Genomic DNA, 115,343 nt, shown 5'->3' on the forward strand with positions numbered 1-115,343 from the left:
TGCCGCCGGCGTTCGAGGCGATGACGACGATGCGGAACTTCGACGTATCCACCTGCAGGCCCAGGCGCTGATAATTGTCCTTGCGCTCGATGCCGGCGTTCGATGCTAGGAAGTTCAGCGCCCCCTTGATGCGGCCGCGCAGTTTCGGATATTTGTCGAACAGGTACAGCCGCGCCACGGCGCGGATCTGGCCCGCGCCCAGCGAGGGATCGATGCCCAGCGAACGCAGCTTCTTCGGGCGCAGCGGCATCCAGTTCTCGATCAGCGGAAAGCGCGCCAGGCTGTCGTCGGATTCGTGGTACTGCTGCAGGTCGATCGGCTCGACCAGCCGCTCTTCGTCGCCCAGCTTGACCAGTTCATACCACGGGTCGGTGCGCTGCGACTTGCCTTCGTCGATGACGGCGCCGCTGTCCAGGTCGATATGCAGGAAGCGCGCGACGGGGAATTCGCCGATCGATTCCACCCGCGCGGGGTGATGCCGGTTCCACACGGCCGACAGGATGCGCCGCCGGATCCGCATCATGACTTCCATGCCCGTGCCGCCGGCGCCGATGAACAGCGTCGGCCGCAGGTCGACTTTCAGCTCGGTCTTTTTCCCGATCGGATCCACGGTCTACCTCCGTCCGGTAAACAGCGCGCCGGCGATCGCGGCGATGCCGAACACCAGCAGCGTGCCGGTGATGGCCACGTTCAGGAACTTGGTGGAGTTGACGAAGCCCAGCACCACCGCGGCGGACAGGAACGCCAGCCCGAAGAACAGCAGCCAGCCGGCCGTGTCGGCCGACGACGGCGCCACGCGGCGCCGCACCAGGTGGTTCGAGAACGCGTTGCGGGCAAAGAAGAAGATCACCAGCAAAAACAGGAACACGGCGCCGCCGATGGCGATGTCGCGCGTGGACGTGTCGGTGGCCGGTGCCTGGCCTTCCGGCGCGACCTCGATGCCGGTGCCCGTGGTTCCTGCCGTGCCAGCGCTATCGCCGGGCGGCGTGGTGGACAGCGTGCCGTCGCCGGTGGGGGCCTGCGCGGCTTTGTCTTCGGGGATCCGGAAACCCGGATCGCGCTGGGGTTCGTTGGCTTGCATGGTTTTTCCTCTGGTTTCTTGTCTGGCGCTCTTTGCGACTATTATTTGCCACGTTATTTGCCACTTCTGCCAGCGAGCTGGACGTTGGCGCCTTCGCGCACGTTCGCCAGCTGGTATCCGAACAGCGTGGTATGCAGCTCGGCGACCTGGTCGCCGGCCGTGTTGTACAGCGGGGTCTTCGCGCCGGCTTTCGTGCGCAGCGTGCGCGGTTCGCCGTCGACGCTGACGACGACCTTGCGGCCGCGCGTGGCGGCCACCGCCAGCGCGCCGGCCGCCGCCAGTACCGCGAACAGGCCGCCGATGGCCGCCAGCAGCGGGCCGGCGCCATATTGCAGGCGCACTTCGACGGGCAGCACGGCGCGCGAGCCCTGGATCCGCGCCGGCGGCGTGAAGATGTCCGGCAGCGGGTCGCCGGGGAACAGCTCGGCCATGCGCTGGCGGAACGCCTGCGACAGCTCCAGCCGCTGGTTGGCCAGCGTGACCTCGATGCGGCCCGGGATCACCTGCGCGGAGCCGGCCGTGGACAGCGCCGCCAGCGACCACTTGCCGGGCAGGTTCGCCATCGGCAGGGTCAGCGACGATGCCAGCGGTTGCGGCTTGCCCGGCGCGAGATTGCGCACCGCATCCGTCTGCAGTGCGACGGGTTTCACCTCCCCCGCCAGCGCGGCTTGCGCGCTGATGTCGGCTGCCGTGATCGTGTACGGGTACATGGTGTTTTCCAGGCGCCAGGTGATGCGGGCGGCGTGACCGGACGGTGCGCCGGCCGATGTGCCGGCGTCGAGCTCGGCGCGCAGCCGGCCATCCGGCAGCACGGCGTAGCGCACGCCCGGGGTGTTTTCCACGCGCGCCGGCACCAGGCGCACGGTGTCCTGGTCCAGCGGTTTCAGGCGCGCCGGCATTTCGGTGATCACCTGTTTCAGGCGGCCGCTGGCCAGCAGCGCGTCGAGTTCGCGCGCGCCCTGCTCCTGCACGGCGAACACGTAGACCATCAGGCCGCCCGCGCTGTACTGGGCGCCGCGCACCGGCATCTTCAGTGGGAACGCCAAGGCCTTGCGGATCGCCGCGCCTTCGTGGATCAGCTGGTAGAACTCGCGGTTGCGGCGCGCCGTGGCCTGGTCGTTGTTCGGGCTGTTGCGGTTGTTCGTGAACAGCCACACGAGGCCGGGCTTGCCGCCCAGCGCGCCGTCGATGGCGCTGCCCACGGCTTCGCCCAGGTCGGTATCGGCCATGGCCTTGCCGCCCGGCTTGCGGCCCACTTCCAGCGGATCGAGCACGCCGCGCACTTTTGCCCGGTCCGGCTTGCCCTTCTGCGCCAGCAATGCGCGCGGCGATGGCGCGCCCGGCAAGCCCTGGTTGAACGCCGCCAGCACCAGCGCATCGCCGGGCGCCATGGCCGCTTGCACCACTTCCGTCACCAGCGCCTTGTAGGGCGATGCCGGGTCCGTATAAAACGGTTCCATCCAGCCGGAATTCTGCACCAGAAACACGTGCGACGCCGCCTGCGCGGTGAAGGTGGCACAGCACGCGAGGACAACCGCCGGCCAGCGCTGCCAGCGCGTCACGCGAAGCCCTCCAGCTTCCAGCCACGGATCTCGTTCCACGCTGGGTGGTGCAGCCACAGGCTGCCGTGCCAGACGAACGGCACGCACTCGCCCGGGTTCTTCAGGCGGGCGATCTCGTCGAGGATCACGTTCTGCCGACCGATCCATTCGACGAAGGTGCGCGGCAGCACTTCGCCGGCCAGCGCCGCCTCGGCGCGGCCGGTAAAGCCGGGGAAGCGCAGTACCAGGCCGGACGGCTGGTCGCGCGTGGCCGATACCGCTTCCAGCAGCGGCAGCACGAGCGCATCGACGCGCGCCTGGTCTTCCACGTCCTCGACCGACCAGGGATCGTCCTTGACCTGGTGGCCGCGGCGGAACAGCAAGGTGCCGAAGCCGAGCCGCGCGCCGTCGATGGACTCGACCTGTGGCGTGCCCAGGCCGGCGCCATCGTCCAGCGCGCGGAACGAATAGTTGGCGCCGTCGTTCCCGATCAGCCACAGGCGGCCGTCGCGGCTGCGCGCCGGGCCGCCGAACTGCAGGCGCGGCACCCACGGGAATGGCCACGGCAGCCAGCGCGGCGGATGGCCGGGTCGCCACAGCAGCTGGCCTTCCTCGTGCAGCCAGTACAGGCGGCCGTCGTAGCTGAACGGGCGCGACCAGCCGGCCTGCGGTACCGGCACGGCGGGATCGATCGCGTCGATCTCGAGCACTTCGGGGTCGGCGCCATCGGTCGCCGCACTCCACAGGCGCACGCCATCGGGCGTGACGAACGGGCAGGCGATGCGCCGGCCGACACCGCCCGGGCTGGCGGCCAGGCGCGCCTGGAACACGGGCTCGGTGCGCCAGCTTTCCGCAAGCGGATTGACGATCAGGCGGAACAGGCCATGCGCCGTGGGCACGATGCCGAACTCGCCGCGGCGCCGCTCCCCCTGCGATTCCGCCGGCGGCAGCCACGCATAGGCCGACGCGGTGAAGTGCAGGTCCGCCGCGCCTTCGTCCGCCGCGAAGACGTGCCAGCGCGCGCCGGGCGGGTCCCAGTACTGCACCACGTTGCGGGTGTACGCCAGCGCGACCAGGCGCTGGGCGGAAAAACCGAAATCGGCGGCGGCGAACACGCACACCGCGTTCGGCGGCGCGGGCATGCGCCAGTCGGGCCGGCCTACGGCCGGTTCCGGCTCGCGCCCTTCGAGCGCCTCGCCGAGCGGCAGCGCCGTCTGGGGCAATCCGTGGGGTACATGCCGCGGCAGCGCGGCAGCGCCGGGTGGCAGGAGGCCGGTGGCCGGCCCCCACCATGCCGCGTGCTGCACTGGCCCGGCGCGATGCAGCGCCGCGCCGCATTCGGGGCAGAAGGAGAATTCGGGCGGGAAGATCGCCGCATGCGTGCACGTGGTGGGCAGCGCCGCGCCCACCAGCAACGCGACATCCGTCAGCCGGTTGCGCGCGAGTTCCCAGTCGATGCGGGGCACGCCCTGCACCGCCTCGAGCACGAAGCGCGTGGACGTGGCGGCATCCTCGCGCCACACGCTGTCCCCGGCCCGCCACCATTCATCCATCGATCCCCCATCCACGTTTGCAATCTTGTTGCGTCAATCATAACGCATTTGACTGCCGCCAGATGAACTGGAGGTGACCCGAAACAAAGGCGCTGTGCGCGGTAATTGGGGGAACTTCCTGGTGGAATGATCGTCTGACCTCCTGTTGAGCTACTTCATGTATTTGAACTACTTCATGTATATCAGGAGGCGACATGGGCACGACGGATGTTCAGCTATTGATCGAAGCATTGATCCAGCAACAGCTTTCAGAAGACCAGGTCACGTTGCTGCACAGCTTCCTGGCCAACGTCGAGCAAGCAGGCCAGTGCTTTCGCCTGATCGAGGAAGCCGCCGGAAGGCCGCCTTGCCCACATTGCGGATGCCAGCGGTCCCACCGTTGTGGACAAGCCAGTAGCTTGCAGCGCTATCGCTGCGTGGCGTGCCGACGCAGCTTCAACGCCTTGACCGGCACACCGCTTGCCCGGCTGCGCCTGCGCGACAAGTGGCTGCACTACCTGCAATGCATGATCGAGTCGATCCCCGTGCGTTCTGCGGCCAGCCGAGTGGCGGTGGCCAAGTCGACCAGCTTTCGATGGCGCCACCGTTTTATCGCCGCTTTGCTCCGTGCACCCCGTCCGCAGCTGTCCGGCATCGTCGAAGCCGATGAGACTTATCATCTCGAATCACAAAAAGGCTCGCGCCACCTGGACCGCCTGCCGCGCAAACGCGGCGGCATGGCCAGCCGGCGCGGCATCAGCAGCGAGCTGGACTGCATCCTCGTTGCCCGTGACCGCAACCGCCAAACCTGTGACTTCGTGACGGGCCGCGGCCCGGTCAGTGCCGGCCAGCTGATGAAACACCTCAAGCCCGTGCTGGCGCCCGACGTGCTGCTCGTCTCCGATGCCGCCAAGGCATACCAGGCATTTGCAAAGCAGGCCGGCATCACGCACGAAGCGATCAACGTGCGTGCCGGTATTCGCTCGCGCGGCGCACTCCATATCCAAGGTGTCAATGGATGGCATGGCCGTTTCAAGACCTGGTTGCGGCGATTCAATGGGGTCGCCAGCCGCTACCTGGCCAATTACACCGGCTGGCTACGTGTGCTCGATGCCGCCGTCTTGACGACACCACGGCAATGGTTGCGCAATGCCGTGGCGCCAGACTAGCTGATCGGCTCTTTTGTCGAGCCCGGCATGCGAAAAAGTTTCGTGCTCAACGGCAAAGCCATTCAACGCGAACAGCGCCAAAACAAACGCCCCGCACAGTGGCGGGGCGTTGATTTGACTGGTTTTATCGCCGGATCGCGGCGGATCGGCTTTTTTTTGTCAGCGCTCGGTGTCGATGGACGATTTTTTCGGTGGCGGCGGCAGCGCCCAGGTCACGGTTTCGCTGGCGGGCGCGGTGTCCATCGCATCGGAAAATTCCAGCCAGCGCTTCAGGCTGTCCATGCGGCGAATGTTGATGCCCTTGCCGCTGATGTAGCCCACCTGCTCGAAGTATTCCAGCTTGGTCGTCATCTTCGACGTGGTCGGCAGGTCGTCCACCAGCCGGGCATAGGCCTTGCGGGCCTTCAGTTCCCACTTGGCCAGCGTCGGTTCGTTGAAGCGGTTGCTCTCGTAATAGATCGTCACGCTGCGGTCGTGGTTGCCGAAACCCACCACGGCAGCACCCTTGCGCACCAGTTGCAGGACATCGTCCTTGATGTCCGCTTTCGGCACGAACAGGGCAGCGCGGCCATCGGCATCGGGGCGCTCCAGCGGCAGATCCTGGCCAAACGTAATGCTCATCTTTGCTCCGTGATTGCGTCGGCCATATTGGTGTTGCCGAGTGGATATATTCGGCGATTCTACTTGGGGTTGCGGCCAGTCACAAGCGACACGCGACTTATAATGTGCTCGCCGCAACACTTTGCCGTTTTCCATTTCCGTTTTTGCAAACATGATGACTTATGCACCATCCGCCAACGGTGACGCCGCCGGGGTGACCAGCGAGGCCGCCACCGGGGCCGCCGCGCGCAACGTGGCCGACCTGCTCGCCCACGCGCTCGAGCACGGGCCCGCGCACCGCGCGCTGGTGGTGTTCGACCGCCGCAGCGAGCTGAACGCCGTGCTGACGGAAGCCTATCGCCGCGCGCTGCCCGACGGCACGTTCATCGACTTCGACGCGGTGTCCGCCGACGCGGTGCTGGCCGCCTTCGCGGAACTGGCGCCGCGCGACCTGGTCGTGCTGATCCAGACCACCAGCTTCCGCCTGAACGAATACCGCATCCGCATGGAGCTGTTCCAGCGCGGCCTGAAGGTGATCGAGCACCTGCACCTGTCGCGCATGCCCGGCGAACAGGCGCTCGTGTATATCGATGCGCTGGCATATGACCCGGCCTATTTCCGCGGCACGGGCCACGCGCTGAAGGCCCGGCTGGACAAGGCACAGGGCGGCGTGGTCGACAGCGGCAATGGCTGCGAGCTGGTGTATGCCTCGCCGTTCGAGGAAGCCAAGCTCAATATCGGCGACTATTCGGCGATGAAGAACGTGGGCGGCCTGTTCCCCATCGGCGAAGTGTTCACGGAGGCGCGCGACCTGGAGGCGGTCAATGGCCGCGTGCGCGTGTTCGTGTTCGGCGACACGTCGTTCCGCGTCAACCGCCCCGCCGAACCGATCACGATGATCGTCGAGCGGGGCCGCGTGACCGGCGCGGAAAACAGCACGCCGGCGTTCGACGACATGCTGGCCATCATCCGCGCCCACGAAGGCGACGTATGGGTGCGCGAACTGGGCTTCGGCATGAACCGTGCGTTTTCGTTCACCCGCACGGTGGACGACATCGGCACCTATGAACGGATGTGCGGCGTGCACCTGTCGCTGGGAGCCAAGCACGGGCAATACCAGAAGCCGCAACTGAAGCGCAAGGATGCGCGCTATCACGTGGACGTGTTCGCCGTGACCGAGGGGGTGTACCTGGACGGCGAGCGGATCTATGCAGGCGGGGCGTGGACGGTGTAAGGCGCCCGCAGTTCCAGGCTGTCGGTCGGTTACCGGACTCGGGCTGATATCGCATCCATCCAATCAACCCCGATACTTCAGCGCCTCCACCACCAGCGAGAATGCCGCGGTGGGTTGCCGCCGGCTCGGATAATACAGGTGGTATCCGGACAGCGACGAGGACCATTCCGCCAGGACGCGCACCAGCCGGCCGGCCGCAAGGTGTTCGCTGACGACGTCTTCCGGCAGGTAAGCCAGGCCCAGCCCCGCAAGGGCGCTGTCGAGCTGGAGCGTTATTGTGTTGAAAGACAACTGTCCCCCGGGCCGCACCCGCAGCTCGTGCCCATCCTTCACGAAAGGCCATGACCAGACGCCGCCCGACGTGGGCAGGCGCAAGGCGATGCAGCGGTGTCCGGTCAGGTCATGCGGCGTCGCCGGCATGCCATGCCGCGCGAAATAGGCTGGCGCGCCAACCACGCACTGGTCGAAGTCCGGGCCGATGCGCACGGCGATCATGTCTTGAGCCACCTGCTCGCCCAGGCGAACGCCCGCATCGAACCGCTCCGCGACAATGTCGGCGAGGCTGTAGTCGTCGATGACTTCGACGGAGATGTCGGGATACTCGGGCAGTATCCTGGCCAGGGCGGGCAGCAGGATCGTCCGCGAAGCATGTTCGACGGACGTGATGCGCAGGCTGCCCGCCGGCTTGCCGCGCCATTCGCTCAGGTCGGCCAGCCCCGACACGATGCCGTCGAGGTGCGGACCGATCGACCTGGACAGGCGCTCGCCGGCTTCGGTGGTCGACACGCTGCGCGTCGTGCGCGTCAATAACCGAACGCCCAGGCGCTCTTCCAGCGCCGTTATTTTGGCGCTCAGCGCGGGCTGCGAAATGCCCAGTTGCGCCGCCGCGCGCGTGAAGCTGCGTGCCGCCGCCACCGCCTGGAACGCCGCCAGGTCATCCAGGCTTTCCTTGATCATTCATAACCTCCGCCTATAAGAACAAGAAGATTACTCGATCTAATCATATCGGTCGCGGGCCGGTACATTGTCGATACGCCGTCAGCCGCGTTTCACCCGCCACCATCGAGGAAAAAAAACATGCCACACACCGAACACTCCGCAGGACCGATTCCAGGATCGTCCAGCCGCACCGTGCCCGCGGACCAGGCGCGGCGCGCCTTCATGAAGGACTCGGTGTCACTGGGCGCCGCCGTCGCTGCCGGTACCATTCTCCAGACCGGACCGGCCTCCGCGCACGGCCAGCAAGGCACGCCGGTTCGCCCGCAAGCCCCGCTGGAAACAGGCATGAAGCCGCGCAGGCTGGGAAGCATGCAAGTCTCCGCACTGGGACTGGGCTGCATGAACTTCGCCGGCAACTACAATGCCCCGGTCTCGAAAGCCCAGGCGATCAGGACGATCCGCACGGCGTTCGACAACGGTGTCACCTTCTTCGATACCGCCGAGGTGTACGGCCCCTACACCAGCGAGGGATTCGTCGGCGAGGCGGTCGCGCCATTTCGCGACAAGGTGCAGCTCGCCACCAAGTTCGGCTTTGCGATCGATGGCACGATCGCGTTGAACAGCCGCCCGGAGCATATACGCAAGGTGGTCGAGCAATCCCTGAAACGGCTGCGCACCGATCGTATCGACCTGTATTACCAGCACCGTGTCGATCCCGGCGTACCGATCGAGGATGTGGCGGGCGTGCTGAAGGACCTGATCGGGCAGGGCAAGGTGCTGCACTTCGGCTTGTCCGAAGCAAGCGCCGGCACGATTCGGCGCGCCCATGCGGTGCAAGCCGTTGCCGCGGTCCAGTCGGAATACTCGCTGTGGACCCGCCACGTCGAACTGAACGGTGTGCTGGACACCTGCAACGCGCTGGGCATCGGCTTCGTGCCATGGTCGCCGGTCGGTGCGGGATTCCTGACGGGCACGATCGATACGGGCACGGTTTTCGACCCGAAGGTGGACTTCCGCGCCGGCTTCCCGCGCCTCTCGAAACAATTCCTGACGCTGAACATGCCGATCGTGGAGTGGCTCAAAGGCTATGCCGCGAGGAAGGGAGCGACACCCGCCCAGGTCGCGCTGGCCTGGCTGCTGGCCAAGGGGCCGAACATCGTTCCCATCCCCGGCACGCGCAGCGAAGCCCATCTGCTTGAAAACCTGGGCGCGCGGCACCTGCAACTGACGGCGGCCGATGTGCAGGAGATCGACACGAAGCTGTCCAGGTATCCGGTGTTCGGCGACCGCATGGGCAAGGACCACATGAGCAGCATCGATTACTCCGCCTGAGACCTTCACCCGGGATCTTCACGCGCGGCCTTCACCGGTGCCCACATGGCGATGCGCATGCGCCAGCCATTCGATGCCACCTGCCGAGGTGGCATGCGAGCATTATTCGAGCTTCAGCGCGGATTTCAGCGCGCCGGCATCCAGCGCGCCGGAAATCACTTCGACCTGCCCTTTCGCGGACCGGTAGTACATCAACGGCACGGACTGGATCGGTGCCGCCGGATCCAGCGCGTGCATGAGCGCCGTGTTGCTTTCCACGGTGGACAGTGCAGCCTCTGTCGGCACCGACGTGATCGCCAGGGGATTTTCCGACAAGCGCATGGATTCCTCATTCGCCGACATGATGCCTGCCGGGTTTGCCGACTCCAGGATCACCGCGCCCATCGCAGCGCTTTCTTCGCCGAACACGCTGACCGGCACCCACACGAAATCGACCTGGTTCTCCACGGATTGCGTTGCCCTCCACAGGTCGCTGCAGTAGGAACAATGGGGGTCGAAGAAGACGAACGCCTTGTTCGGCGCCCCGCTGCCTGTCGAAATACCCCTGGCCTCTTTTTCGATGCGCGCCATGATCGCGGCGCGCCGTTCGGGCGTGATGGTTTTCGCGTGGGCTTCCATCATCGTTTCCTCCCGCGCCTTGACCGCAGGGGTACAGGCGGACAGGGATAGGGTCAGGGATAAAAGCAGCAACGATATCGTCGCGATGGGCAGGCGGTTTTTTATTTTCATGGATTTTTCAACGTGGATTATCCGAAGTCCAGGCCATGCCGCCGGGCTACCGGCGCTGCGGTGCGAGGCGCGCCCAGGATTGCCGCAGGCCCGCGGCATGGACGATGCCGAACACGGCGCAAATGGCGGAGCTCCACAGCCAGAAATTCGCCGAGCGGCCCGGCGCATCGGACATGACGAAGACGCCGCCGAATCCGCGCAGCAGATAAACCGCCGTGATGGCGGCCAGGGCGGTGCGCAGCAAGGGCAGCCTGCCGATCACGCCGGCACCCGACAGCGCATACAGCGCCCAGACAAAGAGAATGCCGGCAATGCACAGCGTGACGAAAGCCGGATAGGACGATCCGGCTTCCGCCATCCGCGCCATCTCTTCCCCGGCGCCCAGCGCGCGATACCACGGCGCGCCGAAGTAAATGCACGCGAGGTGCAACAGCGCGGCAAGCGCGCTGAGCGCCGCCGCCAGGGAAAGAAGATAGTTGGGATGGGGGCGCATAGTCACCGTTGTCGTAGATTGAGAACCCGATCGCATGGACCCTCGGCTGCCGTGCTCCGGTCGACGTGGAGGCCGGCACGACAGTTTCGCGGGAAATGTCATATTGTTAAGCAATCCTTCGACTGTAGCATACCGCCCAGTCCTGCCCGGGCGTGGCGTTCCGTACCGCCGCGCTGGCGGGATGATCGGTTGCGGCGGGCAGTCCCCCGCGCAATGCCTGTCCGCGCCGTTATTCAAATAAGGCAAACATGCAAATAAAGTATGGAGGGGCCGGTCAATACGGTTACACTGTAACGACGGAGTGCCATCCTTTTCGGATGAACGCTTGCCGAGATTGGCGTGCTGACTTGTGCTTGCTGACTTGTGCTTGCTGACTTGTGCTTGCTGACTCCCGCTTGCAGATTCCCGCTGACAGGGTCCCGCCGACAGGCTCCCATTGACAGCCCATTGACAGCCTCATGGCAGACCCGCCATCCCGGCCGTCATCGTCACTGGCCTTCTTAGCCTGCCGTCCTGTTGCTTTCGTCCCTGCTCGGACGATCATTCCCGTATTCCTGCAGCCGCAGCCGCAGCCGGGCCATTTTTACTCATAACGGAAGCAACATGCCAATGCAATCGTACCGGGGCCACGTGATCGACGTGCACTGCCAGTCCCTTGGCGAACGGATCACGTACCTCAGCAGTATCACGGTCGGCGCGACCGGCGAGCTGCGCCATGAAGGCAGTGCCCCGGCCAGCCGTTTCGGCAGTGCCAACGAGGCCCATGACAGCGCCTTTGCGGATGCCCGCTCGTGGATCGAGCGTTTCCCGCTGCGCTGGCCTTTTCAAGCCTGCAAGGGAGCCGCACGATGATACGAACCACCCCATGCAGGGCCTTGTCCGGCCCGGCTGGATGTCCAGCGAGCCAGCCATGACGAAGACCGTGCTCGCGCTGATCGTGTTCGCCGTGACCGTGGCCTGGTTCCTGTGGCCACATAATGCGGCGCCGGCGAAAACCCCGGTCCAGCCGACAGCTGGCAGCCACGCAACGTCCGCCGTCCGCTAGCAGGCGCTGATGCAAGCCGCCGCCGCAAGGATCACCATCGGCGCCCCGTGCGGGTGGCGCCATCGGAGCAGGCCATGAATCCAGCCGCCAATCCAGCCAACAATCCAGCCAGCAATCCAGCCGACACCGGCACCGCGCTCGAGGTCACCTTCGACGGGCGGCACTATCATTTCCGCCAGCACTGCTACGACCGGCTGGACGACGCATTGCGCTACGCAAGCGCGCAGCACGCCACCCCCGGTTTCGTGCGCGACCCGGCGTTCCGTCCGCAATGGCTGCCCGAGTTCGCGCCGGATGAAGCACAGCTGCGCCTGATGCGCGAACTGGACATCGGTTTCGCCGCCGGCCGTTTCAGCTTCGGCGCCTATCGCTACGACAGGCTGGAAGACGCCGTCGCCTTTGCGCGCCATGCCAGGCCCGGCGGCGCACAGGATTCCGGTACACGGCCGCCCGATCGATGAGCGATCCGGCGTGACCGTCCACCGACTCGCCATGCATCCCCGCCCCATGCATCCTCTTCCCATGCATCCTCTTCCCATGCATCCTCTTCCCATGCATCCACGCCCCACAAACACGGTGTCCAGATGAGCTCCGACCGGCGCAGCGACCTCCTCCAGGCCCAGCGCATCGACGCGGCGATCCAGATCGATGCGCTGTGGGGCTGCGTCAGCGCGTGGCACTACCTGCGCTCGCGTGGCACCGCGCGCGGCGTGGCCTTGCGTGTCCTGGGCCGTGGCGGTCCGCACCGCCGTTCGGATGTCGCGCATCCCGCCGCCAGGGATGCGATGCCGCGCGGACCGGATGGCGGAATGGGCCAGCGCGCGGCCAGCACGGCCACCGCGGCCGAGGGGGACAGCGGGGAAAGGGCCGACACCGGTGCGGCCACGCCAAGGAGCAACGTGGCCGCCGCCTATGCGGTCGAGCGTGCGATCGGCCTGGCCGCCACCGAAGGCCGGCAATATGCCGAGAGCCTGTTGCGCATTTATGGCTTGCCCACCGCGACCGTGATGCGCGTGCTGTTCGAACCGCACCGCAGGCGGCGCGCCGTGCCCCCGCCCAGCCATGATCAGGGAACGCCGCCCCCCGGCATCAGGTAGGCTTTTTCAAAAGCACCCGCGTCCAGCGCACGGCTGTAGAAATAGCCTTGCCCATGCGTGCAGCCGCACTCCGCGAGGAAGCTTTCCTCGCCCTCCGTTTCGATGCCCTCGGCCACGGTGGGCAGCGCCATGCTGTCCGCCAGTGCCAGCACGGCCCGCAGCAGTGCCTGCTTGCGCGGTTCGGCGTGGTCGATGCCGTGGATGAAACTGCGGTCGACCTTGAGCAGGTCGATCGGCAACTCGGCAAGGTAGCTCAGGCTGGAATAGCCGGTGCCGAAATCGTCGATCGCCAGCGACAGGCCAAGATTCTTGAGCTGCTGCAGGATGCTGCCGGTGCCGCCGGCATCGCGCATCAGGGTCGATTCCGTCAGCTCCAGCTGAAGGCTCGAGGGGGCCAGCAGCGCATCGGCCAGATAGGTCTCGACACCGTCGACGAATCCCGACTGCCGCAACTCCAGCGCGGACACATTGATCGCGATGGGGCCGGCCAGCCGCCCGGCCCGTTCCCACCGCTTGGCCTGCTTGATGGCCTGCTCCAGCACCCATTTGCCGAGGGGGACGATCATGCCGGATTCCTCGGCGCTGCGGATGAACTGCGCCGGGTTGACCCAGCCCCACTCCGGATGGCGCCAGCGCAGCAGCGCTTCGCAGCCGCACAGCATGCCATCGGCCATGCGGATCTTCGGCTGGTAGAACAGCTCGAACTCGGCAGCGCGCAGCCCGTTGCGCAGGCCGTCTTCCATTTCCTTGCGCTGGATGGCGGAGATCAGCAGGTCCTGGGAAAAGAAGCGCAAGCCCTTGCGTCCACCGATCTTCGCGCCGTGCAGCGCCGTGTCGGCGTGGCGCAGCAGCGTTTCCCCCGTTACGCCATGTTCGGGATACAGGGCGATGCCGATGCTGGTGCCCACGTGGACTTCCTTGCCGTCCACTTCGTGGGGCAGTGCGATGGCGGCCAGCACCCGCTCGGCGGCCCGGGTCGCATCGGCCGTACCCGCTCCCGGCGCCATCAGCACGACGAATTCGTCGCCGCCCTGCCTGCTGACGAGATCGATCAGGCGGAAGCAGCTGCGCAGGCGCGCGGCGACCGAGACCAGCACGGCGTCGCCGGCGGCATGGCCGAGCGTATCGTTGATCAGCTTGAACTTGTCCAGGTCCAGGTACATGACGGCGAGCGGCAATTCCCTGGCCTGCGCTTCGAGCAGGATGCGGTTCAGGTGGCGCTGGGCGGCGAAGCGGTTCGGCAGCCCGGTAAGGAAATCGTTCCATGCCAGGTAGTCGACCTGCGCGCGCAGTTCATGGGCATCCGTGACGTCGTGGAATACCATCACGGCGCCCTGGATGGCCCCGGACTGGGAAACCACGGGGGCGGTCGAGTCCTCGATGATGATCTCGGTGCCGTCGGTCCGCAACAGCATGGTGCCGCGTGGCAGGCGGATCGTCTGCCCCGTCGCGATCGCCTGCAGGGCCGGGTGTTCCAGCCGTTCGAGGGTGGTGTCGTCATGCAGCGTCATCAGCGCGGTGATCGGCGTTCCCAGGGCCGACTGCGGCGTTGCCGCGATCAGCCGCATGGCGGCCGTATTCAGGTACCGCACCTTGCCTTGGGCGTCGGTGCTGATGACGCCATCGGCGATCGCCTCGAGAATGCCCCGCTCGTTGCTGGAGAACTGCAGGACGGCGCGCCGCTCGACGGCCGCCGCGATAAGGGTATGGAACACTTCCAGCAGCATTTGCCAGCTGGCCGTTTCCAGCACGATCATGGTCCGGTGCGAAGTCCTGTTTGCACCCGCGTCTTCCGGACGCCGCATCGCCGGAGAATATTCCTCGGCAAGGATGGCGATGGGAATCGTATCGAAGGCGATGGCCAGCGCATCGACGGCCTGTTCGGGTGCGCAGCCGAGCCGCAGGGGATTCAGCAGGATCAGGTCGGGATAAGGCTTGCGCCGGGGGCCGGTCGCGACGGCGATACTGTCGGCGAACCGGAAGGCGATGGCGGCGCCGGAAGCCAGTGGTTGGTGCCGCAGGTCGTCCAGCCTGGTGCGGTCGCGCGCATTGCTGGTGACGACAAGAATCTGTATTTTCATCACGTTCCCCAGCCAGCACCAGTGCGTTCCCCACAGTAGCACATTGCCACTCTCCGGGCAGGCCAGCGGCTCGCGTGCGCAACACGCCGGGACCGCTGGCGGCCGGGCCGGCCGGTGCGCGTGGTGCAAAGGGCTGCGCGGGGAAAAACCAATGACTTGTCGCTATCGCGCGGACCGTGTCCGATTCGCGGGGCTATTGGCGCAAAGGGCACATAATCGCTGGTGAAAGGACATCACATGGACACTACCCATCCGGACAGCGTACCCGGCGCGGAACAGGATGACGCGCAGGAAGCCCAGGACAAGATCGACGCCGAGAACATTGACGCCGACTACATGGAGGCATCCGCCGACGTGGGCTGTACCACCGACCTCGTCAGGGTGGCGGAACGTTCGGCCCACCTGATCGACGACGACATGAACGAGACCGAAGCCGAGGAAGAGCGCAATGCCGCCTCGGAAGGCCAGGCGATGCGCTAGGCATTCGTGTCCTTCACCCCCACGTCCCCATAGTCCATCTCCCCATAGTCCATGTCCCCATAGTCGATGTCCCACGGCGGTACCGGCTGGTACTCGGCCACCAGGAAATCGATCAGCTGGCGCACCTTCGGCGAGGGCCGGCCGCTGGCCGGATACAGCGCCGACAGGTGATTCAGCGGCAGCTGCCATTCCGGCAGCACCGCCACCAGCGTGCCAGCTTGCAGCGCGCGCCAGGCCAGGAAGGTGGTGCTGTACACGATGCCGCTTCCCTGCAGCGCCGCATGGTGCAGCACCAGGCCGTTGTTCGACGTGAACGCGGCATCCACGTGCACCGTGCGCCTATCCCCTGCCCGTTCGAAATGCCAGGCGGTACCGTCCGTCAGATGGGAAAAGTGCAGGCAGCGGTGGTGCGCCAGGTCGTCGGGCGTGCCCGGCATGCCGTGCTGTTCCAGGTAGGCCGGCGCGGCGCACAGCACGGCACGGCATGGGGCCAGCGGACGGATCGCCAGAGCGCGGCTGTCCGGGATGCCGCCCACGCGGATCGTCAGGTCGAAGCCGTGGGCGATCGGATCGAGCAAGGCATCGTCCACGTGCAGCAGCGGCTGCAATCGGGGATGCGGCTGGCTGAAACTGGCCAGCGCATCGGCCAGCCACGCCACGCCGAAGCTCGATGGCGCCTGGATGCGCAGCGGCCCGGCCAGCGTGTCGCCCGTTTGCGTGACAATGCGGGCCGCTTCCTGTGCCGCCTTTACCGCCGCGTCGCACGGCGCCAGGTAAGCCTGGCCGGCATCCGTCAGGCTGACTTCGCGGGTGGAGCGGTGCAGCAGCCGGACATCCAGGCGGGCTTCCAGTTGCAGGATGTGCTTCGACACCATCGCCCGCGACATGCCCAGCCGGCGCGCCGCTGCGGAAAAGCTGCGCTGCCGGGCCACCTCGACGAAGATTTCCATTGCGCGCAACTGGTCCATCCACGCATTGTCTGCATTTTGGCGACAATGTGTCAACCATTGCATGGCTGCCGGTGGACAGCGCGGCCCCGTACAATCGCGCCATCACTTGCCATCACTTGCCATCACTTATCGGAGCATTGCCATGCTGAGCGCAGCGCAACAGGAGCAGTACCAGCGGGACGGGTTCCTCGTCCTTCCAGGATTCAAGTCGGCGGACGAGATCGCCGCATTGCGGGCCGGCGCCGCCCGCATCGTCGATGCCTTCGACCCCGCCGCCGCCAGCGGCATCTTCACCACGAAGGACCAGGAAAAGAAGGCGGACGAGTACTTCCTCCGCTCGGACAACACGATCCGCTGCTTCTTCGAGGAAGAAGCGTTCGGCCCGGACGGCCAGCTGCGCCAGGCCAAGGAACTGTCGATCAACAAGATCGGCCACGCGATGCACGACCTCGATCCCGCCTTCCGTGCCTTCTCGAACGATCCGCGCCTGCAGCAGGTCGCGCACGATGTCGGCCTGGCCGATCCGCAGGTCTGGCAGTCGATGTATATCTTCAAGCAGCCCGGCATCGGCGGCGAAGTGCGCTGGCACCAGGATGCGACCTATTTCGAGACCGACCCGATCAGCGTGACCACGTTCTGGTTCGCGCTGGAAGACGCCACGCTGGACAACGGCTGCCTGTGGGCCGAACCGGGTGGCCACCGCACGCCGCTGCGCGAGCGCTTCGTGCGCACTGGCGACGACATCCGGGTGGAAAAGCTGGACGCCACGCCCTGGCCGGACGACAGCACCGCCGTGCCCCTCGAATGCAAGGCCGGCGCGCTGGTGCTGTTCCACGGCCTGCTGCCCCACTACAGCGCGCCGAACCGCTCGCCGGTATCGCGCCATGCATACACGCTGCACGTGACCGACGGCGCCACCGTCTACTCGCCGCGCAACTGGATCCAGCGCGATGCAGCCTTCCCCGTGCGGGGGTTCACGTGACGGCGATCCGCATCCTCGCCCCGCAGTGGGGCAACAACGACGTGCCGGCCGCCGAGTTCATCGACCGCGTGATCGCGGCCGGATTCGATGGCATCGAGATGTCCTTGCCGGACGACGGCGCCGAGCGCGAAGACTGGCTGCGGGGCATCGCCGATGCGGGGCTGGACCTCGTGGTGTCGCAATGGCAGACCGTGTTCCACAGCGAATTCCACGCCCACCGCGCAGCGCTGCAATCGCTGCTGGCGCAAGCCTGCGCGGCGCGCCCGCTGCTGGTCAACTCGCATACCGGCAAGGACTTCTACAGCCCGGAACAGAACGAGGAACTGATCGCGCTGGCCGATGCGATCGCCCGTGAATACGGCGTGCCCATCGTGCACGAAATCCACCGCAGCCGCTTTTCCGGGCACCCGATGCTGCTGCGCCCTTACCTGCAGCGGCTGCCGCACCTGCGGCTCACGGCGGACCTGTCGCACTGGTGCGCCGCCTGTGAATCGCTGCTGGAAGACCAGCCGGCCACGCTCGAGGCCGTGCTGCCGCGCGTGCGGCACATCCACGCCCGCGTGGGCCACGCGCAAGGTCCGCAAGTGCCGGACTTCCGCGCGCCGGAATATGCCGTGGAACTGGCCGCGCACCTGGCGTGGTGGGACCGCATCGTGGCCTTGCGCCGTGCCGACGGCGATGCGGTGCTGACCATCACGCCCGAGTTCGGGCCGGCACCCTATACGTTCCGGCTGCCGTACACGCAGGCGCTGGTGGCCGACGCGTGGGAGCTGAACGTGGCCATGGCGGGGTTGCTGCGGGAACGTTATTCGTAGAAGGCAAGCCGGGCGCGCTCACGCGTGGCCGATGCCCGCCGCGCCATAGGCATGCTCGAATTCGGCGATCGGAATCGGGCGGCCCAGCAGGTAGCCCTGCATCGACGAACAGCCGCCGTCGAACAGGAAATCGCGCTGGGCCTCTTCCTCGACACCCTCGGCAACGATGTCCAGCTTGAACTTGCGCGCCAGCGCGATGATGGCTTCGACGATCGATGCCGAACCGGGATCGACACCCAGGTCGCGCACGAAGGAACGGTCGATCTTCAGCGCCGACAGCGGGAAGCGCTTGAGGTAGGCCAGTGACGAATAGCCGGTGCCGAAATCGTCCAGCGCGAAGCAGATGCCCTGCGAACGCAGTTCGTGCATGCGCTGGGAGATCTCGTGCATGTCCTCGGCGAACACGCTCTCCGTCAATTCCAGGTACAGCCGCTCCGGGCGGGCGCCGGTGCCGTCCAGGATCGCCGCCACCGCCGCCGGGAAGCAGGGGTCGCGCATCTGGTGCACGCTCACGTTGACGGCCAGCTTGAGGCGCCCCAGGTTGGGGTCGAGGTGCCAGCGCGCCAGCGCCAGGCAGCTTTCCTTGAGTATGTGCTCGCCCAGCGGAAGGATGAGGCCGGACTCTTCGGCGAAACCGATGAACTGGTCCGGGCCGATCAGTTCGTGGTCGCCGCGCTGCCAGCGCACCAGCACTTCGGCGCCCACCACGCCACCGAGCGAATCGAATTGCGGCTGGCAGAACAGGCGGAACTGGCCCAGCGACAGCCCATCGCGCATGGCTGCCTCGAACGCGGCGCGGCGGTCGGCGGCATCCTGCATGCTCGGGTCGAAGAAACGGGCCGTGTTGCGCCCGTCGGCCTTGGCGCGGTACATGGCCAGGTCGGCCTGCTTGAGCAGGGTTTCGATGTTCGCCTCGTTGCTGTCGAACAGCGTGATGCCGATGCTGGCGGTGGTCTTGAACAGCAGCGCGCCAAGCTGCATGGGCTGGCCGACGGCCGCCAGGATCTTGGCGACGACGCAGGCGGCCTCGGCGGCCGCGCCGCGTGGCGATGGCCCCAGGCCTTCCAGCACGACGACGAATTCATCGCCACCGAGCCGCGCCAGCTGGTCGCTGTGGCGGACCGTGGAGCGCAGCTGCTGCGCCGTCTGCCGCAGCAGCATGTCGCCCAGGTCGTGCCCCATCGTGTCGTTCAGCAGCTTGAAATTGTCCAGGTCCAGGTAGAGCAGCGCGCAGTAATGCCCCGAGCGCCGGCCGCGCGCCAGCACGTGGTCGAGTTCCCCGATCAGGAAGCGCCGGTTCGGCAACCCTGTCAGGTGGTCGAAGAACGCCAGCTCGTAGATGCGGCGCTCGTTTTCCTTGCGCTCGGTGAGATCGGTATTCACGCCGGAGATCCGCAAGGCGTTGCCGGCGGCGTCGCGCAGCACGTAGCCACGCGACAAGACCGACACGTAGTGCCCGTCCCGGTGGCGCAGCCGGAATTCCAGGCTGTAGCCGTCGCGCTGGCTGGGCAGCAGGCTGCCCAGGTATTCCTGGATCATCGGCTCGTCGTCCGGATGCAGCATGCGGCGCCACGCGCCCGAGTCGTCCAGCCCGTCGCCGCTGGCATAGCCGAGCATGTTCCACCAGCGCTCCGAGTAATACACTTCGCCGGAGACCAGGTCCCAGTCCCATGGCGCATCGGTGGAACCCTTGAGTACCAGCCGCAAGCGCTTCTCGGACTTTTCCAGCGACTGCTGGGTATTCTTGAGGACCGTGCAGTCGGTGAAACAGACCACCACTTGCCGCACCGAACCGGCCGCGTCGAATTCCGGGTAGGCATTGCACAGCAGCCAGCAGGTCCCCCCGGGGCCGACGACGCCGGCCACCAGCCCGGACAGCTTGCGGCCCGTCTTCAGCACCAGATTGGCGGGGAATTCCTCGGGCGGCAGCGGCGAGCCGTCTTCCTGCACGAAGGTCCAGGTGTCGGCGCTGGCTTCGGCGCCGAGCAGCTGGGTTTCGCTGCGGCCCAGCAGCTCCTGGGCCAGCCGGTTGGCGGACACGATGCGGCCGTCCGCCCCATGCACCACCACGCCTGCCGGCAGGTTGTCATGCAGCGTCTCGATGGAAAATACCGCATCGGCTGGGAGAGTTGGGTGCATGGCGGTGGACTGGCAGTCGGCAAGCGATGGCCAATGCTAACAGCTTCGCGTCACCACTGGTAGGCCAGGGTGGCGCTGACGTTGCGCGCATCGCCCCAGTAGCAATAGCTCGCGTTCATGCACGACGCCACGTAGGTCTTGTCGAACAGGTTGCTGGCGTTCAGCCGCAGGCTGGCGCCCCTGAAGGCCTTGCCGAGCCGTCCGAGGTCGACATGCAGCGCCAGGTCGGCGAAGGCGCCGGGGTATGGCCCAGCACTTCGCCGAGGCGGTGCGGTTCATGCGGTAATTGCGGTAATAGCTGGCAATCATGGCGTGGACCTTGTACCTGGCTTATAGTGATTTGCAATGAGTGATTTGCAATGAGTGATCCGCGATGAGCGGCGGCACCATGCGAATGAGGCATCCTGGTGGGAATGCTTCTCATCACATCAAGACATGGAACCGGCATCCCGGGCTTGAGGAAGCTTTCGGGCAGACAATGGAGCTGCAATGGATGAATTTCGCTTCAAAGTATTCGGCAAGCTGGTGGCCGTGACAGGCCGGCCGGGGTCACGGCGGGCGTTTTATCTTGGCCCCGAAGGCAAGCGAAGGCCGGCCGATTTCATCGTGCCGAAAGATATTGCCGACGCCGACCTGGCCGAATACCTCGGCGACCTGTTCCACGAGGATGCGACGCCGCGCTACGACTCGGTGGAACGGCTGGACTAGCTTCCCTGGCGTCTCAGCGCCGCAGCGCCAGGTCCACCACGAGGGCCGCCAGCAGCAGGAACGACACGCCCTTCCAGAAGGCCACCGGGCTGCGCTCGATCAGCGGCGGCCGGGTGCGCTCGAGGAAGGCGCGGTTCGGCTGGTGCAGGTCGTAGACGAATTCGTCGACATCGGCGTAGCGCTTGCCGGGGTCGACCTGCACCGCCTTCTCGATGGCGGCATCGACCCAGGCGGGGATGGTCCGGTCATGCTCGCGCGCCGGTACATACACCAGCTTGCGCTGCGCGGCGCGCGTCTTGGCCTGCGGGATCTGCACGCCGTACGGCAGGTGCCCGGTGAGCATGTGGTAGGCCAGCACGCCCAGGGAAAACACGTCGGAACGCACGGTGCCCTGCTCGCCCAGGAAGTACTCCGGAGCGGCATACAGCGCCGCGCCGGCCAGCGTGAAGCCGGGCACCTCGGGCGCCATCTCCAGCACGCCGGCCACGCTGGCCGAGCCGAAGTCGATGATCTTGGCGGTGCCGCTGCGGTCGATCATCACGTTTTCGGGACGGATATCCTGGTGCAGCATTTCCAGCCGGTGGAAGGCGCGCAAGCCCTTCGCCACCTGGGCAACGATGCCGCGCGCCGCGTCCAGTTCCGGCTTGCCCCGGTCGCGCAGCCATTGTGCCAGCGTCACGCCTTCGATGTATTCGGTGACCAGGTAGACATAGCTGCGCTGCCGCTCGTGCACCACCGGTTCGCTGACATGCGGACTGACGATGCGCCGGGCGATCCATTCTTCCATCAGGAAGCGTTCCAGGTAGGCGGGGTCGCCGCGCAGGTCGATGGACGGCGTCTTGATCGCCACGGATTCGCCGCTGGCCACGTCGAGCGCCAGGTAGATGTGGCTGCGGCTGCTGCCGTGCAGCGTGCGCATGATGCGGTAGCCGTCGAATTCGCTGCGCGGTTCGAACAGCGGGGGGAATGGCAGTTCGGCCATGCGCTGCAGCAGTTCGTCCGCCGCGTGCGCCTGCAGCGTTTCCACGCGCACCAGCTGCACGGTGAGATTGTCGCCGCTGCCGTTGGCCAGCGCGCGCGCCACCAGCAGCCTTGCCGCTTCGTTCAGGTCGGCCCCGGACGACAGTGCCTCGCTCACTTCGGCCGCGGACACGTATTCGTGCACGCCGTCGCTGGCCAGCATGAACAGGTCGCCCGGCCGCACTTCCACCGCGCGGTAATCGATCTCGAGGTGCGCGTCGACGCCCAGCGCGCGCGCCAGGTAGCTCTGCCCGGGCGACACCCACACGCGATGGTCCGTCGTCAGCGGCTCCAGCGCGCACCCTTGCGGACCCGCATGCACGCGGCTGATGCGCGTATCGCCGATGTGGAACAGGTGCGCGGTGTTCGACTTGATCACCATCGCCGACAGCGTGCACACGTAGCCGCGGTCCTTGTCGTAGCGCCCCTGGCCCTGCTGGGTCTGGGCATACAGCCAGGAGTTGGTGGCCGCCAGCACGCGCTCGACGGACGTCTTCACCGACCAGGCATCGGAGGTGCAGTAGTAATCCTCGAGGAAGGCGGCCACCGCCGTTTCGCTGGCGATGTGGCTGACATCGCTGCTGCCGATGCCGTCGGCCACCGCCAGCGCGGCGCCCTTGACCGACAGCTGCGGCTCGTGCGGCACATAGCTGCCGTGGAAGTCCTGGTTGACGGCCTTGCGGCCGGCATCCGTGTGCTGGCCGATGGACAGCGTCAGTCGGGTGGGCATGGTAAGAGAAGGATGCCGGCCGCGCGGGCGGCCGGCATCCTGGGTCGACGATGCAGGCGGCTGGCTTGCATTCAGTTGGAGTGACCTCGGTTGAATTTACCTCGGCTGGCTTTGCCTCAGTTGCATTTACCTTAGTTGAATTTCCGTTTTGCGCCGGTGCGCACGTGCGTGGAGTACAGCGTGAGGCCGGTGAAGGCCAGGCCGCCCACCAGGTTGCCCAGCACGGTCGGGATCTCGTTCCAGATCAGGTAATCCATCACCGTAAAATTACCGCCCATCATCATGCCGAACGGGAACAGGAACATGTTCACCACCGAGTGCTCGAAGGCCATGAAGAAGAACAGCATGATCGGCATCCACATCGCCAGCACCTTGCCGCCCACGGTGGTCGAGACCATCGCGCCGACCACGCCCATCGATACCATCCAGTTGCACAGCATGCCGCGGATGAACAGGGTCAGCATGCCGGCCGCGCCGTAGGCGGCGTAGCCGGTGGTCCGGTTTTCGCCGATGTGGGCCACGGTCTGGGCGATCTTGCCGCCATCGGTGTTGAAGCCGAAGGTGAACATGTAGGCCATCAGCACGGCCACCGTGAAGGCGCCCAGGAAATTGCCGAGGAAGACGATGCCCCAGTGTTTCAGGATGCGGGGGATCGTCACGCCGGGGCGGCGGTCGATCCAGGCCAGCGGCGTCAGCACGAACACGCCGGTGAGCAGGTCGAAGCCCATCAGGTACAGCATGCAGAAGCCCACGGGGAACAGCATGGCGCCGACCAGCGGGATGCCGGTGGCGACCGTGCAGCTGACGGCGAACACGGCCGCCAGCGCCAGGATCGCGCCGGCCATGTAGGCACGGATCAGCGCGTCGCGGGTGGCCATGTAGATTTTCGATTCGCCCGCGTCCACCATCTTGGTCACGAATTCGGTTGGGACCAGGTATGCCATGCTTGCTTCTCCTTAGGTTCGGTCGGTGAGCTTGCGCTCTTATGTGTGGAATACCTCAGGATGAGCAAGAAGCGGGCCAGAACCATGGGAGGGGCAGGCGGTGCTTGCCCGGCAGGGAAGGAACGCCCGGCCAGCGCCCGGGCGGCACAGGGCAAAGCGCACGAAGTTGGGCCGCCACGCCATGCGCTGGTGCGGCGCTGCACCAGCCGGGACCGCCGTGCGCGATGGCGGCGCACCGCGCCGAACAAAGTCCGTTCGGCCGCTGCCCGACGGCGGTGCGTTCCGCGGCCCTGCACGATGATCGGCCCCCATCCGGGAGCGTGCGCCTGTCCGTGGTGCGTTACGGGGCCTAGGCGGCCTGGGCCCGCGTCACCGAACGGGGCAGCGTGATCACCACGGCGGTCCCGCTGCCCGGGGTGGATTCCACGCGAATGGTGCCCTTCAGGATGCCCGTGACGATGTTGTAGACGATGTTCATGCCCAGCCCTGAACCGCCCTGCCCCATCCTGGTGGTGAAGAAGGGGTCGTAGATCTGGTGCAGCGTGCGGTCGCTCATGCCTACGCCATCGTCGGTGAAGCGCAGTTCGGCCATGTCCTCGCCGAGCGGGCGGGCGGCGATGGTGACCAGCCCATGCGGCCGGCCCTCGAAGGCGTGCAGCAGCGCGTTGTTGATCAGGTTGCTGAGCACCTGGCTCACGCTGCCCGGGTAGGAATCGAAGTCGAGGCTGTCCGGCACGTCGACCCGGGCGGCACAGCCGGCGCGGCGCAGCTGCGCGGCGAACGTGGCCAGCGTGTCGCGCACCACGTCGGCCAGGGCGAACGGGCGGCGCTGGTCGGATGCCTGGTCCACCGCCACCTGCTTGAACGAGGTGATCAGGTCGGCCGCCTTGCCGAGCGAGCCGGCGATGATGCCGCAGGCGGTCTTCGCATCGTCGAGGTGCGCTTCCAGCGCCGAGCGCCGCACGCCCGGGCCGTCCAGCTGGCGCCGGAAATCCGTCACCATGTCGCCCAGCGCGGTCGCCGTCAGCAGGCTGTTGCCGATCGGCGTATTCAGTTCATGCGCGATGCCCGCCACCAGCGCCCCCAGCGAGGCCATCTTCTCGGACGTGACCAGGGTATCCTGGGCCTGCCGCAGGCGGTCCAGCGCATCGGACAGTTCGCGGTGCGCCGCGTCCACCTGCGCCTTCTGCCGCGCCAGCTCGGCCAGGCTGTTGCCGAGCGCCGCCTCGGTGCGGCGCCGGTCGCTAATGTCGCACAGCACCCATACGCAACCCTTGTCGGGGGCCTGCCGGTCCAGCATCCGCCCGTTGACGATGCACCACATGCTGCCGCCGTCGCGCCGCGCCAGCTCCAGTTCGCGGTGCATGCGCTGGCCGCCCGGGCCGCATACGAAGGGATCCGGCCCCGCGTGCCCGTGCTGCACCAGCGTGGCCGTAGGCCGTCCCGCCAGCGCCCCGTGCGGATAGCCCAGCATCTCTTCCATGCCGCGGTTGCAGCGGATGATGCGGCCATCGGAAAACAGGCCGATGCCGACCACGGCGCTGTCCTGCAGGGCGCCCTGCTCTTCCAGCGCGGCGCGCAGCGTCTGCGCCAGCGCCCGGCGCCGCTGCAGCGTGACGAGCAGCACGCCGATGAGCGCACTGATCAGGAAGCCGCAGCCGCCGATCAGCCAGATCGTGCCCTCGTCGCGGCCGTAGCGCGCGCCATCGTAGCCGGCCACCTGCACCAGCCAGCGGCGCTGGCCCACGTTCAGCACTACCTTCGACAGCAGCCCGGGCACCGTGGTGCGTGCTTCGCGCCTGCCGCCCAGCTTTCCGGCACTGTCGAACAGCAGGCCATCGATGGCCGGCGCGAGCCCGGCATCGTCCTGCATGTAACCGGTATCGTGGATCACCACGTGCAGGTGGCCCAGCATCTGCGGATCGATCACTTCGCGCATCAGGTCCGTCATGCGGAACACGATCGCCACGAAGCCCACCAGCGCCGCGTGGCGCTGCTCCACCGTGTCGAGCAGGGCATTCTTGCGGTAGACCGGCAGGCGGGCAATGAAGCCGGGCTGGCCGCTGGCATCCTGCACCAGCGTGATGCGTTCGGTGGCCACCAGCTCGCCGGTGTCGCGCCCCAGTTCCAGCGCCCGCAGGTGGGCCGGCAGCGCCGCCAGGTCCAGCCCGAAGGCGTTTTCATTGCCGGCCATCGGTTCGTTGTAGACGATCGGGAAATGCTCGCCGCGCACGATCGTGGGATGGATGCGGTAGCCGGGATAGCCGCCCGGCAGCACGCCGGTATCGGCCCGCACGCCGGCCACGTGCCCGGCCAGCTCCGCTTCCGGCACGCGCAGCACCCACTGGATCGCCTGGAAGCCAGGGTAGCGGTCGGTCAGGCGCAGCTCGCTGACGTAGCGGTGGAAGTCGGCACGGCTGGCGGGGCCGTGCACGGCGAACGTGCCGCGGATCGCCAGCAGCGTGTCGAAATAGGTCTTGAGGCGCGCTTCGGTATCGCGCGCCACCTTGTCCGTGTCACGGCCGAAGCGGTCGGCGATCTGCCGGTCCTGCGTCTCCATCGCGAACAGGCATGCCCAGGCGGTGAGGCAGATCCCGACGGTAAAGGCCAGGTAACCTTGTGCACGCATTGCGTCCCCTGCTTGTGCTTATATTCTGCAAGCGACTATAGCATGGGGGTGGGGGCGAACAGCGTCGGGCCGGACAGCAGGGGCTGGTGTCCGGCGGCGAAAATCCTGGGAAGTGGCGCTTGCCGATATGCACCGCCGGTGGCAAGCAGATTACCGGCTGCGGATTACCGGCTGCGGATCACCGACCGCGGATCACCCCGAATGCAGGCGGGTCATCCACGGCGGCCGATCCACGGCGGGTACCGGCACTCGAAAGCGCCGGGTTGATTACTCGATCAGCGCGGGAGTACCGTCTGGAAGGAAGGCGCCAAAGCAGCGTGTGCATTCCAGGCAGAACAGGTGCGGCACCCGCACGCTCTTCTGTCGCAATACCAGCTGCAGATGGCCTTCGGCACAGACGGGGCAGGTTTCACGCATGGTGCCGCAGGTACGGATCTCGTCCGCAAGATAGGTGTCGTCGTAGCGCACCCCGTCGACTACGGTCTGGGGGTCGAGTTGCACGAGGTACAAATGGGCAGCGTCGAGACGCTGGTCACCTGGCTGCGCATAGTGCGAGTTGTCTCGCGATTCTGCACGGTTGCTTGCACGATTCATTGTGAGCCTCCTGGCCCGCCAACGGAGGAAAGACGGGCCTGAACACCTTAGCCAAATCGGCGGACGCTTGCAAGCACATTCGTCCGCTCAAAAGTAGGTTGCAATTGTATCGTGCACTATCTATACTGGCGGCATGAATACTCCGACTCCCACTCCGCCGCCTTCCGGACCTGCGCCGCAGGTTCCCCAGCTCGACCAGCAGCTGTGCTTCTCGCTGTACTCGACCTCGCTGGCCATGAACAAGCTGTACCGCAAGCTGCTGCGCAAGCTCGACCTCACGTATTCGCAGTACCTGGTGATGATGGTGCTGTGGGAACGGAACGAACAGACCGTAAGCGAGCTCGGCGACAAGCTGTTCCTCGACTCCGCCACGCTGACCCCGCTACTGAAGCGGATGGAACAGGCCGAGCTGATCACCCGCACGCGCTGCGCGAACGACGAACGCCAGGTCATCATCGCGCTCACCCCGAAGGGCGACGGATTGCGCGAAGGGGCCAAGGCGATCCCCGCCTGCGTGCTGGCGGCCAGCCAGTGCAACCTGGACCAGATCAAGGACTTGAAGGCGCAACTCGACTCGCTGCGCGGCAGCCTGGCCGACGCGAGCTGAATTGACGCGAGCTGAGCGGGCGTCGCGGCGATACGACACGGGCGCCGCACCGCCACATCGGGCGTTTTCCCTGGCCGGACAGCGGACGTCCGGCGCCGTGCCCCAGTGGCGCGGTTTGCCGCATGCACTGTCCGGCACGGACGTCCGCGCCTTCCGGCGTGGCCATGCTCCCAATGAAATGTTTCAAAGTTGTTACAAGCGAACCGCCAGCATTTACTGACGAGCGCGCTTAGAATACCCCGGCTGTTTCCACAAAAACACGAAGGAGTATCGCCCGGCCAGACCCGGCACGGCGCGGCACCCTCATTGCCCTGGGGTATCAATGAAGCGCCTGCCTATCGTCACTTCGATCATCGCCAGCCTGGCCCTTGGCCTGGCTGCTTCCGCCATTGCCGCCGAACCGCCGGCCGGCAAGTTCGACGACAAATTCCGCCAGCTCGACGAGCTGCTGCCCACCGCCACGCCGTACCGCACCGCTTCCGGCGCACCCGGCCACCAGTACTGGCAGCAGCGCGCCGACTACACCATCCGCGCCACGCTGGACGAGGCCAACCGCTCGATCTCGGGCACGGAACAGGTCACATACCACAACAACTCGCCCGATACGCTCACCTACCTGTGGCTGCAGCTGGACCAGAACATCTACCAGCCCGGTTCGGATGCGCGCCGCGTGCAGACGGCACCGTCGCGCGAGGCGTGGATGAAGCCGCAGGGCGAGGAAGGTGGCGCCAAGTTCGAGGGCGTGCGCGCCGTGCTGACGGGCCGCGAATTCGATGGCGGCTTCAAGCTGTCGAACATCCGCACGGCCGGCGGCGCCCCGCTCAAGTACGTTGTCAACGGCACCATGCTGCGCATCGACCTGCCGTCGCCACTGAAGCCGGGCGACAAGGTCAGCTTCGGCATCGACTGGTCGTACAAGATCAATGAACAAAAGGTGCTCGGCGGCCGCTCCGGCTACGAGTATTTCGAGGAAGACAAGAACGCCCTGTTCGAGATCGCCCAGTGGTTCCCGCGCATGGCCGCGTACTACGACGTGGCGGGCTGGCAGCACAAGCAGTTCCTCGGCTCCGGCGAGTTCACGCTGGAGTTCGGCGACTACGACGTGAAGATCACCGTGCCGGCGGACCACATCGTGGCCTCGACCGGCGAATTGCAGAACCCGGGCGACGTGCTGACGGCGGCCCAGCGCGACCGCCTCGCGAAGGCGCGCACGGCCAGCAAGCCTGTGCTGATCGTTACCCAGGCCGAGGCGGAAGCGGCGGAAAAGCGTGTCAGCAAGGCCACCAGGACCTGGCACTTCAAGGCGAAGAACGTGCGCGATTTCGCCTTCGCCTCGTCGCGCAAGTTCATCTGGGATGCCCAGGGTTATAAAAAGGACGGCACCAGCGTGCTGGCCATGTCGTACTACCCGAAGGAAGGCAACCCGCTGTGGGAGCGCTATTCCACGCCGTCGATCATCCACACGATCGAGCAGTACAACAAGTACAGCTTCGACTATCCGTACCCGATCGCCATTTCCGTGAACGGCCCGGTGGGCGGCATGGAATATCCGATGATCTCGTTCAACGGCCCGCGCCCCACCAAGGACAAGAAGACCGGGGAACTGACCTATTCCCAGCGCACCAAGTACGGCCTGATCGCGGTGATCATCCACGAAGTCGGCCACAACTACTTCCCGATGATCGTCAATTCCGACGAGCGCCAGTGGACGTGGATGGATGAGGGCTTGAACTCGTTCGTCGAATACCTGGCCGTGCAGGCCTGGGAAAAGGACTTCCCGATCGGCCGCGGCGACCCGCGCGACATCACCGCCTACATGCGCTCGGCCAACCAGGTGCCGATCATGACGAATTCCGAATCGCTGCTCCAGTTCGGCAACAACGCCTACGCCAAGCCGGCCACCGCGCTGAACATCCTGCGCGAGACGATCCTGGGCCGCGAACTGTTCGACCACGCCTTCCGCGAGTACTCGCGCCGCTGGAAGTTCAAGCGCCCCACCCCGGCGGACTTCTTCCGCACGATGGAAGACGCGTCCGGAACGGACCTCGACTGGTTCTGGCGCGGCTGGTTCTACACGACCGATGCGGTCGACATCAGCCTCGACAACATCACCGAGTTCAATATCAATACCAGGGACCCGGAAATCGAGAAGGCGTGGCAGCGCGCCCGCAAGGCCGAGGAACCGGTGTCGATCACGGACCAGCGCAACGAGGGCATGGAACGCCGCATCGACCGCCACCCGGAACTGAAGGATTTCTATAACGAGCACGACCAGTTCACCGTCACCAACGCGGACCGCAACAAGTACCGCGAAGCGCTCGGCGAGCTGGAGCCGTGGCAGAAGGACCTGCTCAAGCAGGGCAAGTACCTGTACCTGGTCGACTTCACCAACAAGGGTGGCCTGGTGATGCCGCTGATCCTGGAAATCACGCTCAAGTCGGGCAAGAAATACATCGAACGCGTGCCGGCCGAAGTATGGCGCTATTCGCCGAAGAAGGTGACCAAGCTGCTGGTGACGGATGAACCGATGACGGCGCTGGCGCACGACCCGTACTGGGAAACCGCCGACATCGATACCAGCAACAACGCCTGGCCTCGCAAGGCCACGCCATCGCGCCTGGAACTGTTCAAGATGGAGCGCAAGCCGAACGACATGATGAAGGACTTAAATGCCCCGCTGAAGGGCGACGAAGAGGCGGCGAACGGCCAGAAGAACGGCGCGAAGGCCGGCGCGAAAGGTGCCGATGCCACCACCCCGGCCAATGGCGCCGCGGCCAAGCAGCAGGCCGAGACGCAGCAACTGAAAGACCCGGCGCCAGCGCAGGCGGCACCGAGGCAGCCGAAGGCCGAGCCGAACGCGGAGCCGGCCCGGTAATGCCGCGCTGGCTGATCACGGCCGCCCTCGCGGCGGCGCTGGCATCGGGCGCCGCCGCGGCCCACAACTATCATATGGGCCTGGCCGATATCGGCTACAACGCCGACACCGGCAACACCGAGATCGTGCACACCTACACCGCGCACGACGTGGAAACGCTGCTGGCGAACCTGTACGGCCGCCAGTTCGACCTGGGCCTCGAGGAAGACCAGGAAGCGCTGCGGCGCTACCTTGACAAGCGCTTCGTGCTGACCGCGAACGGCAGCCGCCTGCCGGTGCAGTGGGTGGGCATCAAGGCCAGCGCCGACACGATCACCGTGTACCAGATGGTCGCCGGGGCCGCGCTGCCCGCCGGCACGGTGCTGAAGAACGGCGTGCTGGCCGATTTCCTGCCCGGGCAGATCAATACCGTCAATGTCGGCGGCAGCGCCGGGCGGGCGGCGGCCACGCTGACGTTTACGGCGGCGCAGGACGAGCAGCGGCTGCCTTGAGTGTCATTTGCTGGCCGCCGTGAACTGGTGCCAGACGCTAATGCCCCTAAGTCGAGCGTTACTCGACACATTGAGAGCGCATGCATCCACCCCAACAGCGAAAGACCGGGGTCAGACCCGTCGGGGTGAAGCAGGGGTTTCGCGAAGCATGCTTCGCGCCTGCGTAACAGTCCTGGCATGCATGCCAGGACTCCCTTCTGACCCCTGAATTTGCCCTTGGGGTGGGCTTAACGCAACGGCATTCGTATCACACGCCGGCCTCCGCTCCACGAATCAATCCATGAAAAGAACCCTCCTCGCCTCCGCCCTCGCGGCGATCGCCCTGTCCGCCCACGCGGACGACCCGTTCCTCCCCCGCGTGACGATCGATGCTTCGCGCCTCAGCCAGCTCGGCATCGCCGACTCGGCGGCAGAAGGCACGGTGACCGGCCGCCAGCTGGCGGCGCGCACCGTGTACCGTCCCGGCGAATTGCTGGAAGCGGTGCCGGGCCTGGTGGCCAGCCAGCATAGCGGCGAAGGCAAGGCCAACCAGTTCTACCTGCGCGGCTTCAACCTCGACCACGGCACCGACCTGCGCACCACCGTGGACGGCATGCCCGTCAACCAGCGCAGCCATGCGCACGGCCAGGGCTGGACCGACCTGAACTTCGTGATCCCGGAACTGGCCGCGCGGCTCGACTACCGCAAGGGCCCGTACTCGGCGTGGAGTGGCGACTTCGCCTCGGCTGGCGCCACGGAAATCGCCTACGCCAGCCGCCTCGCGCGCGGCATCGCCAGCCTCGCCGGTGGACAGGACGGCTACGGGCGCGCGCTGGTCGCCGGGTCGGCCGACATAGACCGTGGCGCACGGCCGGGGGCATTGCTGTACGCGCTGGAGACGATGCACAACGATGGCCCGTTCACGCGGGGCGACAATTACCGCAAGGTGAACGGCGTGCTGCGCTACAGCGAGGGCTTCGCGAACAACGGCTTCCATGTGACGGCAATGGCCTACCGGGCGAAGTGGAATGCCACCGACCAGATTCCCCAGCGCGCCGTCGACAGTGGCGCGCTGGGCCGCTTCGACAACATCGATCCCACCGATGGCGGCGGCGCGCACCGCTACAGCCTGTCCGGCGCGTGGGCCCGCAGCTCGGACGCGAGTTCCACGCGTATTTCCGCCTACGCGATCGCCAACCGGCTGGCGCTGTTCTCGAACTTCACGTATTTCATGGACGATCCGGTCAACGGCGACCAGTTCGCCCAGCCGGACCGGCGCGTCACATCGGGCTTCGACGCCAGCCATGCCTGGCATGCGCACGGCGCGGACGACGCGTTCGCGTCGACGACGACGGTGGGCATCACGGCGCAGAACGACAATATCCACAACGGCCTGTATGGCACCAAGGCGCGCCGGGTCATCGCCACCACGCGCGAAGACCATATCGTGGAAAGCAGCGGCGCGCTGTTCATCGAGAACCAGACCCGCTGGAATCCGTTCGTGCGCACGGTGGCCGGCCTGCGTGCCGACCACTACCGCTTCGACGTGGCGAGCGACCGCCCCGCCAACACTGGCAAGGCCAGCGACACGATGCTGTCGCCCACCATCAGCCTGGTGTTCGGCCCATGGGCGCGCACCGAGTTCTATGCGAATGCCGGCACGGGCTTCCACAGCAACGACGCGCGCGGCACCGTGATCGCCGTCGATCCGAAGACGGGCGAGCCGGTGGACCGCGTGACGCCGCTGGCGCGCACGCGGGGCCTCGACCTGGGCGTGCGCAGCGAATGGGTCCGCGGCCTGCAGACGTCGCTGTCGCTGTACCGGCTCGACATGGCGTCGGAACTGGTGTTCGTCGGCGACGCCGGCACCACCGAGGCGGGCCGGCCGAGCCGCCGCCACGGCATCGAGTTGTCGAACTACTACAAGCCGGTGAAGTGGCTGGCGCTGGATGCCGATCTCGCCTATGCGCGCGGGCGCTACCGCGATAGCGCGCCGGAAGGCAACCGGATTCCCGGCGCCGTGGAAGGCGTCGCGCAACTGGCGGCCACCGTGACGCCGGAGGGACCGTGGTCCGGCGCGCTGCGGCTGCGCTGGTTCGGCCCGCGCCCGCTGGTGGAAGACAACAGCATCCGCTCCGCCGCCACGCTCACGCTCAATGGCCGCATCGGCTACCAGGCCGGCCGCCGGCTGCAGGTGGAGCTGGAAGCATTCAACCTCACCAACCGGCGCGATGCGGCGATCACCTATTACTATGCCTCGCAACTGAAGGATGAAACGGCGCCGGTGGACGATTACCATTTCCACCCGATCGAATCGCGCTCGCTGCGGCTGTCGCTCAGCTACGCGTTTTGACCCGGCGGCCGGTGACAGCACCAGCCCCCCAGAAAAAGTAACTTCTGAATTGCTCCCCTGACACATTCCCTGTTGAAGTCGTACAATAAGACAATATTCAGACATCCACCGAAGGCCCGCCATGATGCCGGAGTTCACATCCCTCGATCACGTCGCGCAGGCGCTGCGCACACAAGGCTGGGCGCTGCTGGCGCCCGCCGACGTGGCGGCACTGTCCGGCACCCCGCTGGCCCAGCTCGATGCGCTTGCGCCGGCCTGGGACAGCCTCGAGCTGGACAATTACCTGAAGGACGGCGGCCGCTATCGCCGCCGCCGCCATTCCTGCTTCGTGCAGCGCGTCCAGGAAGAATGCGAACTGGCCCAGACCGCGCACCGCGCGCACTGGCAAAGCGTGGAATACAACGCGCTGCATGGCGGCATGCACCGGATGTTCGAACCCGTGCTGCCGGAAACCGTGGCGGCGCCGGGCTGGCAGGGCTTGCTGACAGCGCTGGGCCGGCTGTTCTCCAGCGTGCGCGGCGAGCCCACGTGGTATGTGGAAGCCCATCAGTTCCGCATCGATACCGCCGACGGCATCGGCCGGCCCACGCCGGAAGGCGCGCACCGCGACGGTGTCGACTACGTGGCCGTGATCCTCGTCGGCCGGCATGACATCAAGGGTGGCGAGACGCGCATCTTCGAGGCCGATGGTCCGAACGGCAAGCGCTTCACGATGACCGAGCCCTGGACCATGCTGCTGCTCGACGATGCGACCGTGATCCACGAATCGACGCCGATCCAGCCACTGGGCCCGCATGGCCACCGCGATACGCTGGTGATCACCTACCGGGCCGGCGGCTTCCAGGGCGAGCAGCAGTCCGGCGCACCCGCGGTCCCGCAGTAGCGCGCGGGCGCCGCGGCGCCCGCAATTCATTTATAGTCGAACATGGTAAAACCGGATGAAAGTTCAGGGCAGGCGCGTGGATTCCACCTACGAAATCGAACCAGATGAAATCGAGATCCTGATCGTCGAGGACAGCCCGACGCAGGCCGAGCGGCTGCGGCGCCTGATCCAGTCGGTGCGCTACAAGGCACGGGTGGCCGGCAATGGCCGCCTGGCGCTGGAGGCGATCGCCGCGCGCAAGCCGCACCTGGTGCTGTCCGATATCGTGATGCCGGAGATGGATGGCTATGAACTGTGCCGGGCGATCAAGGCCGATGCGGCGATGCGCGACATCCCCGTCATCCTCGTCACGTCGCTGAACGACCCGAAGGACATCATCCGCGGCATCGAATGCGGCGCCGACAATTTCATCCGCAAGCCGTATGCCGAAGACTACCTGCTGAACCGCATCGGCCACATGCTGGTCAACCAGAAGCTGCGCAAGGACCAGAACATGGAGGTCGGCATCGCCCTCTACCTGGGCGAGCAGAAACACTTCATCAATGCCGAACGCCAGCAGATCCTCGACCTGCTGATCTCCACCTACGAGCAGGCGGTGCAGGTCAACAGCGAACTGCAGGCGCGCGAGCGGCAGGTGATCGAATTGAACATGCGCCTGGCGCACCACGCGGGGCAGCTGGAAACGATCAACCGCGAGATCGCGCTGAAGAACGTGGAGCTGGGCGAGGCGAGCCGGATGAAATCCGCGTTCATCGCCAACATGTCGCATGAACTGCGCACGCCGCTGAACGCCATCATCGGCTTTACCGGCGCGCTGCTGATGAAACTGCCCGGCCCCCTCACGGACGAGCAGGAAAAGCAGTTGAACACCATCCGCGGTTCGGCGCGCCACCTGCTCTCGCTGATCAACGACATCCTCGACGTAGCGAAGATCGAAGCCGGCAAGGTCACGCTGTCGATCGAGCGCCTGCAATGCCAGGACGTGGTGCGCGAAGTGGCGGAAACGCTGCGTCCGCTCGCCGCGCAGAAGGGCCTCGCGCTGGAAGTCGTGCTGGACGAGCAGCCGATCGCGATCGACACGGACCGCCGCGCCCTCGCGCAAATCCTGATCAATCTTGCCAACAACGCCATCAAGTTCACCGAGAAGGGCTCGGTGCGCGTGTCGCTGGCACGGCGCACCCTGGACGATGGCACGGTTGCCGCCGAATTCTCCGTCTCCGACACCGGCGCCGGCATCCGCGAAGAAGACCAGGCCAAGCTGTTCCATGCCTTCTCGCAACTCGATTCCACCTCCACCCGCCATGCCGAGGGTGCCGGCCTCGGTCTCTACCTGTGCCAGAACCTCGCCAATGTACTGGGCGGTTCGCTGTTCTTCCGGAGCGAGTTCGGCCAGGGCAGCACGTTCACGCTGCAGCTGAAAACGGCCGCCGCCGCGCAACTGACAAAATCATAGCCGCGTATGTTTTACGCAACCGCAAATTATTTTTGCGGAGAGCACTGTTGCGCCTGTCGCACGCCCTGCCCGTTTACTCAGCTGAAGATCGCTTGGTCATTTGCGATTTGCGCTTGGCGATATTCGCCTTACCGCGCCAGCGCCGAATTTTGTTGCAGTGCACATAACCTATGGAAACGCTTCCCCTGTAGAGCCGGCGCTCGCACGGTAGTTTTACGGTATTGCAGCGCAACATGTGCCACGCTATAGTGGAACCGTCTCCTCCAAGCGTTCTCCGAACAATTGGACCTCGCCCGCAGCCTCTGGCCCGCGGGCATTTTTTTGCCCGCGCCGTAATCCTTGGCATTTTTTTGCCCGCGCCGTAATTCTTGGCATTTTTTTGCCCGCGCCGTAATCCTTGGCATTTTTTTGCCCGCGCCGTAATCCTTGGCATTTTTTTTGCCCGCGCCGTGCATTCGGCATTTTTTCCACTGCCACGTAAACAAGCCCACCCCAAGTGCAAGTTCCGGGGTCAGACCCGGCGGGTGTTTTGTCGGGACACATGGGTAACATCTGTCGGGAGACATAGGTAACACCTTTTATGATCATTGCACATCCATTAACGGGAGCGTGCAATGCCTTGGAAGGAGTCCACCTCTATGTCATCCCGACTGGAATTCGTGCTGCTCGTACTGAGCGCTTCGGCAAACATCGCTGAGCTTTGCCGCCGATTTGGCATCAGCCGCAAGACTGCTTACAAGTGGTTGGAGCGTTATCATGCTGAAGGCGAAGGGGGCCTGCAGGATCGCTCACGGCAGCCGCATTGTTCGCCCTGCACCGCTGACGGTGAGCTTGAGATGCAAGTTCTGGCGTTGCATTTTGAGTACCCGTACTGGGGAGCTCGCAAGCTTTGCGCGCTACTGCCGGATACGGTCAAGCGGCCCCATCACAGCACCGTTCATGCGATCTTGCAGCGCCATGAGTGCCAGGTTCTTGGCGTGCCGATTAGTCAGAGCGTCGTGTTCAAGCGCTTTGAGCATGAGTTGCCCAATGACCTTTGGCAGATGGACTTCAAAGGACACTTTGCACTGACAGACACAGCTGCGGGTCGGTGTCATCCGCTGACAATTTTAGATGACCACTCGCGATTTAGCCTATGTATCGCTGCTTGCGGTAACGAACGCTACGCCACTGTGCGCACGGCATTGCAGTCGACATTTGAGCGTTACGGAATGCCTGCTCGCTTCACCGCCGACAACGGCCCGCCATGGGGCAGCACAGGTCTCATCGGACTGACAAAGCTTGAGGTATGGCTGGCACGGCTGGGTATTGCTGTGGGCCACAGCAGGCCAAACCATCCGCAGACTCAAGGTAAGGATGAGCGTTTCCATCGAACCTTGAAACTTGAGGTAATAGGGCGAAGAGGCTACGGCTCGCTTGCTCAGTGTCAGAGCGCGTTCGATGCTTGGCGCGAGATCTATAACGCTGTACGACCTCACCAATCGCTCAATCAGCAGCCACCGATTAGCAGGTACCGGTGTAGCGGCAGGTCCTTTCCATCGGTCCTGCCACCTGTCGAATACCTCCCCGATGACCAGATCAGGAAGGTCGACAAGAACGGCTACCTCTCCTACGGCCATCACCGCTACTTCGTCGGCGAAGGCCTGCATGCTGAATCTGTGGCGATCCGTCCAACTTGCACCGACGGTCTACTGGAGGTCTTCTTCTGCAAACATAAAGTTCGGGAGATAGACCTCCAGAATCCGTCGTAACATAGGTCCATGATGTGTAACCCATGTCTCCCGACATGTGTTACCTATGTCCCCCGACCATACACCCGGCGGGTCTGACCCCAGCAGTTCGCCTTTGGGGTAATTGCAGCGCTACCAACAGGCTAGCGCTCCCAAACAAGCGGCATTACGGTCTTCCCCCGCAATCTGGGAAATGTTTCCTGAAATCGGGGACTGTCCCCGAATTTTGGAAACATCCGGGGCTCAGCGCAGCCAGCGCCCGAAGAAGTCGCGCAGCCGGCTACGCACAGCGGCTTCCAGCGCGGCCGGGTCCTTGCTGCAATACATTTGCGGGTCGGGCTGGATCGGGGTGGCGGGGTTCCGGGCGTTGTAGATGTTCGCCAGCCGGTGCGCGTCGCTGAAATCGCCGTGGCAGGAACCGGCCATCACTTCCAGCTCGCCATGACCCTGGCGGTTCTGCCACAGCGGTTTCATGGTGGGCTCCTCGACGGGTACGCCATTGATCGCATGCACGCTCTGCAGGATCATGAACGGCTCCGTCCACGGCTGGTCGAGATCGCCGTACACGGTGCCGTCCAGGTTGACCGCCGCCTTCACCCGCTCGTCCGTGCGCTGCACCTGCAAGGCCGTGGCGCCGCCGAACGAGTGCCCGAACGCGCCGATCCGGCCCATGTCCAGCCGGCCGTCCAGCAAGGCGCCGCGCGTGGCGTTCTGCCGCGCCAGCCAGTCCAGCACGGCCTTCTCGTCCGCCATGGTGACGGCGAGCCGCGCATTGGACCGGGCCCAGTGCGCCGCCTCGGCCGCTTCCTCGTCTTCCCATTCTTCCGCCACTTCCTCGTAGCGGACGATGCGGCCGTCCGGCAATGGCGTGGGGCCGGAAACAAACGGATGGTTGATCGTCACCACCACGTAGCCATGGCTGGCCAGGTCTTCCGTCAAGCCGGCATACGCTTGCGCGTTGGCGCCCAGCCCCGGCGAAAACAGGAGCACCGGTGCCGCCCGCTCGATGGCCGGCGCCGCCTCGCGCCACGCGTGGCCCTGCGGCCTCAGCGTGGCGGGCCACCAGTCGATAGCCGCGTACACTGCTTCGTCCGCATAGGGCATCCGCTCTCCCCCGGCATGCCGGGCGAAAGCCGCGCCGATGCCGGATACAGTACGCGCACCTGCAGCGCGCGCCGGTCGCCGGGCGTTTCCGTCATGGGCTCGTCGCGCGCGTCATCGGTCACCAGGTACTCGGCCGCGCCGACGCAATGCGGTCCGGTCGGCGCGGTGGTGCGATATGGTTCGGCGGCACTGTCGGGCAAGCCGCAGCGGCTCGCGTAGGTGACGGGGACAGCGGGCGCGGGCGGGTCGCCCCCACCGCATGCGGCCAGCAGGCACGCCAGCAAAGCAGGCGGCGTCAGGAAGGCAAGGCTACGGATCGTGTGCACGGCATTCTCCAGGTCGTGAGTCATGGCCGCGAGTCTAGGCAGGCAAGGTGAAGATTGGCTAAAGAGCAATAAATCACGCCGTCAAATAAATTAGTTAAACGAATGACCTACTTATATCAATCGTTTTAAATCTGTGATCTAATCGGCAGATGTCAGAAAAACACATCCGCAAACCCCGGTCGGACGGCGAGCAGTCGCGCGAGCGCCTGCTGGGCGCGGCCATGCAGCTGTTCGCGGCGCAAGGCTTCAACGCCACCTCCACGCGAGAGATCGCCCTGGCTGCCGGCGCCAACGTGGCCGCCATCGCCTACTACTTCGGCGACAAGGCCGGCCTGTACCGCGCCGCGCTGACGGACTTCATGCCGCCGCCGGAAAAGAACATCGCCCACTTCGACCAGCCCGGCTTCACGCTGCGCGAGGCGCTGCACGGCTATTACACGCAATTGCTGGCGCCGATGATGGAAGGGGATGCGGCCCAGCTGCGGCTGCGCATGTGGCTGCGCGAAGTGCTGGAGCCCACCGGCATCTGGCAGAACGAGATCGACAACGGCATCCGTCCCGAGTTCGACGCGCTGGCCGCCGTGCTGGCGCGCCACCTGGAGGTGCCGGTGGACGACGAAGTGCGCCGGCTGGTGCATGCCGTTGCCGCGCTGGGCGCGCACCTGATGATCTCGCAGGACATCGTGGCCGCCGTCACGCCGCAGCTGCTGTCGGCCCCGGATGCGCTGCAGGACTGGATCCCCAGGCTGGTCGACTACGCCGAGGCGATCGTCACGGCCGAACGAACGACAAGACAGAAAGGAGCAGCATGAAGCCAGCAGTACCGATCATGAAGTTGACGATGGCGCTCGCGGTCGCGCTGGCAGTGGGCGGCTGCGCGCTGTCCGGCCCGCCGCCCGCCGTCGACGCGCAAGCCCCCGTCCAGTGGCAGGCGCCGCTGCCGCACGGCGGCACGGTGGACCAGCTGTCCAGCTGGTGGCGCAGCCAGGGCGACCCGCTGCTGGCCAGCCTGGTCGAGGCGGCGCAGGCGGCGAGCCCCACGGTGGCCGCGGCGCGCAGCCGGCTGGCCCAGGCACGCGAGGCGCGCGTGGCCACCGGCGCGGCGCTGGCGCCCACGGTCGACGCGACGCTGACATCGACGCGGGCCAGCCAGCAGAGCGCGGCCCTGCCCAGCAACACCACGTCGCAGGGCTACCTGCAGGTGTCGTGGGAACTCGATATCTTCGGCGCCAACCGCGCGGCGCGCGACGCGGCACAGGCCCGCTACGAAGGTGCGCAGGCCGGCTGGCACGACGCCCGCGTGTCCGTGGCGGCCGACACCGCGAATACCTATTACCAGTTCCGCGCGTGCGAACGGCTGCTGGACGTGGCGCGGCAGGATGCCGCCTCGCGCGCCGATACCGCGCGGCTGACGGAGCTGAGCGCGCAGGCGGGCTTCGAGGCGCCGGCCAACCTGGCGCTGGCGCGCGCCAGCGCGGCCGACGCGGCCAACCGCGAGATCGCTCAGCGGGCCCAATGCGAAGTGGACGTGAAGACGCTGGTCGCGCTGTCCGCCATCCCCGAGCCCGAGCTGCGCAGCCGGCTCGCCGGCGGCGCGGCCGAACTGTCGCCGGCACGCGGCGTCGCCATCGATTCGCTGCCGGCGCAAACGCTGGCCCAGCGCCCGGACGTGTTCAATGCCGAGCGCGAAGTCGCCGCCGCCAGCTTCGAAGTGAGCGGTGCCCGCGCCCAGCGCTATCCGCGGCTGAGCATCGCCGGAAGCATCGGCCGAGGCCAGATCCACGCGGCCGGCGACAGCGTGACCGCGGGCACGTGGACCATCGGTCCGGTACAGATGACGCTGCCGGTATTCGATGCCGGCCGGCGGCGCGCCTCGGTCGAGGCGGCGCAGGAACGCTACGAAGCCGCGGTCACGACCTACCGCGGCAGCGTGCGGCAAGCCGTCAGCGAAGTCGAACAGGCGCTCGTCAACCTGCAGGGTACCGACCTGCGCGCCGTGCAGGCGCAGGCCGCGCTGGAGGGCTACCGGGCGTCGTTCACGGCGGCCGAAGACCTGTACCGCAACGGCATGGGCAGCCTGCTGCAGCTGGAAGATGCGCGCCGCACCCGCCTCTCCGCCGAGAACGCGATGATCGCCGTGCAGCGCGAACGCAGTGCCGCCTGGATCGCGCTGTACCGCGCCGCCGGCGGCGGCTGGAACCGCGACAACCCGAATACCTCCGTGATATCCACCGCGAGCAACCCATGAAGACAACGAACGAGAAGCTGAAGAACCAGCTGAAGACCAAGCTGAAGGACGAACCGAAAAATCCGCTGGCAAACCGGCTGACAGCGAAACCGCTCGCGCTGGCCCTGCTGGCCGCCCTGATCGTGGGCAGCGGCGGCGTGATGCTGTACAGCCCCTCTTCCAATGCCGCCGATGAAAAGAAACCGGCGGCCACGCCCGCGCTGACCGTGTCGACCACGCGGCCGGAATCGGCCACGCTGCCGCTGCGGCTCACCGCGAACGGCAACGTGGCGGCGTGGCAGGAAGCCTCGCTGGGCAGCGAATCGAATGGCCTGCGGCTGACCGAAGTGCGCGTCAACGTCGGCGATGTCGTCAAGAAGGGCTAGGTGCTGGCCGTGTTCTCCGCCGACACCGTGAACGCCGACGTGGCGCAGGCGAAGGCCGCGCTGGCCGAGGCACGAGCCAACGCCGCCGAGGCGCAGGCCAATGCGAAGCGGGCGCGCGCCGTGCAGGCTTCCGGCGCGCTGTCCGAACAGCAGGTCTCGCAATACCTGACGGCCGAGCAGACCGCCAATGCGCGCATCGAATCGGCGCGCGCCACGCTGGCGGCCCAGCAGCTGCGCCTGAAATACACGCAGGTGGTGGCGCCGGACAGCGGCGTGATCTCGGCGCGCACCGCCACGGTGGGCTCGGTGGTGGGCACCGGTACCGAATTGTTCCGGATGATCCGCCAGGGCCGCCTCGAATGGCGCGCCGAGGTGACGGCGGCCGAGCTGAAGAACATCCGCGTGGGCTCCACGGCCACCGTGAAGGCGGCCAACGGCAGCGAACTGCAAGGCAAGGTGCGCATGATCGCGCCCACCATCGACCCGCAGACCCGCTCGGCGCTGGTGTATGTCGACCTGCCGCCGGACACGCGCAGCAATGCGCCGTTCAAGGCCGGCATGTTCGCCAGCGGCCACTTCGACCTGGGTACCTCGGCGGCGCTGACCCTGCCGCAGCCCGCCGTGGTGGTGCGCGACGGCTTCCCGTACGTGTTCCGGCTGAACGCGGATTCGCGCGTCAGCCAGCTGAAGGTGCAGACCGGGCGGCGCGTGGGCGAGCGGATCGAGATCCTGTCCGGCGTGAAGGCCGACATGCCGGTGGTGCTGAGCGGCGCCGGCTTCCTGAACGACGGCGATCTGGTGCGCGTGGCCAATGCGGGCCAGGCAACGGCGGCAGCCGCGGCACAGCGCGCCGCGAAGTGAGGCGAAGTCAAATGAAGGACATGCGATGAATTTTTCCGCCCTGTCGATCCGGAATCCGATTCCGGCGATCATGCTGTTCGTGCTGCTCACGCTGGCCGGCCTGATGGCCTACAAGGCCAACCCGGTGCAGGATTTTCCCGATATCGAGCTGCCCATCGTGACCGTCAGCGCCTCGCTGCCCGGCGCCGCGCCGGCCCAGCTGGAAACCGAGGTCGCGCGCAAGATCGAGGATTCGGTCGCCACGCTGCAAGGCGTGAAGAACATCTACACCAAGGTGCTCGATGGCGTGGTCACCATCACCGTCGAGTTCATCCTCGAGAAGAACATCTCGGATGGCGTCAACGAAGTGCGCGACGCGGTCTCGCAGGTGCGTGCCGACATGCCCGCCGAACTGCGCGAACCGGTGGTCAGCAAGGTCTCCACCGCCGGCCGGGTGATCACGACGTATATCGCCGTGAACAAACCCGGCACCACGCCGGTCGACAATGCCGACCTGTCGTGGTTCGTCGATAACACGGTGGCGAAGCGGCTGCTGACGGTACCCGGTGTCGGCTCCGTCACCCGCGTCGGCGGCGTGGACCGCGAGATCCGCGTGGAGCTGGACGATGCCCAGATGGCCGCCTTGCGCGTGTCCGCGCTGGACGTGTCGCGCCAGCTGCGGCTGGTGCAGCGCGAGGCGCCAGGCGGCCGCGGCGACGTGTCGGGCGCGGAACAGTCGGTGCGCACCATCGGCACCGTGCAGTCGGCCCAGGAACTGGCGCGCCTGGACATCCCGCTCGGCGATGGCCGCCACATCCGCCTCGACCAGATAGCGAAGGTGACCGACACGATCGCCGAACCGCGCGCCATCGCCACGCAGGACGGCAAGCCGGTGGTGGCCTTCGAGGTGTTCCGCACCAAGGGCGCCAGCGAAACGGCGGTGGCCGACGGCGTGAAGGAAGCAGTCGAGCAATTGCGCAAGGATCATCCGAACCTGGAATTGCGCCAGGTGATCGACAATGCCTTCCCCGTCGAGGAAAACTTCGAAGGCTCGATGGAGCTGCTGTACGAAGGCGCGATCCTGGCCGTGATCGTGGTGTTCTGGTTCCTGCGCGACTGGCGCGCCACGCTGGTGGCGGCGGCGGCGCTGCCGCTGTCGGTGCTGCCCGCCTTCCTCGGCATCTACTGGTTCGGCTACACGCTGAACACGGTGACGCTGCTGTCGCTGGCGCTGGTGGTCGGCGTGCTGGTCGACGATGCGATCGTGGAGATCGAGAACATCGAGCGCCACCTGCAGATGGGCAAGACGCCGATGCAGGCGGCGCTGGAGGCGGCCGATGAAATCGGCATGGCGGTGATCGCCACCACGTTCGCGCTGGTGGCGGTGTTCCTGCCCACCGCGTTCATGGGCGGCATCCCCGGCAAGTTCTTCAAGCAGTTCGGCTGGACCGCCGTGCTGGCCGTGCTGGCCTCGCTGGTGGTGGCGCGGCTGCTGACGCCGATGATGGCGGCCTACCTGCTCAAGCCGCACAAGCCGAAGCATCCGGGTCACGTGGAGGAAGACGGCCCGATCATGTCGCGCTACATGCGCACCATGAAGTGGTGCCTGAAGCACCGCATGTTCACCGCGCTGGCCTCGGCGATCTTCTTCGCGTGCTCGATCATGCTGGTGGGCCTGCTGCCGACCGGCTTCGTGCCGCCGGCCGACCGCGCGCAGACCCAGGTCAACGCCGAACTGCCGCCCGGTTCCACGCTGGCGCAAACGCGCGAAGTGGCCGAGCAGGCGCGCCAGGCGGCAATGCGGGTACCCGGCGTGACAGGCGTATTCAGCTCGATCGGCGGCGGTTCTTCCGGCGATGCGTTCGCGCCTGGTGCTGCGGCCGAAGCGCGCCGCGCGGTGCTGACGATCACCACGGTGCACCGCACGGACCGCGATGAAACGATGGCGGAAATCGACTCGCTGCTGCGCCGGCAACTGGCCGGCATCGCCGGTGCGCGCTTCACCGTGGGCCCGCCCGATACCGGCGCGAAGATGCAGCTGGTGCTGCAGTCGGAAGACCCGGATGCGCTGATCGCCGCCGCCCGCCGCGCCGAGCGCGAACTGCGCACCCTGTCCGGCATCGGCAACGTCACGTCGTCGGCATCGCTGGTGCGGCCGGAGATCATCGTGCGGCCCGACTTTGCCCGCGCCGCCGACCTGGGCGTGACGGCCGCGTCGATCGGCGAAACGGTGCGCGTGGCCACCGCCGGCGACTACGACTTCGACCTGACGAAGATGAACCTGCCGGAGCGGCAGGTGCCGATCCGCGTCAAGCTGCCGGACTATGTGCGCGCCGACCTCGACGCCATCGGCCGCCTGACGGTGCCGGGCCGTAACGGCCCCGTGCTGCTGGCCAACGTGGCGGCGATCACGATGGAATCCGGCCCGCCCCAGATCGACCGCCTGAACCGCAGCCGCAACGTGACGCTAGACGTGGAACTGGGCAGCCGTTCGCTGGGCGAACTGAACGCCGAGGCGCGCAAGCTGCCGGCGCTGGCCAACCTGCCGCCGAACGTGCGGATCGCCGAACTGGGCGACGCGCAGGAAATGGCCGCGCTGTTCGCCAGCTTCGGCATCGCGATGGCGATCGGCGTGCTGTGCATCTATGGCGTGCTGGTGCTGCTGTTCAAGGACTTCATGCAGCCGGTGACGATCCTGGCGGCGCTGCCGCTGTCGATCGGCGGCGCCATCGTGCTGCTGCTCATTACCGGCAACGCGCTGTCGATGCCGTCGATGATCGGCCTGATCATGCTGATGGGGATCGTGACGAAGAACTCGATCCTGCTGGTCGACTACGCGATCCTGGCGCGCCAGGCCGGCATGAGCCGCACCGAGGCGCTGGTGGACGCCTGCCACAAGCGGAGCCGCCCGATCCTGATGACGACCATCGCGATGGGCGCCGGCATGATGCCGCTGGCGCTGGGCCTGGGCGCGGACCCGAGCTTCCGCGCGCCGATGGCGATCACGGTAATCGGCGGCCTGATCACGTCCACGCTATTGAGCCTCCTCGTCGTGCCGGCCGTGTTCACGTACGTGGACGATATCGAGCACTGGATCGCCAAGGTAGCGCGCAAGCTGCGGCACAAGGACCATCCGCACGGCGACCATCCGCATGGCGAAGCCGCCAACCTGCCGCAAGCTGCGGAGCCGGGCAAGGCCGGCGGGCACTGAGCCAGAAAACCGGTGACAGGCTCCAATTGATTTGCAATGTTTCTCGAAAACCGGTGACAGGCTCCGATTAATTTGAAATGTTTCCTGAAAAACGGAGCCTGTCACCGTTTTTCGGCGCCGTACCAGGATCAGCCGCATGGCGGCCGCTGGTCCGAAAACCGGTGACAGGCTCCGATTAATTTGAAATGTTTCTCGAAAAATGGTGCCTGTCACCGTTTTTGAAAAATGGTGACTGTCACCGTTTTTTGAAAAATGGTGCCTGTCACCGTTTTTGAGCTGCGGCCGGTGGCAAGCGGCGCGGCCCTGGCTCAACCCTTCGCCATCTCTTCCGAGGCGATATCGGCCAGGTCGATCAGCGCCTGCAATTCCGCGCCGCGCAGCTTGCGCGGTTCACGGTCGATCACGCACAGCGTGCCCAGTGCCAGGCCGGCGGCGTCGCGCAGCGGCACCCCGGCATAGAAGCGGATCTTCGGATCGCCCTGCACCAGCGGGTTGTCGCGAAACCGCGGGTCGGCCGCGGCATCTTCCACCACGAACGGTTCGCCAGCCAGCACCGCATGCGAGCAGAACGCCCACTCGCGCGGCGTTTCCTGCGCCTCGAGCCCCACGCGCGCCTTGAACCATTGCCGGGTGGATGTCAGCAGTGATACCAGCGCGATGGGTGAACCCGTCACTTGCGCGGCGAGACGCACGATGCGGTCGAAACGCGCTTCGGCCGCCGTGTCGACCAGCCGCGACGTTTCCAGCGCAGCCAGGCGCGCCGCCTCGCCCCGGTCCACGGGATAGCCGGGCGCCTGGTGCGGCTGGAATTCGGCCGGCGAGACAGGCGACAGGGCCGCCTCCACGGCCTGGCCGACAGTGGCGGCCGAGCCGCCGGGCGTGCGTTCGAGCAGCCTGTCGATCGCGGAAAGCCGGGTGCGCCGATGCCCGCCCGGTGTCTTCCAGGAGGCGATCGCGCCGCTTTCCATCCACATCTGGACGGTACTGGTGGCAACGCCGAGCAGGCGCGCCGCGGCGGTGGTGGTCAGGATGGGATCGTCGGTATCGCTCATGTTCATAAAAACCTCTGCATGGGCAACAGTATACCGGGTTCGACGGGAATTTAACGAATTTGACGAACACGCGTCACAATCCGTCAAATTCGTCAAATATTGTTGAGTTACGGAAATTAATACCGCATAATCTCGCTCAGTTTCATCAAATCGATTTCTCAACCACTCTTATATCGGCCCCTGTCATGCACGCCTTCCGTCACGCAAGCATCGCTACCAAGCTGTACTCGGCCTTTGCCCTGGTCCTGCTGTTTACCGTCATCCTTGCCGTCTTCTCGATCGCACGCGTGAACCAGATCGATGCGGCGCTCGACAGCGCCAACGCATTGCGCCGCACCCAGCTCGACCCGCTGCTGGACGCCCGCGAGGCGCTGGCGCAGACCGGCATCGCGGCGCGCAATGCCTTCATCTTCCACGACACCGCGGCAGCCGCGCGCGAACTGGATATCGTCGACCGGCAAAAGGCGCTGTACCTGGCCGAACTGGACAAGCTGGAGCCGCTGCTGCGCGACCAGGCGCAATTCGCCAAGGTCCGCGAAGGCATGCTGCAGATGGCGCGCGAGCTGGAGCGGCCACGCAAGTACCGCGCGGCGAACGAGATGGAAGCATACGGGGTGTTCCTCGTCGAGGAATGCAGCCCGCTGCGCCGGCGCATCGTGGCCGACATCGAAGTGCTGATGAGCGAGCTGGAACAGCGCAACGAAGTCGCCACCGCTGCCGCCAGTGAACAGGCAGCGTCGGCGCGCTGGTGGATCGGCGCGCTGGCCATCGTCTGCGCCCTGCTGTGCGTGGCCATCGGTACCGCCATCGTGCGCGGCCTGCTGCGCCAGCTGGGCGGTGAACCCGGCTACGCCACCAGCGTGGCACGCGCCATTGCCCGGGGCGAGCTGCACGTCCCGGTGGATACCGGCCGCGCCCATGAAAAAAGCCTGCTGCACGCCATGGGCTCGATGCGCGACGGCCTGGCCGGCATCGTCACCGAGGTGCGCGGCGGCACGGTGGCGATCGCCTCGGCTTCCGCCGAAATCGCTTCGGGCAACGCCGACCTGTCGGCCCGCACGGAAGCACAGGCACAGGCGCTGGTGCGGGTGACGGCGTCGATGGAGCAGCTGGTCGATTCCGTCCGCACCAATGCCGGCTACGCGGAAGAAGCGAGCACCCTGTCGCGCCAGGCCTCGGATGTGTCGCGCCAGGGCGGCGAGGCGGTGGACAGCATCGTCGCCACGATGAACCTGATCGGCGCATCGTCGAAGAAGATCGTCGACATCATCGCCGTGATCGACGGCATCGCCTTCCAGACCAATATCCTGGCGCTGAATGCGGCCGTGGAAGCGGCCCGCGCCGGCGAACAGGGGCGCGGCTTCGCCGTCGTCGCCAGCGAGGTGCGCAACCTGGCGCACCGCTCCGCCGCCGCCGCGAAGGAAGTCAAGCAGCTGATCGAGGATTCGGTCGCCAAGGTCGATACCGGCACGGTGCTGGTGGGCGCCGCGGGCACCACCATGAAGGACGTGGTCGAGGGCATCGCCCGCGTGTCGGCGATCATGGAAAACATCTCGGCCGTGACGCGCACGCAAAGCAGCGACATCGAATCGGTCGGCCAAGCCATCGGCCAGCTGGATGCGATGACGCTGCAGAATGCCGCGCTGGTCGAGCAGGCATCCTCGGCGGCGCAAGCGCTGCGCCACCAAGCCGACCAGCTGGCCGGCGTCGTCGACACGTTCCAGCTGGAGCCCGCCAAAGCGGCCTCCCCCAGGCTGGCGCTGGCCGGCGCCTGAATCAGGAACCGGTGGCGTTCGGACACCTTGCAAAATAAATGGTGACTGTCACCGTTTTAAATAAATGGTGACTGTCCCCGTTTTTGAGAACGCATGCATTCACCCCAACAGCGAAACGCTGGGGTCAGACCCGCTGGGTCTGACCCCGGAATTTGCACTTGGGGTGGACTCAACCAAGCCGCATTAATAGATGGTGCCTGTCACCGGCTCTGGCTGGCGTTCGCTTCCCACTCGCGCCGCAGCAGGCCGTACAGCAAGGAATCGCAGACCTCGCCGCCGACGATCCACCGTTCGCGCAGCAAGCCCTCGCGCTGGAAGCCCAGGCGCTCCAGCGCTCCGGTGGACCCGGTGTTGCGGGGATCGACGTCGGCCTCGAGCCGGTGCATGTCCAGCTCGACGAACGCGAATTCCAGCAGCGCCCGCAGCGCTTCGTTCATATAGCCCTTGCCCCAGTGCGCGCTGCCCAGCGCGTAGCCCACCTCGCAGCGGCGGTTCGGCCAGTGCGGCCGGACCAGGCCGCAATTGCCGATCTGCCGGCCGGTCTCGTCGAGGATGATGGCGAAGCGGAAGTGTTCGCGTGCCGCGAACGCCGCGGCATCGCTGGCGATCTGCCGCGCGGGCCGTTCCGGATCGGTCCATGCCGGCTCGCTGAAGTAGCGCATCACTTCCGGATCGCCATGGATCGCCATCAGGTCGTCTTCATCGCCGGGGCGCGGCGGGCGCAGTGTCAGGCGTTCGGTGGCCAGTGTCTTGTCGTAGTCCATCCGGCCATCTTACCCATTGCGTGACGGTTATCGCAAGGACGGCGATGGCGGCGCGGTCCACCCTCCCCCCATTGCCCGGTACAGGTCCACCGACGCGGCCAGCAGCCGCGCGTGCAGCTGCAGGCGCGCCACGTCCGCCGCGTACAGGCTGCGCTGCGCATCGAGTTCCTCCAGGTAGGCCGCATAGCCGTTGGCGTAGCGGTTGTGGGCGATGCGCAGCGTTTCGGCGGCGGTGGCGCGGCGCGCGTCGTTCTGCACCACCTGCTCGCGCAGCCGCGTGATGGCATCGAGGCCGTTTTCCGTCTCGGCGAAGGCCTGCCGCACCGTATTCTCGTAAGCGATGAGCGCCTGGTTGCGCTGCGCGGCGGCCGAATCGGTGGCGGCCTGCACCCTGCCCCCGTCGTACAGCGGCGCCACCAGCGTGCCGGCGAGGCGCCACAGGCGGGTGGGCCCGTGCAGCAGGTCGGACAGCTCGGTGGACTGGATGCCGCCGGCGGCCGTGAGGCGGAAAGTGGGCAGCAACTGGTCGCGCGTGGCGGCCAGCTGGGCGCTGGCGGCGGCAATGGCCTGTTCGGCGCGTGCGATGTCCGGCCGGCGGCGCAGCAGGTCCGACGGCAGGCCGGCCGGCACCGGCGGCGGCACAAGTTCGGCGAGCGCCTTGCCGCGTGCTATCGCGCCGGGCGAAGCACCCGCCAGCAGCGACAGGGCATTTTCCTGCTCGAAGATCTGCCGCTGCAATTGCGGGACCTGTTCGGCCGCCGTGTCGTACTCGGCCTGCGCCTGCAGCCATTCCAGGCGCGAGCTGTAGCCTACCTCGAACTGGCGGCGCGCCAGGTCGCGCGAACGCTCGCGCAGCTGCAGGGTGGCCCGGGCCAGTTCCAGCTGCGCATCGAGCCCGCGCAGGTTCAGGTAGCCGGTCGCCACGTTGGCGGCGATCGACAGCGCCACGGCATCCAGGCTGGCCTGCTCGCCGCGCAGCGTGGCCGCGGCGGCCTCGGTGGCGTTGGCCAGCCGGCCCCACACATCGATCTCGTAGGCCGCCTGGAACTCGGCCTGGAAGGCATTGGCCACGTAGGGCCGTCCCGTCGCGGGCGACAGCGCCCGTGCCCGCGCGGGCGAGGTATCGAACGACAGCGTGGGCTGCTGCGCGGCGGCGGCGGCGCGCACGCGCGCCCGGTAATCCTCGATCCGCTCGCGCGCCAGGCGAAGGTCGCCGTTGTTCGCCAGCGCCGCGGTCACCAGCGCCGCCAGCGCCGGATCGCCGAACCCCTGCCACCATTGCGCATCCACGGGCAACGCCGTGGCCCCCTCCGGGATCGGCGCCCGCCATTGCGCCGGCACCTGGAGCTGCGATGCCGGCGGCGCGCCGACCTTCGCGGCACAACCGGCGAGCGCCGCTGCGACCGTCCCCGCCACGAGCACCGGCACAACAGCCCTCATTGCCGCGCCTCCGCGTCATTGAGCTCGGCCGACGTATCGATGCTGACGATGACGGACATGCCGGGCCGCAGCCGGTCGGCCAGCTTCTGGCCCGGATCGATGCGGATCCGCACCGGAATGCGCTGGGCGATCTTCACATAGTTGCCGGTAGCGTTATCGGCGGGCAGCACGGAAAACTCCGAGCCGGTGGCCGGCGAAATGCGTTCGACCTGGCCGGTCAGCATCGCGCCATCGAGCGCGTCGACCTTGAACGTGGCGCTCTGGCCGACACGCACGCCGTTCATCTGGGTTTCCTTCAGGTTGGCGATCACCCACATCTGGCGCGGCACGAGGCCCATCAGCTGCGCGCCCGAGTTGACGAACGCGCCGCGCCGCACGCCCACCTGGCCCAACTGGCCATCCGACGGCGCCTGGATGCGGGTGTTGTCCAGGTCTACCTTCGCCGCCTTCAGCGCCGCCGCCGCATTGGCCACCGCCGCCTCCAGCGCGGCGCGGTTGACCGTCACCGATTGCGACTGCTGCCGCGAGATTTCCACGTTGGCCTGCGCCTGCGCGACGGCCGCCTGGGCCTGGGCGTGGGCGGCGCGCTGCGCATCGCGCTCGCGCTGCGACAGCGAACCGTCCTGCACCAGCTCCTCGACACGCGCCAGGTCGGCCTTCGCGCGGGTGGCCTGCGCCAGCGCATTGGCCAGCGCCGCTTCCTGCAGGGCGATGGTGGCGGCGGCGCTGCGGCGCGACTGGCCCCAGTTTTCCAGCGCCGCCCGCTGCGCCGCCAGTTGCGCCTCGGCCTGCTGGTAACGCTGCTCGTAGACGCGGCGGTCGATCTCCACCAGCAGGTCGCCCTGCTTCACAGGCTGGAAATCCTGCACGTGCACCTGCGTGACATAGCCGGACAACTGGGTGCCGATCACCGTCACCTGCCCGCGCACCAGCGCGTTCTCGGTCGACACGATCGGGCTGGTGAACGGCGGCAGCCGCCACGCGTACAGCACGATCAGCACGCCCACCAGCGCGACCATCGAAAAGCCGACGATCGCAGCCACTGGTGCGGCCGGTCGGGCTGGCCCGGCGCCGCGGCCGGCGGCGCGGCAGCCGGTGCGGGTGCGGGTGCGGGTGCGGGTGCGGGTGCGGGTGCGGGTGCGGGTGCGGGTGCGGGTGCAGGTGCAGGCGCGGGTGCGGCGGCTGGAGGTGGGGGTGTCGTATCGTTTGCGCTCATGTCGATCCGGAATTATCGAGGGAAACCTTGGCCATGCCCGTCTGGGCATTCTGCACCGGCGCGGCGGACCGGCGCGCAGTGCTCAGTTGCCACAGGTAGTGCGCCAGCATCCACGCCAGCGTGGCCGCGGCGACGATGCTGATCAGCAGGAAGACATCGTTATAGGCGAGGATGTTGGCCTCGCGGGTGGCCGCCGCGCCGAGCGAGGCGATGCCCTGCGCGCTGCGCAGCGCCGGATCGGCCAGCGTACCGGCCAGCGCGGCGCCGCTGCCCTGCACGCGGCTGGCCACCAGCGGGTCGATCAGGGTCAGGTGCTCGACCAGCTGGCTGGAATGGTATTTCTCGCGCAGCACTTGCACCGTACCCACCAGCGCGGAACCCAGCAGGCCGCCCAGGTTCTGCGTCATGGAAAACATCAGCGAAAAGCTGATCAGGTTCTTCGGCTGGGCGATGATCGCGCCGAAGCCGGAGACGAACACGGGGCCGATGAAGAACACGCCGGCGAACGCCAGCAAGGCCTGGCTGATGTACATCTGCGCCGGCCGCGTCAGGTTGGTGGCGTGCGCGTCCATCCAGGCGCCCAGCGCCATCAGCAGCAGGGCGAACATCAGCGATGTCTGTACCCGGCTCGGCGCGATCGTCAGCGCGCTGGCCACCATGCCGGCGATGCTGGCGGCCAGCGTGACGAGCCACAGCTCGCGCATCTGGTCGTTCTGCAGGCCCAGCGCCTGCAGGAAGCCGACCGTGCCGGTGGCTTCCGATTGCACGATCCTGATCAGCACCACGTACAGGGCCAGGCGCAGCATGCTGGCGGTGGTCAGCCAGCGGATGTTCAACAGCGGATTGGCGCGATTGTGCTCGATCGTCACGGCGGCGGTGACCAGCACGATCGACCCGGCCAGGCACCAGCCCAGCCAGGGCGCCTCGAACCACCACACGGTGCGCCCCAGGCCCAGCACCGCACAAAGCAGCGCCACGCCGGGTGCGAACAGCGCGAACGTGAGGAAATCGAGTTTTTCGAACGCGCGGATGCGATCGCCCGGCGGCAGCTTCAGCAGCAGCACGCAGCCCAGCGACAGCAGGCACATGCCCAGCTCGAAGAAATACAGGCCGCGCCATTCGGCGATCTCCAGCAGTTCGGTGGAGAAGATCCGCGCGATCGGCAGCGCCAGCTGCGAGAAGCCCACGCCCAGCACCACGCCCTTCAGCCGGTGCTGCGCCGGGAACCCTTGCAGCGTGTAGTACAGGCCCAGCGTGGTGAGCGCGGCACCCGACATGCCGCTGGCCGCGCGCACCAGGATCGCCGAGCCGAGGCCGTGCACGAACAGGTGGGCCAGCGTGGCCAGTGCGTACAGCACCAGGAACAGTTCGGTGAACAGCCGCAGGCCGTACTGCTGGCGGAATTTCACCAGCAGCAGGTTCATCGACACGCTGGCCATCACGTACACGGCGGGCAGCCACTGTATCTCGGCCGAGTAGACGCCCAGCGAACCTTGCGCATAGACGAGGTTGACGGTGACCAGCGCATTGCCCAGGCCACCCGTCAGCGCGACGATGAAGCCGACCAGCAGGTAGGCCATGCGGCGGGGCGTGGAATGGAGCGGCGACGACGGCGACCCCGGCAACATCGGCCGTTCGTGGGGCTTCCAGGTTTGCGGGGCGTAGACGTCCATGCGGTCTAGAAAAATGCAAGAAAACGGGAAGCAGTACGAAAGGGTTGGATCAGATGATAAAGCCCGGCTGCCGCGCGTGGCGCATGCAACCGGGCCGGGCCTCACCTATGGCAGAGCTGAGGCCCTGCTGGCGGGCAGGCTTACACGGCCGGCGGATCGCTTTCGCGCACCCACACGCGGTGCTGCGCCAGCGCTTCCTTGAACGCGGCCAGCGCGGCGGCGGCATCGACCGGCTGGGCGCCGATGATGCCCGGGTCGGGCGAACCGTCGCGCAGCGCAGCGGGGATGCCGGCCCTGGCCAGCAGCTGCGCGCCGGCATCGACCACCATGATCGGCTTGCAGTGGCGGTACTGCTGCCGCAGGAAGTCGAGCGCGTTCGCATCGGCCGCCAGGGTTTGCGCGCACTGTTCGCCGGCCGGCACCACGACGGCGTCGTAGATCACGGCCGGTCCGGCTTCCAGCGTGATTTCCACGTCCAGCGTGGCGCTGTCGGCACCCGTGACCTGCCCCAGCCGCGAGGACACGACCCGCGGCACCGCGCCATCGGCGAGCAGCGACTCATAGATGGTGCGCACACCGGCCACGTCCACGCCGTCGGCGACCAGGATCGCGACGCGGCGCGTGTGGATGCCCACCTGCCCGGGCCGCGCCAGCAGCGACAGCCCGGCCGACGTGCGGTAGGCCGGCAGCGGCCGCGTGGTGGCCATCGGCTGTGGATCCGGCACCGGCATGCCGAGGCCGGAAGCGACGGCGTTGACCAGCGATGCATCCACATTGGCCAGCATCGACAGCGTGCGCTTGCGGATCGCCGGCACCGTCACGCGCGTGAGTTCGAAGCGGAATGCGCCGATGATGTGGGAGCGCTCGACCGGGGTCTGGCTCTGCCAGAACAGGCGGGCCTGCGAATAGTGGTCGGCGAACAGCTCGGGCTTGCCGCGCACCTTGTCATCCACGAAGGTCTGCTGCGGGAAGCTCGTGAAGCCCATGCGGCCACCCTGGAACGGGCAGCCGCCGCCCAGCGAGTTGGGTTCATAGGACACGCGGCCGCGGTTGATGGTCTGGCGGTGCATGCCGTCGCGCTGGTTGTTGTGTACCTGCGTGACCGGCGCGTTGATCGGGATCTCGTGGAAGTTCGGCCCGCCCAGGCGCGACAGCTGTGTGTCCACATAGGAGTGGATGCGGCCGTGCAGCAGCGGATCGTTGGTGAAGTCGATGCCGGGAATGACATGGGCCGTGCAGAAGGCCACCTGCTCGGTCTCGGCGAAGAAGTTGTCGGGGTTACGGTTCAGTACCATGCGGCCCACCGGCTTCACCGGCACCAGCTCTTCCGGCACCAGCTTGGTGGCATCGAGCACGTCGAACTCGAAGCTGTCGGCCTGTTCCTCGGTGAAGACCTGCAGGCCCAGTTCCCACTCGGGGAATTCGCCCGCCTCGATGGCTTCCCACAGGTCGCGGCGGTGGAAGTCGGGATCGGCGCCGCTGATCTTGACCGCTTCGTCCCACACCAGCGAATGGGTGCCCTGCAGCGGCGTCCAGTGGAACTTGACGAACACCGATTCGCCGGCCGCATTCACCAGGCGGAAGGTGTGCACGCCGAAGCCCTGCATCATGCGGTAGCTGCGCGGGATCGCGCGGTCCGACATGGCCCACATCAGCATGTGCATCGATTCGGGCATCAGCGAAACGAAGTCCCAGAAGGTGTCGTGCGCGCTGGCCGCCTGCGGCATCGCGTTGTGCGGCTCGGGTTTCAGCGCATGCACCAGGTCGGGGAACTTCATCGCGTCCTGGATGAAGAAGACGGGGATGTTGTTGCCCACCAGGTCCCAGTTACCCTCGTCCGTATAGAACTTGACGGCGAAGCCGCGCACGTCGCGCGCGGTATCGGTGGAGCCCCGTTCGCCGGCCACGGTGGAGAAGCGCACGAAGACCGGGGTCTTCTTGCCGGCCTGGGCGAACGGCGCGGCGCGCGTGATGGCCGACAGGTCCTCGTAGCTTTCGAAATAGCCGTGCGCCGCCGAGCCGCGGGCGTGCACGATGCGCTCGGGGATGCGCTCATGGTCGAAGTGCGTGATCTTCTCGCGCAGGATGAAGTCTTCCATCAGCGTGGGGCCGCGCAGCCCCGCCTTCAGTGAATCCTGGTTGTTCGCCACCGGCACGCCCTGGTTGGTGGTCAGTACCTGGTCGCTCGCATCGGCGCGCACGCGGTCCAGCGGCGCATTGGTGTTGTTGACGCCGATCGGCGGCTGGCCACCGCCGGTCTTCGGCGAGGCGATGCCTTCCGCCGCGGTGCTGGCGGTGGCGAGATCGGTCGACGGCTTGGCGGTCTGCCCGGTTTGCGGGGTGCGCGCGGCATCGCCGTACTCGCCGGCCTTGTTGGCGTTATGCGTGGTCTGCGCGGCCAGGTCCATGCCACCGGCCTGCTTTTCCAGCAGCACGTCGCCCTGCGGATTGTTGTTGCCCAGCGATTGCGGCGGCGCCGCGCTGGAAGGACCTGAAACAGTGGAGAGGATGGAGCCGGCACCGTCGACGCCGGAGGACTGCCTGGTGGGAGGGGTGGTCATTGGGTCCTTGAAAATGATCGGAATACTGTGTGTTGCCGTGATCGGCGATGCCCGGGCACAAAGACGCCCGGCCGTGCACGATCACATGCAGGGCCGGGCGTGGCCCTCCGCAAGCCATCACGGAAGGCAAATCAGCTGCGAGCGGCGCGGCCGAAGCCGCACCGTCATGGCGCTCAATGGCGGCGCGAACCCAGCAGCTTCGAGACGGCGTAGCCGGCGGCCAGCGCCACCAGCACGGACGTGCCCGGGCTGTTGCGCACATAGCTGCGGCCCGTTTCGGCCAGGCGGCCGTAAGCGACGTTCAGGTCGGCGGCTTTCTGGCTCAGCTTTTCGGATACGACGCTGGCCTTGCTGGAGACTTTTTCCACGGTGTCGTGGGCCTTGCCGACCAGCTGGTCGGTGGTCGCCGGCACTTTCTCGGCCAGCTTCTCGACCGTGCTGTGCACTTTCTCGGCGGCGGCGGGCACCTTGTCGGCGATCTTGTCGACGGCGCTGTGCGCGGCGGTAGCGGCCTTGTCGGCGGCGGGCTGCACCTTGTCGGCAGCCTTGTCGATGGTGTTATGCGTGTCGGTACGGTTGGTGGTATTGCCGATCGGCGTCACGGTGCCGGTCGCATTGATGGTCGATTTTTCGTTGTCCATGATCGGTATCCTCTTGGTTGGTGTGTTTGCAGGGTCAACGATAGGCCGTTCAGGGGCGCCGCACAGTGCGGTGCATAACAAAGCGGCAATGCCGTCATGCCCGGTGCGCCGCCCGCGCGGCCTTTGTGGCAAGCTTGGCCCGTTCCAGCAACGGAGGTGCGTCATGTTTCCTGTCTCTGCAGTGACCGAACCGTCCGGCATGGCCACCCTGTTCGGCACGGCTGGCGTGGGTGCCGCGCCCGCGCAGGACGACGTGGCGCTCAGCTCCGACGTCGACGTATCGTCGCTGGGCCAGTTCATGGGCACGCTGGCGCTGGCGCAGAAACGGCTGGGCGAGCTGGCCGCCGCGAGCGGTGGCCGCATCACGGACGCCGAGCTGGAACAGCTGGGCACCGCCGCGGGCGAACTGGTGGAAGCCTTCAACGTGGGCCGCGCCATCGACACGCTGGCGCCGCCATCGGGCGAACCGTTGCCACCCAATGCCCTGGCGGGCCGCCTGGCGCAAGCCTTCGACGAGCAGCGCGCCGGGCTGGCACGGCTGGGCATCGATCTCGCCCCTTCCCTGCTGGGCGACGACGGCGACATGCTGGCCGTCGACGAAGGCCGGCTGCTGGCCGCGTTCCAGGCCGACCGCCAGGGCACGCTGGACGCGCTGGCACGCGCCGCGGGCAGCTTCGACGAGGCGGCCAGCGCACTGGCGCAGGAGCGCGATGCCATCGGCCCGGACGGCAATTCGCTGCAGCCGCCCGCCACCACGAACCTGCCGCCGAGCGAGATCAGCGACGCGGCGTTCCGCAACGCGCTGCGCGATACCGCCGTGCAGCCCAACCAGCAGAATGCCGCGGCCGACGCGCCCGGTGCCTCCGACCAGGCGGAACAAGGCGGGCAGGCGCGCCAGCCCGAGGCGCCGCAGATCGCCGGCTCCGGGACGCCCGCGGCCATGCTGAACAACCAGGCCGCCGAGCTGACGGCCGCGCAGTCCCGCGACAGCGCCAGCGGTGCGCTTGGCCCGGCCAATGCGCAGGCACCGCAGAGACCGGAGCAGCAGGCGCCTGCGCAGCAAGCCCTGGCACAGCAAGGGCCCACGACACAAGGCCCGGGGCAGCAAGGGCCGACGGAGCAAGTGGCGACGCCCCAGGTAGCCGGGCCGCAGGTTCCCGCGCAGCAGGTCCCCGTGCAGCAAACCCCGACGCAACAAGCTCCGACGCTGCAAGTCCCGGCGCAGCAAGTCCCCACGCAGCAAGTTCCCAACTATGCGCAACCGGCGACGGCCAGCCCGTTGCCGGCCGCCGCCAACCGCACGCCGTCGACCCCGGCCGAGACGGCCGCCGCCCAGCAGGCGGTGCGCGATACCGTGCAGCCGCCGCCCACTCGCGTGACCGGTGCCACCGGCGAGGCGCAAGCCAATCCGGTGCAGACACCGCCGGCAGCGACGACATCGCCCGACCAGGCCAACGCCGAAGCCCTGGCCCGGCAACTGGCGGCCGAACGCTTTGCCGCCGAGCGGGCGGCCGTGGCGGACAATGCGCAAGCGCGGCGCGAACAGGTACAACGCGACGACGCGGCACGGCTCGAGCGCGACCGCGCCGCGCTGGTGCAGCAGGATCGCGCGGCCGCGGACCGTGTTGCCGCCGACCGTCTTGCCGCGAACCGTCTTGCTGCCGCGCGGGCGGCGGCGGACGATGCGGAACTGCGGCGCCAGCAAGCGCAGCGCGACGACACCGCGCGGCTCGACCGCGCCACGCTGACGCAGCAGGAACGCGCGGCCGCCGACCGCCTGGCACTGGCGCGGCAGACTGCGAACGAGGCGCTGGCCGAACAGGAAGGCATCGTCACGCAGGACCAGCGGCTGCAGGAAGTGCGCGCCGCGGCGCTGCGCCAGCTGACGACCACGCGCGATGAGGACGTCGCCGCGCAGCAGCTTGCCGATCGGCTGGACGACGCAGCCCGGCAGGAAGTTCGCCAGGATACGCTGGGGCAGACCGACCGGCTGGCGCAGGACCGCCTGCTGGAGGCACGCCGCGCGGCGGCCGGGCTGGCGCAGGGCACGCGGGAAGATGCGCTGGTCGAACAGCAGCTTGCGCAGGTGCGCCTGGCGGCCACGCGGCAGGCCGAGGATGCGCGCCAGGCTGCCGCACTGACCGATGCCGAGAATGCGCGCCAGCGCGATGCGCTGCGGGTATTGCAGGAACAGGGGGCGGAACGTGCGCAAACCATCCTCGATCAGGAACGGCTGGCCCTGCGCACCCAGCAGGCCGCCGGCGCGGCTGGCAGGGGAACCGCTGCCGGTGCCACGGCATTGACCGGCATGGCCAACGAGCAGGCCGCGGCCGGCGCCGCGGCGGATGCGCAGATCGCCGCCGATGCGACCGCCGGTGCCGCCGCCACGGCCCAGGCGGCGGCCGACGCGGCGGCTGCGGCGCAGGCTTCGCTGGGCACGCCGGCCAATCCGGCGGCGGGCACCACGGCCGGTGGCACGCCGACGGCAACGGGTGCGCCGGCCGGCACGGTCCCGGGAGCCGCGGGAGCGCCGGGCGCGAACGCCGCTGGCACGGCTGCCGCCAACGCGGGCGCCAACAATGCCCCACGGGCGCCGAACGCGGCCGATCCTTCCACGGCCGCGGGCATCGCCGCGCAGTACCTCGCCGGCGGCATCGGCGGCGGCCCGAACGCGAATTCCGCGCCGCCACCGCGCAACGAGATCAACCCGGCAGTCCGGCCGGTTACCCGTACGGGCACGGTGCCGCCGGTGTGAACGGCGGCCCTGCCGGCGTGTGGCAGGGCATGGGGCATCGGCATGGACATGTGACAAAGCTTGCTCCCGTCGCGAGAACGTGGATAATTCACGCTACTCAAGAATAACGACGGGAGATCCGATGAGACACACGCACTTGGCCGCCGCGCTCGCGCTGGCGGCAATGTCGGCAATGGCGGCCGGCGCCGCCGCGCAGGAAACCGTGGTTCGCATCGGCCACAGCGGGCCGCTGTCCGGGGCGCAGGCTTTCTCCGGCAAGGACAATGAAAACGGCGCGCGGCTGGCGGTCGAGGAGCTGAACGCGAAGCCGGCCACGATCGGCGGCAAGAAGCTGCGCTTCGAGCTGGTCTCCGAGGATGACCAGGGCGATCCGAAGGCCGGCGTCAACGTCGCGCAGAAGCTGGCCGATGGTGGCGTGCGCTACGTGGTCGGTCCCTACAACTCGGGCGTGGCGATCCCCGCATCGCGCGTATATGCGAATGCCGGCATGGTCGTGGCCAGCGTCGCCTCGAATCCGAAACTCACGCAGCAAGGCTACAAGAACCTGTTCCGCGTGAACGCCAGCGATACGCAGCTCGGTTCGCGCATGGCGCTGTACGCGGCGAAGGAACTGAAGATCAAGACAGTGGCGGTGATCGACGACCGCACCGCCTTCGGCCAGGGCCTGGCCGAGGAATTCAAGCGCGCCGCCCGCGCCGCCGGCATGACGGTGGCCGGCCACGAATACACCACCGACAAGGCGGTCGATTTCACTTCCATTTTGACCAAGCTGCGGCCGAAGAACGTGGAAGCGATCTTCTTCGGCGGCTATGCGCCGCAGGGCGGCCCGATGGCGCGCCAGATCCGGCAACTGGGCATCAAGGCGAAGCTGCTGGGCGGCGACACCATCTGCACCGCCGAGATGGGCAAGCTGGGCGGCGATGCCGTCGGTGCCAACGTGCTGTGCTCGCAGGGCGGCGCCCTGCTCGACAAGGCCGCCAGCGGCCCCGGCTTCAAGGCGAAATTCAAGAAGCGCTTCAATGCCGAGCCGGACGTGTACGCCGCCTCGTACTACGACGCCGTCCACCTGTTCGCCCAGGCCATGCAGCAGACCAATTCCGCCGAACCCGCGAAGGTGGGCGCCGCGATTTCCGCCGGTTCCTACCAGGGCGTGGCGGGCACCTACGCCTTCGACGCAAAGGGCGACATGAAGGCCTCGCCGGTAACGATCTACACCTTCAAGGGCGGGCAGCCAAGTGCGTTGACGAGTTATTGAACGTCGATCGCAACCATGTCAGTCATGATTGCCCATTATCAACATACTCCTGCGGGGCTCGCGTAATGTTTCTCATAGGCATCTATAGGATGCCGATGACATTATGGAGCCCCGATGAGCGACCAGAGCAATCCTACCTTTCCCGGCTCTCCAGCCAACGACCCAAGGGAAGCACTACTCGCCGGGAAGACCGGCATAACGCTCTTGAAGGACCGCCACCTCAAGGTGATACTGCGCATGCCGCTTCCCGGCATCGTCATCTTCGTTCATGGCGTGAATTCGGACGGCGAATGGTACGAACAGACCGAGCAGGGATTGTGCGAGGGACTCAATGCCCGCCTGAAGCGGCGGGACGGGGACATGGCCCATCCGACTGTGGAAGGCGGCCAGATCACGCCGGGCACCTACCTGCCGGAACTCACGGACGATGGTTTCATCAATCCGGACCGGTCCTTCAAGAATTTTATCGGCAACGATGACCAGTTCACCCCCGTCATTCGCTTCCGCTGGGGTTACAAGGCCAGCGCGAAGGAACTGCAGGATTACGGCGATTCGATCCACCTGAACGAAAAGGACTACTGGGGTGGCGGTCCATTCGCCAATGGCTGCACGGCCTTGTCGGACCTGTGGAGCGCAGGCCTGTCCGAAAAGCTGTTCCTCTGGCTGCACGTGCAGCACCTCAATCCCGTCAACAATCGCAACGTGTACTCCTGCCCGCCCCGTCCTTACTTCGTGGTGGCGGCGTTGAGGCTGGCGAAGTTGATCAAGTCGATCCGCGAACGGCAGGCCGACGTACCCATCACGATCGTTTGCCACAGCCAGGGCAATATGGTCGCCATGGCGGCAGCGTTCCTGGGCGACCGAATGAAAAATGTGCCCGATCGCTCCGGCAAGACGGGGCGCTGCGTGGCGGACAATTATGTGCTGTGCAATCCGCCTTACAGCCTTCTCGACAAGAACCTTACCGAGAACTGGACCGAAAGCCACATGGAGGACCGGCACGGTGGGTCGGGACGCGTCACGCTCGATGCACGCATCAATACCATGCGGGCGTTCTTCGACATCATCCGCGGCCAGGCTTCCACCGAGCAGAGTGCCGCAAGCATCGATGAGTACATGGCCAACAAGCGGCGCGGTTTCGATATCCAGGCGGACCGGATGGCGTATGGGTATGGCATCCGTCCGCGCACCTGCGGCCGCGTCACGCTGTATTGCTGCCCGCATGACCAGGTCATTTCGGCATTGAGCGTGCAGGGTATCGGCTGGCGCGGCATGAGCGCGCAGGAAATCGATGCCACCGGCGGGACGGGCGTATTTTGCCAGCGCGTATTCGCGCAAGGGCACGAGATAGGCAGGAAGGGACCTTATCACTACTGGGACAACCACTATGCCAAGCCGGAAAAAGGCAGTGATGGTTTCTGGATACCGCGCTCGCCGGCGGCCAGTTACTCCGTTTCAAAAGGCCTGCTCTCCAGTCGCGATTGCTTCGGGTGGATCATGACGTTCCTGACTGCGCCACTGATGATCTCCGCGACGAAGGTCGTTACCATGCGCGTGAACGCGCTGCCGGACAAGAAGTGGAGTATCCCGGTCGACGCGCCGGAGCTGACGCCTCCATTTTTCCCAGCGAGCATACGTTTTGGCCAGATCGCCGGTTTCGACCAGCACTATGACGTTCCCGGCCATGACCGCGACCCTGGCCGCGAACGCGAGGCGGACGACCCCTACGCCGTTGTCACGCCGATCGACGCACGCGACGGCGAGTCGCCGCGCGAAGCCACCGATGCCGGCAAGGGTGACAGGAACAGCGAGGCACGGATGCGCTACGAAGATCGCGGTTTTCTGCGCATGCAGGCGAAACGGGAAAAGCGCGCCAGGAACGACGAGCGCATCGAGGGTGAAATGATGGGTGGCAGCGTGTCGAAGGAACACAAGGAATGGCGCGACCAGCACATCAAGACCAACATGGCGGCCAACCTGGATGCCAACGCCACGGACCACTCCACCATCATGACCAATCCGGAACATGCGGAAAAGGCGCTAGCTTATGACGTGGCGGTGGGGATGTGCGTGATTCCAACGACGGAGTTGCATGAGTTGCGTATGGCGGCGGACTGGCGGTTGAGCAAAGGGCTACCGGACGACAATGAACAGATACCGCTGTCCGAATATTTTGAAAGCGGCACATTGGACAACGTGTCACTTCCCAAATGGGTAGGCACAGCTGGTAGTGAAGGCAGCATGCCTGAGAAGATCGATGATCGCCGAGAAAATCCTGCCCCTACCCCCATACCGCTACCCGGAGACTGAGAATGAAAGCACGACGTTCAATACATTTCCGCCGACTTATATACGCCTTTTTGATAGCTATCTTCGCGATCGGGGCGATCTATTACATTCGGCAAGCTAATTTTGAACCCATCCGGCCTCTATCTGATGGAGACACCATGATCCGCTTCGTTTCGTTAGGTGTACTTGCAGCCATTGCTTCTTTTTCTCTGCTGACCGCCTGCAAGAACGCCCCTGCTTCGATTGCCGCGACTTCTTCTGTAGCCGCTGTCGAGCCGTTGCCGTCCCATGCTAAACCATTCATGGCGCAAGTAGTCGGCGTCCAGTGGCTGAATCCTTTGCAGCGACGCGATTATCCAACCGAATGGCAGCTGCTGTGGACGCTCGGTCTGGCAAAGCCCAACAAGGCCGACGACATGGTCGAAGCCAAACCCAAGAAATATTCAGTGCTGCAGGCGGTCGGCCCAATTGCAGCCGGGAACGACGGCAGAGAGACGTTCAAGGGATTTCATCATAAGTATCTGAAAGAACTAACCTTGCCGCTTTTCGGACCATACTTCAAATACTCGACGTATTTCTACAACGCCCATTCGACCGAAGACAAATCGACGTGGCGAGAGTTGGCTGGTATTCATGTCGAGTACGCGCTACCGGAAGGCAGGCTCGATCCGGAGGAAGCAAAGAATTACCTACGCGAACGCATTGCGGGTTTGTTCAACATTGGAAATCTCCACTTCCCCACGACTTGGTCGCGCAGTACCCCGCCTGACGTACATGTGCACATGGGGGGCCCCAACGCCGGCTTTACTTCTCTCTCCGCTGCGCTCGACTACCTGCAAGCCCATCCAGACGAAACGGTATGGGCGATGAATTGGGATGCGCCGAATTTCCCGCCGAAGGATGAGCAAATCAACGAAAACATGGTCCTTCTCGTCCTCGCCGGCCCCAGCTACAAAACCGGGCGCAACGCCCTCGCCTGGATCGGTCATCCCGCCAGCCGCAGTGCGGCTGATTTCGAGGCGAAGAAGGGGCTGCCGTCACGTCCCGTCCAGGCATGGCAAGCAACGGTGATGACGGCAGCGGCCAACGCGGGAAAGGAACCGATTGACATCGGCTACACGATCCACGATGCCAACAATACCCACCAGGATTCGCCGGATCGCCTCGGCAACCTGGCGCAAACGTTGACGATGGAAGTGCCGGAACTCGACTTCGGCAAGCAGAGCTTCAACACCCCCGCACTGCTGGGTGAAATGGGCGCGGGCACGGCGCTAACGAACGTGGCACTCGGCATTGCATACGCCAACCACCTCGGCAAGAACGTGCTGGTGGCCGGCACCTCGGATCTGTCCAGACCAACGGCGGTGCTGGTCGTGCCACCCGAGAAAGTGCGGCCCATCGATCATGAGGTGCCATGGTTCCGCGCACGAAGCGAAGCTGCCGCCTATCTGATGTGGTGGGGCTTGCGGCACGATGCGGAGGCATTCATGCAGGGGTATTCCGAGTGAGGGCATCAACATTCCAACCACCATCCATGACCTGCGGCTGGCGTGCGCGGCGCAGATGGCGATGATCAAGACCGAGAGCCTGAAGATCCGCACGGTGTTCGGCATGGCCAGCCTGTTCGGGCTGGACATCTGCAAGAAGCTGCAGGTCACCAAGGCCGATGCGCCGGCCGGGAAATACGATACGGTGACGATCGAGGAAGGCGAACGGCGCCTGGTGCTGCAAGGCTCGCAGTCAAAGCCGCCGCAACTGGACCACACGGGCTGGTCGGACGAAGCCCGCATCAGCTACACGCTGGATAGGCAGGCCATGCAGTGACAGCGGTGCAATGACAGCGACGCTGCGGCGACCGGCGCCAGTTCGCCGCGCCGATTCGTTGGCTCACTTGCCCGCATAGTACCGCGCCAGCTCCGCCACCTCCTGGTCGCTCAGGTTGCGCACCGCATTCCTCATCTGGGCATTGACATCGTTGCGCCGCGTGCCGTCGCGGAACGCCAGCAACTGCTGGTGCAGGTACGATTCGGGCAAGCCGTCGAGCCAGGGCGATGCCGGCTTCTTCACTTCGATCGCATGGCAGGATGCGCAGGCACCCACGTTGCGCATCGGGTCGCCGTTGCGCACCAGGCGCGGCGTGTGCTGGTCGATCGGGTCGGAGAGCCGTTCGCGGGGCAGGTAGGCGTAATACGCAGCCAGGTCGCGCATGTTCTCATCGGATAGTTCTTCGACCAGTGGGCGCATGATGGCGCTGGCGCGGTGGTCCGACTTGTAGTCGCGCAGTTGCTTGTAGGTGGCGGCGGCGGGCTGGCCAGCCAGGTGCGGCGAGCCGGCGGGACTCATGCCGCGCGCGCCATGGCACATCGTGCAGCGCATCGCCAGCGTGGCGCCGCGGCCGATCGACGCGCTGTCGGCAGGCGCCATCATTTGCGCCATCACGATCACGTTGCTGGAGCGGCGCCCCGTTTCCTCCAGCGCGGGAGTGTAGTACTGGCCAGGTGCACCGGCGGCGCGGCAGATCGATTCCCACAGGCTCACCATCGCATCGCGGGCTTGTGCGCGCGGTATCCACACGAAGCCGACCAGCGCCGAAACCAGTGCGATGGCCAGCAGCGCGAGCACGCTGCCGGTGAACCACCGGTTCTTGAGGGAGAACGATTTTTCGGCGTTCATGGCTGGCTCCCGATCGGCACCGCCGGCACGGAAGTCTGCGGCAGCGCCATCAGCTGCATGATCGGGAAGCCGTAGTTGACGACCGACAGCCCGATCATCAGTGCCAGCCATATCGCATAGCCGTTCAGGGCGGCCGGCGTGCGCTCGGCGTGGACGGTTTGGCTGAACGTGAATTCAGGCAGCTCCACGAGCGAACTGCGGTGTCCGCGCGCCAGCACCAGCAGGAACAGCAGGCCCGATATCACCAGCAGCAGGCCGCCGATGAACGTGATGATCACGGTGATGGCCTGGGGAGCGATGTGCGGATCGCTGTAGTCGAAATAGGCCATGCGGCGCGGCATGCCGAGGATGCCGACCACGTGCCATGGGAACGTGAGCACGATCATGCCCACGAACCACAGCCACAGCTGCCAGCGCATCGCCCTGCCGTTCTTCAGCTCGCGGCCGGTGAGGTGCGGCCACAGGTCGTAGGCCACCGCAAAGTACATGATCACGATCGCACCGCCAAAGATCAGGTGGAAGTGGCCGGTGATCCATTGCGTGTTGTGGATGGCGAAGTCGAGCTGGTAGCTCATGTTGATCAGGCCCCCTGCCCCGCCAAAGCCCAGCATGATGAAGGAGAATGCCACCGCCAGCATCATCGGGTTATGCCACGGCAGGCGCTTTACCCAGCCGATCGCGCCGGTGCCGCCGCGCAGCCGGCCGGCGATTTCCACCGAGGCGGTGATCGTGAAGATCGTCAGCAGGGTCGGCACCGAGACGAGGCCGGTAAACACGGCGTGCAGGAACTTCACGCCGGAACCCACTTGCGGATCCTGGAACAGGTGGTGCACCCCGATCGGCATCGAGAACACGAGGAACAGGATGAACGACAGGCGCGCCATCGTGTCGCTGTACAGCCGGCCGCCGATGGCGCGCGGCACCAGTGTGTAGAACGCGATGTATGCCGGCATCAGCCAGAAGTAGACGATCGCATGCAGGGTCCACGAGAAGAATACCCGCGCCAGCCCGGCATCGATGGTATGCCTGAAACCCAGCGCGACCGGCAGGATCTGGAACAGGATTTCGATCGCCGCGCCGAGCGATGTCCAGGCCCACAGGTAGGCGCCGGCCACGTTGGCGAACATCGGCAGCGGCACCACGGCGCCGGGGTGCGCCTTGCGCCAGGCGCGCAGGTTCACCGACATCAGTGCCACCCAGATCCATGATCCGACCACCACGAGCACCACGCCGATATAGTAGAACGGGTTGCCGATCAGCGGCGGATAGAACGTGTACAGCACCGAGGCCAGGCCCATCGATACGGGTATCATCGCCGTGATGGTGCCCACGACCACCAGGCCGAAGCCGGCCCACGCCCAGCGCCTGCCGATCAATGATTGTTTGAGCGACAGTTCCACGATCGCATAGCCGAACCCCATCGCCACCAGCGTAGGGAACACGTAGCCCATCGCCGAACCATGCGCGGTCACCGAACGGTAGTACAGCTCGGGGTTGCCGATCCAGTCGCGCAGCGGACTGCGGATGTACATCTGCCATTCGCCCAGCACCAGGGCGATGAAGAACGCGACGAACGCGATCCAGAAGTGCCACAACACCAGGCGCCGGGTATCCGGGCTGAATTCAACGCTTGACACAGCTCGCCCTCCCGTTGGCCATGGCCCTGTCGAACTCCTGCTGCTCGACCACCTTCACGCGCGCCCACATCGCCGCGTGGCCGATGCCGCAGAACTCATGGCACGGCATGACGAAGTCGCCGGTGCGGTGGAACCTGGCGCTGAACGTGGAAATGTAGCCGGGCGCCAGCATCACGTTGACATTGGTTTCGCTGATCGAGAAGCCGTGCACCACATCGGAACTGGTGCCGCGGATGAGCACCGGCGTATCCTTCGGCACCAGAACGCACTGCGGCGTGAATGCATACTGGCTGGCCAGCAGGCGCACCGTCACCGAGCCATTCGGTTCGCGCGCGGAACCCAGGTTGGCTTCGACGAATTCGCCGGACAGGTGCAGCGTGGCCGGATCGATGGTTTCCATGCGCTGCGCCGGCATCGTGATCCAGTGAAGGCTCATGTACGCCATCATGCCGGTCAGGAAGACGATGATGGCGCCGACGATCCAGGCCCAGCGCGTTTCCGCCCTGGCCGCGACGGCATGCGCGTGAGCGCCATGGGAATCCTGCGCGGCCATCTCAGGCTCCTCCGCGCGCAACGAATACGAGCAGGTAGAACGCCAGCCAGATGGCCAGCACGATGGCCACCGCCGTGCCGGCGACGGCGAACGCGCCGCGTGGACCTTGCGCCACGATCGCTTCGACACGCTGCTGGTCGGGTTCCCGTGAGTCCGAAGGTTCGACGAACATGCTTTCTCCTACTCGATGGTGGCGGAACGCAGCGCATTGACATCGCGGGTGCCGACGGCGCCGGCGCGGTTGCCCCACGCATTGCGGATGTAGGTGACGACGGCGGCGATCTCGCCATCCGACAGCTCGTGCGCGAACGGCGGCATTCCGTACGGCATCGGGTTCTTCTTCGTACCGGGCGGGTAGCCGCCATTGAGCACCATCCGCACCGGATTCACGGCCGATGTCATGATGATCGACTGGTTGTTGGCCAGCGGCGGGTAATGCGGCAGCTTGCCCTTTCCTTCCGCACCGTGGCAGCTGGCGCACTTGTCGGCATAGATGCGGCGGCCTTCCGAAAACATCTGGTTGGCGTCCGCGCGCAGCGGCGCGTTGGTCGGCGCCGGGCGCGGCGGCTCGTCGCTCGGCAGGCTTTTCAGGTAAACGGCCATGGCGCGGATGTCGTCGTCCGTCATGTGCTGCAGGCTGTTGTAGGTGACTTCCGCCATCGGCCCGTAGACCGTGCCGCGGTTCGAGACGCCCACCTGCAGCAGGTCCATGATGTCCTTCAGCGCCCAGTTGCCCAGGCCTGCCTCCTTGTTCGACGTGAGCGACGGCGCATACCAGTTCTGCATCGGGATCAAGCCGCCGCGGAACGCTTCCTGCTGCGACGAGCCGCCCAGCGCGTTGATCGGCGTATGGCACATCGCACAGTGCCCCAGGCCTTCCACCAGGTAGGCGCCGCGGTTCCATTCGGCCGATTTCGCGCGGTTTGGCTGGTACTCGCCTTCCTGGAAATACAGCGTGCGCCAGCCGATCAGCAGGTTGCGGTTGTTGTACGGGAAGCGCAGGTCGTGCTCGCGCGTGACCAGGCGCACCGGCGGCACCGAGCGCAGGTAGGCGAAAATCGCATCGCAGTCCGCGCGCGTGACCTTCGTGTAGCTGGCGAAGGGCATGGCGGGATACAGCAGCTTGCCGTCGCGGCCGCGGCCCGTGTGCATCATCTGGTAGAACTCTTCGGCAGTCCAGCGGCCGATGCCCGTTTCCGGATCGGGTGTGATGTTCGGCGCGAACAGCGTGCCGAACGGCGTGGGCATGGGACGGTTGCCGGAAAAGATCTTGGCACCGGGGACCGTATGGCAGGCGATGCAGTCGCCGGCCTGGGCCAGGTATTTGCCGCGCTCGATCAGCGCCGACTGCGCCGGCTGCGTGGCGGCGGGGCGCTGCACGGCGGGCGCTCGCGACTGGGCGGCCAGTTGCGGCAGCGCGAGCATTCCACCCAGCAGCAGCAAGGGCGGCACGACAAAGGCGAAAGCGGGATGGACGCGAATCAGGCGCATGGCGGGCTCCTAGCGATGACTGCCGCAAGCCATGGGCAGCGCCACCTTCGCGGCCCTGGCGGGCCGCACGCCGGGATCGACGGGCAGCGAGGCGAGCCAGGCCGACACGGCGGCCACTTCCGGCTCGGTGAGGCTGGCGGCGATGACCTGCATGCAGTCCGGCGCGATCGCGGTGCGCAAGCCGTAACGCCAGGCGCCGAGCTGCGCGCTCACGTAATCGGCGCGCAGCCCGAGCAGGCCGGGAATGCCGGGTTCGCGCCCCGCCAGCCCGGTGCCATGGCAGGTGGCACAGGCCGGGATCTTGCGCCCCGGGATACCTTCGTTGACGATGCGCCGACCATCCACCAGTTGCTGCGCGGGCCGGTTCACGGCCGGTTGCCGCAGCGGTGGCGGGTCCTGCTGCGCGAAGTATTCCGCCATCTTCATCAGGTAGCCGTCGGGCAGGTAGGCCAGCATGTAGTTCATCGGCAGGTACTTGCGCCGGCCGTCGCGGAAGGCCACCAGCTGGTGATACAGGTAGCCGGCGGGCTTCCCGGCGAGGCGGGGGAAATAAACGTTCTCGACACCCCTGCCCTGGACACCGTGGCAGCCGATGCAGGCGCGCACGCGCTCTTCCATCGTGTCGGGCAGGCGCTCGGCGGCCGGTTGGGGCTGCGCGCCAGCTGCACCGGGTGCAAGCAACGCGGCAACGGCGGCCGCCACGACGACCCGCCGGAATCCTGAAACGGCCGAACGAATGCTGTCCACGACAACGACCTCCTTCCTGCGGCAACAGGAGAACCTGTTACCGGGGCTGGCTGGAAAAGTTATCGATACGGTAGCACAGTGTGGTAAAAGGCCACGCGCTGTATTGGCGCGTGCGCGACACTCCGCCCGCAGCGGCGGCCAGGCGCATTCGTCTCCTCTCCACGACCGAGGGAGCGGCTATCGGCAGGCTTCAGCCGACCGCCCGGCTGGCCACGTGCAGGCCGGGCCGGCCGTAGAATTCCAGCGCCTTGACGGTGTTGCGGCCGTCGCGCTTGGCGGCGTACAGCAGCTGGTCGGCCAGCTCGATGACGGCTTCCTGCGGGAAGCGGGCGGCGACGTTGGCGAAGTTGACCGAGGTGACGCCGAAGCTGGCCGTCACGCCGACCGACTTGCCGGGCGTGGTCTCGGTGGTCATGGTGGACAGCGCGGCGCGCATCCGCTCGGCCAGGTGCACTGCGCCGGCCAGGTCGGTTTCGGGCAGCACCAGCAGGAATTCCTCGCCGCCGAAGCGGATCAGGTTATCCACGTTCTCCCGGATCATCCCGCGCAGCAGCGTGGCGAATGCCACCAGTACCCGGTCGCCCGCCGCGTGGCCATAGGTGTCGTTGACGGACTTGAAGTAATCGATGTCGCAGGCGATCACGGCGACGCTGAGGCGGAAGCGGCGCGCCCGCGACAGCTCCATGTTCAGCAGCTCCTGCTGCAGGTAGCGCCGGTTGTGGCACCCCGTCAGCGGATCGCGCTCGGAAAGGTTCTTCAGCACCGACTGCACGCGGAACTCCTCGCGCCGGATGATGTTGTAGCGGCGCGCGGCGATGAAGCCGAAGCAGTTCGCCAGCGACAGCAGCATGACCATCGTCAGCTGCTCCTGCCCGGTCAGGCGGCCCGTGACCAGCGCAACGGCGATGAACACGAGCGTGGAGATCACGCCGATGGCCAGCGCGTACAGCAGCCGGTTCGGAATGTACAGGTACACCACGAGTACCATCAGCCCCATCGACATCGCGTGCCAGGATAGCTCGGCCGGCCTTGCCAGCACGATCGGCGCGAAGGCCAGCATGCCGACGATCTCGGTGACGCTTGCCGTCAGGTAGACCCGGCCGACCGAATGCGGATGCAGGTGATTGGTGACGCAACTGGCGACAGCCACCACGGCGACCGCGGCACGGCAGCCGAACAGCATCAGCGACAGCGGCGAAAGTCCCAGCGCCAGCACGTCGGTGATTGCAAAGACGAGGTAAACGGCGGCACAGAACAGCAGCGTGGTGCGCAGCTGTTCCTTGGTCTGCGGCAGCAGGTGATGGCTGAAATGCGCTTCGATCGTCCTGTCGGTGAATTCTGCCGAGAGGCGGGAGATCGCGAACGCCGCGTCATGAACCGGGGGTGACACGTCTCCTCCTGATACTGATGAGCCCGCCAAGCGGGTAAACGGGGGATATTGTAAACGTATCCCTGAAGACATTTCTCACTAATAGTCACCCACGGCAGATATTTGTAATGAAATTACGACAGCTTCGACGACGCCGGGCACGAATGTGCAAAGGTAATCTCACCAATTTGCATTTTAGCAAAAATCATGCCGCAAGAGAAATTTATTATTTTGATAACGATACAATAATAGTTGCATAATTGCACTATTCCTCGCCGCACTGCCCGCAGGTGCACAAACCAGCAACCGCGAGTGGAGGTGACGACGTCCGGGAAAGGAGCTTCGCGCGGACCGCGCCAGAAAAAAAAAGACCGCGGCTCGGGAAGCGCGGTCGAATATTGACTGCAATGTCTGCACAGGCAACGCAGGTTCACCGCCTGCTGTCGTCCCGGTCAACGCCGATACCGACATCAGCCGCGCCAACATGTCGACGATGCAGCGCCACGCGAACTCGTGGCGCATGCTCAAATAGCGAACTGCACGTACCTGACGCCGCAACGTACCCGGCACAGGTAGCGACGCGGCTTACTTCTGCATCTGCACGATCGGCGCGACCGGTTCCAGCACCGGTACCGGCTGCTCCTCGCCGAATGCCGCGCCGCGATCGAGAACGGCCCTGGCCTGCCGCATGTCGATGGCCTTCTCCCAGCGCGCCACCACCACCGTGGCGACGCCGTTGCCCACCAGGTTCGTCACCGCGCGGGCTTCGTTCAGGAAGCGGTCGACACCGAGCAGCAGCACCAGCCCTTCGACCGGAATCTTGTGCATCGAGGCCAGCGTGGCCGCCAGTGCGACGAAGCCGGCACCGGCGACACCGGCCGAGCCTTTCGAGGTGAACAGCAGCACGCCGAGCAGCACCAGCTGGTCCCACAGCGTCAGGTCGATGTTCATGGCCTGGGCGATGAAGATCGATGCCATCGTCAGGTAGATCGCCGTGCCATCGGCATTGAAGGCATAGCCGGTCGGCAGTACCAGCCCAACGACGGGCTTGGGAATGCCCAGCTTTTCCAGCTTGACGAGCATTTGCGGCAGCACCGCCTCGGTCGACGCGGTGCCGAGCGTGACCAGCAGCTCGTCCTTGATATAGCGCATGAACTTGAACAGCGACAGGCCGCACGCGCGCATGACGATGCCCAGCCCCACCACGATGAAGACGGCGGAGGTCAGGTACAGGCACAGGATCAGCTGTCCGAAGGAAGCCAGCGTGCCGATACCGTATTTGCCCACGGTGAAGGCCATGCCGCCGAAGGCCCCCAGCGGCGCAACATACATGGCGATGCGAACGACGCCGAACATCCCCTGCAGGAACTGGTCGAGCATGTCGACGAACGGCTCGACCGGCTTGCCGGCGCGGGCCAGCGCGATGGCGAACAGCAGCGAGAAGAAGATGATCGGCAGCATTTCGCCGGCGGCGAACGCCCCCACCACGCTGTTCGGCACCATGTTCAGGATGAAATCGAATGCGCCGCCCTGCTGTTCCGCCCGCTTGGCGTAGGTCTCGACCGATGAACCGTCGATGTGCGCGGGGTCGATATTCATCCCGACACCGGGCTGGAAGACGTTGACGACGACCAGTCCGATGGCCAGCGCGAGCGTGGAGGCGACCTCGAAATACAGCACCGCCTTGATGCCGACGCGGCCCGCTTCGTGCACATTGTTCATGCGGGCGATGCCGACCACGATGGAGGCGAAGATGATCGGCGCCAGCAGCATCTTGATCAGCTTGATGAAGAGGTCGCCCAGGGGTTTCAGCTGGGCCCCGAGGTCGGGCATGAAGTGGCCCAGCGCGATGCCGGCCACGATGGCAATCAGGACCTGGACGTAGAGCTTGGAAAGGGACTTTCCGATGAAGGTGGATCGCATGGCTGTCTCCTGTTGCGAATTGTCGTACTGCCTTCCGGACTACCAATGGACGAGCGGGACCGCCGCAGGCGCGCGTTGGCGGCTGCGATGGTCACTGTCCTGGATTCATTGCCGGCGGACCGCGCCTCTCTGCGGAGGCGTTGCCGGTCGCCTGGCGCGCGGGAACCTACGCCGACAGCTTCTGCATTTCGGCGAACAGGTCCGCCTTGCCTTCGAAGCCGATGCCAGGCAGGTCCGGCATGGTGATGTAGCCGTTGTCGACCGCCACGCCGTCGGGGAAGCCGCCGAACGGCTGGAACAGGTCCGGGTAGGATTCGTTGCCGCCCAGGCCCAGGCCGGCCGCGATGTTCAGCGACATCTGGTGGCCGCCGTGCGGGATGCAGCGGCTCGGCGACCAGCCGTGCTCGCGCAGCATGTCGAGCGTGCGCAGGTATTCCACCAGGCCGTACGACAGCGCGCAATCGAACTGCAGCCAGTCGCGGTCGGCGCGCATGCCGCCGTAGCGGATCAGGTTGCGCGCATCCTGCATCGAGAACAGGTCTTCGCCGGTGGCCATCGGGTTCTTGTAGTAGTTGCGCAGGGTGGCCTGCAGCTCGAAGTCCAGCGGGTCGCCCGGCTCCTCGTACCAGAACAGGTCGTATTGCGACAGCGCCTTGGCATACTGGATGGCCGTATCGAGGTCGAAGCGGCCGTTGGCGTCCACCGCCAGTTTCTGGCCATCGCCCAGCACGGACAGGATCGAATCGATGCGGCGCAGGTCTTCGTCCAGCGAGGCGCCGCCGATCTTTTTCTTGACCACCGTGTAGCCGCGGTCGATGTAGCTGCGCATCTCGTCCTTCAGCTTCTGGTGGTCCTGGCCCGGGTAGTAATAGCCGCCAGCCGCGTACACGAAGATCTTGCGGTCCGGCTTGCCGTTGCCGTAGCGGTCGGCCAGCAGCTGGAACAGCGGCTTGCCTTCGATCTTGGCTACCGCGTCCCACACCGCCATGTCGATGGTGCCGATCGCCACCGACCGCTCGCCGTGGCCGCCCGGCTTCTCGTTGGTGAACATGCAGTTCCAGATCTTGTGCGGGTCGAGGTTGGTGCCGGCATCGTCGACCAGCGAAGCCGGGTCGGCTTCCATGATGCGCGGGATGAAGCGCTCGCGCATCAGCTTGCCCTGGCCGTAGCGGCCGTTCGAATTGAAGCCGTAGCCGATCACCGGCTTGCCGTCGCGGATCACGTCGGTGATCACGGCGACCAGGCTCAGGGTCATCTTGCTGAAGTCGATGTACGCATTGCGGATCGGCGAGCTGATGGGGAGGGTTTGTTCGCGGATTTCTACGATTCTCATGAAAGTCTCCTGGAAGCGTCGCTTCACTCTGGCTGCGACAGGTATGGGGAAGTCACAGGTTAATGGCGAAACGACGTCTTATAATTTCCCGGGATTGATTTCAAAAGTGAAAACAAGTGAAGAATGATCCGACCTCGGACATGCAGTTCTTTGTCCTGATCGCCCGGCTCGGCAGCCTGGCGGCCGCGGCCCGGGCCGTGGACCTGACGCCGCCGGCGGCCACCAAGCGCCTGGCGACACTGGAGGCCCGGCTGGGCGTGCGGCTGCTGAACCGCACCACGCGCAGCCTCAGCCTGACGAGCGAAGGGGAAACCTACCTGCAGCACGCCACGCGCATCCTGGCCGACGTGAAGGAGATGGAAGATGTCGTCTCGCAGGGGCGCGCGGTGCCCCGCGGCCTGCTGCGGGTCAATGCGACCCTGAACTTCGGCCGCACCACCATTGCGCCGCTGGTGTCCGAGTTCGCGAAGCGCTACCCGGAAGTGGAGGTACTGGTCGAAGTAACCGACCGGCCGGTGGACCTGGTGGAGAGCGGGTTCGACCTCGCCGTGCGCTTCGGCGACTTGCCCGACAAGCGGCTCAATGCGCGCCGCATCATGTCGAACCGGCGCTTCCTGTGCGCCTCGCCGGCCTACCTGGAAAGCCACGGAACGCCGACGGTGCTGGCCGACCTGGCCGCGCACCGGTGCATCATCCACCGGCAGAATGACGATGCCTACGGGATCTGGCGCTTCCTGCACCACGACCACAGCGAAGTGGTGAAGGTGCACGGCATGTTGTCCAGCAATGACGGCGATATCGTGCTGGGCTGGGCCCTGGATGGGCACGGCATCCTGATCCGCTCCGAGTGGGACCTGGCCCGGTATCTCGACAGCGGGCGCCTGCGCATCGTGCTGCCGGATTTCAAGCTGCCGTCGGCGGACCTGTATGTCTATTACCCGGAACGCCGCAACCTGCCGGTCCGCGCGCGCGCATTCATCGATTTCCTCGCCGACCATTTCAGGACGGCGCTCGACGGCCGGGGCGGCAGCGTCCAGGGGCATGTAAAACCCGCCAGGCGCTCGCGCAAGGGCCAGCCGTAAAGGCTCTGCTGGCTCTGCTGGCTCTGCTGGCTCTGCTGGCTCCGTTTTCCCGCTACGGAAAGCCGGGATCCGGCCGGGCGCTCATGATGGCCTGCGGCCGCTGCGGCGATACACCACCACGACGCCCAACCCCGCCAGCAGCATCATCCACGTGCCTGGCTCCGGTATGGCCGCCACGCCGATCGCGTACCCGAAGCCGAACCCGCCGGGCTCGGCCAGCGTGAAGCCGGCCGAGACCAGCAGGTCCTGGTTGCCGGCAGCCAGCATGCCCAGCACGTAGGTCTGGTCATCGAAGAACAGCTGCGCTTCCTCGACGCTGGTAAACGTCCGCGAAAACACTTCGGTACCGTGACTGGTGACGGCCAGTTCCAGTTCCGTGAACCCGGCGGCATCCGAGAGCGAACCAAGCAAACCGAGGGTCAGGTGCCCCTGCAGGTCGGTGGCAAACACGAAGTTCGCCGCCGTAATGTAGGTATAGCTGTTACCCGGCACAGCGTCGGCGGCGTAACTGCTGGCCATGGTGCCGATGCCGGCCACCCGGCTGCCCGCCAGTGCCGCGGCAACGGCCGGCGCGCCAGCCAGTTCATTGGCGACCGTGCCGGCGCCGGGTGCGGCGATGGCATAGGAAAGCGCCTGGTATCCCGATGCCGGCCCCATCAGTCCGTAACTGTCGCCTCCCACGTTCGAGGACGTGGCCGTGCGCGCCGTGCTGCCCGTGGGTGCGCCGGCCCGGGTCTCGACAAGCACGCCGGCTGGACCGATCGCGCTGCTGGACGACACCGCGGCGCCCGATTCGCCCGTGGCGGTGGCATAGGCATAGTTGCTGGCCGCGCCCTGCCCCCAGGAACGGGCGGTGGCATCCGCCTGCAGGCCAACCGCTTCGGCGCTTGCCAGGCTGCTGCCGCTGGCCGTGGTGGAGCGCGCTTCGGCCAGCGATGAAGCATTGCCCAGCAGGGATCCGGTGCCGCCACGCGCCTGGCTCGTCGCCTGCGCTTCCCCGGCGGCGGTGGCATGGCTGACGGCGTCGGCACGGCCGCCATCGGCCAGGCCGAGGTAGCCGGCGCCGCCGCCTGCCGAGACCGCGCTGGTCGCGCCCATGTTGGACTCGGCGGAACCGCGGGCACGGGCGTCGCCACCCATGCCGTGACTGCCGGCGGCACTGTCGCCACCGGCACCGCCAAGTGCGGTCACATTGCCAACGGCGTCGGATGCTGTCGACAGCATCGCCAGCATGGCATCGGCCCCGCCGCCCGCTCCCGCCGTGGCCGAACCGGAGCCCTGGCCGCCGGCGCCGCCATAGGCGCCCACGATGGCGCTTACGGCGTAGGCCGCACGGTTGTCGGACAGTGTCAGACGGGAACTTGCCAGGCCGCCGGGGGCGGCGAAGCCATCCTCGCTGCCGCCGCCCTGGCCGCCAAAGGCGTTCTGCTCGAGTCTCAGCACGCCGCCGCCGATGCCCCCGACGGCATCGGTCAACACCGCCGCCCCACCGATACCGCCCGCCGCGCCCTGCTGCCCGAAGCCGCCGGTCCCGCCGGTCGCCCTGGCACTGACGAAAACTTCTTCCCCGCCGCTGACGCCCCTGGCGACCGCGCCGGCACCGCCGCCCGCCCCGGCCTGGTTGCCGCTGCCGCTGCCATTGCCGCCGGCACCGCCGCTGGCGCTGGCGATACTGGTGATGTAGCCATTGCTGCCGCCGGTACTGGTCGCAGTGCTGCTGGCCTGGCCCTGCCCGCCCCTGGCACCGTTGCCCGACAGATGGCTGCCGCCATTGCCGCCGTACCCCTCCGCCCTCGCACTCATGGAGCGCTCCGTCGAGCCCTGGATCGTGGCCGTGCCCAGCGCTCCCGCAGTGGCCGTGCCGACGCCGGCGGAAGCACCGCCGCCGCCAGCGTTGCCGCCGGCACCACCGGTTGCCGTCGCTACCAGTCCCAGGCCTTCACCCGCGCCGCTGGCGTTTGTCAGCGTAACGTCGGCAATACCGGCCTCGCCGGCCATGCCATCGGCGCTGTCGCCACCGCGGCCACCGCGACCGTTCAGCTGGACCGTCAGGGCGCCACTGGTGCCGCCGCGGGCGTTGTCGACCAGCGTGACGCCGCGGCCCGCGCCACCATCCGCGCCACTGCTGCCCGCACCGCCATCGCCTCCCACGACCGTGGCGGCGACTACCATATTGCCGTCACCCGTGGCTCTCACGGTGGTAGTCGCCGCACCGCCGGCGCCGCCGCGGTTGCCGCTGCCCGAGCCCGCGGCCCCGTTGCCGCCCGTGGCGCTGCCCGACAGTTCCAATGCACCGGGATAGCTCAGCGATGCCGTGGCGCTCGAGGTCGCCGCGCCGCCATCGGCACCATTGCCCCGGCTGCGGCCGGTGCCGCCGTTGCCACCCTGCGCGCTCACCGAGCCATCCATGTTCTGCATGCCGGTGATCGTCAGCGCGGCATCCGCGTTGCCGCCGGCACCAGCGCGGCCCGCCTGGTCACCAACACCAGTCTGGATGCCGCCATCGCCGCCGCGGGCCGCGCTCCTGGCCCGCAACCCGTTCTGCGAGTCGGTCAGCGTCAGCGCCAGCATCGTGCTGGCATCGCCGCCCGCGCCTGCCTGGCCGCTGCCCGTGGCGCCGCCCCGGCCACCGGTGGCCTCGAGTGTACTGTTGAGATAAGTCATGGAGGTACCGGCCGTGTGCCCGGCATGCGCATCGCCGCCCCGGCCGCCATTGCCGCTGGAGGTGGCGTCGCCGCCATGGCCGCCGCGGGCGTTGAGAGCGAGCTGCAACTCGCTGGCGCCGCCGGTATTGGCAAGGGTCAGGCGCGACAGCGCCGCGCCGCCCGCGCCACCATTGCCGGTGAAGGCGGCCCCACCGTTGCCGCCGATGGCGGTCTGGCCCAGATAAAGTTTGCCGCTGGTGCTGCCGCTGACGGCATCGATCGCGCTGGAGGCCGCGCCCGCGCCGCCGTTGCCCGATCCGGTGCCGGGCACGCCGCCGCCCGCGCCGCCGCGCTGGGTGACCGCGACCGACAACAGGCTGTCGCCCGAGCCGGCCGAGCTGCCGGTCGCGCTGGCCGTGGCCTGCCCGCCGGCGGCACCGTTCCCGCCCTTGCCGCCGACCGCTTCCGCCGCGATGTTCACGGTGGCCCCGGCACCGCTGCCGCTGGCCGCTGCCGTCGCCGCGCCGGCCAGCCCGGCGATACCGGCGCCCGACGCGCTGCCGCCATCGCCACCGATGGCCATCGCTTGCGCCACCGCATCGCCATCGCCCTGCCCCTGGGCATCGGCCAGCGCACTGGCGTCGCCGCCGTTGCCGCCCGCCGCGCCGGCACCCGCCGCCGCACCCGTGCCACCGGCACCAGGGATGCCGGCGGCGCCACCGTTCCCGCCGATGGCCCCGGCATTCGCCGTCGCGGCGCCAGAGACGGGCTGTGCCGCCGCAGTCGCGCTTGCGGCGCCGCCTGCACCGCCGGCCCCGGCAGCGCCACCATCCTGCCCTGCGTTGCCGGCAGCGCCATCGCCGCCCTGGCCACCGGCGCCGCCCGTGGCGTTGGCCGTATTGACAGGGCTGTTGTCCGGGCCGGCGACCGCCACCGTGGGCTGGCCGGGTCCTCCCGCCGTGCCGGCCGCGCCAGGGACCGCCCCGGGAGTGCCGGGCGTGCCGGGCGCACCGGTCGTTTCAACCGCATAGGCCTCGCTGATGGCCAGGGAAAGCAGCAACGGCGCAAGCCGCCGTGCGCAAGTCTGGACGGAATGCAGGCAGGAAGACGGGTGCATGGCGAACCCCTTCGGTTTGAGCAGTAACGTGACATGCCGCATGGGGTGCTGCCGTCGCAGCGCCGGCGCCGGGCAAGTTGCGCCGAACACCTGCTGTCCGCTGGGTGTGCTGTCGCGAGTACCACCGAGGATCAGCACGGCCGGGGTGGCACGACGTTGGCGGCGGGGCTCGATGTTCGAAGATTATCGGATCGAGCGGCCTGAAAGTCCTTTGAAGGGCCTGAATCCGCGCTGAATAAAGTCTGGTCACCCGCCCCAAGGCCAGGTCGTTCGTGCGACAGCCGCTGCCGCGACATCGGACCTGGCGGCTTCCCGGAACGCCACATCGGCTGATTCCCTTCCGTGGTCATCCTTCGCGCGCAGCCTCGCCCACGGCGACAGCGGCGATTCAGAACCGGTGCGTCAGCGACACCCGGAACGAACGCGACTCGATCGGATGGAAGTGGATGTCTTCGGCCGGCTCCGCCTCGCCAGACAGCCGCGACTCATAGAAATAGTCGATCGCCGATGCGCTCCGGTTGGCCAGGTTGAATGCTTCGAGCTCGATCTGGGTCGCCTTGCCGATCCGGTAGCCAATGCGGCCGTTCAGCGTCGTCGTCGCCCTGGAGCGCACGCTGTTATCTTCGATCAGCGGGCGCGGGCCGAACCAGCGCAGGCGCAGGGCACCGGACCATGGCCCGGCCGGCGTTACCGTCGCGGCGAACTGGGCCACACCCTCGACCGCGCCCGGAATCCGGTCGCCTGCCGGATCCTGGTCGCGGAAGCGTGCCCGCGCATAGGCGATATCCGCGTCCAGCGACAGCCATTTCACCGGCTTGTAGTAGTTGGAGAACTCAATGCCGTAGCGGCGGCTCGGGCGCCCCGCCTCGGTCGTGCCGGCGTCGCCCACGAACAGCAGTTCGGAATCCATGTCGAGGCGGTACAGCGACAGCGACGATTGCAGGCCCTGCACCCATTCGGTACGCACGCCCAGGTCCAGGCCCCGCGTGCGGGCCAGCGGCGTGACGCGATCGGCCTGCTCGCCCGTCTTCGGATCGACCGCGATCACGGTGCCGCGCGCGTCGTTGCTGTGGAAGCCAGTGCCGGCATTGACATAGAACTCGGTCCGCGCCCATGGTCCGAAGATCAAGCCGGCACTCGGCGACAGGATATTGTCGTTGGCGGTGCCGGCATTGGCCGCATTGTCGCCGTGGACGTCGAATCGATAACGGTCCGCCCGCAGTCCCGCTACCGTGCGGAACGCGGGATTCCACCGGGTCTGGTTTTCCACGTACAGCGCCCCGCTGGTCTCGACGATATGGTCTTCACGCGTGGTGCCGATCACCTGGCGTGCCTTCGTGTGGTACAGGCCGTTGTGGATGTTGTCGTTCTGCGCGGTGAGACCGACCGTGGTGGTCGACGTCATGCCGCCCCGATGGTGATGCCAGGAATAGCTGGCGTCGAAGCCGGACGTCACGCGCCGGTCCGGCTGCGCGAACTGGTCGCCATTGACTGGATCGTCCAGGAAGTAGGTGAAATTCGAAAACAGTTCCAGGCGGTTCGCGATCACATATGCGGATATCCTGGCGCTGGTGTCATCGTCGCTGCGCTGCCATTTGCCGGACAGGCTGTAGCGGTGCGCGCTGCCGCCATCGGCAGGGTCGATCGCATCGAAGCGGCCCAGCGTACCGCTGTCGACGGCGCGCTGCGGGATCTGGTCGGTGGCGTTCCACTTGGCGCGGTACGCCATTGCGGTAACCGAGTAGCCATTGTTCTCGAAGCCTTCGCTGTAGCGCAGCACCCCGTTCACCTTGCGATAGTCGTCGCCGCGCGTGAAGGGGCCATCGTTGTGCATCGTCTCCAGTCCGTACAGCAGGTTGCCATTGCCGACTTCAGGCGAACCGGCGATCATCGCGCGGCCATAGCCGTTCTGGCCAGCGGTGAAATTGGCAATGCCGGACGTGAGCCGATTCACGTAGGTGAGTTCGGTGGCGCCAGCGGAAGAGAAATCGCCCGATGTGGCCGAATACGGGCCTTTCTTGAAGTCGAGCCGCCCGGCCAGTTCCGGGATCACGAAGTTCAGGTCCGTCCAGCCCTGCCCGTGGGCATGGCTGCGCTGGTTGACGGGCATGCCGTCGACAGTCGTGCGCAGGTCGGTGCCGTGATCGAGGTTGAAGCCACGCAGGTAGAACTGGTTGGCCTTGCCCTCCCCGCTGTGCTGGCTTACCACCAGCCCCGGCGTGGCTTCCAGCAGTTCGCCGGGCCGGTAGGTGGTGCGGGCCTGCAACTGGCTCTGCGTCACCGTGCCCGCGGCAGCGGAATCGGCTTCGCCGAGCTGGCTGATGCGCGAACCATCGACCAGCACGCGCTGGAAGGGTGGATCGTCCGCATGGGCGGAAAACGACAGGACGGCAAGCACGACGGGCAGGAGCCGGGTGTTCATCGGAGGGATTTTCATGGGGACGGATCGCGGCAAAATTAATATTCAAGCAATACAAAAAGGCCATGCCCGGCGACGCGAAGCAATCACGGCACGTTTCTGGCCAAGCGCGCGAACGCACGAAGCACGCAACGTCACGCGTCGTTACCGCCAGACTGGAAAACAAACGAACCGCCAACAGGCAAAACCACTCCCCGGGTTTTGCACATGCATCGTGACCGGCCGGTCTTCTGGCTCGCCCTCATCCTTCCCGGTTCCTGCCTTCCCGCGCTGGCGTGACCAGATGCAGTGGCGTTGAACCGGTTCGTCAGGCTTACAGCAGCGGGGGCTGCGCCGGAGTGGCGGGGATGGATATCCGCGCGTCACCGGCTTCCCGTTTAACCCTGCCATCGGTCGATGGCAGGACACCGTTCACACAAGCGCAGGATTCTACAGCCAAGCCCGGGCGCCTGTCATTGCCAGGTACGGACACGCACTGCGCAGTAAGAGCTGTCCCTTGGATGTGAAATTGATCCTTGATGCCTCGGCACCATTGGGCGGAGGGAGCGGAATGCGGGTTGCCGCACATGGTGCGTCAGCTGCTGCGATTGAATCGCGCCTTGCGGAGATCATGAACAGCGCCGGGCTGCGGCGTCGAGCAGGCCAGTGCCTGCCTGGCCACGGGTCGACCCGCCATGCGCCAAATGAAGATGGATTCGACGTCGCAGTCGACGATGGCACTACCTGGACCGACGCGGAGCAAGCCAGGACAAGCGATGATTCGAGCCGGGAAACAGGCAGCATGGGTCATGCCGGGTTACATGGCGGTACTTGATCATGAGCCGTCGAAAAAACAAAAGGGCTGCACGAAAAATCGTGCAACCCTTTGTTTTACTGCCAATCTTGGTGCCGCTGACCGGAATCGAACTGGTGACCTTCGCATTACGAATGCGCTGCTCTACCGACTGAGCTACAGCGGCTAAACCTGTAGAAATCTGTACTAGATGCTGTACTACTTGTTTAACCTGTCTTCCGCTGCACATGAAGCGCTGCGAAAGAGGCCACATTATAGCAACGGTTTTTACAGTTGACTAGGGTCTCTTTTCGAAATTCTTGTGCCGAAAGATTACGCCGTACCTTCGTGGTGATAGCCGGTGACCACCGCCACTTCATCGCGCGAGCCCAGGAACACAGGCACGCGCTGGTGCAGCGTGGTCGGCTGGATGTCCAGGATGCGGTGCTTGCCGTCGGTGGCCATGCCGCCGGCCTGCTCGACGATGAAGGCCATCGGGTTGGCTTCGTACATCAGGCGCAGCTTGCCTGGCTTGCTGGGGTCGCGCACATCCGCCGGGTACATGAAGATGCCGCCGCGGTTGAGGATGCGGTGCACGTCGGCCACCATCGAGGCGATCCAGCGCATGTTGAAGTCGGCGCCGCGCGGGCCCGTGCTGCCGGCCAGCAGTTCGCCAATGTAGCGCTGCACCGGCGGCTGCCAGTGGCGCTGGTTCGACATGTTGATGGCGAATTCCCGGGTCGTCGGCGGAATCTGCATGTTGCGCTGCGTGAGCACCCACGAACCCATCTCGCGGTCCAGCGTGAAGCAGTTCACGCCGTTCCCGGTGGTCAGCACCAGCATCGTCTGCGGGCCGTACACCGCGTAGCCGGCGGCGACCTGCTTGCTGCCCGGCTGCAGGAAATCCGTTTCGGTCGGCGTGGCCATGCCTTCCGGCGCCTTGATCACCGAGAAGATGGTGCCGATCGACACGTTGACGTCGATGTTCGACGAGCCGTCCAGCGGATCGAACACCAGCATGTATTCGCCCTTCGGATAGCGGTTCGGGATCAGGTGGATGGTCTCCATCTCTTCGGATGCCATCGCGGCCAGGTGGCCGCCCCACTCGTTCGCTTCGAGCAGGATCTCGTTCGAGATGACGTCGAGCTTTTTCTGCACTTCGCCCTGCACGTTCTCGCTTTCGAGCGCGCCCAGCACGTCACCGAGGGCGCCCTTGCCCACCGAGTGGGCGATGGTCTTGCAGGCACGCGAGACCACTTCGATCAGCAGGCGCAGTTCGGCCGGGATATTGTGGTGCTGGCGCTGTTCCTCGACGAGGTGTTGGGTAAGGCTGATACGTTTCATGGATTCCCTTGGTTTGTAGATAATTCTTTAGTTGGCCAATGCCTTCGACACCACTTCCATCACGTCGTTCGACAGCTTCGGCGCGCCGGCCACCCGTTCCAGTGCGCGGCGCATGTGCGCCTGCAGCTCGGGCGCATAGCGGCGCCAGCGGTCCATGCCGCGCGCGAAGCGGGCCGCCACCTGCGGGTTCAGCGCGTCGAGCTTGACCACGTGCTCGGCCCAGAATTCATAGCCGCTGCCATCCTTCGCGTGGAATTGCGACGGGTTGTTGTTGGTAAAGCTGAACAGCAGGCTGCGCGCGCGGTTCGGCGTGCGCAGCGTGAAGGCCGGGTGTCCCATCAGCTCGCGCACGCGCGCCACGGTGGTGGTCGGCGCGCTGGCCTGCATGGCGAACCACTTGTCGACCACCAGCGCCTCGCCCTTGAACTGGTCGTAGAACGCCTGCAGCTGCGCTTCGACATCCGCGCCGCTGTGGATCAGCGCCGTCAGCGCCGACGCGCGGTCGGTCATGTTGGTCGCTTCGTTGAACTGGCGGCGCGCCAGGTCGAGCGTGAAGGCGTCCGGCGCGGCCAGCAGGTAGGCCAGCGACAGGTTCTTCAGGCCGCGCTTGCCGGCCGAGACGGCGTCCGGGCTGTAGTCGCCCGGCGTCTGGTTGGCCGCGATGGCGTTCAACAGTTCGCTGCGCAGCATGACGGCGATGGTCCTGCGCATGAACTGGCGGGCGTGGTGGATCGCCTGCGGGTCGACCACTTCCATCTGGTCCGCGATCACGGATTCGGATGGCAGGATCAGCGCCTGCTCGCGGAACGCCGCTTCCAGCGTGCTGTCGAGCAGCAGCGCGCGCTGCGCCGACACGAAGGTGTAGTCCAGGTCGAGCACTTCGCCCGCCTGCACGGCGGCGGTCAGCTTGAGCAGGCGCGCCATGGCCAGGCGCTGCCCGGCTTCCCAGCGGTTTACCGGGTCGCTGTCATGGCGGAACAGGTGCAGCAGTTCGTCGTCCGTGTACGGGTATTCGAGGATCACGGGGGCCGAGAAATCGCGCAGCAGCGATGGCGTGGGCGCTTCCGAAATGCCGTCGAAGGTGAATTCCTGCTTCCCCTCGGTCAGTTCCAGCACCACCGTGGTGTCGCCGTCCGGGTTCAGCGGCATGTCGCGGCCGCCGCCGTCCAGCAGGCCGACGGCCACGGGAATATGGAACGGCAGCTTTTCCGGCTGGCCGGGGGTCGGCGGGCAGCGTTGCGCCAGCGTCAGCACATAGCGGTGCGCGGCGGCATCGTACTCGCCGCTGGCGGTGACGACCGGCGTGCCGGCCTGGCTGTACCAGCGCTCGAACTGCGTGAGGTCGCGGCCGCTGGCGGACGCCATCGCGGCGCGGAAATCGTCGCACGTGACAGCCTGTTCGTCATGGCGCTGGAAGTACAGGTCCATGCCCTTGCGGAAGCCTTCGCGGCCCAGCAGGGTCTGGTACATGCGCACCACTTCGGCACCCTTTTCATACACGGTCACCGTGTAGAAATTGTTAATTTCCACGAACGAATCCGGGCGCACCGGGTGCGCCATCGGGCCGGCGTCTTCCGGGTACTGGGCCTGGCGCAGCGTGCGCACCTGGTCGATGCGGGTGACGGCGCGGCCGCTGGCCGTGCCGATCATGTCGGCCGAGAATTCCTGGTCGCGGAACACGGTCAGGCCTTCCTTCAGCGACAGCTGGAACCAGTCGCGGCACGTGACCCGGTTGCCGGTCCAGTTGTGGAAGTATTCATGGCCGACCACGGCTTCGATGCCGGCATAGTCGACGTCCGTGGCGGTGGCCGGATTGGCCAGCACGAACTTGGTGTTGAAGATGTTCAGGCCCTTGTTTTCCATCGCGCCCATGTTGAAATCGCCGACGGCGACGATCATGAAGCGGTCCAGGTCGAGCTCGAGGCCCCAGCGCTCTTCGTCCCAGCGGATCGAATTCTTCAGCGACTGCATGGCGTAGTCGGTCTTGTCGAGATTGCCCTCCTCGACCCATACCTGCAGCAGCGCATCGCGGCCATCGGCCAGCCTGAAGGTTTCTTCCTGGCAGACCAGTTTCGCGGCCACCAGGGCGAACAGGTACGACGGCTTCTTGAACGGGTCTTCCCACTTGGCGTAATGGCGGCCGTCGTCGAGGTCGCCCGCTTCCACCAGGTTGCCGTTCGACAGCAGTACCGGGTACTTTTCCTTGTCGGCGCGCAGCATCACGGTGAACACGGCCATCACGTCCGGCCGGTCGGGGAAATACGTGATGCGGCGGAAACCTTCCGCCTCGCATTGCGTGTAGAAGCTGCCGTTCGAGACATACAGCCCGGAAAGCGTGGTGTTCTTTTCCGGCGCGCAGGTGGTTTCGATCTCCAGCACGACATTCAACGGCGCCTTCTTGATGGTCAGCGTGTTCGTCCCCAATATGTACTGGCCTGGGTTCAGTTCGGTACCGTTCAGCCTCAGCGCCACCAGTTCGATGTCCTCGCCATGCAGGACGATATCGCGGCCCTTGCTGTCGGGATTGTGGCGGAGCGTGATCCGGTTGGCGACGATCGTGCGGGCGGGGTCTAGATCGAAACCCAGTTCCACCGTTTCAACGAGGTAGCTGGGCGGTGTGTAATCCTTGCGGTAAATCGTCTGCGGGCTGTCGGTTCTCATGGGCCTTCACCTTTGTTGCGGACAAAAGATCATTTTACCAACACCCTGGCTTTCGTACGGCGATTTGCTGCCGGAACGGCGCCGAACGTTTCAGCTTTCCGTGCTGCCGTAACATTCTGTAATAATCGAGTGGTGCAAGCGGACCAGTCATACACTAACCGTGGGGAAATACCTTTTTCTGGGAGTAGATCATGAAATTCTTCGCCATCCTTGTCGCAGCCGGCACCCTGCTGCTCGGCGGGTGCGCAACCACCATCCGCAGCGACGTCACGGTGTTCCACGAGTGGCCGGCCCAGCTGCAGGAGAAAACCTACGTGTTCGATACGCCCGCGCCGAGCGAGGACACGCTGGAATACCGCAGCTACCAGGGCCTGGTGGCCAACGAGCTGTCGAAGCTGGGCTTCGCCCAGGCCGGCGCGCCCGAGCAGGCCAGGCTGCGTGTCGACATGGCATTTTCGACCATCGACCGGCCGACCCGCGTGCTGCAGGCCTACGATCCGTTCTGGACCGGCGCCGGGCCGTACTGGAGCATGTACGGCGCCTGGCCGTACCGCGGCGGCTTCTATCCGTCGCGCTACCGCTATCGCCACTGGGCGTTCCGGCCGTACTACGATCCATGGATGTTCGGCCCGACCGAGTACCGCGAAGTCATCCGGCACAACTACGAGCGCAAGCTGAATGTCTCGATCGCCGACAATACCGGCAAGAAGCTGTACGACGTGACGGTGCAGAACACCAGCCGGCGGCAATCGACGCCTTCGGTGATGCCGCTGCTGGTGCAGAGCGCGTTCACCGGCTTCCCGGGCGAGAGCGGCAAGGCGAAGCAGATCGATCTCGAGCTGCAGTAGAACGGCGTTCCGCGCCGATAAGGTCCAGGGAAAATGGGACGGACCGGGACGCCGGACTGCCTGTTTCTAAGGAAATTTCCTGGAAACAGCTCCGTCCCTGTTTATTTTACGAGCGCGCCAGCAGATGCGAGATCGCGCTCGACCACGGCCTGGAACTCGGCGGTAGTCCACTGCAGGGCGGTCACGGCGATGTCCGGGCGGTAGAATTCGCCGTTGCCGCGCGGCCGGTTGACATACAGCTTGACAGGCACGATCACGCGGGCGAGGCCGCCCGGCAACTCCTGCGAGCGCACTTCCATATAGGTCGAATCGGCCGAGCTGGGCGCGCCGATCAGCCTGGTGTTCGGAAACAGCTTGAAGTAATCGATCGCGTCCAGGCACGCACTGGCGCAGTTGCCCGGCACGATCACGTACACCGGCCGCGTGAAGGCCGGCGGATCGCCCGGCCGGTCCGCCTGCGGGTTCGGCTGTGCCGGCGGGGCATCCTCGTTGGCGACGTAATACGGCTTGCCGGCCGCCAGCGCCGCGCGCATGCCCGCTTCCAGCGCGGCTGCCCAGGCCGCGATCGCCGGTTCCTTCTTGGCGGTGAACGTCTCGACGATGGACCTGAAGTGGGCGATATTGTCCGGCGTCGCCCGGTACCACACGCGCTCGCTGGCCGTACGCGCCTGGGCAAGGCTCCGTACCCGGTCGGCGCCCCACAGCGCGGAGGCGAACTGCCCGCTCCACACCGAATTGCCGCCGCCGTTGCGGCGCAGGTCGATCACCACCGCATCCGCGTCCAGCAGGCGTTCGCGCTGCGCTTCCACCTGGCGGTAGACGGCATGGTACGAGGCTCGCTCGGCGTCCGATGGATGGAAGGTGGGCATCGCCATCCAGAACAGCTTCGGGCGCGGCTCGGTCAACCCGACCGGCAGCGTATCCGGTGCCAGGTTGTCGTCGCGCCAGGTCAAGGCCTGGTCCGTCATCGGCCGCCAGGCCAGCTCGCGTTCGATGCGCCCGCCCGCCCACTCGAACACGCAGCGTGCCGGCCGTGCCAGGAAGGGATTCTGCGAATCGACGAACAGCCAGGGCGCCAGGCTCCACCACTGGCCCTCTTCGCTGCTGCGGCCCTCGAAGGCGAACACGTTGTCCGCCATCAGTTGCCGGGCCGGCTTGCCATCGCACGACACGATCCGCTCGCCCTGACGCGCCGCGCCATCTTCCGCGGCATAGACATACAGGTCGCCGCGCCAGGCCGCCACGAAGCCGGGCCACTGCCGGCGCGCCCGCACGCTGCTGTCGATCCTCGGGCGCACGCCCGCGTGACCGTCGTGGAAGCGCGCCGTGAATCCCTGCAGCGCCGCCACGTAGCCGTTGACGTCGGCCACTCTGGCGGCCAGTGCCAGGCCATGGTCGCGTGCCGCCTCGAGGTTGCCGACGAAGGCCGGGTTATGCGGATCGCGCGCGCCGGCGTGGTTTGCCAGCGTGATGTCGTAGGCGGCCGCGATGTCGCGCGCCGCGGCTGCCTGCCAGCCGGCCGGCGCATCGGGCAGTTCGGGTGCAGGGCCGGCAGCGGCCGCGGCGGCGGCGGCAGCGCCAGCGCCAGCGGCCAGCATCAGGATCGGGAGCAGCCGCTTCAAGTGAACAACGCTTCGCTGGCAAAGGTGATCAGCACCACCAGCACCAGCGCCAGCAGCAGCGCGACCAGCAGGCGGCCGAATTTCGGGTTGCCGTCGTCTTCTTCGTTCGGGCTGGCCATGTCAGCGCGGCACCAGGATCGAGGAGCCGGTGGTCTTGCGCGACTCCAGGTCGATGTGCGCCTGCGCCACGTCCGGCAGGTGGTAGCGCTGGTGGATGGCGATCTTCACTTCGCCGCTGGCCACCACGCCGAACAGCGAGCGGGCGGTGGCTTCCAGGTCTTCGCGCTTTGCCGTGTAGTGCATCATCGTGGGCCGCGTGAGGAACAGCGAGCCGCGCGATTGCAGTTCCGACGGCGCGAACGCCGGCACCGGCCCGGAGGCGTTGCCGAAACTGACCATCAAGCCCAGCGGTGCCAGGCAATCGAGCGAGCCGTAGAAGGTGTCCTGGCCGATCGAATCGTAGGCCACCGACACGCCCTCGCCACCCGTCAGTTCGCGCACCTTGTCGACGAAGTTCTCGCGCCGGTAGTTGATCACGTGCGCCGCGCCGTGTTCGATCGCCAGCGCGGCCTTTTCCTCCGAGCCCACCGTGCCGATCAGGTTCACGCCCAGCACCTTGGCCCATTGGCAGGCGATCAGGCCGACGCCGCCGGCGGCCGCATGCCACAGGATCGTGTCGCCCGGCTTCAGGTGCGCGGTGCGGTGCAGCAGGTACTGCGCCGTCATGCCCTGCAACATCATGGCCGCCGCCGTGTCGAAGGCGATCTTTTCCGGCAGCACCACCAGCAGGCTGGCCGGCAGGTTGCGCACCTGCGCATAGGCGCCGTTCGGCCGGCCGGCATAGGCCACGCGGTCGCCCACCTTCACGTGCGTGACGCCCTCGCCCACCGCTTCCACCGTGCCGGCGCCTTCCATGCCGAGGCCGTTCGGCAGCGGCTGCGGATACAGGCCGGTACGGAAATACACGTCGATGAAGTTCAGGCCGATCGCCGCGTGCTGCACGGTGGCTTCGCCGGGGCCCGGCGGACCGACGTCGACATCCACGTATTCCATCACCTCCGGGCCGCCGGTGCGGCTCATCCGTATTGCCTTGCTCATCGTTCCTCCCCGTTCGATGCGGCGCTGGCCGCCTGCAGCTGCGACAGTACCAAATGCGCCGTTGCCATGTTGGTGGCACAGGCCACGTTGTGCACGTCGCAGGCGCGCACCAGCGCATTGATGTCCGGCTCGTGCGGTTGCGGCGTCATCGGATCGCGCAGGAAGATCACCGCATCGATGCGGTCTTCCACCAGCAGTGCGCCGATCTGCAGGTCGCCGCCCAGCGGGCCGGAATGCTTGCGGTCCACCGTCAGGCCCAGTTCGGCGGCCAGCCGCCCGCCCGTGGTGCCGGTGGCGGTCAGCGTGCAGCGGCGCAGGAACGCCGCGTATTCGCCGGCCAGGGCGATCATGTCGTCTTTCTTCTTGTCGTGGGCGATCAGGGCAATCCGGGGAGCTGCGGAGGAAGTCATGTCAATTTCCATTTCTTGGTTTGGCCGCATGGGCATTCGAGAGCAGGTAGATCCCGGCCAGCACCAGCGCGGTGCCGGCCAGTTGCCAGCTCGTGACGGGTTCGGCAAGGATGACGGCGCCGAGGAACAGCGTGGAAACGGGGCCGATCATGCCCGCCTGCGACGCCGCGCCGGCGCCGATGCGCTGCACGGCGGTCATCGTCATGAACACCGGCGCCACGGTGCACAGCAGGCCGTTCGCCAGCGACAGGCCGTACACCGGCAGCGGCTGGAGCAGGCCCGCCGCGGGGCGCAGCAGGAAGTACTGCGCGAGGCAGGCGGCGCTGGACACGCACATCGCGTAGGCCACCAGCCGCAGCGCACCGAGGCGCTTGACCATCTCGCCGGACAGCAGAAGGTAGGCCGCGTAGGCTGCCGCCGAGCCCAGCACGAGCGCGGAACCCAGCAGCACGTTGGGGCCGCCGCCCTGCAGGTCGTGCACGAAGACGAGGACGATGCCGGCATACGACACGGCCAGCGCCAGCCATTGCAGGCGGCCGATGTGCTGGCGCAGCCAGGTGGCCGAGATCAGCAGCACGAACGTGGGCGTGAGGAACAGGATCAGCCGTTCCAGGCCCACGGTGATGTACTGCAGGCCGAGGAAATCGAGAAAGCTGGACAGGTAATAGCCGACCAGCCCGAGCCCCACGATGCGCCAGCGGTCGCCGGCCGACAGCGGCGCGGCGCCGCGCATCTTCCACAGCGCCACGGCAGCGAACACGGGCAGTGAAAACAGCATGCGGAAGGCGATCAGCGTGACGGCATCGATGTGATAGCGGTACAGCAGCTTGGCGATGACGGCCTTGGCGGAAAACAGCATGGCCCCGCCGATGGCCAGCGCCAGCCCGCCCAGGTAGGACGTGGCTGGAGTCGTGATGGTCTTGTCCATCGGGCCATTGTACGGGCAAAACCGGCTTCCTTGCCGGCCCCGGCCCATACACCGGATGGGTTCGCGCCGTCACACGGTTGAAAGTCACCATCGACAACTCAGCCATTTCCTTGTAGTCTTGACAATGCATTTTTGTTATCAGCGCTTCCCTAGACAAGTTCGGCCACGGCGACACGTGGCATCCAGCAATTGAAAATCAGGAATACAAGGAAATTATCATGGCAGACTCACCAACCTTCCAGGGCGGCACCCCCGCCAGCGAGACCCTGACCGGCGGTGCCGGGCAAGACGTCATCTGGGGCCAGGGCGGCGCGGACACGCTGATCGGCGGCGACGGCAACGATGGCCTGTACAGCGGCGAGTTCATCGTTACTACCGGTTCGCAGCCCGACTTCATCGGCGACCGGCTCGACGGCGGTGCCGGCAACGACCAGCTGACGGGCGGCTCCGGCAACGACCAGCTGATCGGCGGTGCCGGCACCAACAACCTGATCGGTGGTGATGGCATCGACACCGCCGTCTACGCGGGCAAACGCGGCGACTACACGCTGGCGTCCAAGGATGGCCTGCCGGGCGCCGTGTTCACGTCCGAGGGTCCGAAGGACACGCTGACCTCGGTCGAGCGCCTGAACTTCTCGGATGTCTCGATCGCCTACGACATCGACGGCAACGCCGGCAAGATGTACCGCCTGTACCAGGCGGCGCTGAACCGCACCCCCGACAAGGAAGGCCTGGGCTTCTGGCTGAAGGCGGCGGACAATGGCGGCAGCCTGGAAGGCCTGGCGGCGGGCTTCACCGGCAGCGAGGAATGGGCGCGCCTGTATGGCCGGGAATCGACCGACGAACTGTTCCTCACCAACCTGTACCTGAATGCGCTGCACCGGGAACCGGACGCGGCGGGCTTCGCCTTCTGGCTCGGCGCGATGGACAGCGGTGCCACCCGCGAGCAACTGCTGATCGGCTTCTCGGAAAGCACGGAAAACCGCGCAGCGGTCATCGGCAGCATCCAGGACGGTATCGAATACAAGCTGTTCGCCGGCTAAGCCACGGCTGAGCCGCAGCCGAGGCATCCGGGCGGCGGCTGTGCAGTGGCTCGACCGGTGGCTCGACCAGTGGCTCCTGCACTCGCTCCAGCAGTGGCCAGCCAATGGCTGAATAACCCCGGGCCCGGGCCGCGGCGGTGCGATCGGCAGGGGGCGGTATGCTAGAATACCGCCCTCGATTGCATACCGTCTAAGGAAAAGCGAACATGGCTGGACACAGCAAATGGGCCAATATCAAGCATAAAAAGGCTGCAACGGACGCGAAACGCGGCAAGATCTGGACGCGCCTCATCAAGGAAATCACCGTTGCCGCGCGCATGGGCGGCGGCGACATCTCGACCAATCCGCGCCTGCGCCTGGCGGTGGACAAGGCGGCCGATGCCAACATGCCGAAAGACAACGTGCAACGCGCGATCACGCGCGGCACCGGCGGCGAAGACGGCGCAAACTACGAGGAAGTCCGCTACGAAGGCTACGGCATCGGCGGTGCGGCGGTCATCGTCGACTGCATGACCGACAACCGGGTGCGTACCGTGGCCGAAGTGCGCCACGCGTTCAGCAAATTCGGCGGCAACATGGGCACGGAAAATTCCGTGTCGTTCCTGTTCAAGCACTGCGGCCAGTTCCTGTTCGCCCCCGGCACCGATGAAGCGACGCTGATGGATGCGGCGCTGGAAGCCGGCGCCGAAGACGTGGTCGCGGACGAGGAAGGCGGCTTCGAAGTGCTGTGCGCGCCGAACGATTTCGCCGCCGTCAAGGATGCGCTGGACAAGGCCGGCTTCAAGGCCGAAGTGGCCGAGATCGTGATGAAGCCCGCCACCGAGACCGTGTTTACCGGCGACGACGCGGTAAAGATGCAGAAACTGCTGGACGCGCTGGAAAACCTGGACGATACCCAGGAAGTCTATACCAACGCCGTGATCGAAGAGCAGTAATCGAAGAGCAGTCATTCCAGCGCAGTGATCGAACAGCAGTGATCGAACATCGTGGGCCGCAGTAATCGAAACGCAGTAATCGAAACGCAGTGATCGAAACGCAGTGATCGAACCGCAGTGATCGAACCGCGGTGATGGAATCGCGGTGATCGGATAACTTGCAGCGGGCAACATGGCGGCACCGGTCTTCAGGCGGCATCCTGCGCCGGCCGGTGCGGCGAACAATTGATCGCATGAAGCAGCAGCGGCCCGCGGGCCGCTGTTTCAGTCTCCGAGGTTCTTTCCCCATGCGCGTGCAGGCGCATGCGGAAACAGCTTCTAAAAAACCAACCGAAGATCCTTATGAAAATTCTGGTAGTCGGCTCCGGCGGCCGCGAGCATGCGCTGGCTTGGAAATTGGCCCAATCGGAACGGGTGCAGATCGTCTACGTCGCCCCCGGCAACGGTGGCACGGCACGCGATCCACGCCTGCAGAACCTGCCCGTCACGGACCTGGGCGCGCTGGCCGAATTCGTCACGCGGGAACATATCGCCCTGACCGTGGTGGGCCCGGAGACGCCGCTGGCCGGCGGCATCGTCAACCTGTTCCGCGCGCGCGGCCTGAAGGTCTTCGGCCCCACGAAGGAAGCGGCGCAGCTGGAATCGTCGAAGGATTTCGCCAAGGCGTTCATGAAGCGGCACGGCATTCCCACCGCCGAGTATGAAACGTTCAGCGATGCCGCGCAGGCGCACGCCTACATCGACGCGAAAGGCGCGCCGATCGTGATCAAGGCCGATGGCCTGGCCGCCGGCAAGGGCGTGGTGGTGGCGATGACGCTCGAGGAAGCGCACCAGGCGGTCGAGCACATGCTGTCCGACAACCGCTTCGGCGACGCCGGCGCGCGCATCGTCATCGAGGAATTCCTGGCCGGCGAGGAAGCATCGTTCATCGTCATGTGCGATGGCAAGAACGTGCTGCCGCTGGCCACCAGCCAGGATCACAAGCGCCTGCTCGACAACGACCAGGGCCCGAACACGGGCGGCATGGGCGCCTACTCGCCCGCGCCGATCGTGACGCCGGCGATGCATGCGCGCGTGATGCGCGAGATCATCAACCCCACGATCGCCGGCATGGCCAAGGATGGCATTCCATTCTCCGGCTTCCTGTACGCGGGCCTGATGATCGACGCGGCCGGCAATCCGAAGACGCTGGAATTCAACTGCCGCATGGGCGATCCGGAAACCCAGCCGATCATGGCGCGCCTGAAGACGGACCTGGTGACCGTGATGGAACATGCCGTGAACGGCACGCTCGACGCCGTGGGCCTGGAGTGGGACCGCCGCACCGCCGTCGGCGTGGTGCTGGCCGCGGCCGGCTATCCGGACGATCCCGTGAAGGGCAACGTCATCGAAGGCATCCCGGCCGAAACGCCGGAGTCGGTCACGTTCCACGCCGGCACGGCCGAAGTGGATGGCCAGCTGGTCACTTCCGGCGGCCGCGTACTGTGCGTGGTCGGCCTGGGCGATTCGGTCAAGCTGGCGCAGAAGCAGGCCTATGAAACGGTCGGGGAAATCCGCTTCGACGGCATGCAATGCCGCCGCGACATCGGCTGGCGCGGCCTGAAGCACTGAGCGCCGGGAACCTAGCAAGATGACGACACCCAACCCCGAAGCCGTCAAGGCCTGGCTGATCGACCTGCAGGAACGCATCGTGTCCGCCCTCGAAGAAGCGGACGGCACGCCGTTCCTGCGCGACGCCTGGCAGCGCCCCGAAGGCGGCGGCGGCATCTCGCGTCTCGTCGAGGAAGGCAATGTACTGGAACGGGGCGGCTGCAATTTCTCGCACGTGACGGGCGCGAAGCTGCCGCCATCGGCCGCGGCGCATCGCCCCGGCATCGGCGGGCGGGCCTGGGAAGCGATGGGCGTGTCGCTGGTGCTCCACCCGCGCAACCCGTATGCGCCCACGGTGCACATGAACGTGCGCTTCTTCTCGACATCCACCGAGGATGGCACGCCGGTCTGGTGGTTCGGCGGCGGCATGGACCTGACGCCGTACTACGGCAACGAGGCGGACGTGCGCCATTTCCACCGCAGCTGCCGCGAGATGCTGGCGCCGTTCGGCGACGACCTGCACCCGCGCTTCAAGCAGTGGTGCGACGAGTACTTCTACCTGAAGCACCGCCAGGAGGCGCGCGGCGTCGGCGGCATCTTCTTCGACGATTTCAACGAGCGCGATTTCGACACCAGCTTCGCGATGGTGCAGAGCGTGGGCGACGGCTTCCTGGGCGCCTACCTGCCGATCCTGCGCAACCGCATGGACACGCCGTATGGTGAACGGGAGCGCGACTTCCAGGCTTACCGGCGCGGCCGCTACGTGGAATTCAACCTCGTATTCGACCGCGGCACGCTGTTCGGCCTGCAGTCGGGCGGGCGCACCGAGGCGATCCTGATGTCGATGCCGCCGATCGTCAAGTGGCGCTACGACTGGCACCCGGCGGAGGGCACGCCGGAGGCGGCGCTGTACACCGACTTCCTGCCGCACCGCGACTGGCTGGCGTGACCGCGCAGCATTCCACCGTGCCCCGCTGTGTCCTGCTGCTGGGCGGCAGCTTCGATCCGATCCATAACGGCCATGTGGCGCTCGGCGCCACGTTCGTGCGCCTGCTGGGCGCCGCCGAGCTGCGCGTGATCCCGACCGTGCCGTGGCAGAAAAGCAGCCTGGTGGCGACACCGTCCCAGCGCGCCGACATGGCCGCGCTGGCGTTTGCCGGCCAGCCGTACCAGGTGGTGGTCGACCGGCAGGAGATCGACCGGGGCCGGCCCACCTACACGGTCGAGACACTGCGCGCGCTGCGGGCGGAACTTGGACCGAAGTACGGCGAGGAGACCGCGCTGTGCTTCCTGATGGGTGCCGACCAGCTGCAGCGGCTCGATACCTGGCGCGACTGGCGGGAGCTGTTCGGCCTGGCGCACCTGTGCGTGGCGGCCCGCCCCGGCTTCTCGCTCGACGGGCCGGACATCCCGGCCGCCGTGGCGGCCGAGTTCCGTGGCCGCCTGGTGGCGCCGGAACAACTGTGCAGCCGGCCGGCCGGAAATACCTGCATCGCGGCCGACCTGGCGGTGGATATCTCCTCGACCCGCATCCGGCAATGGCTGGCGGGCGGAAACTATGAATACGATAGCGGCTCGCCGATTCCGGCGCCGGTGCTAGACTATATCGAACAACATAATCTTTATAAGAAGTAAAACTGAATGGATATCAAAAAACTGCAAGCCCTCGTCGTCGACGCCCTGGAAGACGTCAAGGGCCAGGACATCGTCCTGTTCGACACCACCGGCCTGACCAGCCTGTTCGACCGCATCTGCATCGCCTCCGGTACCTCGAACCGCCAGACCCGCGCGCTGGCCGCTTCGGTGCGTGACAAGGTGAAGGAAGCCGGCGGCGACGTCATCGGCGTGGAAGGCGAAGACACCGGCGAATGGGTGCTGGTGGACCTGGGCGACATGATCGTCCACATCATGCAGGCGCCGATCCGCGCCTACTACCGCCTCGAGGAAATCTGGGGCGAGAAGCCGGTGAAGCTGGGCGCCGCCAAGCGCAAGACTTCCGCCGAAGGCAAGGCTGCCGAAGCGCTCGACGCCGCGCCGAAGAAGAAGGCCGGCCACCTGGCCGCCAACAAGGTTGCCAAGGAAGCGGAACCGGTCATCGAGAAGAAAGCCCCGGCCCGCAAGCCCGGCACCGTGAAGGCCGCCGCCGCCGCGGGCGCCGTGGCGAAGAAAGCCGCCGCGAAGAAAGCCGCGCCGAAGGTCGAGGTTCCAGAAGGCAAGAAGGTCAAGGTCGCCGCGCCGAAGGCCGCTGTCGCTTCGGCCAGGGCCGCCAAGGAAGCCAAGGCCAAGGAACCGGCAGCGCCGGCCAAGACCGTCATCAAGCGGATCAAGAAGCCGGCCGCGGAAGAGTGACCTGACCCATGCAGCTGATCATCGCTGCCGTCGGGCACAAGATGCCCGCCTGGATCGAAACCGGCTTTGCCGAATATGTGAAACGCATGCCGCCCGAGTTGCGCATCGTGCTGAAGGAAATCAAGCCCGTCGAGCGCTCCGGCAGCAAGACCGCCGCCACCGCGATGGCGCTCGAGCGCGAGCGTATCGAGGCGGCGCTGCCGAAATCGGTGCGCATCATCGCGCTCGACGAACGCGGCAAGGATCTCACCAGCGTGGGCCTGTCGCAGCAGCTCGAGCTGTGGCAGCAGGATGGCCGCGACACGGCTTTCCTGATCGGCGGCGCCGACGGCCTCGATCCCGGCCTGAAGGCCAGGGCCGAAGGGTTGATCCGCATTTCCAGCATGACGCTGCCGCATGGCGTGGTGCGGGTGATGCTGGCCGAACAGCTCTACCGTGCGTGGACCATTACCCAGAACCATCCCTATCATCGGGTGTGATCCCGGCCCGTGCCGGGGCACTGCCCAGTGACAAGACGACGATAACAACAACGATGAAACCGGTCGAACGAAAAATCTACCTGGCGTCCAAAAGCCCGCGCCGCCGCGAACTGCTGCGCCAGATCGGCGTCGATTTCGAGTTGCTGCTGCTGCGCAGCGATGGCCCGCGCGGAGCGGACGTAACGGAGGAAGTGCTGCCCGACGAGCCGGCCGACATCTACGTGCGCCGCGTGGCCAACGAGAAGGCCGACGTCGCGTTCGACCTGTCGCGCCGCCGCCACCTGCGGCCGCGCCCCGTGCTGACGGCCGATACCACGGTGGCCGTCGACGGGGTCATCCTCGGCAAGCCGGCCGGCAAGGACGAGGCGCAGGCGATGCTGCAGCGCCTGTCCGGCCGCACGCACGACGTGCTGACCACCGTGGCGGTGCGCACCCACGATTTCGCGGACAGCTTCACGCAGGTGTCGCAGGTGCGTTTCGCGCAGCTGAAGCCGGCCGACATCGCGGCCTACTGCGCCACCACGGAACCTTACGACAAGGCCGGCGGCTACGGCATCCAGGGCCTGGCGGCGATGTTCATCGAGCATATCGAAGGCAGCCATTCCGGCATCATGGGCCTGCCGCTGTTCGAGACGGCGGACCTGCTGCGCCGTGCCGGCCTGAGACTGCCATGAGCGAAGACATCCTCATCAACATCACGCCGCAGGAAACCCGCGTGGCCCTGGTCCTGCAGGGCGCCGTCCAGGAATTGCACATCGAGCGCACGCTCACGCGCGGCCTGGCCGGCAACGTCTATTCCGGCAAGGTGGTGCGCGTGCTGCCCGGCATGCAGTCGGCATTCATCGACATCGGCCTGGAGCGCGCCGCCTTCCTCCACGTGGCGGACATCTGGGAGGCGCGCCCGCACGACGGCACCAACGCCACGCCGACGCCGATCGAAAAGCTGCTGTTCGATGGCCAGGTGCTGACGGTGCAGGTGATCAAGGATCCGATCGGCACCAAGGGCGCACGCCTGTCGACGCAGATCTCGATCGCCGGCCGCATGCTGGTGTACCTGCCGCAGGATTCGCATATCGGCATCTCGCAGAAGATCGAGAAGGAAAGCGAGCGCGAAGCGCTGCGCACGCGCATGCAGGGCCTGTTGCCGAAGGAAGAAAAAGGCGGCTACATCGTGCGCACGCAGGCCGAGGATGCCAGCGACGGCGACCTGGCCGCGGACATCGACTACCTGCGCAAGACCTGGGCCGCGATCACGCACGGCGCGCGCACGCGGCCGCCGACTTCCCTGCTGCACCAGGATCTTTCGCTGGCCCAGCGCGTGCTGCGCGACTTCGTGCACGATGAAACGGCCACCATCCAGGTCGACTCGCGCGAGAACTTCGTCAGCCTCACCGAATTCGGCAAGACCTACACGCCCAGCGTGCTGCCGCGCATGCACCATTACACGGGCGAGCGCCCGCTGTTCGACCTGTATGGCGTGGAAGAGGAAATCCAGCGCGCGCTGGGCCGGCGCGTGGACCTGAAATCGGGCGGCTACCTGATCGTCGACCAGACCGAGGCCATGACCACGATCGACGTCAACACGGGCGGCTACGTGGGCGGGCGCAATTTCGCCGACACGATCTTCAAGACCAACCTGGAAGCGGCCCATGCCATCGCGCGCCAGCTGCGGCTGCGCAACCTGGGCGGCATCATCATCCTCGATTTCATCGACATGGAAAACGCCGAGCACCGCGGCAACGTGCTGGCCGAACTGAAGAAGGCCCTGGCGCGCGACCGCACCAAGGTGTCCGTCAGCGGCTTCTCGGCCCTGGGCCTCGTCGAAATGACGCGCAAGCGCACCCGCGAATCGCTGGCGCACATCCTGTGCGAGCCCTGCCCCGCCTGCGGCGGCAAGGGTCAAGTGAAAACCTCGCGCACCATCTGCTACGAGATCCTGCGCGAGCTGCTGCGCGAAGCCAAGCAGTTCAACCCGCGCGAATTCCGCATCCTCGCCTCGCAGGAAGTGGTCGACCTGTTCCTGGAAGAAGAATCGCAGCATCTCGCCATGCTTGGCGATTTCATCGGCAAGAAGATTTCGCTGCAGGTGGAGACGTCGTATCACCAGGAGCAGTACGACGTGATTTTGATGTAATAAAAATATTCTTTTGAATTAACTGCTTAATAAATTAGTGATCGGACTATGTATGCTAGTTACATGCTTAGCTACATATATACGAGCTGCTATATTACCGGGTGCTATCGAGAGGAAAAAAGAAGGTAGCCCCCGTTGACATATGACAGAGCTTTAATCAAGTTCTTTGAGATTGCTTTGTGTGCCTCAAGGCGTTTCGCTTCGATTAGGCAATTCCTTCGGCTATCCCAATATCAGGTTCCGTAGAGAATCGCGGTGCGGTCTCTGTCAACGCCGGCTAGCTCAATCGCGTCATACAGCCTCGAATATCGAAGAAGCAGGGACTTACCGACAGGCCTGAAGATAGGAGCATGCTTCCTTTCCGCTAACATGTACTTGGTAAAAGCGTGCGCCTCCTCCCTCAAAATTCCTCGGCCGCAGCAAGCATTGACTTGAACGAAGCGGCCCCAGAAATAGCGAACTGCTCTCCAAACAATATTAGAAAGAAGCCGCTCTCGCATTGGCCCGTGCTATCTAGTCAACTACTCGAAGTATAACAGTCTCGCCTGCATCGCAACGACATCGTAAGCCATTGAGTCAAAAGACAGGGCACCACAATAGCATCCGGAACTGATAGTGGTGAGGCCGCATTACTTTCGCAAGATGATCTATTGGTGTTTCGCTCGTCAGTTGCTAAGCCTGCATCGATACAGGCCTACCACAACCTTGACTACTTGGCAAGAGCACAGGTATGCTAGGGCAAGGGGTCAATATGACTACAGATGAGATAGAGCCTATGACAGCGAGGGACATCGCGGCCATGGGCGTGTGGGTGCTCTAGCAGCACGGAAAGTGAAGACATGTCAGGACTCGTCGTACCCTGTCGCGATGACTTGGGCAGTGCGATTGGAAGCCATTGGAAACATAGCTCCTGCCAGATCGCTATTGGGAGCGATTTGAGGCAGGACCTGAACTCTGCTACAAATCGCCAGTGGGCGGGCAAACCAAGCTGGTGTATGACGTAAATGTAACTGACGGCACCTGTCCAACAATACTAGAGAAGCCATCTTCGTGGTTATGGTACGAAGATGCAGTTATTGCGAGCAGACGCTGTAGGGTTGCCTATTTATATCTGCTCCTTATCGAATCCAAATGGAAAAGGCAAGGCGTCGGCACTGCTTACATTTTCTCTAAGGCGACGGCACTTGGAACCTTTGGCATCGACATTATTTATTTGGAAGCATCTTACGAGGGGCCTCGCTTTTGGTCAAAACAAGGCTTTGAATTCGTTGACCCTGAGCGCTTCTGGGTGGACTATGCCGAGTACTGTGATCACTACGAAATATCTTTTCAGGAAGATATGGATCAAGTTCCAGACGAGTTTTTTGAATATCTCCGTAAGTCATCCTTTAGCTATCCTATGTATCGTCGTCTTCAACCATGCTGATTGAACTTACCTCGCGTCTTGACCCTCGACGCCCCTACCTTTCGGCAAACATAAAGGACGACGGCAACCATGGTTTTGCAGTATCAGGTTTCACGTCGCCAATTGAAAAAGTACGCTCCTATTATGATGGCATCTTAAAAGGAAATTTTGACTATTCCCATGTGAGCATGCATGGGCAACAATTATTTTATGGGACCAACGACCATCAAGCCAGAAACCTTCTGCTAGCTCTTGCGCAGGAGGCTGCAAGATATGGTAGAACGCCGAAATTCTCTCCCGCGTCAATTACCTTACAAGATTGGTTCGCAGGAAGTTCGTTAGCTGAGAGTCTTTTAAATTCCGTGACTCAGACCATTGCCCAGCTGGCTATCGTTCTTAGCGAAGATATCGAAGGAACTTCAGACTTCGCTGCGTGGTTTTACTATTGCATTCAAACATCATTGGCATCTGGGGCAATTGATATGTCCGCTACTGGACGGCTCTTGCTTGCAATTATTTCAGATGAAACGGATTTCTCTGCAAACCTACTAGCAGCCTTTAGTAGACTTGATCCGACATTTATTGGGCTTTGGGCGCATGAAGGAAGCTATCAAGTACTCCGTCGCCGAGCACTAAGTCAAAAAAGTGCATTGAAGCTGCTGAATAGTTTCTCACCTCAAATTGATATCCGTGCTAGTCGACCATCTCGCACCAGTGAAAAACTCAGTATTGCGGCACGTGGAGCAAAAAGGGATTCTATTTCTACCAACCCTGCAATCTGGGAGACGATTGAAAAGGCCGTTCAGGGCGTAGGTGCAAACCCAGCGCCGACCTACCTGCCAACCCCTGGATCCCCTCAAAAAGTTGCATATGATCTTCTCAAGTATTTTAACCACAATCTGCCTGCGCTAGAGGAAGTTGCGCTCATATTAGGAACGCAGGTCGTGACCGCCGATCTTCCAGAAGAAATTCTTGGCCTGTACGTTACAAATACTGAGGCGCATCACTCTGCCATTCTGGTGAACCGCAAAACCAGGAATGAAGGCGCACATAGATTCACGATATGTCACGAGTTAGGTCATTATTTACTTCACAGTGATAAAGCCTTTCTATGTGGATACAAAGAAATCTACGAACACGCCCAAGTCACAGAAGCAGATGCAAATAGTTTTGCAGCAGAGCTATTGATGCCAACAGGTGAAATTCGACCGATGCTTGGCAAGCCTTTTAATAGCTCCACCATACTTTCCGTGATGCGGCGATTTAATTGCTCAATGGAAGCCGCTGCTCGTCGCTTTATAGATCTTGCTGACCAAAGAAAGCTCGGCCTTATTGCAGTTTTGAATGGCAGAGTGGCTTCCGTTGCTGGAAGCAAGATTAATGATGCCGGACTTCGATGGATCGGAAAACCAAGCGTTGGAACGGAGGCAGTCAACCCTATCGAGGCTATTAAACTTAGCCAAGATAACGAGCGCCGACTTATAAAATTCTTTGCATCAGCTGAAGCAAATTGGCTTCAGGATCTCGATATAAACATACATCCATTTACCAATGATGACGGGTATTACGTTTTTATTGAAAAAAGCGCCTGATAAGCGCTTTCATAACTATTGATAATAGTACGTTTTCGTCAGTTAACTTCTAATTGTACTGTGCTTTATCTTTAAAGCAGAATCATATATCTTAATGACGCAAAGCATTTGGCGTGACAATCGTATTGTCAGCACTATCTCCCCACCGCCAAGTCAAGGACGGAGATACAACGGCCCTCTTGAGCTGTAAAAAATCCTCTCCAAGGCTGGTATGGCAACATACCAAACTACGGTCTCGTACGTAAGTACTTCGTCAAGTCTCTGAAAAATCGTGTCGCCTGAGTCACCGGTATTGCCTGAAATATAGACTTCTCTTCCGAAGGCGGTTATATTATCTGTGTTACCAAAGGGCAGTACCGGGCTACGATTGGAGGCTGTTTGTCGACTATAACTACCGCAGATCTTGACTCTGCACTTGCGGGTGATCCAGAAGCACTTGAGGTGCACCTCACGTTGGTTGAGCGGGATATATCTATTGACGGACACTTAGTGAAAATTCACTGCCATTGTCTTTCAGTAGATGGTAATGGCCGTGTACAGCCTGACCGACTTGCAGAATTTATGAGAAATGCCGTAGTCGACTATGCGATACCTCGATCAAAAATCGCTGAAGCAAAAGCTCGCGACAATAAATTTAACTCGACCGAAGCAGTTGGAGCACTAGTAGAACGGGCAAAACGGTCATTTACTGACCTATCGAAAACGGGCGAAGGAGGAGAAATGTTACTCTTCCTTTTGGCTGAGCGTTTTCTGCAATTGCCTCATATTCTATGCAAAATGGATCTCAAGACCGATACGCGTATGCACTATCATGGTGCGGATGGCGTCTATGCCGGCATGACCAATGAAGGCATGTTGAAGCTTTACTGGGGCGAATCTAAAATCTACAGCGATGCGACCACAGCCATTAGAGATTGCATGAACTCCCTCGCGCCATTCTTACTTGAGTCAGAAAGCGAAGAAGCAGAAAGAGAACGTGATTTACTGCTACTTAGTGACAAAGCGGACCTCGGCAATGAAGGCTTGGTTACCGCTCTTAGGAAATACTTTGACAAATCGTCTGTAATGTCGAAACGCGTTCAATATTGTGGCGTGACCTCAGTAGGATTTGATGCCCCCTTCTATCCCCAGGATAGTGCCAAAGCTATTTCAGATGAAATTGTATTGGCATCGCGAGCAGGACTTGCAGGCTGGAGCAATAGTATAGGGAATCGCCTTAAGCAGGAGAAGCTGGACCAGATGGAAATTCAAGTTTTCTGTATCCCGTTGCCTTCCGCTGAGGGCTTCCGTGCAGCATTTCTTAGAGCAATGGGAATTAAATAAAAATGAGCCTTGTCACGTTGCAATCTTGGCTTTTACAAGAAGGAATTCGCGGTGATCTCGATTTGATCACCCGTCTTGTCGTACGAGAGGAATTAGACAATCTTCTTTCGGAAGAGACTGTAGCAACGGATAAGGTCGACTGGCCAAATCTATTACTTGCTGGCAGTATTCTTGCGCGATCGGAAGACAGAATCTATCAGGAAGCAGCGCTTCGGATCAGTACTGCAGCGATCGTTCTCTCAACGCATCAAAAGTATAAAGACGCGGGCGCCGTACTTTTAAGCAAGCTTTCTAACTTTCGAGCTATTACCTTAGCAAGCAATAGGGGTTTAATCGAACCAGATATAGAAGGACGGCTTGGAATAGCTCAGCGTATCGAGGCACAGCGTCGCGAAATGGATCGTTCCATACTGATTCAGTCGAGCGGAAGTTGGCTGCAAGTCAATGACTTTCAACGTCGGTTCTGGACAGATGATACTGGGGAGTGCTGGCTATCCGCATCAGCACCTACCGCGTCAGGCAAGACTTTTTTAGTACTTCAATGGTTGATTGATCAGCTTTACGCAAGCAATATTCAAGTGGCTGTATACTTGGCTCCTACCCGTGCATTGGTTTCGGAGATAGAAACAAGTCTCAAAGAACTTCTTGGGGTGACCGCGCTCATCGAAATCTGTTCCTTACCCCTTCGAGAAAAGTATGAAGCGGCACGTTCTGGCGGAAAGCGCTTGGTGCTTGTTTTTACGCAAGAGAGACTGCACCTCTTGGCCAATATTTTGGGTGATAAGTTTCCAATCGATTTGCTAATTGTGGATGAGGCCCACAAGATCGGTGACAATCAAAGGGGGGTAATTTTGCAAGATGCAATTGAGCGTCTTACACGCATTAATCCCAAGATAAAGGCTGTTTTTATTAGCCCGGCCACCCAAAATCCAGAAGAATTACTTACGGATGCACCCACCGGAGTTCAAACCATTGCTGTTGACAGTGACTCTTCAACTGTACTGCAAAATCTTATAGTCGCGACTCAAGTTCCACGAAAATCGAAATTGTGGGCACTTACCCTTCGACAGTCTAGCTCGACTCTTCCTATCGGTATTCTACAACTCGCTAGCACACCAGCAGGACTTAAGAAACGCCTTGCTTTTATAGCTGCTGCCGTCGGTGAAAGAGGAGGAACATTAGTATATGCCAATGGTGCTGGTGAGGCCGAAGAAGTCGCTGGCTTGATCAGCCAGCTTTTACCAAAGGCGGACGAATTAGATGCGGAACTATTGCAGTTAGCGGAATTGGCGCGAAAAGGTGTACATCAGGACTTCCGGCTTGCTCCTCTTGTTGAGCTTGGCGTTGCATTTCATTATGGCAACATGCCCGCACTGCTTCGGCTTGAGATCGAACGTTTATTCAGATCGGGAAAGATTCGCATTTTAGTTTGTACGTCTACGTTAATCGAAGGCGTCAATCTATCTTGCAGGACGATTGTCGTACGCGGCCCACGCAAAGGTAAGGGGAACCCAATGGAACCTCACGATTTTTGGAATCTAGCTGGACGTGCTGGCCGGTGGGGAGATGAGTTTCAAGGCAATATCATTTGTATTGAGCCTGAAAATACTGAAGCTTGGCCAACTGGTGTACCTGATCGTGCTCGCTATCCCATTAAGCGAGAAACTGACGCCGTCTTAGAGCGTAACGCGGAGATCGTTGATTATATTTTGAGACGTGCACAATCGGATGTATCTGGCCTAAAAGATGCTGATGATTTTGAGCAAGTGGGAGCTTATCTACTTTGCACGTTCTTGCGCTTAGGTTCTATTGAAGGTGCAACTTTTGCGAAGCGACACGATCTTGCCGCAATTATGGATCTTAATCAAACGCTAGAGTCAGTTGCGGAAGGGATAAAAGTAAGTGCCGATTTAGCTGCAAGACATCCAGGCGTTAGCGCAATTGGTCTTCAAAGGCTTTTAGATGCGTTTGAACGTTATCCAAACGATATCGAAAATTTGCTACCTGCCGAGGTATCTAGCTATGATAGCTACGATCGATTCGTGACGATTATGGAAAGGATTAATAAATATCTATTCCCTGCTTTTTCACCTGATGGTCGCATAAGATTATATGCTTTGATCGTTGTAAAATGGCTAAAGGGGTACTCGTTAGCCAGAATTATCCGCGACAGTATTGAATGGCATGAGAAGAACGGGAGGGCGTATAAGCTCCCTGATTTGATACGTGGCACTATGGATCTCGTTGAGCAAATTGCACGATTCAAGGCACCCAAATATCTGTCCGCATATATGGACGTGCTTCACCTTCATTTCAAACAGTGCAATCGTGAAGATCTTATCGAAGAAGGTTTGGATATTGCGATGCAGCTTGAGTTTGGTGTATCCTCGACGACACTTCTTTCGCTAATGGAGTTGGGGATGTCTCGGATGAGTGCAGTAGCATTATATGAAAAGATAGCTCGAGATGACTTAAGTAAGGAAGAATGTATTGCTTGGGTATCCGAGAGAAAGAATCAGTTGTCAGGATTCGATATTCCGGCGATCATTGTCCGTGAAATTCTGCAATGCCTTAGCTTGCCCGAATAATGCGAAGTAGCAGCTCAATCTTTGGAGGTCGCAATGCCCGCAAAACCGATTACCTTAGGGCCCTTGAATTTTTCCAGGAGAGGCGACGCAGTCGCCTATTTAAAAGAGATGCTGCGCCGATATGATGTTGGCGATAAGGTCAGCGATGAGGATGCCGTAATCCTCCGTGCAGCATTAGAAAACCATCCTAGATCGGATGCCAAAATCGCAGGTGGAGTTACTTATTTCAGCGTTCGCAGTGCCGATTACGGCACCAAATGCTTCTGGGTCAATCGACCTGACGGGTCCACTGAAAAGTTTTCCATTACTGCATCGATTCACAGCCCTAAGTGAATTCATAGATAAATATCTTTACGCAAGCCAAGAGCGCTGAGGCACACATGCATTAATAGTTATTCATTTCTAATTAGCAGCAATTCTTTTATTTTATTTCTACCTGAATAGTCGCGATTTAGGATAGGCTTGGGAGCTTCCGTTTATTAACTTGGCGGATATATAACGTGCTATAGTTGCATTTGATTTGTGACCAGTTTGTTCACGGATCTGATAAGGCTGTAGTCCGGCCATCGCGGCAGCAGTCACGAAACCCGCACGCAAGCTATGTCCAGAAACCTCACTGGCAGCTTCAACGCCCCGCATTTCACGCACATAGGACTTCAGCGTCGGTGTCACGGTTTGTGACGTTAATGCTTTTGTACCGATAGTGCGGTCATGCCTGCTGCCCCCTAGAAAAAGTGGGCCTGCCGCTTTGCCGGCGATTTCCAGCCATTCGTAGAGCGCTCGGACAGGACAGCATTTGCCTACCACTTGCGGTATGAACACAGTTCGTCCGACTCCCTCCTGGTCTGTCTTTGTCCAGCGAAGTAGCATCTCAAGGCCATTGTCGTAATGCGTCATGTCTTCATAGCGCAGCGCCACTAGTTCCGAGCGCCGGACTTCCCCTGCGAAGCCGAGCAGCAACAAGGCTTTGTCTCTTGCGGCTCTTACAGGTGGCTTTCGCTCAATATGAACCGCAAGCGCCCATCTTGCCAATAGCGACCGGTACGTCGACAGCGGATGCGGGACAAGGGCAGCACCGCCGATAAAACCTCCGCGCGCGTTCTTCGGCGGCCCGATGGCGGTGCGGCGCGCGGTGGCGGGACTGCCCTTGCCAGCTTGCTGTGTTGCGGTTGCGGAGTTCTCTTGCCGACTCTGCTGTCTTTGTTACTTCACCAGCGAACGGCGGCGTGCCGCAACGCCCAGCAGGGCCATGCCGCCCAGCAGCATGCCGTAGGTGGCCGGCTCCGGTACCGCCGAGACGGACACGAGGCCGCTGTAGGCACCCGCCGCCTGCGATACCACCGAACCCGTCACCGCCACGTAGTAGCCGGCACCGGAGCCCAGGTTGGACAGATCCAGGCTCCACTCGTCGTACTTGCCGGTTTCGATCTGCGTGCCGGCGCGGACCAGCGAGCCATCGTTGGCGAACAGGCTGAAGCCCGTGATGTCCAGGCCGACACGGGCATTGCCTGCGCTCGAGTACAGGTTGGCCGTGAACGAAGACAGGCCGGCCACGTCGAACGCATACGTGTCGGTGAAGGTGTCGCCCGAATGGTTGCCGGTGATCAGGCGGCTGAAGGCACCCGCGCCATCGATGATGTCGACGCTGCCCGCAGGCAGGCTGACATCCGCTGCTTGCGCGCCCATTGCCGCACAGGCCAGCGCCAGCGAGGCCGCGATATTCTTCATGTTCGTCATGTTTGCTCCTGAATTGAAATTGATGAGGCCGCCGAAGTGCTGACAAAGTAGCAAATAGTGTCTGTTCGAAAACAGGGGCCGGAGCGGGTTTTACAAATTGTCACTTTTGCCGCAGCTACAAATGCGCGTTGCAAAGGACCAGCGAAATGCCCGTATAAACAGGTACTTGCACGCGTCAGGTGAAAATAGCTCTTGATGGTGTAGGATCAGTCCTACTTCGAGAAGCGGTCCGGTGACACGTCGCCGATTGGCGACGCTAGCGGCGTGACAGTTGAGCAGCGGGCGGGAAGACATATCGGGACTGCTATCATGCAAGCCTCATCCACCACGCCCTTTCCACGACATGCCCCTGGAATTCGAAGCCATCGATGCCGAATCGGGCGAATTCGGCTACACGGAAGACAGATACGGCCCACTGCTGGGCCAGTTCAACACCATCCTCGACGGCCATGAAACCGGCCAGCTGAGCGATACGGAATACCTGGCGGCGCTGCAGCAGTTGCTGGCCCAGGCACCGGATTTCATCGATGCCCACACGCAGGTCGCCTTTTACTGGTACCGGCAGGGCAAGCCGGAAAAGGCGCTCGACGCCGCACAGGCGGGCCTGGCCATCGCCAACCGGCAAATCCCGCCAGGCTTTGCCGGCCGTATCGCGTGGCACAACGTCGACAATCGCGCCTACCTGCGCATGATGCATGTCGCGGTGCTGGCCCACGTGCGCCTGGGCCGCCACCGGGATGCCACGGCGCTGATCGAGCAGATGCTGCTGCGCAATCCCAGCGACAACCAGGGCGTGCGTTACCTGCTGGGTTCCGAGGCGCTGCGCATCGAGCCGCAGGCCGGCACCGTGCAGGAGCACGGCCGCGTGATCGAGGTGCTCGCGGAACATGCCGATACTTATCCGCCCTACTGGTACGAACTGGCGCTTGCCCACCTGCAGCACGGCCGGTGGGCCGCCGCCGCCACGGCCTTGCGGCGCGGTTTCGTCACCAATCCCTACATCGCGGAAATCCTTGGCGGCAATCCCGATCCCAAACCGCACGTGGCCTGGCATCCCGACGACACCACGCTGCCGGACGCGGCACGCGCGTACATCGATGCCTATGGAGCCATGTGGGAGGCGGACAGCGGCCATCGGCCATTCATGCACTGGCTGTTCAACCATCCGGAAGTGATGATCGAGCGCGCCTCGGTCATGGCCTGCCGCGAAGCGCTGCTGTGGGAGACCGATCCCGATAAACGGGGCGACCTCCTGGCCCGCGTGGAAGAGCTGACTGCCCGCATCGACGACAGCCTGTCCGCCGCCATCGTGGTGCAGCGGGAAACGGTGGGCCGGCGCCTGGTCTGGCCCTGGGAACTGCAGCTGGCGCTGGTCGAGTAAGCCGCGCCTCAGGCGCTTCGGTGCAGGCGTTTCATCGCCGTTGCTCCGCTCAAGCCGAGGTGGCTGCCGGCAGCATTGGCTGCAGGGTCCGCCAGACGGTGCCGGCGTCGAGCTTGCGCATGCAGTCGTGGTGGCCCAGCGGGCACTCGCGCTGGCGGCACGGCGAACAGTCGAGGCGCAGCGACAGCGCCGCCGCCACCGTCGAGAACGGCGGGGCATGGTCCGGATCGGTGGGGCCGTAGATCGCCACCACCGGGCGGTCCAGGCTGGACGCCACGTGCAGCAGGCCGGAATCGTTGCTGACCACGGCATCGCTGTGGCCGATCAGCGCCACCGCTTCGGCCAGGCTGGTCTGGCCGGCGACGTTCAGCACGGCGGACGCGGCCGGCGTGCCGGCCACGGCAGCCATGATCTCGTCGCACACGGGGCGGTCCTTGGGCGAGCCCAGCAGCGCCACCTGCGCGCCCGGCACCCGCTCCACGACGATCTGCGCCAGCGCCGCGAAATGCCCCGGCGGCCAGCGCTTGGCCGAACCGAACTCCGCGCCCGGGGCAAACACCACCAGCGCCCGCTCCGGCGCCACGCCGGCCTTGGCGCAGGCGGCCGCCACCTGTTCCGGCGTGACCTGCAGCGCCGGTTTCGGCGCGGGCGCCAGCGGCGCTTCCGGCGGGTTGGCCAGCGCCGCGTAGAACGGCACCATCGGGCGGGGCGGCAGGTCGTCATGGTGCATCACGTTGACCAGCCCGTAACGGCTTTCGCCCTTGTAGCCGACCCGGCGCCGGATACCGGCCAGCCATGGAATCAGCGCATATTTGAGCGTGTTCGGCAGCACGTACGCTTCGGCGTAGCCGCGCTGCTTCAGCAGGCGCGCGTAGCGCCAGCGCTCGCGCAACTGCAGCGGTCCATGGCGGAACGGCGTTTGCAGCACCTCGTCGACTTCGCGCATCTGCCGCCATACGGGGGCCACGGCGGGCGGTGCCAGCACATCGATCGGCCGGTCCGGATGCAGGGCGCGCAGCCGCTGCAGCAGCGGCTGCGCCATCACGGCGTCGCCGATCCAGTTCGGCGAGATGACCAGGATGCGTGGCGGGTTCGCGGCCATCACCGCGCTCCCTCGCGGGCATTCAGGCACAGGCCCATCACCACGAACAGCATCAGCACATAGAACATGGCCCCGCGCACGGACCAGAAGATCACTTCCGTCAGGCCGAAGCTGAAATAGCTCAGCACCAGCAGCAGCCCGGCCAGCGCCGGCGCCACCAGCGCGGGCGGCGCCGATTCATGGGCGTTCAGCAGGCGCAGGAAAAACAGGAATGGCAGCAGCAGCGTGCCGAACCAGCATGCCAGGCCCAGTACGCCGCCGAAGACGAGCGCCTGCAACGCATCGTTGTGGAAATGTTCGACGTCCAGCACGAACGGCTGCAGGGTGCCGGCGGCCACCAGTTCGCCGAGTTCGGCCTTCACCTGTTCCTGGCTGCTCGGTGCCCAGGGATGGTGCGCGGCCAGCAGCACGGCGCCCTTCCACAATTCCAGCCGCACGCCGACGTTGGTGAAGGCGCTGCCGCCCGTGAAATAGGTGCGCACGTCGCTGACGCCCTGATCCACCCGTTCGCTCATGCCGGTCTGCGGCACGAAGTAGCCGCCGACCATCAGCACCGCCACCAGCGCGACGGCGCCCTTGGCGAACCTGCCGCGCAGGTAATGCCCGTATTTGAGGAACAGCAGCGCGGCGAACCCGATCGCGATCCAGCCGCCCCGCGTGCCGGTGGCAAGCATGCCGATCAGCCCCGCCACCACGCCGACGGCGGGCCAGACGCGTTGCCGGCCGCGGAAATCCAGCACGCCGGCCAGGCACATCAGGCCCATGCACAGCACGATGTCGCCAAACGTGATCGCGTTCATCAGGCCGCCCGGCCGGTCGATGTGCAGGACCCAGCGCTGGTAGCCGGCCACGCAGGCGCCGCCCACGGTACCGCCGATCAGGCCCCACCACAGGGCCATGCGGCTTGGCCGGCAAGCGAGCACGGCAATAAGCGCCGTGACGGCAAGCAGCATGCGGCTGGGCTTTTCCCAGCTGCGCAGGTAGATATCGTCGTGCAGCAGCACGGTCAGGCCGGCAAACAGGCAGGCCGCGGCGAAAGCTGTCAAAACGCCGCGGATGTCGTTAAGATGTCGCCGGAACTCCGGCAAGCCTTGCCTGTGGCACCAGATCGCCGCCAACAGGAAGCCAAAGCTGCACAGGCCCACGCCGGCATTGGTGATCAGGGTCAGGAACGGCAGGAGGAAGACCAGGCAATTGACGGTAACAGCGGCAACGGTGGAAACAGCGGCTACAGGGTTTACGTCGTCGGCTTGCCTGGCAATATTTTTATTCATCAATGTTCTTGTGGTGCGCGCCGACTTCATGCAACCAGCGTCAAAAATCTCTGTCATTGTCACAACCTACAACCGCCCGGATGCGCTGACGGCCGTGATCGAAGCCTGCTTTGCACAGGATGATCCGCATTTCGAACTCATTATCGCTGATGACGGCTCCACGAACAACACACGGGACTGCGTGGAAGCGCTGCGCCGGCGCTCGCCGGTGCCGCTGCGGCACGTGTGGCAGCCGGATGAAGGTTTTCGCGCGGCGCGCGTGCGCAACCTGGGCACGCTGGCCGCCAGCGGCGACTACATCGTGTTCCTGGATGGCGACTGCATCCCGGAAAAGAACTTCGTGTCGCAGCACCGCAGGCTGGCGCGGCCCGGCTTCCTGGTATCCGGCAGCCGCGTGCTGCTGTCGGAGCGGTACACCCGCGTGCTGCTGGAAACGCACGTGAACCTGCACCGGCTCCGGGCGATCGACCGCCTGAAGCTCCGGCTGGGCGGCGATTTCAACAAGTTCCTGCAGACGGTGATGGTGTTGCCGGACGCGGGCCGCGAGCGGCGCAAGTTCAGCTGGCGCCGCATCAAGAGCTGCAACCTGGCCGTATGGCGCAGCGACCTGGATCGCGTGAACGGCTTCGACCAGAGCTTCAAGGGCTGGGGACACGAGGATTCCGACCTGGTGGTGCGGCTGTTCAACGCCGGCGTGCACCGCAAGGATGGCGCCTTCGCCACCGAGGTGTATCACCTGTGGCACCACGAAAACCGGCGCGACCAGGAAACCTCGAACCGGGAGATCGTGCTTCGGCGGGCCGCGGACGGCACCAGGGTGGCCACCGCCGGCCTGCAGGAGCTGGCAGCGGAACTGGCCCCGCACGCCTGAACCGGCCAGGATGGCAGGATCGGCCCTCCCATCCGGAACTTGCGGTCGTCCGGCCCCGGAGTACAATCAGTCGGGCATCGGCGGCATGTGCGGTACCGAACTGATCTTGCATGCGGGTACTGCCAAGCTGGCGACTGAGCAAACCACCAAGGAGGAACCGCAATGCGCCTGGATATTTACCGACGACCCGAACACGATGGCATCTTTTCGTATCTGGCAGTGCCGGAAGGAAAGCCGATCCCCCAGGAAGCGATCAATACCGACTGGGAACCGGAAGCCAAAGCGCTGGAAGTCGACGACGACGCCGACACACTGCCCGAGTTCCACATCGAACACCTGCCCGAGCAAATCGGCACCAAGGGCTACGCCATCACCGGCCTGAAGGATATGTAAGGCGGTGCATGGCATGCGGTCCATGGCGCCTGGCTGATGCCGGGCAGCCGATACGCTCCACCGGACCGCATGCCTTGTCGGCTGCTGTGCTGGCGCAACGCCGGGCTTTGTCGCGTGCCGCCGCGGCGGTCACAGGCGGTTTCAACGGGTTACAACGGGTTACAATTAACAGATTGGTAACTCCTTTGATTCCCAACCGCGACAGGGCCCGCCGTGATCCACTTCTTTCCCACCTATACCAAGGACGGCACGCGTTCGCCGTTCGCCCTCGGCTTGAAGGAACTCGGCGTCGACTACCGGCTGTTCGCCGATGACGTGCGCTTCCGCTACCACTCGCGGCTCAAGCTGCTGTTCGTCGGCTGGCCGAAACTGGCCTGGTTCGCGCTGCGCGCCGGCATCCGCTCGCTGGTTACCAGCCGCACCAATCCCGAGGCGGTGGTGCTGGGTTCGGACATCGAAGTACTGATTTTCGCGCCACTGCGCGCCCTGTTCTCGCGCCGTACGCAGATCGTGCTGCTGGGTTTTATTCTCACGCCGCGCCAGCATCCGCTGCTCAACCGGCTGCGCCTGCTCTACTTCCGCTTCGTGATGTCGTTCGTCGACAAGGTCATCTGCCACTCGAAGAAGGAGCGCGAGCGCTACAGCGAGCTGTTCGCGAACGGCCGCACCGAAGTGTTCTACATCCCGCACGGCACCCATATCTATGGCCGCGAGGAATTGCCGGAAGCGTCGAACTCGCCGTACATCCTCACCGCCGGGCGCTCCGGCCGCGACTACGGCACGCTGTTCGACGCGGTGGCCGGCCTGCCGATCGAACTCCACGTGGTGTGCGACAACGACAAGCCGCTGGCCGGCCTGGCAATCCCCCCTAACGTCAAGGTGCTGCGCAACTGCTATGACGGCGACTATGTCGACCAGCTGAAGAACGCCCGCTTCGTGGTGGTGCCGCTGGGCGTGGCCGATATCTCGGCCGGGCAGATGGTGCTGCTGCAGGCGATGGCCTTCAACAAGGCCACCGTCATCACGCGCACGCTGACGGTGGAGGATTATGTCAGCGACGGCAACGAGGCCGTGCTGGTACCGCAAGGCGACGCCGCCGCGATGCGCGCCGCCATCGTGCGGCTGCTGGACGATTCGACGTATACCGCGCAGATGGCCGACCGGGCCCTCGATGCGTTCGACAACCGGTTCGACATGAAGGCTTTCGTGCGCAACCTGGTCGCCGCCGTGCGCGCCCCCAGGGAGGTGCCGCGTGGGAAAACCGGTGTCTGACACTATTTCCTGCGGAAATAGTGTCAGACACGAGAGGCATTCCGCCCAGGCGAGTTTTGGTGTCAGACACTATTTTTCCTTGAAAAAGGGTGTCTGACACCGGTTTCCCCACCGCGATCAGTACTCCACCGCCACCTCTTTTGCGCCCAGCACCTGTTCCAGCGCCAGCGTGAGTTCATCGGACGGCGCGACCCGCCAGTCGTCGCCCAGCTGCAGCGTGCAGTCAATGCCCTGCGGCTTGATGCGCATCTGCACCGGCAAGCCGTAGTCGTCGCGGTGCGGCGCCAGCACTTCCTGCAGTTTCGCGGGCGCCACGGCGGCCGGCAGCAGCCAGCCCATCTGGCGGCCGAACTGCAGGCGGGCCGACACGATGTCGTACACCTTCTCGGCCGAGATGCGCAGGCCGCCGGTGAAGCGGTCTTCCGATACCTTGCCGGTCACGGCGAGGAATTC

At 65.0% G+C, this 115,343-nt stretch carries 94 protein-coding genes, 1 tRNA gene, 1 pseudogene and 1 riboswitch (2 of these 97 running past the window's edge); of the genes and pseudogenes, 48 read left to right on the plus strand and 48 right to left on the minus strand.

Going from position 1 to position 115,343, the window contains the following annotated elements:
* The 4 genes in view from OU994_RS27440 to OU994_RS27455 are tightly spaced (at most 53 nt apart) and all read right to left on the minus strand, a layout consistent with a single transcriptional unit that may run on beyond the window.
* A protein-coding gene (locus OU994_RS27440; RefSeq protein ID WP_281608485.1) for a tubulin-like doman-containing protein crosses the window boundary here: on the minus strand, positions 1 to 610 show its start. It extends 3,056 nt beyond the left edge of the window; only the first 610 of its 3,666 coding nucleotides appear in the window; the start codon lies at positions 608 to 610; its stop codon lies off the left edge, out of view.
* 3 nt (positions 611 to 613) lie between these two features.
* Positions 614 to 1,081: a hypothetical protein gene (locus OU994_RS27445; protein WP_131144175.1), complete on the minus strand. Its 468-nt coding sequence runs from the start codon at positions 1,079 to 1,081 to the stop codon at positions 614 to 616.
* Positions 1,082 to 1,134: 53 nt separating this feature from the next.
* Positions 1,135 to 2,643 (minus strand): hypothetical protein, encoded by a 1,509-nt coding sequence (locus OU994_RS27450; protein ID WP_281608486.1) that lies wholly within the window; start codon positions 2,641 to 2,643, stop codon positions 1,135 to 1,137.
* Positions 2,640 to 4,175, minus strand: a complete 1,536-nt coding sequence (locus tag OU994_RS27455; RefSeq protein ID WP_281608487.1) for a hypothetical protein — start codon at positions 4,173 to 4,175, stop codon at positions 2,640 to 2,642. The genes OU994_RS27450 and OU994_RS27455 overlap by 4 nt, the downstream gene beginning before the upstream one ends.
* A gap of 398 nt (positions 4,176 to 4,573) precedes the next feature.
* Between OU994_RS27455 and OU994_RS27460 the strand changes: the two genes are divergently transcribed.
* The gene (locus tag OU994_RS27460; RefSeq protein WP_281608488.1) at positions 4,574 to 5,323 is read left to right on the plus strand and encodes an IS1595 family transposase; all 750 of its coding nucleotides are present in this window, start codon (positions 4,574 to 4,576) and stop codon (positions 5,321 to 5,323) included.
* 159 nt (positions 5,324 to 5,482) lie between these two features.
* On the opposite strand, the gene OU994_RS27465 is transcribed toward OU994_RS27460, so the two are convergent.
* Positions 5,483 to 5,944, minus strand: coding sequence for a hypothetical protein (locus OU994_RS27465; protein ID WP_131144171.1), 462 nt, complete (start codon positions 5,942 to 5,944; stop codon positions 5,483 to 5,485).
* A 151-nt stretch (positions 5,945 to 6,095) separates the two neighbouring features.
* Here OU994_RS27465 and OU994_RS27470 point away from each other — a divergent pair, with 151 nt between their 5' ends.
* Positions 6,096 to 7,157 carry a hypothetical protein gene (locus OU994_RS27470; protein ID WP_373922494.1) on the plus strand — a complete coding sequence of 354 codons (1,062 nt, stop codon included), beginning with the start codon at positions 6,096 to 6,098 and terminating at the stop codon, positions 7,155 to 7,157.
* Positions 7,158 to 7,220: 63 nt separating this feature from the next.
* On the opposite strand, the gene OU994_RS27475 is transcribed toward OU994_RS27470, so the two are convergent.
* Positions 7,221 to 8,114 (minus strand): LysR family transcriptional regulator, encoded by an 894-nt coding sequence (locus tag OU994_RS27475; RefSeq protein ID WP_281608489.1) that lies wholly within the window; start codon positions 8,112 to 8,114, stop codon positions 7,221 to 7,223.
* Between the two features lie 327 nt (positions 8,115 to 8,441).
* Here OU994_RS27475 and OU994_RS27480 point away from each other — a divergent pair, with 327 nt between their 5' ends.
* Entirely contained in the window at positions 8,442 to 9,428 is a 987-nt protein-coding gene (locus OU994_RS27480; RefSeq protein WP_281611735.1) for an aldo/keto reductase, read from the plus strand.
* A gap of 102 nt (positions 9,429 to 9,530) precedes the next feature.
* Here OU994_RS27480 and OU994_RS27485 read toward each other — a convergent pair whose 3' ends face one another.
* Entirely contained in the window at positions 9,531 to 10,157 is a 627-nt protein-coding gene (locus OU994_RS27485; RefSeq protein ID WP_281608490.1) for a hypothetical protein, read from the minus strand.
* 46 nt (positions 10,158 to 10,203) lie between these two features.
* A complete protein-coding gene (locus OU994_RS27490; RefSeq protein WP_281611736.1) occupies positions 10,204 to 10,650 on the minus strand; it encodes a hypothetical protein in 447 nt (148 codons plus the stop codon).
* Between the two features lie 603 nt (positions 10,651 to 11,253).
* On the opposite strand from OU994_RS27490, the gene OU994_RS27495 reads away from it, so the two are divergent.
* The 4 genes from OU994_RS27495 to OU994_RS27510 all read left to right on the plus strand — a co-directional run bounded on the left by OU994_RS27495 (position 11,254) and on the right by OU994_RS27510 (position 12,792).
* On the plus strand, positions 11,254 to 11,502 hold the full coding sequence (locus tag OU994_RS27495) for a hypothetical protein (RefSeq protein WP_131144166.1): 249 nt from the start codon (positions 11,254 to 11,256) through the stop codon (positions 11,500 to 11,502).
* A gap of 13 nt (positions 11,503 to 11,515) precedes the next feature.
* Entirely contained in the window at positions 11,516 to 11,695 is a 180-nt protein-coding gene (locus tag OU994_RS27500; protein WP_131144165.1) for a hypothetical protein, read from the plus strand.
* Between the two features lie 74 nt (positions 11,696 to 11,769).
* A complete protein-coding gene (locus tag OU994_RS27505; protein WP_281608491.1) occupies positions 11,770 to 12,156 on the plus strand; it encodes a hypothetical protein in 387 nt (128 codons plus the stop codon).
* A gap of 123 nt (positions 12,157 to 12,279) precedes the next feature.
* Positions 12,280 to 12,792 (plus strand): hypothetical protein, encoded by a 513-nt coding sequence (locus OU994_RS27510; RefSeq protein WP_281608492.1) that lies wholly within the window; start codon positions 12,280 to 12,282, stop codon positions 12,790 to 12,792.
* Here OU994_RS27510 and OU994_RS27515 read toward each other — a convergent pair.
* The gene (locus OU994_RS27515; protein WP_281608493.1) at positions 12,762 to 14,873 is read right to left on the minus strand and encodes a bifunctional diguanylate cyclase/phosphodiesterase; all 2,112 of its coding nucleotides are present in this window, start codon (positions 14,871 to 14,873) and stop codon (positions 12,762 to 12,764) included. The two genes, OU994_RS27510 and OU994_RS27515, sit on opposite strands and share 31 nt — an antisense overlap.
* Before the next feature lie 237 nt (positions 14,874 to 15,110).
* Here OU994_RS27515 and OU994_RS27520 point away from each other — a divergent pair, with 237 nt between their 5' ends.
* Positions 15,111 to 15,353, plus strand: a complete 243-nt coding sequence (locus OU994_RS27520) for a hypothetical protein (RefSeq protein WP_281608494.1) — start codon at positions 15,111 to 15,113, stop codon at positions 15,351 to 15,353.
* Here the strand turns inward: OU994_RS27520 and OU994_RS27525 are convergent.
* Positions 15,350 to 16,321, minus strand: a complete 972-nt coding sequence (locus OU994_RS27525; RefSeq protein ID WP_281608495.1) for a LysR family transcriptional regulator — start codon at positions 16,319 to 16,321, stop codon at positions 15,350 to 15,352. The two genes, OU994_RS27520 and OU994_RS27525, sit on opposite strands and share 4 nt — an antisense overlap.
* A gap of 124 nt (positions 16,322 to 16,445) precedes the next feature.
* Between OU994_RS27525 and OU994_RS27530 the strand changes: the two genes are divergently transcribed.
* Positions 16,446 to 17,285, plus strand: coding sequence for a phytanoyl-CoA dioxygenase family protein (locus OU994_RS27530; RefSeq protein WP_281608496.1), 840 nt, complete (start codon positions 16,446 to 16,448; stop codon positions 17,283 to 17,285).
* Positions 17,282 to 18,100 (plus strand): sugar phosphate isomerase/epimerase, encoded by an 819-nt coding sequence (locus OU994_RS27535; protein WP_281608497.1) that lies wholly within the window; start codon positions 17,282 to 17,284, stop codon positions 18,098 to 18,100. Before OU994_RS27530 ends, OU994_RS27535 begins: the two co-directional genes overlap by 4 nt.
* Before the next feature lie 18 nt (positions 18,101 to 18,118).
* Here OU994_RS27535 and OU994_RS27540 read toward each other — a convergent pair whose 3' ends face one another.
* Positions 18,119 to 20,239, minus strand: coding sequence for a bifunctional diguanylate cyclase/phosphodiesterase (locus OU994_RS27540; RefSeq protein WP_281608498.1), 2,121 nt, complete (start codon positions 20,237 to 20,239; stop codon positions 18,119 to 18,121).
* A 489-nt stretch (positions 20,240 to 20,728) separates the two neighbouring features.
* Here OU994_RS27540 and OU994_RS27550 point away from each other — a divergent pair, with 489 nt between their 5' ends.
* Positions 20,729 to 20,947, plus strand: a complete 219-nt coding sequence (locus OU994_RS27550; protein WP_281608499.1) for a hypothetical protein — start codon at positions 20,729 to 20,731, stop codon at positions 20,945 to 20,947.
* A gap of 13 nt (positions 20,948 to 20,960) precedes the next feature.
* Here the strand turns inward: OU994_RS27550 and OU994_RS27555 are convergent, their stop codons facing one another.
* The 4 genes from OU994_RS27555 to OU994_RS27570 all read right to left on the minus strand — a co-directional run bounded on the left by OU994_RS27555 (position 20,961) and on the right by OU994_RS27570 (position 26,864).
* Positions 20,961 to 22,697 carry a bifunctional protein-serine/threonine kinase/phosphatase gene (locus tag OU994_RS27555; RefSeq protein WP_281608500.1) on the minus strand — a complete coding sequence of 579 codons (1,737 nt, stop codon included), beginning with the start codon at positions 22,695 to 22,697 and terminating at the stop codon, positions 20,961 to 20,963.
* A 131-nt stretch (positions 22,698 to 22,828) separates the two neighbouring features.
* Entirely contained in the window at positions 22,829 to 23,641 is an 813-nt protein-coding gene (locus OU994_RS27560) for a formate/nitrite transporter family protein (protein WP_281608501.1), read from the minus strand.
* A 349-nt stretch (positions 23,642 to 23,990) separates the two neighbouring features.
* Positions 23,991 to 26,270, minus strand: coding sequence for a CHASE domain-containing protein (locus tag OU994_RS27565; protein ID WP_281608502.1), 2,280 nt, complete (start codon positions 26,268 to 26,270; stop codon positions 23,991 to 23,993).
* Between the two features lie 267 nt (positions 26,271 to 26,537).
* Positions 26,538 to 26,864, minus strand: a complete 327-nt coding sequence (locus OU994_RS27570) for a hypothetical protein (RefSeq protein WP_131144153.1) — start codon at positions 26,862 to 26,864, stop codon at positions 26,538 to 26,540.
* A gap of 133 nt (positions 26,865 to 26,997) precedes the next feature.
* On the opposite strand from OU994_RS27570, the gene OU994_RS27575 reads away from it, so the two are divergent.
* From OU994_RS27575 to OU994_RS27605, 7 genes are all read left to right on the plus strand, one after another.
* Complete coding sequence (locus tag OU994_RS27575) at positions 26,998 to 27,471, plus strand: MarR family winged helix-turn-helix transcriptional regulator (protein ID WP_281608503.1); 474 nt, start codon at positions 26,998 to 27,000, stop codon at positions 27,469 to 27,471.
* Between the two features lie 322 nt (positions 27,472 to 27,793).
* On the plus strand, positions 27,794 to 30,346 hold the full coding sequence (locus OU994_RS27580; RefSeq protein ID WP_281608504.1) for a M1 family metallopeptidase: 2,553 nt from the start codon (positions 27,794 to 27,796) through the stop codon (positions 30,344 to 30,346).
* Positions 30,346 to 30,837 (plus strand): DUF6702 family protein, encoded by a 492-nt coding sequence (locus OU994_RS27585; protein ID WP_281608505.1) that lies wholly within the window; start codon positions 30,346 to 30,348, stop codon positions 30,835 to 30,837. Before OU994_RS27580 ends, OU994_RS27585 begins: the two co-directional genes overlap by 1 nt.
* 280 nt (positions 30,838 to 31,117) lie before the next feature.
* The gene (locus tag OU994_RS27590; protein WP_281608506.1) at positions 31,118 to 33,169 is read left to right on the plus strand and encodes a TonB-dependent receptor; all 2,052 of its coding nucleotides are present in this window, start codon (positions 31,118 to 31,120) and stop codon (positions 33,167 to 33,169) included.
* Between the two features lie 121 nt (positions 33,170 to 33,290).
* On the plus strand, positions 33,291 to 34,052 hold the full coding sequence (locus tag OU994_RS27595) for a 2OG-Fe dioxygenase family protein (RefSeq protein WP_281608507.1): 762 nt from the start codon (positions 33,291 to 33,293) through the stop codon (positions 34,050 to 34,052).
* 76 nt (positions 34,053 to 34,128) lie between these two features.
* Positions 34,129 to 35,505: a hybrid sensor histidine kinase/response regulator gene (locus tag OU994_RS27600; protein WP_281608508.1), complete on the plus strand. Its 1,377-nt coding sequence runs from the start codon at positions 34,129 to 34,131 to the stop codon at positions 35,503 to 35,505.
* 614 nt (positions 35,506 to 36,119) lie between these two features.
* Positions 36,120 to 37,256: an IS481 family transposase gene (locus OU994_RS27605; RefSeq protein ID WP_281608087.1), complete on the plus strand. Its 1,137-nt coding sequence runs from the start codon at positions 36,120 to 36,122 to the stop codon at positions 37,254 to 37,256.
* A gap of 222 nt (positions 37,257 to 37,478) precedes the next feature.
* Here the strand turns inward: OU994_RS27605 and OU994_RS27610 are convergent, their stop codons facing one another.
* Both OU994_RS27610 and OU994_RS27615 read right to left on the minus strand, forming a co-directional pair.
* The gene (locus tag OU994_RS27610; RefSeq protein WP_281608509.1) at positions 37,479 to 38,339 is read right to left on the minus strand and encodes a dienelactone hydrolase family protein; all 861 of its coding nucleotides are present in this window, start codon (positions 38,337 to 38,339) and stop codon (positions 37,479 to 37,481) included.
* Positions 38,282 to 38,689 (minus strand): hypothetical protein, encoded by a 408-nt coding sequence (locus OU994_RS27615; RefSeq protein WP_281608510.1) that lies wholly within the window; start codon positions 38,687 to 38,689, stop codon positions 38,282 to 38,284. The genes OU994_RS27610 and OU994_RS27615 overlap by 58 nt, the downstream gene beginning before the upstream one ends.
* Positions 38,690 to 38,814: 125 nt before the next feature.
* Here OU994_RS27615 and OU994_RS27620 point away from each other — a divergent pair, with 125 nt between their 5' ends.
* The 4 genes and pseudogenes from OU994_RS27620 (at position 38,815) to OU994_RS27635 (ending at position 45,329) form a co-directional block, all read left to right on the plus strand.
* Positions 38,815 to 39,477: a CerR family C-terminal domain-containing protein gene (locus tag OU994_RS27620; RefSeq protein WP_131144145.1), complete on the plus strand. Its 663-nt coding sequence runs from the start codon at positions 38,815 to 38,817 to the stop codon at positions 39,475 to 39,477.
* Complete coding sequence (locus tag OU994_RS27625; RefSeq protein WP_281608511.1) at positions 39,474 to 40,913, plus strand: efflux transporter outer membrane subunit; 1,440 nt, start codon at positions 39,474 to 39,476, stop codon at positions 40,911 to 40,913. Before OU994_RS27620 ends, OU994_RS27625 begins: the two co-directional genes overlap by 4 nt.
* A gap of 140 nt (positions 40,914 to 41,053) precedes the next feature.
* Positions 41,054 to 42,139: pseudogene (locus OU994_RS27630) on the plus strand (efflux RND transporter periplasmic adaptor subunit).
* A gap of 25 nt (positions 42,140 to 42,164) precedes the next feature.
* Positions 42,165 to 45,329, plus strand: a complete 3,165-nt coding sequence (locus OU994_RS27635) for an efflux RND transporter permease subunit (RefSeq protein WP_281608512.1) — start codon at positions 42,165 to 42,167, stop codon at positions 45,327 to 45,329.
* A gap of 308 nt (positions 45,330 to 45,637) precedes the next feature.
* Here the strand turns inward: OU994_RS27635 and OU994_RS27640 are convergent, their stop codons facing one another.
* Complete coding sequence (locus tag OU994_RS27640; protein WP_307731756.1) at positions 45,638 to 46,381, minus strand: GAF domain-containing protein; 744 nt, start codon at positions 46,379 to 46,381, stop codon at positions 45,638 to 45,640.
* A gap of 185 nt (positions 46,382 to 46,566) precedes the next feature.
* Here OU994_RS27640 and OU994_RS27645 point away from each other — a divergent pair, with 185 nt between their 5' ends.
* Positions 46,567 to 48,156, plus strand: coding sequence for a methyl-accepting chemotaxis protein (locus OU994_RS27645; protein ID WP_281608514.1), 1,590 nt, complete (start codon positions 46,567 to 46,569; stop codon positions 48,154 to 48,156).
* Between the two features lie 200 nt (positions 48,157 to 48,356).
* On the opposite strand, the gene OU994_RS27650 is transcribed toward OU994_RS27645, so the two are convergent.
* The 6 genes from OU994_RS27650 to OU994_RS27675 all read right to left on the minus strand — a co-directional run bounded on the left by OU994_RS27650 (position 48,357) and on the right by OU994_RS27675 (position 56,451).
* Positions 48,357 to 48,920, minus strand: a complete 564-nt coding sequence (locus OU994_RS27650) for a GNAT family N-acetyltransferase (RefSeq protein ID WP_281608515.1) — start codon at positions 48,918 to 48,920, stop codon at positions 48,357 to 48,359.
* 27 nt (positions 48,921 to 48,947) lie between these two features.
* Positions 48,948 to 50,360: an efflux transporter outer membrane subunit gene (locus OU994_RS27655; protein ID WP_281608516.1), complete on the minus strand. Its 1,413-nt coding sequence runs from the start codon at positions 50,358 to 50,360 to the stop codon at positions 48,948 to 48,950.
* On the minus strand, positions 50,357 to 51,403 hold the full coding sequence (locus OU994_RS27660) for an HlyD family secretion protein (RefSeq protein ID WP_307731757.1): 1,047 nt from the start codon (positions 51,401 to 51,403) through the stop codon (positions 50,357 to 50,359). Before OU994_RS27660 ends, OU994_RS27655 begins: the two co-directional genes overlap by 4 nt.
* A 169-nt stretch (positions 51,404 to 51,572) precedes the next feature.
* Positions 51,573 to 53,249, minus strand: a complete 1,677-nt coding sequence (locus OU994_RS27665) for an MFS transporter (RefSeq protein WP_281608517.1) — start codon at positions 53,247 to 53,249, stop codon at positions 51,573 to 51,575.
* Positions 53,250 to 53,389: 140 nt separating this feature from the next.
* On the minus strand, positions 53,390 to 55,810 hold the full coding sequence (locus tag OU994_RS27670; protein ID WP_281608518.1) for a catalase: 2,421 nt from the start codon (positions 55,808 to 55,810) through the stop codon (positions 53,390 to 53,392).
* 173 nt (positions 55,811 to 55,983) lie between these two features.
* Positions 55,984 to 56,451 (minus strand): hypothetical protein, encoded by a 468-nt coding sequence (locus OU994_RS27675; protein ID WP_281608519.1) that lies wholly within the window; start codon positions 56,449 to 56,451, stop codon positions 55,984 to 55,986.
* Positions 56,452 to 56,614: 163 nt separating this feature from the next.
* Here OU994_RS27675 and OU994_RS27680 point away from each other — a divergent pair, with 163 nt between their 5' ends.
* From OU994_RS27680 to OU994_RS27700, 5 genes are all read left to right on the plus strand, one after another.
* The gene (locus OU994_RS27680) at positions 56,615 to 59,206 is read left to right on the plus strand and encodes a hypothetical protein (RefSeq protein ID WP_281608520.1); all 2,592 of its coding nucleotides are present in this window, start codon (positions 56,615 to 56,617) and stop codon (positions 59,204 to 59,206) included.
* Between the two features lie 121 nt (positions 59,207 to 59,327).
* On the plus strand, positions 59,328 to 60,461 hold the full coding sequence (locus OU994_RS27685) for a branched-chain amino acid ABC transporter substrate-binding protein (RefSeq protein WP_281608521.1): 1,134 nt from the start codon (positions 59,328 to 59,330) through the stop codon (positions 60,459 to 60,461).
* A gap of 114 nt (positions 60,462 to 60,575) precedes the next feature.
* Positions 60,576 to 62,771, plus strand: coding sequence for a DUF3274 domain-containing protein (locus OU994_RS27690; RefSeq protein ID WP_281608522.1), 2,196 nt, complete (start codon positions 60,576 to 60,578; stop codon positions 62,769 to 62,771).
* 2 nt (positions 62,772 to 62,773) lie between these two features.
* Positions 62,774 to 64,258, plus strand: coding sequence for a virulence factor (locus tag OU994_RS27695; RefSeq protein WP_281608523.1), 1,485 nt, complete (start codon positions 62,774 to 62,776; stop codon positions 64,256 to 64,258).
* Between the two features lie 61 nt (positions 64,259 to 64,319).
* Positions 64,320 to 64,574: a hypothetical protein gene (locus tag OU994_RS27700; protein ID WP_281608524.1), complete on the plus strand. Its 255-nt coding sequence runs from the start codon at positions 64,320 to 64,322 to the stop codon at positions 64,572 to 64,574.
* 63 nt (positions 64,575 to 64,637) lie between these two features.
* Here the strand turns inward: OU994_RS27700 and OU994_RS27705 are convergent, their stop codons facing one another.
* The 9 genes from OU994_RS27705 to OU994_RS27745 all read right to left on the minus strand — a co-directional run bounded on the left by OU994_RS27705 (position 64,638) and on the right by OU994_RS27745 (position 74,476).
* A complete protein-coding gene (locus OU994_RS27705) occupies positions 64,638 to 65,423 on the minus strand; it encodes a c-type cytochrome (RefSeq protein WP_281608525.1) in 786 nt (261 codons plus the stop codon).
* On the minus strand, positions 65,420 to 67,021 hold the full coding sequence (locus OU994_RS27710) for a b(o/a)3-type cytochrome-c oxidase subunit 1 (protein ID WP_281611739.1): 1,602 nt from the start codon (positions 67,019 to 67,021) through the stop codon (positions 65,420 to 65,422). Before OU994_RS27710 ends, OU994_RS27705 begins: the two co-directional genes overlap by 4 nt.
* 25 nt (positions 67,022 to 67,046) lie before the next feature.
* On the minus strand, positions 67,047 to 67,613 hold the full coding sequence (locus OU994_RS27715; RefSeq protein ID WP_281608526.1) for a cytochrome C oxidase subunit II: 567 nt from the start codon (positions 67,611 to 67,613) through the stop codon (positions 67,047 to 67,049).
* A gap of 1 nt (position 67,614) precedes the next feature.
* Complete coding sequence (locus OU994_RS27720; RefSeq protein WP_281608527.1) at positions 67,615 to 67,785, minus strand: hypothetical protein; 171 nt, start codon at positions 67,783 to 67,785, stop codon at positions 67,615 to 67,617.
* An 8-nt stretch (positions 67,786 to 67,793) separates the two neighbouring features.
* Positions 67,794 to 69,038 carry a cytochrome c gene (locus tag OU994_RS27725; protein WP_281611740.1) on the minus strand — a complete coding sequence of 415 codons (1,245 nt, stop codon included), beginning with the start codon at positions 69,036 to 69,038 and terminating at the stop codon, positions 67,794 to 67,796.
* A 75-nt stretch (positions 69,039 to 69,113) separates the two neighbouring features.
* Positions 69,114 to 69,785, minus strand: a complete 672-nt coding sequence (locus tag OU994_RS27730; RefSeq protein WP_373922633.1) for a cytochrome c — start codon at positions 69,783 to 69,785, stop codon at positions 69,114 to 69,116.
* A 256-nt stretch (positions 69,786 to 70,041) separates the two neighbouring features.
* The gene (locus OU994_RS27735) at positions 70,042 to 71,241 is read right to left on the minus strand and encodes a GGDEF domain-containing protein (RefSeq protein WP_229420685.1); all 1,200 of its coding nucleotides are present in this window, start codon (positions 71,239 to 71,241) and stop codon (positions 70,042 to 70,044) included.
* A gap of 564 nt (positions 71,242 to 71,805) precedes the next feature.
* Complete coding sequence (gene dctA, locus OU994_RS27740; RefSeq protein WP_281608528.1) at positions 71,806 to 73,143, minus strand: C4-dicarboxylate transporter DctA; 1,338 nt, start codon at positions 73,141 to 73,143, stop codon at positions 71,806 to 71,808.
* A gap of 166 nt (positions 73,144 to 73,309) precedes the next feature.
* The gene (locus OU994_RS27745; protein WP_281608529.1) at positions 73,310 to 74,476 is read right to left on the minus strand and encodes a mandelate racemase/muconate lactonizing enzyme family protein; all 1,167 of its coding nucleotides are present in this window, start codon (positions 74,474 to 74,476) and stop codon (positions 73,310 to 73,312) included.
* Positions 74,477 to 74,616: 140 nt separating this feature from the next.
* Between OU994_RS27745 and OU994_RS27750 the strand changes: the two genes are divergently transcribed.
* On the plus strand, positions 74,617 to 75,558 hold the full coding sequence (locus OU994_RS27750; RefSeq protein WP_373922634.1) for a LysR family transcriptional regulator: 942 nt from the start codon (positions 74,617 to 74,619) through the stop codon (positions 75,556 to 75,558).
* 81 nt (positions 75,559 to 75,639) lie between these two features.
* On the opposite strand, the gene OU994_RS27755 is transcribed toward OU994_RS27750, so the two are convergent.
* From OU994_RS27755 to pepN, 5 genes are all read right to left on the minus strand, one after another.
* Positions 75,640 to 79,263 carry a PEP-CTERM sorting domain-containing protein gene (locus tag OU994_RS27755; RefSeq protein WP_281608531.1) on the minus strand — a complete coding sequence of 1,208 codons (3,624 nt, stop codon included), beginning with the start codon at positions 79,261 to 79,263 and terminating at the stop codon, positions 75,640 to 75,642.
* Between the two features lie 445 nt (positions 79,264 to 79,708).
* A complete protein-coding gene (locus OU994_RS27760; protein WP_281608532.1) occupies positions 79,709 to 81,742 on the minus strand; it encodes a TonB-dependent receptor in 2,034 nt (677 codons plus the stop codon).
* Between the two features lie 199 nt (positions 81,743 to 81,941).
* A riboswitch (cobalamin riboswitch) is annotated at positions 81,942 to 82,166 on the minus strand.
* A 456-nt stretch (positions 82,167 to 82,622) separates the two neighbouring features.
* Positions 82,623 to 82,698 (minus strand) — tRNA-Thr (locus OU994_RS27765).
* A gap of 146 nt (positions 82,699 to 82,844) precedes the next feature.
* Positions 82,845 to 83,855, minus strand: a complete 1,011-nt coding sequence (locus tag OU994_RS27770) for a class 1 fructose-bisphosphatase (RefSeq protein ID WP_131144120.1) — start codon at positions 83,853 to 83,855, stop codon at positions 82,845 to 82,847.
* A 27-nt stretch (positions 83,856 to 83,882) separates the two neighbouring features.
* Positions 83,883 to 86,516, minus strand: a complete 2,634-nt coding sequence (pepN, locus tag OU994_RS27775; RefSeq protein WP_281608533.1) for an aminopeptidase N — start codon at positions 86,514 to 86,516, stop codon at positions 83,883 to 83,885.
* 191 nt (positions 86,517 to 86,707) lie between these two features.
* Here pepN and OU994_RS27780 point away from each other — a divergent pair, with 191 nt between their 5' ends.
* Positions 86,708 to 87,364 (plus strand): DUF4136 domain-containing protein, encoded by a 657-nt coding sequence (locus tag OU994_RS27780; protein WP_281608534.1) that lies wholly within the window; start codon positions 86,708 to 86,710, stop codon positions 87,362 to 87,364.
* A 101-nt stretch (positions 87,365 to 87,465) separates the two neighbouring features.
* On the opposite strand, the gene OU994_RS27785 is transcribed toward OU994_RS27780, so the two are convergent.
* The 5 genes from OU994_RS27785 to OU994_RS27805 are packed head-to-tail and all read right to left on the minus strand — an operon-like array spanning position 87,466 to position 91,422.
* Positions 87,466 to 88,986 (minus strand): S41 family peptidase, encoded by a 1,521-nt coding sequence (locus tag OU994_RS27785; RefSeq protein ID WP_281608535.1) that lies wholly within the window; start codon positions 88,984 to 88,986, stop codon positions 87,466 to 87,468.
* Complete coding sequence (locus OU994_RS27790) at positions 88,983 to 89,105, minus strand: hypothetical protein (protein ID WP_281608536.1); 123 nt, start codon at positions 89,103 to 89,105, stop codon at positions 88,983 to 88,985. The genes OU994_RS27785 and OU994_RS27790 overlap by 4 nt, the downstream gene beginning before the upstream one ends.
* Position 89,106: 1 nt before the next feature.
* Positions 89,107 to 90,084 carry a quinone oxidoreductase gene (locus tag OU994_RS27795; RefSeq protein WP_281608537.1) on the minus strand — a complete coding sequence of 326 codons (978 nt, stop codon included), beginning with the start codon at positions 90,082 to 90,084 and terminating at the stop codon, positions 89,107 to 89,109.
* Positions 90,081 to 90,494: a methylglyoxal synthase gene (locus tag OU994_RS27800; RefSeq protein WP_131144115.1), complete on the minus strand. Its 414-nt coding sequence runs from the start codon at positions 90,492 to 90,494 to the stop codon at positions 90,081 to 90,083. Before OU994_RS27800 ends, OU994_RS27795 begins: the two co-directional genes overlap by 4 nt.
* Before the next feature lies 1 nt (position 90,495).
* The gene (locus tag OU994_RS27805) at positions 90,496 to 91,422 is read right to left on the minus strand and encodes a DMT family transporter (protein ID WP_281608538.1); all 927 of its coding nucleotides are present in this window, start codon (positions 91,420 to 91,422) and stop codon (positions 90,496 to 90,498) included.
* A gap of 218 nt (positions 91,423 to 91,640) precedes the next feature.
* Here OU994_RS27805 and OU994_RS27810 point away from each other — a divergent pair, with 218 nt between their 5' ends.
* From OU994_RS27810 to OU994_RS27875, 14 genes are all read left to right on the plus strand, one after another.
* Positions 91,641 to 92,465: a DUF4214 domain-containing protein gene (locus tag OU994_RS27810; protein WP_281608539.1), complete on the plus strand. Its 825-nt coding sequence runs from the start codon at positions 91,641 to 91,643 to the stop codon at positions 92,463 to 92,465.
* A gap of 206 nt (positions 92,466 to 92,671) precedes the next feature.
* Positions 92,672 to 93,400 carry a YebC/PmpR family DNA-binding transcriptional regulator gene (locus OU994_RS27815; protein WP_281608540.1) on the plus strand — a complete coding sequence of 243 codons (729 nt, stop codon included), beginning with the start codon at positions 92,672 to 92,674 and terminating at the stop codon, positions 93,398 to 93,400.
* 342 nt (positions 93,401 to 93,742) lie between these two features.
* On the plus strand, positions 93,743 to 95,011 hold the full coding sequence (gene purD, locus OU994_RS27820) for a phosphoribosylamine--glycine ligase (protein WP_131144111.1): 1,269 nt from the start codon (positions 93,743 to 93,745) through the stop codon (positions 95,009 to 95,011).
* Positions 95,012 to 95,030: 19 nt separating this feature from the next.
* On the plus strand, positions 95,031 to 95,939 hold the full coding sequence (gene hemF / locus OU994_RS27825; protein ID WP_131144110.1) for an oxygen-dependent coproporphyrinogen oxidase: 909 nt from the start codon (positions 95,031 to 95,033) through the stop codon (positions 95,937 to 95,939).
* 17 nt (positions 95,940 to 95,956) lie between these two features.
* Positions 95,957 to 96,625 (plus strand): nicotinate (nicotinamide) nucleotide adenylyltransferase, encoded by a 669-nt coding sequence (nadD, locus tag OU994_RS27830; protein ID WP_281608541.1) that lies wholly within the window; start codon positions 95,957 to 95,959, stop codon positions 96,623 to 96,625.
* A 6-nt stretch (positions 96,626 to 96,631) separates the two neighbouring features.
* Positions 96,632 to 97,339, plus strand: a complete 708-nt coding sequence (gene rsfS, locus OU994_RS27835) for a ribosome silencing factor (protein ID WP_281608542.1) — start codon at positions 96,632 to 96,634, stop codon at positions 97,337 to 97,339.
* An 8-nt stretch (positions 97,340 to 97,347) separates the two neighbouring features.
* Positions 97,348 to 97,818, plus strand: coding sequence for a 23S rRNA (pseudouridine(1915)-N(3))-methyltransferase RlmH (gene rlmH, locus OU994_RS27840; protein ID WP_131144107.1), 471 nt, complete (start codon positions 97,348 to 97,350; stop codon positions 97,816 to 97,818).
* A gap of 53 nt (positions 97,819 to 97,871) precedes the next feature.
* Positions 97,872 to 98,492, plus strand: a complete 621-nt coding sequence (locus OU994_RS27845; protein ID WP_281608543.1) for a nucleoside triphosphate pyrophosphatase — start codon at positions 97,872 to 97,874, stop codon at positions 98,490 to 98,492.
* Positions 98,489 to 99,952, plus strand: a complete 1,464-nt coding sequence (gene rng, locus OU994_RS27850; protein WP_131144105.1) for a ribonuclease G — start codon at positions 98,489 to 98,491, stop codon at positions 99,950 to 99,952. Before OU994_RS27845 ends, rng begins: the two co-directional genes overlap by 4 nt.
* Before the next feature lie 970 nt (positions 99,953 to 100,922).
* Positions 100,923 to 101,378: a hypothetical protein gene (locus tag OU994_RS27855; protein WP_281608544.1), complete on the plus strand. Its 456-nt coding sequence runs from the start codon at positions 100,923 to 100,925 to the stop codon at positions 101,376 to 101,378.
* Entirely contained in the window at positions 101,372 to 102,949 is a 1,578-nt protein-coding gene (locus OU994_RS27860; protein ID WP_281608545.1) for an ImmA/IrrE family metallo-endopeptidase, read from the plus strand. Before OU994_RS27855 ends, OU994_RS27860 begins: the two co-directional genes overlap by 7 nt.
* A 378-nt stretch (positions 102,950 to 103,327) precedes the next feature.
* Positions 103,328 to 104,272 (plus strand): DUF1837 domain-containing protein, encoded by a 945-nt coding sequence (locus OU994_RS27865; RefSeq protein WP_281608546.1) that lies wholly within the window; start codon positions 103,328 to 103,330, stop codon positions 104,270 to 104,272.
* A gap of 2 nt (positions 104,273 to 104,274) precedes the next feature.
* Entirely contained in the window at positions 104,275 to 106,860 is a 2,586-nt protein-coding gene (locus tag OU994_RS27870) for a DEAD/DEAH box helicase (RefSeq protein ID WP_281608547.1), read from the plus strand.
* Positions 106,861 to 106,893: 33 nt separating this feature from the next.
* A complete protein-coding gene (locus tag OU994_RS27875; protein WP_281608548.1) occupies positions 106,894 to 107,193 on the plus strand; it encodes a DCL family protein in 300 nt (99 codons plus the stop codon).
* A gap of 99 nt (positions 107,194 to 107,292) precedes the next feature.
* On the opposite strand, the gene OU994_RS27880 is transcribed toward OU994_RS27875, so the two are convergent.
* Both OU994_RS27880 and OU994_RS27885 read right to left on the minus strand, forming a co-directional pair.
* The gene (locus OU994_RS27880) at positions 107,293 to 107,823 is read right to left on the minus strand and encodes a tyrosine-type recombinase/integrase (RefSeq protein ID WP_281608549.1); all 531 of its coding nucleotides are present in this window, start codon (positions 107,821 to 107,823) and stop codon (positions 107,293 to 107,295) included.
* Between the two features lie 240 nt (positions 107,824 to 108,063).
* A complete protein-coding gene (locus OU994_RS27885) occupies positions 108,064 to 108,597 on the minus strand; it encodes an FxDxF family PEP-CTERM protein (protein WP_281608550.1) in 534 nt (177 codons plus the stop codon).
* A 343-nt stretch (positions 108,598 to 108,940) separates the two neighbouring features.
* On the opposite strand from OU994_RS27885, the gene OU994_RS27890 reads away from it, so the two are divergent.
* Positions 108,941 to 109,978: a M48 family metallopeptidase gene (locus OU994_RS27890; RefSeq protein WP_281608551.1), complete on the plus strand. Its 1,038-nt coding sequence runs from the start codon at positions 108,941 to 108,943 to the stop codon at positions 109,976 to 109,978.
* Positions 109,979 to 110,027: 49 nt separating this feature from the next.
* Here the strand turns inward: OU994_RS27890 and waaF are convergent, their stop codons facing one another.
* Positions 110,028 to 111,080: a lipopolysaccharide heptosyltransferase II gene (gene waaF, locus OU994_RS27895; protein WP_281608552.1), complete on the minus strand. Its 1,053-nt coding sequence runs from the start codon at positions 111,078 to 111,080 to the stop codon at positions 110,028 to 110,030.
* Positions 111,080 to 112,354, minus strand: coding sequence for an O-antigen ligase (locus OU994_RS27900; RefSeq protein WP_281608553.1), 1,275 nt, complete (start codon positions 112,352 to 112,354; stop codon positions 111,080 to 111,082). The genes waaF and OU994_RS27900 overlap by 1 nt, the downstream gene beginning before the upstream one ends.
* Before the next feature lie 28 nt (positions 112,355 to 112,382).
* On the opposite strand from OU994_RS27900, the gene OU994_RS27905 reads away from it, so the two are divergent.
* The 3 genes from OU994_RS27905 to OU994_RS27915 all read left to right on the plus strand — a co-directional run bounded on the left by OU994_RS27905 (position 112,383) and on the right by OU994_RS27915 (position 114,890).
* A complete protein-coding gene (locus tag OU994_RS27905; protein ID WP_131144100.1) occupies positions 112,383 to 113,225 on the plus strand; it encodes a glycosyltransferase family 2 protein in 843 nt (280 codons plus the stop codon).
* A gap of 162 nt (positions 113,226 to 113,387) precedes the next feature.
* On the plus strand, positions 113,388 to 113,618 hold the full coding sequence (locus tag OU994_RS27910; protein WP_130187740.1) for a DUF6139 family protein: 231 nt from the start codon (positions 113,388 to 113,390) through the stop codon (positions 113,616 to 113,618).
* 213 nt (positions 113,619 to 113,831) lie between these two features.
* Positions 113,832 to 114,890, plus strand: a complete 1,059-nt coding sequence (locus OU994_RS27915) for a glycosyltransferase family 4 protein (RefSeq protein WP_281608554.1) — start codon at positions 113,832 to 113,834, stop codon at positions 114,888 to 114,890.
* Between the two features lie 117 nt (positions 114,891 to 115,007).
* On the opposite strand, the gene dnaE is transcribed toward OU994_RS27915, so the two are convergent.
* Positions 115,008 to 115,343, minus strand: partial view of a DNA polymerase III subunit alpha gene (gene dnaE / locus OU994_RS27920; protein ID WP_281608555.1) — the final stretch only. Its footprint extends 3,249 nt past the window's final position; 336 of the gene's 3,585 nt are visible here — the last part of the coding sequence; the start codon falls outside the window, past its right edge; the stop codon is at positions 115,008 to 115,010.

The organism is Pseudoduganella sp. SL102 (assembly GCF_027856995.1).
In the GTDB taxonomy this organism is placed as follows: domain Bacteria; phylum Pseudomonadota; class Gammaproteobacteria; order Burkholderiales; family Burkholderiaceae_D; genus Rugamonas; species Rugamonas albidiflava.

Coding starts and splice junctions, on each gene's coding strand:
- OU994_RS27495 (WP_131144166.1), top strand. CDS start 11,254: ATGCCAATGCAATCGTACCGGGGCCACGTGATCGACGTGCACTGCCAG.
- OU994_RS27635 (WP_281608512.1), top strand. CDS start 42,165: ATGAATTTTTCCGCCCTGTCGATCCGGAATCCGATTCCGGCGATCATG.
- OU994_RS27815 (WP_281608540.1), top strand. CDS start 92,672: ATGGCTGGACACAGCAAATGGGCCAATATCAAGCATAAAAAGGCTGCA.
- OU994_RS27455 (WP_281608487.1), bottom strand. CDS start 4,175: ATGGATGAATGGTGGCGGGCCGGGGACAGCGTGTGGCGCGAGGATGCC.
- OU994_RS27760 (WP_281608532.1), bottom strand. CDS start 81,742: ATGAACACCCGGCTCCTGCCCGTCGTGCTTGCCGTCCTGTCGTTTTCC.
- OU994_RS27550 (WP_281608499.1), top strand. CDS start 20,729: ATGGATGAATTTCGCTTCAAAGTATTCGGCAAGCTGGTGGCCGTGACA.
- OU994_RS27795 (WP_281608537.1), bottom strand. CDS start 90,084: ATGAGCAAGGCAATACGGATGAGCCGCACCGGCGGCCCGGAGGTGATG.
- purD (WP_131144111.1), top strand. CDS start 93,743: ATGAAAATTCTGGTAGTCGGCTCCGGCGGCCGCGAGCATGCGCTGGCT.
- OU994_RS27480 (WP_281611735.1), top strand. CDS start 8,442: ATGAAGCCGCGCAGGCTGGGAAGCATGCAAGTCTCCGCACTGGGACTG.
- OU994_RS27485 (WP_281608490.1), bottom strand. CDS start 10,157: ATGAAAATAAAAAACCGCCTGCCCATCGCGACGATATCGTTGCTGCTT.
- hemF (WP_131144110.1), top strand. CDS start 95,031: ATGACGACACCCAACCCCGAAGCCGTCAAGGCCTGGCTGATCGACCTG.
- OU994_RS27685 (WP_281608521.1), top strand. CDS start 59,328: ATGAGACACACGCACTTGGCCGCCGCGCTCGCGCTGGCGGCAATGTCG.
- OU994_RS27610 (WP_281608509.1), bottom strand. CDS start 38,339: ATGCCCTATGCGGACGAAGCAGTGTACGCGGCTATCGACTGGTGGCCC.
- OU994_RS27585 (WP_281608505.1), top strand. CDS start 30,346: ATGCCGCGCTGGCTGATCACGGCCGCCCTCGCGGCGGCGCTGGCATCG.
- OU994_RS27720 (WP_281608527.1), bottom strand. CDS start 67,785: ATGTTCGTCGAACCTTCGGACTCACGGGAACCCGACCAGCAGCGTGTC.
- OU994_RS27695 (WP_281608523.1), top strand. CDS start 62,774: ATGAAAGCACGACGTTCAATACATTTCCGCCGACTTATATACGCCTTT.
- OU994_RS27525 (WP_281608495.1), bottom strand. CDS start 16,321: ATGGACCAGTTGCGCGCAATGGAAATCTTCGTCGAGGTGGCCCGGCAG.
- OU994_RS27615 (WP_281608510.1), bottom strand. CDS start 38,689: ATGACTCACGACCTGGAGAATGCCGTGCACACGATCCGTAGCCTTGCC.
- OU994_RS27465 (WP_131144171.1), bottom strand. CDS start 5,944: ATGAGCATTACGTTTGGCCAGGATCTGCCGCTGGAGCGCCCCGATGCC.
- rng (WP_131144105.1), top strand. CDS start 98,489: ATGAGCGAAGACATCCTCATCAACATCACGCCGCAGGAAACCCGCGTG.
- OU994_RS27640 (WP_307731756.1), bottom strand. CDS start 46,381: ATGAGCGATACCGACGATCCCATCCTGACCACCACCGCCGCGGCGCGC.
- OU994_RS27570 (WP_131144153.1), bottom strand. CDS start 26,864: ATGAATCGTGCAAGCAACCGTGCAGAATCGCGAGACAACTCGCACTAT.
- OU994_RS27470 (WP_373922494.1), top strand. CDS start 6,096: ATGATGACTTATGCACCATCCGCCAACGGTGACGCCGCCGGGGTGACC.
- OU994_RS27575 (WP_281608503.1), top strand. CDS start 26,998: ATGAATACTCCGACTCCCACTCCGCCGCCTTCCGGACCTGCGCCGCAG.
- rlmH (WP_131144107.1), top strand. CDS start 97,348: ATGCAGCTGATCATCGCTGCCGTCGGGCACAAGATGCCCGCCTGGATC.
- OU994_RS27870 (WP_281608547.1), top strand. CDS start 104,275: ATGAGCCTTGTCACGTTGCAATCTTGGCTTTTACAAGAAGGAATTCGC.
- OU994_RS27665 (WP_281608517.1), bottom strand. CDS start 53,249: ATGGACGTCTACGCCCCGCAAACCTGGAAGCCCCACGAACGGCCGATG.
- OU994_RS27650 (WP_281608515.1), bottom strand. CDS start 48,920: ATGGACTACGACAAGACACTGGCCACCGAACGCCTGACACTGCGCCCG.
- OU994_RS27705 (WP_281608525.1), bottom strand. CDS start 65,423: ATGAACGCCGAAAAATCGTTCTCCCTCAAGAACCGGTGGTTCACCGGC.
- OU994_RS27860 (WP_281608545.1), top strand. CDS start 101,372: ATGCTGATTGAACTTACCTCGCGTCTTGACCCTCGACGCCCCTACCTT.
- OU994_RS27520 (WP_281608494.1), top strand. CDS start 15,111: ATGGACACTACCCATCCGGACAGCGTACCCGGCGCGGAACAGGATGAC.
- rsfS (WP_281608542.1), top strand. CDS start 96,632: ATGGATATCAAAAAACTGCAAGCCCTCGTCGTCGACGCCCTGGAAGAC.
- OU994_RS27565 (WP_281608502.1), bottom strand. CDS start 26,270: ATGCGTGCACAAGGTTACCTGGCCTTTACCGTCGGGATCTGCCTCACC.
- OU994_RS27700 (WP_281608524.1), top strand. CDS start 64,320: ATGATCAAGACCGAGAGCCTGAAGATCCGCACGGTGTTCGGCATGGCC.
- OU994_RS27505 (WP_281608491.1), top strand. CDS start 11,770: ATGAATCCAGCCGCCAATCCAGCCAACAATCCAGCCAGCAATCCAGCC.
- OU994_RS27590 (WP_281608506.1), top strand. CDS start 31,118: ATGAAAAGAACCCTCCTCGCCTCCGCCCTCGCGGCGATCGCCCTGTCC.
- OU994_RS27625 (WP_281608511.1), top strand. CDS start 39,474: ATGAAGCCAGCAGTACCGATCATGAAGTTGACGATGGCGCTCGCGGTC.
- OU994_RS27555 (WP_281608500.1), bottom strand. CDS start 22,697: ATGCCCACCCGACTGACGCTGTCCATCGGCCAGCACACGGATGCCGGC.
- OU994_RS27605 (WP_281608087.1), top strand. CDS start 36,120: ATGCCTTGGAAGGAGTCCACCTCTATGTCATCCCGACTGGAATTCGTG.
- OU994_RS27510 (WP_281608492.1), top strand. CDS start 12,280: ATGAGCTCCGACCGGCGCAGCGACCTCCTCCAGGCCCAGCGCATCGAC.
- OU994_RS27655 (WP_281608516.1), bottom strand. CDS start 50,360: ATGAGGGCTGTTGTGCCGGTGCTCGTGGCGGGGACGGTCGCAGCGGCG.
- OU994_RS27690 (WP_281608522.1), top strand. CDS start 60,576: ATGAGCGACCAGAGCAATCCTACCTTTCCCGGCTCTCCAGCCAACGAC.
- OU994_RS27725 (WP_281611740.1), bottom strand. CDS start 69,038: ATGCTCGCGCTGCCGCAACTGGCCGCCCAGTCGCGAGCGCCCGCCGTG.
- OU994_RS27890 (WP_281608551.1), top strand. CDS start 108,941: ATGCCCCTGGAATTCGAAGCCATCGATGCCGAATCGGGCGAATTCGGC.
- waaF (WP_281608552.1), bottom strand. CDS start 111,080: ATGGCCGCGAACCCGCCACGCATCCTGGTCATCTCGCCGAACTGGATC.
- OU994_RS27620 (WP_131144145.1), top strand. CDS start 38,815: ATGTCAGAAAAACACATCCGCAAACCCCGGTCGGACGGCGAGCAGTCG.
- OU994_RS27515 (WP_281608493.1), bottom strand. CDS start 14,873: ATGAAAATACAGATTCTTGTCGTCACCAGCAATGCGCGCGACCGCACC.
- OU994_RS27805 (WP_281608538.1), bottom strand. CDS start 91,422: ATGGACAAGACCATCACGACTCCAGCCACGTCCTACCTGGGCGGGCTG.
- OU994_RS27885 (WP_281608550.1), bottom strand. CDS start 108,597: ATGACGAACATGAAGAATATCGCGGCCTCGCTGGCGCTGGCCTGTGCG.
- OU994_RS27910 (WP_130187740.1), top strand. CDS start 113,388: ATGCGCCTGGATATTTACCGACGACCCGAACACGATGGCATCTTTTCG.
- OU994_RS27715 (WP_281608526.1), bottom strand. CDS start 67,613: ATGGCCGCGCAGGATTCCCATGGCGCTCACGCGCATGCCGTCGCGGCC.
- OU994_RS27680 (WP_281608520.1), top strand. CDS start 56,615: ATGTTTCCTGTCTCTGCAGTGACCGAACCGTCCGGCATGGCCACCCTG.
- OU994_RS27670 (WP_281608518.1), bottom strand. CDS start 55,810: ATGACCACCCCTCCCACCAGGCAGTCCTCCGGCGTCGACGGTGCCGGC.
- OU994_RS27560 (WP_281608501.1), bottom strand. CDS start 23,641: ATGGCATACCTGGTCCCAACCGAATTCGTGACCAAGATGGTGGACGCG.
- OU994_RS27750 (WP_373922634.1), top strand. CDS start 74,617: ATGCAGTTCTTTGTCCTGATCGCCCGGCTCGGCAGCCTGGCGGCCGCG.
- OU994_RS27905 (WP_131144100.1), top strand. CDS start 112,383: ATGCAACCAGCGTCAAAAATCTCTGTCATTGTCACAACCTACAACCGC.
- OU994_RS27475 (WP_281608489.1), bottom strand. CDS start 8,114: ATGATCAAGGAAAGCCTGGATGACCTGGCGGCGTTCCAGGCGGTGGCG.
- OU994_RS27645 (WP_281608514.1), top strand. CDS start 46,567: ATGCACGCCTTCCGTCACGCAAGCATCGCTACCAAGCTGTACTCGGCC.
- OU994_RS27675 (WP_281608519.1), bottom strand. CDS start 56,451: ATGGACAACGAAAAATCGACCATCAATGCGACCGGCACCGTGACGCCG.
- OU994_RS27595 (WP_281608507.1), top strand. CDS start 33,291: ATGATGCCGGAGTTCACATCCCTCGATCACGTCGCGCAGGCGCTGCGC.
- OU994_RS27875 (WP_281608548.1), top strand. CDS start 106,894: ATGCCCGCAAAACCGATTACCTTAGGGCCCTTGAATTTTTCCAGGAGA.
- OU994_RS27810 (WP_281608539.1), top strand. CDS start 91,641: ATGGCAGACTCACCAACCTTCCAGGGCGGCACCCCCGCCAGCGAGACC.
- OU994_RS27500 (WP_131144165.1), top strand. CDS start 11,516: ATGCAGGGCCTTGTCCGGCCCGGCTGGATGTCCAGCGAGCCAGCCATG.
- OU994_RS27530 (WP_281608496.1), top strand. CDS start 16,446: ATGCTGAGCGCAGCGCAACAGGAGCAGTACCAGCGGGACGGGTTCCTC.
- OU994_RS27790 (WP_281608536.1), bottom strand. CDS start 89,105: ATGGCCAGCCCGAACGAAGAAGACGACGGCAACCCGAAATTCGGCCGC.
- OU994_RS27800 (WP_131144115.1), bottom strand. CDS start 90,494: ATGACTTCCTCCGCAGCTCCCCGGATTGCCCTGATCGCCCACGACAAG.
- OU994_RS27580 (WP_281608504.1), top strand. CDS start 27,794: ATGAAGCGCCTGCCTATCGTCACTTCGATCATCGCCAGCCTGGCCCTT.
- OU994_RS27540 (WP_281608498.1), bottom strand. CDS start 20,239: ATGCACCCAACTCTCCCAGCCGATGCGGTATTTTCCATCGAGACGCTG.
- OU994_RS27490 (WP_281611736.1), bottom strand. CDS start 10,650: ATGCGCCCCCATCCCAACTATCTTCTTTCCCTGGCGGCGGCGCTCAGC.
- OU994_RS27780 (WP_281608534.1), top strand. CDS start 86,708: ATGAAATTCTTCGCCATCCTTGTCGCAGCCGGCACCCTGCTGCTCGGC.
- OU994_RS27745 (WP_281608529.1), bottom strand. CDS start 74,476: ATGAGAATCGTAGAAATCCGCGAACAAACCCTCCCCATCAGCTCGCCG.
- dctA (WP_281608528.1), bottom strand. CDS start 73,143: ATGCGATCCACCTTCATCGGAAAGTCCCTTTCCAAGCTCTACGTCCAG.
- OU994_RS27845 (WP_281608543.1), top strand. CDS start 97,872: ATGAAACCGGTCGAACGAAAAATCTACCTGGCGTCCAAAAGCCCGCGC.
- OU994_RS27900 (WP_281608553.1), bottom strand. CDS start 112,354: ATGAATAAAAATATTGCCAGGCAAGCCGACGACGTAAACCCTGTAGCC.
- pepN (WP_281608533.1), bottom strand. CDS start 86,516: ATGAGAACCGACAGCCCGCAGACGATTTACCGCAAGGATTACACACCG.
- OU994_RS27770 (WP_131144120.1), bottom strand. CDS start 83,855: ATGAAACGTATCAGCCTTACCCAACACCTCGTCGAGGAACAGCGCCAG.
- OU994_RS27445 (WP_131144175.1), bottom strand. CDS start 1,081: ATGCAAGCCAACGAACCCCAGCGCGATCCGGGTTTCCGGATCCCCGAA.